Source organism: Bacillus sp. REN10 (assembly GCF_016820555.1).
In the GTDB taxonomy this organism is placed as follows: domain Bacteria; phylum Bacillota; class Bacilli; order Bacillales; family Domibacillaceae; genus Bacillus_CE.
Genome location: NZ_JADHDW010000005.1, coordinates 1 through 115,343, shown reverse-complemented (window position 1 = coordinate 115,343; position 115,343 = coordinate 1). Strand labels below are relative to the sequence as shown.

Below are 115,343 nucleotides of genomic sequence, written 5' to 3'. Positions count from 1 at the left end.
CAAGCGAGCTCATCAAAAGGCATTACGATTACTAGTTTAGATAATTCCTATTTTAAGCCGCGATTTGATAGCTTTAAACGATTCTATTAATCCATGAAATAAACGGAGCTGTCCAGAAAACCAGTGAAAACGGACTTTCTGGACAGCTCTGTTTTATTTATTAGCATTAGGCACAATTGTTTGTAAATTCAAGCTTTTTTAGGCAGAAAAAAGCATCTGCTATAAGAGCAGATGCTTTCGGGCCACCACCAACCGTTGCCGCTATATTATCGATAACTTACAAAACGGAAAACTACACTTTTATTGTATCATATCTACCTATATTCACAAGAAAAATTTTCATATCTTGGATATAATATCATCAATTTATTTTTGGAAACTATCCTTTTACACGAACGCTCCAAGTTGTTAAATCCGGCTGTTCTTTTGTCACTAGTTCTTTATGGAAGATGACGGTCCATGGCTTCGTTGTATTGGCTTTCACTTCGAAGTCCTCAAAATGGAACTGCCCTTCAGCGATGACCTCTTTTTGCTGGTCTAACACTTGCAGTGGAAGCTGTTCGATTTTCAAGTTTTTCTCATAACCGTTACGGATCAATAACGTCACATGGAATTGTCCTTCTTCTGAAAAATGGGCTTGTAAGCCAGTGAAATTCAGTTCATCTTTATTTGGTGTACCCAGTTCAGCGACGATTTTTCGTAACTGTTCCTTCTGCTGTTCTGGTAATGCTTCTTCCCAAGCTGGTGCTAAATCTAATTCATGCTTCGTCGACGTTAAGTCAAAGGCAAGCGTCCAATTCTCCTTTTCTAAAGGAACCGATGGAATCACCGTTTCTTTCGGGAAGAGGAAGGTCCATGGACGGCTGCTTGTGGCTGGCAGACTGCCGAGCTCTTTCATATTAAACACATGCTTTGCTTTCACTTGTTCTTGTTCATTAATCAGCAATAGTCGGACTTCCCCTAATTGCAATTCCTTATCCACGGAGTTGCGAACGAAGGCCGAGACCGCTAGTCCTTCTGGTTGTTCTTCCCATTCAATGCCTGATAACGATAATTGGTTTGCCTTTAATAACGGCAGTTCATTGTTTAAAAAGCGCAGGACATACATTTGTTCTTGCGAAATGGTAGCTGCTGGATGAATGGAAAGAGGTGTTTCGACTTCTTCTGTTGATTCAGGCATCTCATTGTCTATTAATTTACTAGATGGAACCGTGCTTTCTAGTCCATCATTTTTTAATTTGTTCGTGTCATTACTTTTCTTTTTAAAAAAAGATAACATTAGATGATTACTCCTTTTTAGTTAGTTCATGAACAAATGAACCGAATTGAGTGGCGATATTCTTCTGTAATTGATGATGCATGATGGAGAAAATTTGCAAACCTTCACGCGCGTAAATTCGCATCGGATCTTCCTGTTGATAATAGCGAAGGCCAATTCCTTCTTTCAGCCTTGTCATATTTTCAAGGTGGCTGATCCATAGTCGGTCAATATTCGATAAGGTAATTTGTTTTATATAATCATCCCAAGATGGCTCAACTAATGCTTGGAGTTCTTCACAGTAGTGATCAGCCGCTTCCTTGACGATCTGTTGAATTTCTTCTTTGCTTGCTATATCTTCTGGTAAAGTGATGGAACGATCACCAAGGATGAGCTCAATGGCGGTTTGTAGCTGCTTTATATCCCATTCTTCCACTGGTTGGTCTTCCTGGCAAGTATGCTCTATTTCTTGTTGGCTAGCTTGCTTGACCACATGAAGGAAATGGTCAAATATTTCTTCTTCATTCACCATTTTGTTTCTGAGGCTGTAAATAATATTGCGCTGTTCATTGATCACATCATCGAGTTTTAAGTTGTATTCCCTCATCGAGAAATTGGCTCCTTCGACAATTCGCTGCGTTCGATCAACGAATTCATGAATTTTCTTGTTGAGCACAAGGCCATTTTCGTCGATGTCTAACTTTTTCTCCATTTTCTCCAGCTCTTCTTTCGCGAAACGTCTAAACATATCGTCTTCTAATGAAATGAAGAACTGGCTGGATCCCGGGTCCCCTTGACGTCCGGAGCGTCCTTTCAACTGGTTATCGACCCGGCGACTTTCATGACGCTCAGTCCCGATGACATGCAGTCCTCCTAGTTGATGGACACCTTCTCCTAAAAGGATGTCGGTTCCGCGGCCAGCCATGTTAGTAGCAATCGTAATCTGCCCTCTTTGCCCGGCTTTTGAGATTAATTCCACTTCTTGTTCTACGCTTTTGGCATTTAATAATTCAAACGAGAGTCCGGCTTTTGTAAAGTACTCTGCGACTTTTTCCGATTGCAAAATGGAGGTGGTTCCGACAAGCACGGGTTGTCCGGTTTGATGTCTTTTCTTGACTTCTTCTGTAACCGCCTGATACTTTTGATCAGTGGTTGAGAAGATGAAGTCTGGCATATCGACTCGTTGCTTCGGCCGATTTGTCGGAATTTGGATGACCATCATATTGTATACTTGTTCAAATTCTTTTTCTTCCGTTTTCGCTGTTCCCGTCATGCCGGACAGGTAAGGGTACATCCGGAAGTAATTTTGAATGGTAATGGATGCTTGTGTTTTATTTTCATCCGTGATTTCCAGTCCTTCTTTCGCCTCGATCGCTTGGTGAAGGCCATCACTTAATGAGCGGCCTTCCATCGTCCGGCCGGTAAACATATCGACAAGCAAAATCTTGCCGTCTTTGACGATATAATCCACATCCCGCTTAAACATCACATGAGCACGCACCGCTTGAATCATGTAGTGATACAATGTTTGATGTTCAAGATCGTATAGATTATCTACGCCAAAGGCTTTTTCCACTTTCTCGATGCCTTGATCGGTGAGACTGACTGCTTTCGTCTCATCGTCTAAGTGATAGTCTTCGTCTCGTTTAAATCTTTTGGCTACCCGCGCACCGATATAATGGAGTTCTGAGCTGCCTGGCATCTTTCCGGCAATAATTAATGGTGTTTTCGCTTCATCGATTAACACGCTGTCCACTTCGTCAATAATGGCAAAATGATAGGGGCGCTGAACGCGTTGAGTCGGGTGCCACACCATATTATCCCTTAAATAATCAAAACCAAATTCCGTTCCTACGCCGTATGTAATATCTGCTCGATAGGCCGCTTGTTTTTGATCAGGTTCCATCATTGGGAGATTTAATCCCACTGTTAAGCCGAGAAACTCATGAACGGGCCCAATCGTTTCGCAGTCCCGCTGTGCTAAATACTCATTGACTGTAATGACATGAACACCTTTTCCTTCAAGGGCACGCAAATAGCTTGGAAGCGAAGCGACAAGCGTTTTCCCTTCCCCTGTTGGCATCTCCGCAATGTTGGCGTCGGTGAGCACGAGACCGCCGATGAGCTGCACATCATAATGCCTCATGCCGAGCACTCGTTTAGCAGCTTCACGGACGACGGCAAATGCTTCAACTTTCATGTCGTCAATCGTTTCCCCGTTAGCTAATCTTTCTTTAAATTGGACTGTTTTTTGGGCTAATTCCTCATCGGTTAATTGCTCAAAAGCAGTTTCTAATGCATTGATTTGTTCGACAAGTTTATAATATTTTTTTAAGCGCTGATCATTTGAATCGCTTAGTTTTTTTAAAAACGAAATCATGTAGTTATACGCTCCCTTAGAGTAATTCCTCAAAAATCACTTTAAATCATTATTTAATCTTACCAAAATACACAACAGTTGACCATCATAACAGACTTCGTTCGACAATTTTGAAAATGTTTTTTTGGTTTGTAAATGCAGTGAAATTAGCGGTTGAGGATATATTTCGAACATGTATGGAATTTGTAAAAGATTTGAAACAGAAAAATTTACAATTAAATTGTTGAAAAAAAAACAGTTTATGAGAAAATGTAAGATGAGTTGCTGTAAAATTATTTTATGTTGTAAAAAATAATGATGTTGACTTCAATGATTTAAGATGAACATATATCCATTTGCTCATTATTTTAAGGAGGTACTACATGGTTGCCCTTGCCTTTGTGATTTGTTTAATCGCATCGCTAGCGATTACGCCGCTTGTGAAGAAATTGGCGATTGCTGTTGGTGCAGTGGACAAACCGAATTATCGTAAAGTACACCAGAGGATTATGCCCCGTATGGGAGGATTGGCGATTTTCATCAGCTTTATGATTGGAATGTTTGTGTTGCAGCCTCAAGCTGATTTTAATTTAGCGATTATTTTGGGCGGCATCATCATTATCATTACGGGCGTGCTGGATGATCGCTTTGAATTATCAGCTAAAGTCAAACTTGCTGGGCAATTGCTCGCTGCGCTCGTGGTCGTTGTTTATGGTGGTGTACAAATGGAAGATATTAACCTTCCGTTCGGCGGTCAAATGGAATTTGGCTATTTAAGTATTCCGCTGACGATTCTTTGGATTGTAGGCATTACGAATGCGATTAATTTAATTGATGGACTCGATGGACTAGCCGCAGGTGTGTCGTCAATTGCCTTGTTTACCATTAGCTTAATGGCTTATATGAAAGGCGATTTGTATGTAATGAGTGTCGCTTTGCTAGTATTAGGAAGCACGCTTGGATTTTTACATTACAATTTTCATCCAGCTAAGATCTTTATGGGAGATACGGGGGCGCTGTTTTTAGGGTATATCATTTCCGTGCTCGCTTTGCTGGGATTCAAAAATGTCACCGTTGTCTCGTTAATTATTCCGATTATTATTCTCGGTGTGCCGATTACGGACACATTCTTTGCGATTATTAGACGAAAAGTGAATAAGCAGCCGCTATCTGCTCCAGATAAATCTCATCTTCATCATTGCTTGTTGCGCATGGGGTATACGCATAAGCAGACGGTTGTGATTATTTATGCGATTGCTTCCATGTTTGGATTAGCCGCGGTTATTTTTACGATGGCGACCATTTGGGGCGCGCTAATTCTGATCACGGTGTTAGTGGTAGCGATTGAATTATTTGTGGAAAGTGTGGGGCTTGTTGGCTCCGACTATAAACCGTTAATGAACTTGATGCGCGTTCGAGTGAAAAAGAACTGATCATCAATTAAACAGCTGTCGATGAGTGTCGATAGCTGTTTTTTTTACATGCTAGATTAATAGAGACGAGGAAAGCCAAAAACAGTACCCGTTTCCAGGTACTGTTTTTTTATTCTTCTAATCCAAGATGTCTAGCTAGTTTCTTTTTAACAATTTCAAATTCCGTTTCATCTAACTGGTAAATATAAGCACCTTCGTCTGTTTTTCCATCTTCTCCTTTTAGAGTGATGGTGTCAAATTTCAGGCTACCGGATTTTCCGTATTCGATCAGGGCCTTCATTTCTCCAAATGTCATATTTGTTCGCATATTCGCACCGACAGCATCTAAAATTTCGTCATATTTTGTGATGGAGTTGACAGAGATCGCCTTTTTGACAACCGCTTTAAGCAATTGCTGCTGACGTTCACCGCGTTCGATATCACTATCGTATTTGCGGGTGCGGGCAAGTGCCAATGCTTCTTCACCGTTCAGCTTTTGTTTTCCTGCTTTTAAATGGATGGCATTGTGTGAGTCTCTAGAGTCTTTTTCTTCTAATTCATATGGCACATCAACGGTAATTCCGCCGAGTGCATCGACTACATCCATAAAGGCATAGAAGTTCATGCGGACATAATAGTCCACAGGCAAGTCGAATAGCTCTTCTACTGTTTCAATTGTCGCTTTTGGGCCACCATAAGCATGGGCGTGGTTGATTTTCGTATTGTATCCGACTTCAGGAACATACACATAGGAATCACGAGGGATGCTGACTAATTTGATCGATTTATCTTCGATGTTTAATGTCGCGAGCATTAAAGCGTCTGAACGTGTTTTTTCTCCAAATTCTTTCTTGCGTGATTCACTTTCATCTACTCCGATAAATAGGATGGAAATATTATCTTTCAATGGATGAACTTTAGCATCGCGAAGCTTCGATTTTTGACGTCCGTCATCAAGGTAAGAGTCTGTGAAAACGGATTCTGCCTTTTTGTATAAAAAGGCACCATAACCAGCGGCAGTAAATATGAGAAACAATAATGGGAGTAACACAAGAAACACAATGCGGCGTTGTCTTCTTCGCCTCTTGCGCATTTGCATACGTTGTCTTTCTGTTGACATGAATTCCTTAACTCCTTCAATAATTAATCTTTCAATACAGCTATTCATACCTTGATCACTTGATCAAATGACCCACACTTCATTTTACTATGATTACATTTAACAGTAAATTTTATTTTTTTAATTCGGGTCAATCCGTTGTTCTTGGTAAAGCACTTCGCCTTCATGTATAGTGGCTTGTCCATTCGTTAGTTCGGTCATCCATGCAGTGAATGCATCTTTTTCGTTTTCTTTAACGAATGTTTCAATTTCGACCGTATCCAAATAATGAATATCTTTAATCGCATAAACAGAGGAGCGTAATTCGTTTTCAATTTTGCCGAGCCAAGTATAGTCAATCTTTGTTTTCATAATTTGCATGAGACGGCGCTCAACGACACCCGTTGCGGTAATTCCGTCTGAAGCAGCTTTGCCGTAAGCGCGAATCAATCCACCTGTCCCTAATTTAATGCCCCCGAAGTAACGGGTAACGACAACCACCGTATCTTTTAAATTTCGCTTTTTCAACACTTCAAGCATTGGCACTCCTGCTGTTCCGCTCGGCTCGCCGTCGTCATTGGCCTTTTGAATGGAGTTTGTTTCTCCGATCATATAAGCAGAGCAGTTATGTGTCGCATTCCAATGCTGTTTTTTTATATCAGCGATAAATTGCTGGGCTTCTTCTTCTGTTTCCGCCCGGTTGACGTAGGCGATAAACCGCGATTTTTGTATAACGATTTCATGTTCTCCATAGCCTTTGACCGTATAATATTGAGATAACAATAGACCTGCCTCCAATTCATTATGAAAAAAGTATTGCTAGTAAGTTCATGGATCATAGAGAATGAATCCTACTTAATCATATATAAAAATAGGAAAAGAACAAAGCGATATCGCTTCTTACATCAAATTTTAATCAAACCGTTATGTGACCTTAACATAAGTTAAAAATTCACATGTTATAATACCATCGTCCCCATAGGGAAAAAGTATGTTTTATCGTAGGCTATAACGGTTACATAGTGAGTAAGGAGTTTGTAAATAATGAATAGAAAGACTTAAGGCCTAGTGGTATATTACATAAATGACAAATATGTGCCTTTTTAATTAAATTTCCATGAAACTGTTTGTTCTTTCTAGTGAAAAATCAAATATACAGGTAAAATGGTATTGTCGGAGGAAGGACATTTTATGTTGAATATGAACAATAATATAGCTGTTTTAGATACGATATTAAAAAAAATCATTGAAACCGTGGACAATAGCAAAGGAGAAATCTTTACTATTGCCGAACAAAGTAGGAAGGACCACCAATTATTACTCAAAGAGCTCAATACTGTTCGTGATCAAGTACATATGTTGATTCAAGAGCAAGATCAGCTGGAACTGAAAGTCAATATGGCGCGAAAGAGGTTAGCGGAAGTCAGTAAGAATTTTCATGCTTATTCGGAAGAATTTGTCCGCGAGACATATGAAAGAGCTCATGATTTGCAAATGAAGCTGCTTATTTCAAGGCAAAGTGAGAAGCAATTAATTGAAAGGCGAAACGATTTAGAAAGGCGGCTATTGTCGGTTGAATCTACGATTGAGCGAGCGGAACATCTTGTCGCCCAAGTATCTGTTGTTTTAAACTATTTAAACCAAGACATGAAGAGAATTGGAGAAGTGTTAGAGGATGCTCGCTTAAAGCAAGAATTCGGTTTTCAAATCATGGAGGCACAAGAAGAGGAGAGGAAGCGACTGTCAAGGGAAATTCATGACGGTCCTGCTCAGATGATGGCCAACGTTCTATTGAGATCTGACTTAATCGAGAAATTATATAAAGAACGGGATGTAGAAGAAGCCTTTCAAGAGTTGCGCGATTTAAAGAAGATGGTTCGTTCCGCTTTGTATGAAGTAAGAAGAATCATTTATGATTTGCGTCCAATGGCGTTAGATGATTTAGGTTTAATTCCAACTATAAAGAAATATTTGGCAACAACTGAAGAATACACACAATCATTAAATAAGGCGACACAAATTGATTTTATAAATATGGGGGTTGAAAAGCGTCTTCCATCCAAATTAGAGGTAGCCTTGTTCCGACTCATACAGGAATCTGTGCAAAATGCTCTTAAACATTCTGAAGCAAGCAAGATCACCGTCAAACTAGAAATCAGTAAACAGAATGTACTAGTCGTTGTGAAAGACAATGGCAAAGGATTTGATGTCAATGAGAAAAAGAAAGGATCATTTGGCATCATGGGAATGAAAGAACGGCTAGAGCTTTTAGAGGGGGAACTGTCGATTCAATCTAAACCAAATCAAGGAACTGTCGTTATGATTAGCATTCCTATTTTAGAATAGTATTGTATAGAGGGGGAAGTAGAATGAAAACAAAAATCGTTATTATCGATGATCATCAATTGTTTCGTGAGGGAGTTAAGCGGATTTTAGAATTTGAAGATTCGTTTGAGGTGGTAGCTGAAGGAGATGATGGAGCGGAAGCTATGAAGCTTGTCATCGAGCACAGCCCAGATGTTGTGTTAATGGATATTAATATGCCGGAAGTCAACGGTGTAGAAGCGACACGTGCGCTTGTGGACAAGTTTCCAAATACAAAAGTCATCATTTTGAGCATTCATGACGACGAGAATTATGTGACACATGCTTTGAAATCCGGAGCGATGGGTTACTTATTGAAAGAAATGGATGCAGATGCCTTAATTGAAGCAGTCAAAGTTGTTTCTGACGGAGGATCTTACTTGCATCCGCGCGTGACCCACAATCTCATTAAAGATTATCGCCGGTTGGCAAATGATGAAGGAAAAGGTAAGGGTTTCCAACAAGTAGAAGTGCGCCGTCCGCTTCATTTATTGACGCGTCGCGAATGTGAAGTGCTGCAGCTTCTAGCGGATGGAAAAAGCAACCGCGGCATTGGTGATGCTTTGTACATTAGTGAAAAAACTGTTAAAAACCACGTCAGCAATATTTTGCAAAAAATGAACGTCAATGACCGTACCCAAGCAGTTGTGACTGCGATTAAAAAAGGCTGGGTCGAAGTCCGATAATGAAAGATCGTCCGCTACGGCGGGCGTTTTTTTTGTGTGATGTGTCTGGTTGTGAACAATTATGTACGAAAAGTAGTCGATTATTGGTCGAAAGCGAATGATTCAGTGAGAACACGGTTCGAAAAGGATCATTTTTCATTTGAAGGCATGGTGTTCATCTATAGTATGACCTGTTCATGAAGTATCTACTCACTTTATCATTCGTTCTTGTCTCTTTCAGTTGAGGAATGACTCCATTTTAACATACAATAGTACGGAAAGGACGGGGATGAATGTGCTAAGGTTGAAATGGGGCGGATTGGCTTTGTTCATTAGTGCTCTACTGGTTGGATGTGGAGCGGAAGAAGCGAAGCAAGAGAAGAAGGAAGAGCCAAAACAAGCGGAAGAAACGAATGAAACGCCAAGTCAAACGGTGAAGCAACCGATTGAGGAAGCAAAAAATTTACCACCTGAAGTAAAAGAAGAAATTATGGCTGTGTTTGAGCAGCATATTTCGACCTTTAACGCTAAAGATTTAGATGGTTACATTGATACGCTTTCTGAAACTTCTCGTGATTTAGAGGAAGAGCGTCAATATGTCAAAAAATATTTCGACGCTTTTGATATACATATGGAGCCGCAACATACGAAAATTATTCAATATGATGAAAAAAAGCAAGAAGCTCATATGTTTATTGTGATGAAGTCGGTGACTAAGGATTTAGAGACGGGGAAAGAAGTAGAAGATGAAATACGCCAAGTGATGACGTTTAAAAAAGAAAAAGAAGGATGGAAACAAGCCGCTTTGTCTGCGATGCAATAATGGTTAAAAATTGTTATAATAAAGACAATTTTCAGTCAAAGGGGTGTAGGACATGACAAATCAACAACGCATGAACGTGGAAAGCTTTAATCTCGACCATACGAAGGTAAAGGCGCCATATATTCGCTTAGCCGGCATGAAAGAAGGAGTCAATGGAGACAAAATTCATAAATATGATCTTCGTTTTTGTCAGCCGAATCAAGAACATATGGACATGCCAGCTCTTCACTCATTAGAGCATATGATGGCCGAGTTCAGCCGGAATCACTCCGACCAGATTGTTGATATTAGTCCTATGGGTTGCCAAACGGGTTATTATTTATCGGTCATTAATCATGATGACTATGAAGATATTTTGCAGATTGTCGAACAGACGCTGCAGGATGTACTCGCCGCTACCGAGGTACCTGCGTGCAATGAAGTGCAATGCGGCTGGGCGGCAAGCCATAGTTTAGAAGGCGCGAAAGAGATTGCCCGAAATATGCTAGAAAAACGCAGCGAGTGGCCGAACATTTTTTAATGGAGGCAGGTTGTTCTGTACAAAGAGCAGCCTGCTTTTTCTATGGACAACATGTGAAATAACCATTTTTTAGCCTATTAAACTTTTAACCCATTCAAACTCTTCCTTTCTTGCATTTACTAGAAGTATAAGAAAGGAGGTGATGAGAATGGGTAGACATTGTGGTGGACACCATGAAGAGGCAGGGAACAATCATCATTCTCACAAACATTCTCACAAACAGCCGAAAGCAAGTTTTGTTGATTTCGAGTTTTATACACTAGAGCCGAATATCTCTATTTCCAACCGTTTTGAATTGCCAGCTAACGTTCAAACTCCTGTCGCTTCCGTTACTTTGGATGAAGTGAAGAAAGGCAATCTTGTTTGGTTAAATGGGGTTTTTGGATTAGACAACGATAGTAATAATGTTCGTACAGTGCTAATGAGAATCTATAAGGGAAGCCCAGCGGTATTCATTCCAGGTCAAGAGATTTATTTAGCTGTCATTGAAATTGATGACGAAGGTGACGATGATCAAGTAGTGGAACCGTTAGCTCACGTAGATGAAATTGACTCTAATGAGGACAACTTAACTTACACAGTAACATTACAACCAAGCGGAGACGACGTTTTTCTAAACGGTCCAGTGACTTTCACAGCGGTATTAATTAAGAAGTAAGAAAAGATAAGGCTTCTTCCTAAAGGCTTTGCTTTTTGGGAGAGGCCTTTTCGTTATGACGGATAATAAAATTGTACGAAAATGGTGCAAAAGCTACTCTTTTCTTATAAAATAAAAAGAATATGGCATTTCTAACGTCAAATTTAAAAACAAGGTAGGTATAAATATGAAAACGGCAATTGTAACGGATAGTACAGCCTATCTTTCGAAAGAATTGCGCGATCAATTGAACATACATATGATCCCGTTAAGTGTAATTATCGGACAGGACACGTATCGGGAAGAAATGGATATTACAGCGGAACAATTTTATGAGAAAGTTCGCGGTGAAGAAAAGTTTCCAACCACTTCTCAGCCGCCGATCGGTCAGTTTGTGCAATTGTATGAAGATCTATCTAAAGACTATGATGCGGTCGTCGGGGTGTATTTATCGAGCGGCATTAGCGGCACGTTCCAAACATCGATCGCTGCCCGAGACATGGTAGAAGGCCTCGATGTCTACTCCTTCGATTCCGAAATTAGTTGCGCTCCGCAAGCTTTTTATGTGCTGAAAGCGGCGGAATTAGCCAATCAAGGCAAGAGGCCGGAAGAAATTATGGCGGCGCTGCAAGAGATGAGATCATCCGTCCGGGCGTATTTCATGGTCGATGACTTAAATCATTTAAAGCGCGGAGGCCGTCTCAACGGAGCTCAAGCTTTCATTGGCGGATTGCTGCAAGTGAAACCGATCCTTCACTTTGTCGATAAAATCATCATTCCATTCGAAAAGATTCGTACAAGCAAAAAAGCATTAAAACGCGTCGCTGACTTATTCGAAGAGGATTACAAAAAAGGCGAGCCGCTTAAAGCGGTCATTATTCATGCCAATCGTGAACAAGAGGCTCATGAGTGGCGTGAAAGCCTACAACAGCGCTTTCCGGAAGCTGAATTCGGTATCAGCTACTTCGGACCCGTCATCGGCACACATCTAGGCGAAGGCTCACTCGGTATGGGATGGGTGAAGAAATAATAAAGGCAGCGAGCCATCTCTCTAGAGGGATGGCTCATTTTGTATTTTGAGGGATTGTCGATCATTCAACTGGCACTCCCTCTCTTCCCTCACCTAAAATTAACATACTCTCCCGCTTATTTCCTTTATAATAGAGTGGTAAGTCCAATCCCCATTCACTAAGGAGCTGAATGACATGAATCAAGAACTAGCCTTCTTCCTCTCCGGTCGATTATTGCTCGAAGAAGAAATCCCCTTTTCCCTTCATGATCAACCGGTTCGATTTCTCCAAGGTGTATCCAAAGAAAAAAATCACTATCATTGCGCGAGATGTGGCAATCATAGTGAGGAGCTTTTTGCCCAATTCCCATGTGCTCGCTGTGGTCAAATATGCACGTACTGCCGAAACTGCTTGATGATGGGGCGCGTGTCGGAGTGTTCCCGGCTCGTGTGTTGGATAGGCCCGACGCCAACCAAGCATGAAGATGGCCGGTTGAATTGGAAGGGGCAGTTGTCAAAAGGACAGCGCACCGCCTCTGATGCCATTGTCGAGGCGGTGCAGGAACATAGCGAGTGGCTTATTTGGGCCGTATGCGGTGCGGGAAAAACAGAAGTATTATTTCACGGCATTGAAACTGCTCTGCAAGCGCAAAAGCGAGTGTGCATCGCCACCCCAAGAACCGATGTCGTTCTGGAATTGGCTCCGCGACTACAAAGAGTGTTCCCGGGTGTGGATGTCGCGGCTCTTTATGGCGGCAGTCCCGATCGTCATAAATACAGCTCTCTCGTTGTTACGACCACTCACCAACTATTCCGCTTTCAAGAAGCATTTGATGTCATGATTGTCGATGAGGTCGATGCTTTTCCTTACTCTTATGATCCTGCCCTGCAATTTGCTGTGCAAAAATCTCGTAAACGAAATTCGTCCCTTATTTATTCAACAGCAACACCAAATGAACAATGGCAAACAGACTGTCAATTAGGGAAAAGAAACTTTATCAAGATCCCCGCTCGCTTTCATCGCCATCCGCTCCCTGTTCCCTACATGCGTTGGTGCGGTCGTTGGCAAAAAGCATTTACGAAAGGGAAAATTCCACCGAACGTCGAAGAATGGCTAAAAACACGCCTCGCATCAGGCAAACAAGCGCTCCTCTTTTTCCCGCATATTGACATCATGGAACAAGCTCTTCCCTTATTTCAGAAACTAGACCCGCGTGTGCAAGCCGTGCATGCGGAAGATCCTGATAGAAAAACAAAAGTGACGCTCATGCGTGAAAAAAAGCTTCCCTTTCTATTAACGACAACGATTTTAGAGCGAGGGGTCACGTTTCCGAATATTGATGTGGCGGTGATCGGAGCGGAGGACGACATTTTCACCGAAAGTGCGCTCGTGCAAATTGCTGGCCGGGTGGGGCGAAGTGCGGATTTTCCAGATGGAGCGGTTACCTTTTTTCACTTCGGTCGTACGAAAGCGATGCTTCGGGCAATTAGTCATGTTGAAGCGATGAACAGAGAAGGGCGGGAAAGGGGGCTGATTGATGAATGAGTCGCTGTCTATTATGCCACGAAGAGACGATGTTGCACTTGAATTGGCGCCAGTTTTTATTGATCGAGCAAGCAGCGGAGCTATGTGATACATGCCGATCTGCTTTTGTGCGAATTGAAGGAGAACGCTGTCAAATGTGCTCGCGACCACTGAATGAATTGGAAGATGCCTACAAAAAGAATGGCTGGTGTCAAGACTGCTTGCGCTGGGAAGAAGATCCGCACTTTCAAGGCGTGTTAGAAAAAAATATCTCCTTGTTTATGTACAATGAGGCGATGAAGGAATGGGTCGCCCGCTTTAAATATCGCGGCGATTATGTGCTTGCTCGCAGTTTTGCGGCGGACATTCGCCGCGTAGTAGAAAAGCTCGATTATGATCAAGCGACCGTTATTCCATTAAGTGATGAGCGGCTTCATGAGCGAGGGTTTAATCAGGCTAAGGCATTGGCCACCGAAGCAGGCGTTGACGTAACGGAAATGCTTAGGCGTGTGCATACGGAAAAGCAGTCCAAGAAATCGCGCTCACAACGTATGAACAGCAAGCAAGTGTTTCACCTTCATGAAAAAAATGATTGTCAAAATAAAAAAATATTGATTTTTGACGATATATATACTACAGGATCTACGTTGAGACAAGCAGCCAAATTACTGAAAGAAGCAGGAGCTAAAGAAGTTTGCTCCTTTACACTCGTTCGAGGATAATAGTTATAGAAGACAGCAATTGGAGGAATAAGCATGAGTGAAATCATTAATTGTCCCCGTTGTGGCGACTTATATATGAGCAATGCCTTTCGTGATGTATGTTCGAAATGCGCCAGGGAAGAAGAAGAAATGTATGAAAAAGTGTATAAATTTTTGCGTCAGCGGGAAAATCGCGCCGCCACTATTGAGCGGGTAGTAGAGGCAACGGGAGTGGAAGAAGAACTCATTCATAAATGGATGAAGAAAGGCCGCCTCCACGCTGCTCATTTTCCGAATATGGGCTATCCGTGTGATCGTTGCGGGGCCATCATTAGCAAAGGAAAGCTTTGTCTAAAATGCACGGAGCAAATTGAAGAGGATATTAAGAGATTACAGAAGGAAGAAAAGTTTCAACACCAGAAAGAGCAGAGCGAGCGACAAGCGACTTATTATGCCGTCAATAAGAAAAAGCTTTAAAATGAAAAAATAGGAAAGTCGACTTAGTCATTGTCACTAAACTTTCCTTTTATTTTGCCGATATAAAGGCAAAATAGTAGCAAAAGGGAAATTAGAAAGCGAGGGATATGCATTGAAAATTCAACGAACAGGCGTATCCGGAATCAATCCATACCAAAAGCAGTTGAACAAACAAGAGGAAAATAAGAAACTTTTCGGAATGCCAGCGGATAAGGTCGAAATTTCGTCAACGGCTAAAGAAATGCAAGAAGCCTCTAAGCTCTTAGAAGCACGTAAAGAGAAGATAGCGAGCTTGAAACAACAAGTGGCGAATGGCGAGTATCAGCCGAATCCGGAACAGATCGCCAATGGACTGATCCATTTCTTTAGAAAACCATAAATAACTAGCGGCCCACCGCCGAGAAAGCAAGGGGAGACATCATGTCCGCACAGAAATTAATCGATGTACTGGATAAAATGAACCGTCTGCATGATATGCTCTACACGCTAGCGGAAAAGAAAACAGACATTATGAAACAAAACGATATGAACGGACTCGATCAATTGCTCAAGGACGAGCAGAAATATGTCGCTGCCATCAATACAATGGAAAAAGAGCGGCAAACACTAGCGGCTGCTCTGACAGGAAAGATAGACGCCACGCTCACTGACTGTCAAGAAGTGGTCACCGAACAAGAGAAGCGTACACTTCAAACGCTGAAAGAGGGGCTCACCGAAAAAGTGACGAAACTGAAAGAACAAAACGAGCTGAATCAGCAATTGATCTATCAATCGCTACAATTTGTCAACATGAGTATGAGCCTCATGCGGCCGCAGCCCGAACAGCCAACATACAGCCATCCGGCCCAAAGAAAAACGGGACAGTCAAAGCGTTCCATGTTTGATTCGCAAGCCTAAACAGATAGAAGCGGTGAAGCAACACACCGCTTCTTCTAATGAAAATGAACTAAAAGAACGGAGAGGACCAATATGAGATCCACTTTTCATGGACTAGAAACCGCCAAACGCGGCATGTTCACACAACAAAGTGCTTTATACACAACCGGTCATAACATTTCCAATGCCAACACACCAGGCTATACGCGCCAACGAATTAACTTTCAAACGACAGAACCTTATCCAGGTATAGGTATGAACCGCCCGAACATTCCTGGACAAATGGGAACGGGAGTCGAAGCGGGGTCTGTACAGCGGGTGCGGGATAGCTTCCTAGATACGCAATTCCGCGGGGAAAACAACAAACTTGGCTACTGGCAAGCTCGCGCGGATTCCTTAAGCAAGATGGAAGACATTATGAATGAGCCGAGTAAAAATGGATTGTCGGCGGTTATGGGTGAATTTTGGGGATCGCTACAAGATTTGAGCGTTCATCCAGAAAACGAAGGCGCACGTGTCGTCGTGCTAGAGCGCGGACAAGCAGTAGTTGATACGTTTCATTACTTGCATAGCTCTCTTTCATCTGTCCAAAAAGATCTTGGCAATCAAATTAGTGTCAACATTAAAGAAATCAATTCTTTGCTTGATCAAATCAGTGATATAAATAGACAAATTGGAGAAATTGAGCCGCATGGGTATTTGCCAAATGACTTGTATGATCAGCGGGATGTATTAGTCGATCAATTGTCTCAGCATATGAATATCAAAGTGGAACCAGTAGAAACAGGTGGACATGCACTCAAGATTGCCGAGGGTGTTTATAATATTTCCATGATTAAGGCTGATGGCACCCCAGTGGAATTAGTTAAAGGGACAACAGTCAATAAAATCAACGTTGAATCAGAAAATGCTGCGATCGATAGTGACGGTGATGGAATCGCTGATTTACCAGATGGAGCAGTGACAGGTTTTAAAGTAAATACTGGTACAACGATACAGATCACAGATTTCACTCAAGGAAAATTAAAGGCATTAGCGGAAGCATACGGGTATAAAGACGGAGCGGATGTGAAAGGTATTTATCCGAATATGCTAGATGATTTAGATAAGCTTGCCTATACGTTTGCAATGGTGTTTAATGACGTTCATGATGACGGTTATGGACTAAACCAAGAGACAAAAGGAAAAGACTTTTTTACTGGACTGGCAACTGAAAAAGATGCTGCTAAAAATATCACAATGAACAATTTATTACCAAAAGACATTGCGGCTTCAACAGAAAAAGCTGATCTAACAACGGATCCCTCTAAGCCTGTATCTAATGGCGGGAACGGAAACAATGCAATCGCATTAGGGAAAATTTCCGATAAATTATTAACAGCAGCGGATGGTTTACCTATTGAATCAGGTTCCATTAAGACCTTTTTCGAAGGAGTCATTGGTCGGCTTGGCGTCGATGGCTTGGAGGCTAATCGGCTAACGAAGAATAGCGGAGTGTTAGCGAAGACCGTAGAAAAGAACCGTCAATCCGTCAGCTCTGTTTCACTAGATGAAGAAATGACGAATTTAATTAAATATCAACACGCTTACAACGCAGCGGCACGAAATATTACAGTCGTCGATGAAATGCTAGATAAAATTATTAATGGCATGGGCGTCGTCGGCAGATAATCAATCAGGCAGGTGAATAAATGATGCGTATTACGCAATCAATGTTATCTAACAACATGCTAACCCATCTTTCTAACAGTTATGAAAGACTAGGAAAATTGCAAGAACAAATGAATACACAGAAGAAAATATCGAGACCGTCAGATGATCCGGTTGTAGCGATGAAGGGAATGACGTATCGGACAGCGGTGTTAGAGATAGAACAATATAAGCGAAACTTTTCAGAAGCTTATAACTGGGCGGAAAATACGGATTCGGCACTTGATAAAGCTACACAAGCGTTGCAACGTCTCCGTGAGTTAACTGTGCAAGCTAGTAATGATACGTATGAAGAAGGTCAAAGAGAGGCCATTAGTAAAGAAGTCAAGCAGTTAAAAGAACATTTAGCGCAAATTGCCAACACCAAGTTCGGGGATAAATATTTATTTAATGGAACGGACACATTAAATAAACCGGTGGATGTGTCTGTTGATCCGCCAACGGTTTCTCAAAATGATAAAGCGGTGCTCATCGAACTCTCAAAAGGAGTAGAAATTCAGGTAAATGCCAATCCGAAAAATGTCTTTAATGATGCTTTGTTTAAAGATGTAAATGATCTAATAAAGAATTTAGAAGATGGCAAAAACGGTGCAGACATTAACCCATTCCTGTCTAAGCTAGATACGCATATTGATGCCGTGACATTTGAGCGCGCCAATATGGGAGCTCGCTTAAATCGGATTGAACTAATGGAAGAACGAGTGGATGAGCAAGAAGTGATTGCAAAACGAGTGATGTCAGAAAACGAAGATGTGGACACGGAAAAAGTCATCACAGAGTTGAAAACGCAAGAAGCGATTCATCGGGCGGCTCTTGGCATTGGTGCGAGAATTATTCAGCCAACGTTAATGGACTTTTTACGATAATTTAACTAAAGTGCCTGACTTCCCTATTTAACGGAAGTTCGGCACTTTCCCTTTACCTTTTTGTAAACGAGGTGATCTTATGCAATTAGCGCAAATCCGAATGACAACGCAACAGGCTCAAATTGCGCTCGACATTCAAAAGCCGGTGCAATCAATTGAACAGCCATCCGCAGAGCTTGATCTACAGCAACCGCCCGCGGAACTCACGATTGAAACGACGCCATCGAAATTAACGATTGACCAAACAAAAGCACGCGAAGATATGGATTTAAAAAACATTTCTAAGCGGATTGAAGAATTTGCTCAGCAAGGCTATCAAGACTGGTTCGAGGGGCTAGCACGCGTAGCCGCTGAAGGGGACGAACTGATGATGATCGAAAACGGCGGCGATCCGATTCCGGAACAAGCACAGCGCAATAGTGAAGGACCCGAGCTTGAATTTAACATCGGCTACATTCCATCCGCAGGCAGTGTGAAAATCGATTATCAGCCAGCTCAAGTGCAGATTGATGTCAAAACAAATCCGATTATCAATAACACACGGCCACAGAAGCCTATTCATGATTATCAGCCAGGTAAAGTTCATGTATCCATGAAGCAATATCCTTCTGTCAACATTGACTTTGTGAACTTGAAATATAAAGGCATCAACTACGAACAGGAAATCTAACTAAAGGAACGTGAGACGATGATCATCGAAACAAAATACCACGGACAAGTTGAAATCAATCAAGAAGACGTTTGGACATTCAATCAAGGCATTCCAGGCTTTGCGGACGAAAAACAATTTACGCTGTTAGCTTTTCCAGACAACGACGTCTTTTTCGTCCTGCAATCAACAAGCACACCAGAACTTGGTTTTGTAGTTACTAACCCGTTTGCCTTCTTTCCGGAGTATGATATTCAATTAGATGAGGCAGTTGTTGAGGCATTGCAATTAGAAAAAGCAGAAGAAGCAGCGGTATATACGATTCTCACTGTCAAAGAACCATTCGAACAAACAACAGCCAACTTACAAGCACCGATCATTTTGAACACAACGAATAAACAAGCGAAGCAAGTGATTTTGAACGATAACCGCTATCACATCCGCCACTCCATCTTCCTAGTCGGGGCTGAAAAGGAGTGAATTCATCATGTTAGTGCTAACAAGAAAAACAGGTGAAGCTATCCAAATTGGTGATGACATTGAAATCACTGTCATTAGCGTCAAAGGGGATCAAATTAAACTAGGCATTAACGCACCAAAGCATGTGGATATCCATCGGAAAGAAGTATACTTAGCGATCCAAGAGGAAAATGAGTCTGCTTCCAATGAAGTAAAAGATTTATTCAGTCTACTGCCAAAAAGTAAATAATGATAAAACGAAAGAACTTCAAATATGGAGTTCTTTTTTCTATCTCCATCATTTCGTCACAAATAAAAAAAGATAAAAAATTTTTCTTAAACTATTAAAGAAATTTCTTCTCCCTCCGATATTAATGATGTAAGGGAGAAACAGGGCGGCCGACCTAGTGATCCCTAAAAAATGATGTTCACATGGACGTGAACTACATAACTCAAGGAGGAAATTAATCATGAGAATCAATCATAATATTGCGGCTCTTAACACGCACCGTCAATTAAACAGTGCTTCAAATGCACAATCTAAATCAATGGAGAAATTATCTTCAGGTCTTCGTATCAACCGTGCTGGTGACGATGCTGCAGGTCTAGCAATCTCTGAAAAAATGCGTGGACAAATCCGCGGTTTAGACATGGCTTCTAAAAACGCACAAGATGGTATCTCTTTAATCCAAACAGCTGAAGGTGCATTGAACGAAACACACTCAATCCTTCAACGTGTACGTGAATTAGCTGTTCAATCTGCGAACGATACAAACACAGATACTGACCGTGCAGAACTTCAAAAAGAAGTAGATCAGTTAGTAGAAGAAATTGATCGTATTGCTAACACTACTGAGTTCAATACTAAGAAATTATTGAATGGTAATTTAAGTGGTGTAAATGCAGAAGCAGAATCAGCAACATTTAATGAAGTTTCTGATAAGGCGATCTTCACAGGTGTTGCATCTACTGGTACAATCGGCGAAAATAACACTTATAATGTAAAAATCACTTCAGCGACTACTGGAGGAGTATACACATTATCTGTTACTGATGCTAAGGGTGTATCTTCTACTGTAACAACTTCTGGTGGTGGAACTGTAACAATTGGTGATGCTGCAGTTACTATTGGTGCATTAAGCACAGGCTCAATTGGTGAAGAAGCTACATTCACTACTCGTAAAGCAGTAACTGATTTAGACGATGCCTCTTTAACTTACCAAATTGGTGCGAACTCTTCACAAACAATGAAAGTAGCAATTGAAGATATGAGTTCAACTGCTTTAAATATCAATGGAATCGATGTAAGTAGCTCTGGGGCTGCGGAAGCATCTATTTCAGCAGTGAACAAAGCAATTGAAGATGTATCAGCACAACGTTCTAAACTAGGTGCGTTCCAAAACCGTTTAGAGCATACAATTAACAACTTAGGTACGTCTTCTGAAAACTTAACAGCAGCTGAGTCTCGCGTTCGTGACGTTGACATGGCGAAAGAAATGATGGAATCTACTAAAAACGGTATTCTTGCTCAAGCTGCTCAAGCAATGCTTGCTCAAGCAAACCAACAACCACAAGGAGTACTTCAATTACTTCGTTAATTGATACTTTTGTGACAACAATTAAGGAGGCTGACTAATTTATTAGTCAGCCTTTTTTAAAAGGGAGACATTATGGAAGCACAATTACTTGAATTGAAATATTCATTAAAAGAATTAATCCAAAATTTATTAACTCGTATTGATACTATTTGTATGAATATAGATAATGTACAAGCTACTGAAAGTTTAACGTTTTGGTTAGAGGATCTATCTACTTTAACCGAGAGTATTATGATCTTAACTGAGAACGGTGTGGTTGATTTTGGTCTTGATTTATTTAACGAAAAAGTCGGATTATTACTAGATAAGATTGAGGGAAAAGACTATTTGTTTGTGGGAGACATTCTTCAATATGAACTAAAGCCATTGTTATCTTACTGGGATGGATGTATTACACATGGATAAAAAATTAAGCATTTGCATGATTGTTAAAGATGAAGAGAAGAATTTACGTCGCTGTTTAGATAGTTTAAAACCTTTATTAGAAACAAGCTATACGGAACTTATTATCGTCGATACCGGTTCAACAGACCAAACGATTAAGATCGCTAAAGAATATACACAAAGAGTCTATTTTCATGAATGGAATGGGAATTTCTCAGATATGAGGAATATTTCCATTTCATACGCAGAGGGAGAATGGATTTTTATTATTGATGCGGATGAAGAACTTGAAACGCCAAGCGAACTTATGAACTTGTTAACAAGCTCTGAGATAAATAGTTGTAATACGATTAGGGTTAGAGAAAAAAATTTATTATCAATTAAGTTGAATAAATATGTTTATCATGTTCAAGAACGTTTATTTCGGAACAATGGAACATTTCATTATAAAGGAACCATACATAACCAACCTATTTATCAGCATCCGGTATTAACTGCAGATATATGGCTTATGCATTATGGATACATCAACGAAGATAAGGAATTGATGGAAAAGAAGTTTAAACGTACAGCGAGTATGCTGAGGAAAGAATTAGAGAAAGATCCTGAACATGTGTATTATCGCTTTCAGTTAGCTAGATCTTATATGATGCACAATGAGGATATTATAGCTTTAGAAGAGATTGAAAAAGCATATCAATCAATGAAAAAACAAGCGGAAGAATTGGTTATTCACAGATACTATGTGTTTGGTGAATATGCTCGCATGTCTCTAAATGCAAAAAAGTTTAAACAAGTGATAGAAATTTGTAAAGAAGGTCTAACTTATAACAAGGTGTATCTGGATTTGTATTATTATATGGGGCATGCCTATTTCGCTTTAGAAGAGTATGAAGATGGTTTGGAAACACTAAAGAGATACATGGATCTTCATGAAAAATATCATAAAAATGAATTAGATTTATCGAATTTTACAGCGATAGAAATGTATAGTCTTGATAAAGACACACGCAACAATACACTAGATCGGATCGTCGACCTAATTTATAAGGACTCTAACCTAATTTATGCTTTAACTCCTTATAAAATGTTTTTGGATAAAATTGAGAACCAAGCTTTAAAGGCTAAATTATTAACGAAAGTATTCATTTTAGAGAACAAAGTAGAAGAGTTACTCGATCTATATAAAAATATGGAAGAAGAACAACGTCATCCTTACATTAATTATTTAGAGATATTAAAAAATGATTTTGACGAAGATCAATTGGAACGTTTTCAAATTAATTTTTCTACCAATGAAGATGCTTATGGGTTATTAAACCAAATTCGAATTACAGATAACAAAAGAAAGCTACTGACAGAGTTTATTAATAAATACGATATTATTAAATTTTCGGATGAAATTATAATTGAATTTGTTAAGTATTTAATAGAGTACAACTATTTAAATCGATTCTTCAAAAAAACTAATAGTGAAGTCATCAAAAAAATTGTCAAAGTGTTAATTGATCAAGAAGAAAAAGAAGAGTATTTCTTGCAATCTTTAAGAAATGATTTTGGATTTAATGATTTTCAAAGCAATAGAGTATATATTGCGATAGCTAATGTGCTACTTCTTTCTAGAATTGAGGAAAATAAAAGAAAAAAAGAAGATTTTGTTTTTAATTTAAAAGAGATTTTTAATAGATATATAGAAAAAGGTATTGAAAATATTCGTTATACTTTTAATCCAAATCATATTCGTCTTATATATAGTACTCATGAAAATAAAGAAGAAAAATTTCTAATGATTATGCATCTGTATAAACTTCAATATATAGAAGGTAACCAAAAGCTTGCTATGAAATATTTAAAAGAAGCAGGCGAGACTTATCCGTATTTTTCTCATTATCTGTCTATCTTAGCAAATGAAATTAAATCTGAAATACAGAAAAAAGGTGTAATCAATTCTATACTTGAAGTCAAATCTCAAAGTAAAGAGTTAAAAATATTGCATGGAACAATTGAAATTGCGAATCAGATGAATACACTAGTTAAAGCCCAAAATCAATTTTCTAACGTTTCTTCATTTGGTATAAATTATCATCCGAGTTATCTCAGTTATGATAATGCACATATACTAGACATTAATAAAGTAGAAGATAGAGATAAGGTAACAATGGAACTTTTTGAAGCAGCAAACGAAACCTTTGACGTTTTTCATTTCCATTATAATACCTCTTTGTTACCTAACCTAGCTGACCTTCCTTTATTAAAAGAAAACAAGAAAAAAATATTTATGCATCATTGGGGAACGGACGTAAGAAGACTTTCAATTGCTAACAAGTTAAATCCTTATGCGAAAAGTAAAAATGACAATGAGGAACAAATAATAAAACAACTACACTATTTAGGTAGCTATATAGATGATTGTATCATTGCTGATGCTGAATTATATGAATACGTCAAAGGATTTTATAATCGAGTCCATATAGTTCGCCAAGCATTAAATCTCAGTGAATACACTCCTAACCCAGAATTTGAATTTAGAAAAACAAAGCCAGTAATTGTTCATGCTCCAACATCTTCAGATTTTAAAGGTACTAAATTTGTAAATGCTGCTATTGAAGAATTAAAATTAAATTATGATTTTGAATATAAATTAGTACAGAATATGTCTCATGAAGAAGCGAAACGTGTTTATCAAGAGGCAGATATCATTATAGATCAACTGCATGGAGGTGGCTATGGGTTATTTGCACTAGAGGCGATGGCGATGGAAAAGCCAGTTATTAGTTATATAAGTGAGTTTATGAAGGATTATTATCCAGAAGATTTACCCATTTTGTCTGCTAATCCAGATAATATTAAGGAGAAAATTGAATATTTAATTAAAGATGTTGACTTGCGAAATATTTTAGGAAAAAAAGGGATAAAATATGTAGAAAAATATCATAATGATTTAGATATTGCGCAACAGTTGATACAAATATATAAGCCCACTGTTTAAAGATAGTAATCCAGTATGTTAATCTACTTTAAGTAGTTACATTAGGGTGTTTTTCCTTATTTATCACGACTAATATTATTTCCTTACCACCTTGAACAGAAAATTTATGTTCAAGATGGTAAGATTTATTTATTTTTTAAAGTCTTTTTAAAATTATTTAAAAACTGATTATGAGGTATAGCGAAATTACCCGTTACTTGTTGATTTTCACTTACATCTCTTGTGACGACTGATCCTATTGTTATGAAACTATTATGTCCGATATTAATGTTGTTAGAGATACTTGAATTAGGACCAATCCAGACATCATTTTGAATAGTTACGCTACCTGCTATCATTGAAGAAGCTGCTATTAAGCAATTGTCACCAATTTGAACACCGTGAGCGATGTGTACCAGATTATCTATTTTAGTATTTTTACCTATCAGGGTCTTTCTAAAAGAAAATCCTTTATCAATACATGTATTTGCCCCTATTTCAACGTTTGAATCAATTATAACTTTTCCATCGTGAAATACAGATAATATTCCTTTTGTTGTTCTTTTATGTTCAAAGCCTTCTGATCCTATAATTGTTCCGGCTCTTATAATAGAATTTTCTTTAATAACAACATCAGATAGTATAGTGACGTTGGGTTCGATAATTACATTTTTACCTATTCTTACATTATATTCAGCTATATGTACTGTGTCATGAATACTCGCAGTGTTATCTATGACATTATATTCTTTTTTATATTCTTTCTTTGAAATATGATTATATAGAAAATAGAAAGAATATCTTGGATCTTCACAGATAATTAGTTGAATGCTAGAGTTTTTTTGTTGTACTTCATTAGCCAACTCTTGTGTAACAAATACAGCTGAAATATTTTTGTTATTGACTAGAGTATGTAAGAATCTTTTATTATCTATAAAGGTTAATGTATTACTCTTATTACTATCAACAAGTCCTAAGAGATCAAAATGAACATCTAAAGGTAGTTGAATTCCAAGAATGTTAGATATTTGTGTAAGATCGAACTTCATTTAAAATTCTCCTTATATTTATTCATAATCGATATTAATTTCTTTAATTGTTGAGAATTGAAGCCCCTTATTTTTGGCTTCAGCTATTAGATTATTTAAAAAAGAACGAGTCCCGCAAAGATCATTTTTTAAGCGATGCGCTTCAAGTTTTTCAATATTATGATAAAAGCTTTTGATACGATAGTATCTATCGAGTCTTTCTGTATTAAGGTAAACATGTATAGGATGAAAATTAAAAACCTTTAACCCATCTTTATTAAGGTAGTGTGATACATTCCAATCAAGGTCTTTTCTACTTTCCATATTTATACAGTGAACATCATCTTCCCAAAAAAAGGGGACTCGTATTAAGTGTTTGAAAAAGGAGAAAGGACGTAATTTAATATCACTCTCGAATGGAATTAAGAGGTTTAGATCAAACTTTAATCCATGTTTAATAAAGAGGTTTAAAATAGTTGAGCTTTGGGTTAAATGAATGTGAACGAACACTAACTGCATCGGGTACAATTTTTTTGATTTTTGAAATTACCGTTTCAGCAGCTTCATGGCTTGTACCAGCTAATAAGTCATTGAAATTAGGATGTATACCAAGTTCAAAATTGGAGTTATATTTTAGTTTATTTAAAATAGGGGTATCATTTGTAACAAAAAATGTTGCAGGAACATCGTGTTTATTTAACAAGTCTATTGTATAAGAGATAACTTCATCACATGCCCAATCAAAATCAAAGGTCAAAAATATTGTATTTTCATAATCCATGTTTAATTCTCCTATTTATGTTTATCTTGTACTTCTTAAGTATCGAGCAGGATTCCCAATCATAACAGAATTTTCTTTTACATCTGAAAGTACATTACTACCCATTCCTATTAAAGAATAATCTTTTATTGTTACGTTACTTTTAATAGAACTATTGGCTCCTAAGTAACATGATTTCCCTATTAATACTTTTCCTAAGATGTTGACACTACTGGCAATACATGAATAATCTTGAATGATACAATCGTGATTAATAACCGAATTTGGGAGTATAACTACATGATTTCCTATATTTACATTAGATGTAATTGTTACATTTTGAAAGATAACGGTTCCTTTTCCTACTTTACACATCTTAGATACACTAGCCGTAGGATGGATGATCGTTTCGAAGTGTTCTATAGGAATTTTTGTATTTGCAATGATTTTTTCCTTTAAAAAAAAGTTCTTTTCACTCCCAATGCCATTTATGAAAAAGCAAGAATCTATAAATTCTTTCGCTTTTGATAGAGGACCTAGAACTTTGACTCCCCAAAATGTTTTTTCAAAATTATCAATGTTATCATCTAAAAAGCCAACACATTCATATTTAAATTCTTTTTCGTTTATTTCATTAATAGTGTCTAGTATATCTATACAGTTACCGCCTGTTCCTAAAATAATTATTTTTTTAACCATTTCTTCACCGCATAATGATTTTTTTAAATTCATTAATGACATAATGAATCTCTTGTTTGGTTAGTTCAGGATGTAAAGGAAAAGCTAATCCCTGCTGATAAGAGGCGTTTGCATTTGGATAATCTTTATCATTGTAATTAAATTTTTCTTTATAATATGCGAGCATATGAATAGCTTGAGCGCCTAGATTAGTTTCAATACCAGCATCTTTAAGCTTTTTAATTAACAAATTACGGTTATATTTTTGATCGACTTTCACCATAAATGTCTGCCAAGAATGACCATCTATTTTATCGGGCAAGGTAACGACAGAACAGTCTTGTAAACATTCGAAATAATAATCGACTAATTCTCTTCTTTTTTCTACCCATTCATCAAAGTTTTTTAATTGATGTAGGCCAAGGACAGCTTGAAAATCAGTTAATCTATAATTAAAACCCGGTAATAAAAAGTCTATTGAACCGTTAATTGATTTTTCTAGCCCATGGTTTCTTAAAAGTTTTATCTTTTCGTTTAATTTTTCACTATTGGTAACAACCGCACCACCTTCTCCGGTCGTTATTGCTTTTCTTGGATGCCAAGAAAAGCAACCAACATCTCCGAAAGTACCTACATGTTGTCCATTCCATGTCGTACCAAGAGCACAAGCAGCGTCTTCGATCACGAACAGATTGTACCTTTTGGCAATATCCATAATTTGAGTCATGTTAGCGGGAGCGCCAAATTCATGAACGACGATGATAGCTTTTGGTGTTTTGTTCCCTGAGTAATTTAAAATGGTGTCTTCTAATTTAACTGGATCAATGTTGTAAGTAGAAGGGTTAACATCTACCAAAACAGTCTGTGCTTTTTGCAACTCTACAACGTTTGCTGTAGCTGGAAATGTAAAAGCAGGAATAAAAACGGCATCCCCTTTTCCTATTTCAAGTGCCGCTAGTGCAATGTGTAATGCCGCTGTACCACTTGAAACAGCCAAAGCATATTGAGCGCTCATATATTCTTTTAAATCATGTTCAAATTCTGTAACATATTTACCTTGTACAAGCATTCCTGTTCTTAATACGTCTGTCACAGCTTGAATGGCTTCTTCGCTAATAATGGGTTTAGATAACTTTATCATACGGTAATTTTTCCCTTAAAGTATTCAGCAGTATTTGCAATACCTTCCTCAAGGTCTACTGTAGCATAAAAACCAATAGCTTCTTTCGCTTTTGCAACACTTGGTATTCTCAATTCAATATCAGCTGAGGATTTAGGAACAAATGTTATTTTAGAATTTGAATTTAAAACTCGGATAACAGTGTTAGCTAAACCGTATATCGTTGTTACAGTTCTTGAGTTACCGATATTAAAGGATTCTCCCACTGCATTTGGTGATGTTAAACAGCGAATGACACCATCTACCATATCATCTATATAACACCAAGCTCTTATTTGTGTTCCGTCTCCATGAATTATAATATCTTCGTGTTTCAATGCTCTCATAATGAAAGTCTTTAATGCTCCCTCACCAACTTGTCCTGGACCATATACATTAAATGGACGAACTGTAACGGTAGGAAGACCTTTTTCTTTATAATAAGCATAAGCTAAATGTTCTTCAGCGAGCTTGCTAACAGCGTATGTCCAACGAGCTTCACCAACTGCTCCTAGCACCGCAGGACTAGTTTCATTAGATTGAAAAGCAATTTGTCCAAAAACTTCGCTTGTACTAAAACAAATGACTCGTTTGCAATTTTCCAATTTACTTGCTGCTTCTAGTACATTGGCTGAGCCCACCATATTTACTTGCATAGTTGTTATTGGACTTTTAACGACGGTATCAATACCAGCAATACCTGCACAATGAATAACGTAGTTTGCTCCTTCCATGCTTTCTTTTAAAAAAGGAAGATTTAAAATGTCTCCATCAACGAGAGTGAGGTTAGGGTGGTTAAAAAATGGTTTGTTTTTAATTGAATTGCGAGAAAAGTTATCATAAACAATTACTTTGTTGCTTTCTAATAATGAGCCAACTATGGTAGATCCTATAAATCCAGCTCCACCAGTTACAAAAATTGTTTCATTTTTAATATCTGTTGTTTTTTTCATAAAAAAACCCTTCTTAATTAAAGTGTAGTAATAAAAAGTTTTCCTTTTCTTTTAATAATATCGACCAAAAAAATGAGAAATGAAGTATTAATTTAAATAAAGAATAGGTTTTTCTTAGTACTTAATTTGCTCAATAAGCAGGTTCTTATTCATCTAGATGCTATAGCTTTTATAAATAGTGTTATAAAAAAATTTATACACTTGTGTAAAGAGATTAATTTTGACCGATATTTAAAGAGAAAGAAATTATTATAGAAGAGAGATTTGATACCCATGGAGCTTCTTAAGAAGATAGAGTCAAAAACATGCAAAATCGGCGTCATCGGCCTTGGCTATGTAGGTTTGCCTTTAGCGGTTGAAAAGGCAAAGATAGGATTTGATGTCATTGGTTTTGATGTTCAACAAACACGTGTGGATCTTGTGAATCAAGGAATTAATTATATTGGGGATGTTATTGAAGATGAGCTGCGAACGCTTGTAAAGGAAGGGCGTATTCAAGCGACGACAGATTATAGCTTATTAGAGGCTGTCGATGTTGTGGCTATTTGTGTGCCGACGCCATTGGATGATTATCAGCAGCCGGATATTAGTTATGTGAAGGCATCATCTGAAGCGGTTGCTGAGTATTTACATCCAGGTATGTTGGTCGTATTGGAAAGTACGACGTATCCGGGGACGACGGAGGAAATCGTTAAGCCTGCTCTCGAAAGTACAGGGCTTGTGTGTGGGAAAGACTTTTATTTGGCTTATTCTCCTGAACGGGTCGATCCAGGGAATAAGCATTTTAATACGAAGAACACGCCAAAAGTAGTCGGAGGAATGACAGAAGACTGTACAGCAGTGGCAGCTGCTTTGTATGAGCAAGTATTAGAAGGAAAAGTTCATACAGTATCTAGTCCTGGTGTGGCTGAAATGGAGAAAATTTTAGAAAATGCGTTCCGTAACATTAATATTGCGCTTGCGAATGAGATGGCGATTTTATGTGATCGCATGGGACTAGATGTGTGGGAAGTGATTGATGCGGCGAAAACGAAGCCTTATGGTTTTATGGCCTTTTATCCAGGTCCAGGTTTAGGCGGGCATTGTATTCCTGTTGATCCATGGTATTTAACGTGGAAAGCTCGCGAATATAATTACCATACACGGCTGATTGAAATTGCTGGTGAGATTAATAATAGTATGCCGGAGTTTGTTGTAGAACGAATCGGTCATTTATTAAATGAAGAAGCGAAGCCAATTAAATATTCAAATGTGTTGTTGTTAGGGGTGGCTTACAAAAAGGATATTGATGATTACCGCGAATCGCCGGTATTGGATATTATGGAGATGCTTGAGAAAAAAGGGGCACATGTGCAGTTTAGCGATACGCATATTGACGGCTTTACTTATCGTGGCAAGAGATTTGAAGGAGTGGCTTTAACAGAAGAAGTGGTAGCTTCGGCTGATATTGTGGTGATTACAACAGATCATTCAGGCTTTGACTATGAAATGATCGGCGAACAGGCGAAGTTGATTTTTGATACGAGAAATGCGATGAAAGATGTACCGGTTATACATAAACTTTATCGATTATAGAAGGTGGATAACATGAAAAAAGTAGCTGTCGTTGGAGCAGGGAATTGGGGGAAAAACTTAGTTCGTACGTTTTTTGAGTTAGATTTTCTAGGTGCTGTAGTAGAAGCGAGTGCATCGTTACGAGAAGAGGTAACCAAGCAATATCCAGCTATTCCTGTTTATGAGTCAATTGATTGGATCAAAGAAAATCCAGAGATCGATGGAGTGGTGATTGCGACACCCGCTTTTACTCATTATGAGGTAGCGAAAGAGTGTCTGCTTTCGGGAAAAGATGTATTCATCGAAAAACCGATGACCTTATCTAGTCGTGATGGGGAAAGTTTAATCGAAGTTGCCCGTGAAAACCAGTGTATTCTTATGGCTGGTCATCTTCTTTTATATCAACCAGCTATTCAAGAAATCAAAAAAGTGATTGAAGCGGGTGGCATTGGAACGGTTGTTAGCTTGCATCAACAACGTCTTAAATTAGGAAGAGTTCGTTCAGTTGAGAATGTGTTATGGAGTTTTGGTGTCCATGATTTAGCGGTATTTTTATATTTAATTGGTGAAGAGCCGGTAGATGTACAAAGTGTGGGTCAAAGTGTTATACAGCAGTCCATTGAGGATGACGTTTATTTACATTTAACCTTTCCTAAAGGGATCAAAGCTCATTTACACACGTCTTGGTTATATCCAGAAGTTGTTAGAAAGCTAACTGTGATCGGGACAGAAGGGATGCTTGTATATGACGAGGTAGCTCAGACAGTGACATTGCATCGTAAAGGCATTAACAGTGATTTATCCAATCGTGATACGGGCAGTCAAATTATTTTCCAAGGGGAAAGTAAGCCGCTTACGATCGAATGTCAGCATTTCTTAGATTGTATGGAAAAAAGGGTTAACCCTATTTCGGATGGAGAAAATGGTGTGGCTGTTGTGAAAATTCTAGAGCGAGCATCTAATGTAGAAGGTGAAGAAAATGAGTAGTTCGGTGTTTATTCATGAATCAGCTTATGTCGATCAAGGAGTGCAAATCGGTTCAGGAACGAAGGTGTGGCACTTTTCGCATGTGATGCCGAAAGTGATCGTTGGTGAGCGCTGTAATTTAGGTCAAAATGTATTTGTCGCAAATGGAGTTAAGATTGGAAACAACGTCAAAATTCAAAACAATGTCTCTGTGTATGAGGGAGTTGTATTAGAAGATGATGTGTTTTGTGGACCTAGTATGGTCTTTACAAATGTGAAAACCCCACGTTCCGCCTTTCCTCGTAATACAAGTTCGGACTATAAGGAAACACGAGTGAAAGCTGGAGCTTCAATTGGAGCCAATGCAACGATTGTGTGTGGAGTGACGATTGGTCGCTGTGCTATGGTGGCCGCAGGTGCAGTTGTGACGAAAGATGTGCCGGCTTATGCTTTAGTTGCTGGAGTACCCGCAAGGCAAATCGGCTGGGTTTGTGCTTGCGGAGAGCGTTTAGATATCGTACATGATAAAGCAAATTGCTCTCACTGTGACCGCCACTATGTTATAGCAGGTGGTCAATTAGAAGAGCAAGGAGATAAAGGGGTAGTCAACAATGATTAAGATTCCGATTTTTGATCCGTCAGCAGAAGTAGCTAGTATTCATGAAGAAGTGATTGAATCTTTGAAAGGTGTTCTATTTTCAGGTCAGTTTATTTTAGGTCAAAACGTGAAGTCTTTTGAACAAGAAGTAGCCGATTATTTAGGAGTAAAATACGCCTTTGGTGTGAACTCTGGAACGGATGCGCTTGTTATCGGTTTGCGAGCGGCCGGAATTGATCAAGGGGATCAAGTGATTACGACACCTTTCACTTTCTTTGCGACTTCAGAAGCGATTCATCAAGTTGGTGCGGAACCGATTTTTGTTGATATTGATCTAGAAACATACAATATTGACCCAAATAAAATAGAAGAGGTGCTTACACCTAATACAAAAGCTATTCTTCCAGTTCATTTATTCGGTCATTCAAGTGATATGGATGCAGTTCAGGCAATTGCTGATAAGCATGACCTAAAAATCATTGAAGACGTTGCTCAAGGATTTGGAGGAGAATACAAAGGTCAAAAATTGGGGAGTATTGGTAATGTCGGCTGCTTCTCTTTCTTTCCAACAAAGAATTTGGGTACGTATGGAGATGGTGGCTTAGTTACTACTAATGACGAGGAAATAGCACGACTGATCAAAATGTTACGTGCTCATGGATCTGAGAAAAAATATCATAATGAACTGTTTGGATATAATTCTCGATTAGATGAAATGCACGCAGCTATTTTACGAGTAAAATTACCTAAAATTGATGATTATAATAATAGAAGAAGAGATATTGCTTCTCGCTATCAAGATGGCTTAAGTCATTTAGAAGAAATCATTCTTCCGAAAGACCATAGTGATGTTTTACATGTGTATCACCAATATACGATTCGCGTGCTAAATGGTAAAAGAGAAGAATTAAAGCAGTTTTTGTTGGAGAAAGGGATTGGATCAATGGTTTATTACCCAGTACCTTTACATAAACTCCCGGTATACAAAGGTGAGAACTGGTCGTTCGAATGGTCAGAAACAGCGGCAGATGAAGTGTTGAGCCTTCCGATGTGGCCGTTTATGTCAACGGATATTCAAACTGAAGTGATTGAAGCTATTAAAAGTTTTTTCGAATAAATATGTTAAGTGCCAGGCATTAAGTTAGATGATGCTTGGCACTCTCCTTTTATAAATTGTCATAGGCAGAGTTTTCTAGTGGTTAATAGAACAGATATCAACGGTAGCGGGGCGTAACTAGGAAAATATCGTGGATGTACCCTGATGTGTCGGGAAATTTCTAATAATTTTGTCGAATCAGATGGAAGGAATGATTTATAATATGGTGAATAAAGTCTCGAGTTCATCGTCTTTAATGATTATTTGGTTATAAATTTATGTTATTTCCACAGTGTAAAGGAGAGAGTGTATGATTGTTCGGCATAATATAATGGCGCTAAATACATATCGTCAATTAACACAAGTGAATCATTCACAAAATAAGACGATGGAGAAATTGTCGTCCGGGCTGCGGATTAATCGTGCAGGTGATGATGCAGCGGGGCTCGCAATTTCAGAAAAAATGCGTGGGCAGATTCGCGGTTTAGCCCAGGAACAGCGGAATATGCAGGATGGCATTTCTTTGTTGCAAACAGCCGAGGGCGGGTTGAACGAGGTGCATGCTTTATTGCAAAGAGGTCGTGAGCTGGCTGTTCAAGCGAAGAATGATACGTTAGTAGAGAGTGATCGCATAGCTATTAAGAATGAGTGGGACGGGATTATTAAAGAAGTGGATCGAATTGCGAATACAACGGAATTCAACACAATTAACCTGTTAAATGTAACGTCAACGACTGACAGTAATGATCAAAAGTTGGCTGTAGAAGCGCTGCAAAAGTATTGGCTAAGCAACAGTGAAAATTTAATTGCTACACATTATGGATTACAGGCAGGCGTGGATGATGCGCCGTTGGATATTCAATTTGTTCAAAATTCCGGTGATGGCCGTGTAGCCTGGGTACAAGGGTCTTATTATCCGAGCGGCAGTGATGGCCGTTATTTTAACCAAAAGCTTGTTTTGGATATGAGCGACTTTTCTCCTGTTGAGATGCCGAATGGTGGAGGAGCCTGGATTTCGAATGACCGAATTATCGCTCATGAAATGGTGCATGCGGTTATGGGAAGAACGACGAATTTCCGCGATTTGCCGACATGGTTTAAAGAGGGAACAGCGGAGTTTATTCCGGGGGCTGATGAACGTTTGGCAGGTGATTTAGCTGCGGCTGGAAATAATTTCACGGCATTAAAGAATAATATTGATACATGGGATAGTACGAGTGCCGATTATTCTGCCGCTTATGCCGCTGTAAAATATTTAGATCAACAAATTACCGGCGGGATTAAAGCTCTTTTCGACGAAATTAAGTTGGGCAGTCTTGGTGGAAATGAAAAAACACTTGATGCTGCGTTGACGGATTTAATCGGGGTAGATACCGCTGGGTTTCTCGCTGATTTTAAAGCGAATGCTACTTTGGCCAATTCAGGAATTGTGCTAGGAGATGCAGATACAGGGGCTATCGGCGGCGGAGATGATCATAGTGCTGTTCCTGACACCGTGAATGCCGATTTACTGAATCCGCTGAAAGCATTTACGGAAAAATGGCCGAGCTTTGCTGAAGCGCAGCAATCCAAACTTCGTGTCGGCCCATTTATTCATATCGAGCTGGCGAATGTGACTAGCTCCTCTCTTGGCATTGATGTGATTGATCCGCTAGATAAGACAGTAGATAATATTTCACTTTTTGATGGGGCGATTCAATATGTATCCGCTCAAAGATCAAAATTTGGAGCGTTTCAAAATCGATTGGAAAAAGCGATTTCTGTATCGGCGATCTCAGAGGAGAACTTAACCGCCGCTGAATCCCGAATTAGAGATACAGATATGGCAAAAGAGATGATGCAACAATCCAAGCATTCTGTTTTAATGCAAGCGGCACAGGCGATGCTTGCTCAAGCGAACAATCAGCCGCAAAGTGTGCTGAAGTTGTTGGCGTAAATGGTAATTGGGGTCTGACTCCCACCACGTTAAGGGTAGGTGATGCTTTCTCATCCACCATTTGATCGTGTTGCGGTCGACTTGTAGGATCTTTGCTAATTCTCCGAGCGTGACGAGTCATGTCTGTGATTTTGTGTTAGCTAACCCTAGTCGATTCATTTCTACTCAGACAAATTCAAAGGAGTGATCTAATTTTTTAGTGATATTTGAAATTTTTGGAAACCTACATATTCTTTTAGGTATTCAATTTCATCGGTGCACCATTCTTATTTCCACCTCATCTGTTATAATTAGGAAGTAAAAAACCAATTCTATACAGGGTAGAATAGCCAAAGAATTTTATAGTAGAAAAATCCAATCATTTGGCAACCAGGCGATCATAGCTTAACATATTAAACCTTAGACCCTAGGCTTTGCGTCTTATCCTTTCGAATAGTTTGCCTTTTTCATCCGTCGTATAGGGATTTCTTATTGTGCATTTGTACTGAATTATCGTAAATCAATTTGTTGCATATATCAATAAACCAAAGAAAAACAGCGTTATTGTAAATTAAATACAACAAATAAAACTTTTATACTAGTTAACAGAAGGTGTGGATAGGTTGGTGTGACGGCTACTTCTTAGAAGAAATAGTGCAACAATAAGGGTTCTTATTGAATGATAGCCAAAATTAACTAAATAATACTAAGATATTAAAAAATTACAATAAATAATATCTTTATCATGATTGATTTTCATAAAATGGGTATATAGTATAATCTCAATGACATTTATCCTGCATTAACGGGCTGTAAAATCCCTACTTCAACATGGTAGAAGGAGCGCAGACGTGTAGGGGGAGACCAACAGCCTGTAAACACCCGATCTGTTCGGGGCCTGCACAATGCAGGTTACAAAGGTGTTGCAACAGGAAATTGCGACGTTAGCCTTTGTTCCTCTTTTCATCAGTGGGGGATGAAGAACGCCCCACTAATTGAAGTGTGCGCTTGGCATGTGTGTAATCTTTAAGATGAAAGCCCCAAACCTCGAAGGCAGTAGTGGGGGTAGCTGATGACAAGGGTGTCCGTGGTGACGCGGAATCTGAAGAAAGTCGGAGGCAAATCTCCGCCCCAAGGAACACGAACTACATACAAGGCTGGCTGTCATTGAGTGAGTTTGCACATCAAAACAAAGCTCTTACTGCTAAAGGTGACAGTGAGTAAATGTAGTGGGGACATGGAGAGAAAGAGTGCACTCTTAGGAGATCTCATGAATGCGCCAAGTACACTTGGTAACCTGTTCAGTGATGGACAGTTGAATCATCAGAAGTCAGCAGAGTTCATAGTACTTGTCTAATCGAGAAGACGAGGAAGGACCAAACAGATGAAGAAGAACGAATGCTAGGAAGAGACAACTTAATACAGGCGTTGAAGGGTGTAGAGAGAAACAAAGGGATAGCGTGCCGGTTCAAAACCTGAGACCACACCTTGTCACAGAATGACAATAGTAAAAAGCCGTTCAGATAGCTAGTAAGCTGATCAGACGGCTTTCTTCTTATTTCAAGTGAATGGCTTCACTCAGAAGCTGCAAACAACTCACCCAAATTCTCCACAACATAATCTGGTTCAATCTTGGTTCTTTCAATATCTCTTCTGTTAGACACGCCTGTTAATACAAGGCAGGTACGAATGTCATTGTTTTTCCCCATTAAGATATCTGTTTCTAGTCGGTCTCCGACGATTAAGCATTTGTCTTTTGAGGTATTTAACTTTTCTTGGACTTTATTAATGTAATAGGCAGATGGCTTGCCGATTACTTGATCGATGCTTTGCCCGGCAGCGACTTCGATGGCTTTGGCGATCGCGAGTGTGTCTGCGATGTAACCACCAGGGACGGGACAAGCGGGATCAGGATTCGTTACGATTAGTTTGGCGCCATTACGTACAGCCATCATGGCCAAGTTAAGCTTGTCATATGTGAAGGAACGGTCCAATCCAACGAGCACATGAGTGGCTTGGAAAGGATCTGTCGTCACGTTTAATGGGTAGTGACTAAATTCTTGAGCAACTGCTTGTTCCCCAACGATATAGATAGAGGCATCAGGGACATTTTCTAAAAAGTAGATAGCAGATAGCGAAGAAGCAGTGATGACTTCCTCTAGTTTCGTTGCGATCCCTAATGAACAGAGAAGTTGCTGACAATCCTCTCTTGTATGCGTTGGGGCATTGGTAATGAATAAGATTTTTTTATTGTGTTTTTTTAATGTATCCATCATTTCTTTGACGCCAGGGAGAAGTTGCTTCCCAACGTAGATGGTTCCATCTAAATCAAAGCAATAGGCTTCAAAGTCGTCAATGTATATCATGTTCCACTCCTATATCGTTAGTTTTGAATCTCTTTTTGAAGAATATTTTTACCTTCACGTAACTTTTCTAATGGTGTATTTGGTGCGTATTCAAGGATTAACTCGCAATTTGCTGCATATTTATTGATGGCCGCAAAGAGTGTGTTCCACTTGATGGTGCCCTCCCCAATCGGTAAGTGATCGTCTCCTGTTCCGTCGTTATCATGAATATGCAGGGCGAGAAGTCGGTCCTTCGTGTCTTTAATTAATTGTGGAATATCCCAATTGTTTAAGTGAGCATGACCTGTATCAATTAAAAAGCCGGCCGTTTCGTCGATGTCGTGTAAGAAGTTTGTATATTCCTCTTGGGTGAAAAGCGAACTTCCGTTGTATCCGACGTTTTCAATCGCCAGTTTCACGTTTCGTGGTTTTGCGACTTGGCATAATTCGTTAATATAATGAGTGGCACGCTGTTGGGCCGTTTGTTTATTAAACACTGGAGAAAAGCAAAATCCTGGGTGGATCACAACATGACTTGCTCTAATTAGACCTGCAAATTCAATCGCCTTTTTATATTCGGTAAAGGCCGTTTCTCTCGTTGCCCGGTTTTCACTTGTTAAATTAATGTCCCAAGCTGGTGGATGGATCGTATAGCCAATAGGGAGCGATTGGAGATTTGCTGCGAGCTCTGGAAATAAGTCTTCCATCTCATTCCACTCTTGTCCATCCATTAATAATTCGATTTTATCTGCTCCATGCTGGATTAATTGATCCGCGTTTTCAAAAAGATCTTTTGATAATAATGCTAAGTCAGAATAACAAATCATTTTCCTCATTATGATTCTCTCCTATTATTCATTTAGTGATTCTGGGTAGCCGATGGAATTCGTTGTTTGTTTATTGAACATATGGATTTTGTCCATTCTTGGTTCTACATAGACGAGTTCATTTGGCAGCCATTTTTTTGATTCGCTCATGGCGATGAGTTCGTTTCCTTCTAAATCGATATAAATCCCATAGCTGTTTCCGTGGTTTTCGACATATTTCACATGACCTTTTAACCCGTTTTTTATCGGTGTTTTAGATAGGGTGATATGTTCTGGTCGGATGCCGAATGCTAACTCTCGTTCACCGATCTGTTGGATGTAATGATTCCATTCAAAGCTTAATTGAAGCGTTTGATTGACAAGGGTGAGCTTGTCCTGATCAACGTCCATATCTATAATATTCATCGGAGGGGAGCCGATAAACTTTGCGGTGAAAATATTGGCTGGTCGGTGATACACGTTATCTGGCGTATCGACCATTTGCAGTCGACCTTGGTACATTAAGGCGATCCGGTCAGCAACTGTCATCGCTTCTACTTGATCATGGGTTACGTAAACAAGCGTTTGTTTGTACGTTTCGTGGATCTTCACCAATTCTTTCCGAGCTGAAACTCTTAACTGCGCATCTAAGTTGGAGAGTGGTTCATCTAGTAAAAAATAATCTCCTTGTTTCACGATGGCTCTTGCTAACGCAACACGTTGTCTTTGGCCTCCGGATAAATCTTTTGGCAAGCGTTCCTTATATTCTTTGAGCTGTAGCATCTCTAATGCGGCTTCTGTTCGGCGATTGATTTCATCGGTAGGTACCTTTTGAACCTTTAATCCGTAAGTAATGTTATTTAAGACATTCATATGTGGATATAGAGCATAATTTTGAAAGACCATGGCTACATTTCTTTTTCCACTAGGAAGATCATTCACTTGTTTGTTATCCATGTATAAAGAACCTGAAGTCACATCTTCCAAGCCTGCAATCATGCGCAATGTGGTGGATTTACCACATCCAGATGGACCAAGAAGAATTAAACGTTCGCCTTCTTTAATCGTTAAATTAAGATCTTTCACTACTTCGGTTTTTCCATAAGATTTGCATACATTTTCAAATCGAATTTCCTTCACAATATCCCGCCTTTACTTAATTCCTGAAGAAGTAAATGTACCAATGATATATTTTTGGAACATTAAATATAATGTTAATGGTATGATCATCGTAATCACGGCTACGGCCATGGCGACAGTGAAGTTCGTTCCACCTTCAGAGCTGATATACATTTGCAACGCTAACGGCAATGTATAATGATCGACTGTTTTCAAAATGAGCACCGGCCATACATATTCATTCCACGATAAAATAAAGAACCAAATCCCTGTTGACGTGACGGCAGGTTTGACAAGTGGTAGCACAATGTCTTTCATGATGCGCGGATGGCCCAAGTTATCTAATCTTGCCACTTCAATTAAGGACATAGGGATCGTTTTCATCGATTGTCGAAGTAGGAAAATTCCAACTGCATCAGCAAGCTGTGGTAGAATAACGCCCCATACGCTGTCCGCTAACCCAAGGTCTGAGATCATTAAATAATTGGGAATCATCGTGACAGAAAAAGGGATAAAGATCGTGCTGATCAAGAGGAAGTACAAAATGTTTTTTCCTTTAAACTCAAAGAATACAAACGCATACGCCGCTAAAAAAGAAGTAAACACTTTAAACAAAGTAACGGTCACCGCAATGATAAACGTATTAGAGATAATCTTTAATACATTTAAGCTCTCAAAAAATGTTTCATAGTTTTCTAAAGTTGGTTGTATCGGGATAAAATTCAAGGCATTATTGTACGCATCTTCTAATGGTTTAAAAGAAATACCAATCGCAAAGATAATCGGAAAGGTAAGGATCAGAATAGTCACCATAAAAATAATATGCCAAGGTATCGATACGAAGCGGTTAGTTTTCATAATGGATACCTCTTTCTACAAACTTGAATTCTAAAATAAGTAAAATAATAAAGATCGCCATTGTTAAAATCGATAAGGCAGCGGAATGACCTGTTCGATATAAGACAAACGCTTCATGATAGGCATGGTAGATCGCATTAGAGCTGGCATAATTCGGCCCACCTTGTGTAATGACTTTAATCGGCGTAAATACATATTGTAGTCCTTGAACGATCGTGATAATCAGGACATAGATTCCAGTCGCGCTACTCATTGGCAGCACGATATGAATGAATATTTTCCATAAAGGAATTTGATCTAAGCGAGCGGCTTCGATCACTTCTCGTGAGATGCCATTGACGGAGGCATAAAGAACGATAAAGTTATAGCCGAATACTTTCCAAGAAGTGATTAAGCTTAAGACGACGATAACCCAGCCATCTAATTTACTCCAAACTGGCATCTCTATTCCGAACCATCCAAGGATGATCGCTGCTGGTCCCGATACAGGGTTTAATAACCAGGTGAATAAAATCGACCCTACAACTAATGAAATGACGGAAGGCAAAAAGATGGTCCCTTTATAAAAGTGATTGAATCGTTTTAAAACGACATCAAGAACAAAAGCGAAAATGTAAGGAACGATCAAATTGATCGTTAATAATAAAGCAATATAGATCATTGTATTTCCAAAGACTTTGTATGTAGTCGGATCAGATAGAACGTCCTTATAGTTTTGAAAACCGACAAACTCCTTCGTTGGCTTCACCATATTCCAATCAAAAAAACTCAAATAGATCGTGTATACAAACGGCCAAAACATAAATAAGACAAAAATAATTAAGGAAGGAATCAGTAAGCCGTAAGCTTTCCAATGGTCTTTCGTTAATTTTACTTTTGAAGATTTTGCAGCCTGCATGTTTTGCTTTCCTCCCGCATTTGCTTTATTCACAGGGTTGCCCCATAAGAGGGGACTGCAACTCCACTGTCTATATTGAGAGGGGGAATATTCTCATATAGAGACTTGTTTGGAACAGAATCCTTTATATTTATGAGACAACCTTGTGAATGTTCCATTACTTCAATAATTCGTTGATTTCTTTTTCTGTTGATGTTAAGCCTTCTTTTACATCAACTTTTCCGCCAAGGATTTCATCGCGGATATCTAGTAATTTTTGCTCTGCTTGTAGACCAGCGTCTCCAGGGAAGGAAGTCCAAGAAACGACGCCATCCATTTGTTCTACAGCTGCTTTCATCATTTCATTTTCTGTAAGAAACGCTTTAAGGCCATTTTCTGCTTCGGCTACATCTTTACGTGGAGGAACATAGCCTGTTCCTTCTGTCCATTTCGCCATGGATTCAACGCTGTACAAGTATTTCATGAATTCCCATGCGGCTTTTTGTTCGGCTTCTTCCTGAGCTGTAATAGCCAACATCGCTCCACCGGCTGGCAATCTTACTTCTTTATCTTTCCATGCGGGCGATTTAATAGCAGCTACATTAAATTTTGCATTGTCTTGAATTTGAGAGCGGCGAGCAATAGTTGTGTAAGCCATAGCGACATTGCCATCGATAAAGCTTTGAACACCTTGATCCCAAGGTAAATGAAGAGCTGTTTTATCTTTTACAATCATATCCGTCATTAATTGATACGCTTCAATCCCTTCTTTGGACGCGAAAGTTGCTTTTCCATCGGTGATCATGCGTGCGCCATTACTTTCTAATAAAGCTTGCGTTGCCCAGTTATCTGCTGGCTCTTGCATATAAAAACCGTGTTTTCCTGTTTTCTCTTTAATCACTTTTGAGAAATCTTGTACTTCTTGCCAAGTTTTCGGACCATTTTCATCAAGTCCAGCTTCCTTTAATAGGTCCTTGTTAATATATAGAACTGGGGTACTTAATGAATAAGGAATCCCTATTTGCTTACCTTCCGAGTTTTTAGCCAAGCCCATAACATTATCTAAGAAGTTATCCTTTAAGAATGTTTTGTCTTCTGGATAATGTTGATCAATGACTTCTTGTGGAGATACATAGCTAAAGTTATTAGAGAAATAGTCTAGGAAAGACCATCCTACTTGAACGACTGCTGGTGTTTTACCAGAAGCGGCTTCCGCCTGTAAATTTTGCATAAGCCCTTTATACATATCAGGATTATATTTTGCGACTACTTCTGTTGTTTCACTTTGTTCATTGAAGGCTTTCACTAATTCTTCTACCGTTTTTCCACCTTGTGTTTCCGCATTGACGTGCCAGTATTCAATCACTGTTTTTTCCCCTTTTTTTGCAGAACCATCGGATGTTGCGTCACCGGATTTTCCGCATGCCGTCAGCACAAAAACTAATGAAAATAGGCTGAGTAATTTTAAAAATGACTTCATTTCATCAATCTCCTTTGTCAATTCGTATCATGTTCCTTCGAGCGGGATGACAATACTTATTACATGTAGCAGAAGTCGTTTTTTCGTGGATTCACCTCCTTGAGTGCATATAGGAAAAAATAAAAGAGACCCCAAATAAAATGTATACTCATGGATATACATCAAATTTGAGGTCTCTCTGTTCGCACCGTTTTTTTATTCACTTTATGCTTATACAATAACGGGTCATTGTTAGGCTAGTATTAATAAAATGTAAAATCTTCATTTACAATTCATTTAAATTGATTTTCCACATGTCAGGGTTAGAGGTGGTTACGGCTAGTGCACCATTATGTAATGCTTGTTTTGCGTGCTCTGGTGAATTGAGTAGTCCACCTGTAATGGTTGGGACAGGGGAAATTTTTGAGATTTTGTTTAAAAAATCAGGAACGCGGCATGGCATAATTTCAATGATGTCAGCTTGGATACGCTCAATATCTTTTACTAGATTTGTATACACCTCTGTATCAATTAAGAAGATTCGTTGAACAACGACGAGTCCACTAGATTTTGCTTTTTTAATAATGCTGTTTCTAGTCGTCACGATCGCATGTGGCTGCACATTTCTTTTAACAAACTCAATCCCGTCTCGATCCATCTCTAATCCACCAATCTTTTCAACATGCAAAATAACAGGTAGACCGTGAGATTGAATGAAGTCTACATACTTTTTTACTGTTAAAATCGTTCCTGTCATTAATAAGACCGCGCTTAAATTATCTTTGTATTTAAGCGCTTTTTCGATATATTTAGGTTCTTTCACTGCGGCGACCATTTTGTGTGTTGCTAACTTTTCTTGTAGTATCGTTTGTGCATGTGGATGTTTCATGGTTATCTTCCTTTCAATGAAAGTTTCTTTAAAGGTAGTGTATAGTTTTTGAGATTGATTTGAAAGAGAGAGGTGAGATTACAAAATAACGGGGTGACTGATTGAGCGTGCTTGGCGACCGATTGTTGCAGATTCCCGCCTGATGCACAACTGATTTCCTCCCATTTTCGACTGAAAACGACGATTTCCCGACTCATCCCCATCCGATAGAAAAAAGAGGGGTCCATAAGCCGAACAATCGACTTATGAGACAGCCTCATTTTTGGGTTATTCTTTAAAATTTAAACTGACCAAAAATACTGTTCATCTCTTCTGACATTTTCGCTAGGCTATTGGCAATATCTTGAATCGTTGCTAGTTGTTCTTGAGCGGTTGCGGAATTATGTACGCTAGCTACCGCTCCTTCATCGGCTCTTTTGCCAACGGATTCGATGAGGGTGACCATTTGATGACTGCTTGAAGAGGTTGCTTTAATGTTCTGTTCAACCTCCAGTATTTTTTTCGTGACGGTTGTGATTGATTGTTCGAGATGGGTAAATACGTCGTTAATGTGCGCCGTCTTTTGGGTACCTGCTTCTACTTGATCGGTTCCCGCTGTCATGGTTGCAACGGCTTCTTTCGTTTCTTCTTGAATTTCATTGATTAAAGAAGCGATTTATCCGGAAGATTGAGCGGATTGTTCGGCTAGCTTTCGTACTTCCTCGACAACGACCGCAAAACCGGGTCCGGATTCGCCTGCTCGTGCCAATTCAATCGCGGCATTTAAGGCGAGTAAATTTGTTTGTTCAGCAATGTTTGTAATCATCGCAATAATGTCGTTGATTTCTTGAGAGCGTTTGTCTAATTGCTGAATGACCATCGCTGTATCCTTCACTTTTTGATGAATCGCGGTGATCGATGAAATGATGGCTTGGATTTCTGCGGCGCCTTCTGCTGTTGCTTTAGAGGCGTTCTCCGATAATTTTGTCGCTTCTTCCGTGCGATAGACGGCGTCATCCATTTGAGTGGATAAGACATTGATGACGTTGATTGTTTCACCGATGCTTGTCTTTAGCTCCTCAGACCCACATGCCACTTTCTCCGTCGCTTGAGCTACTTGTTTTGCTGCTTCCGTACTTTGATCAGCACTGGCTGTTAATTGTTTAGATGAACTAGCGATATGTAATAGTAATTGAGGTTTGACCCCATAGTCCGGGTGCTTTTTTGTATAACGACATGTAAACATTTATTCTATCCCATAATGTTTTTTCATTACTTCTGCAAGAACAGGATCTAAATCTTCGTGACGCATGCCATTACCAGATTGCATGAACTCTTGGCCGCATCGATCTTTTGTTACTTCAATCCCAGTATAATGAATGTTAATGTTGTCAGCACTGCCCGGGTTATGCTCAAAACCGCCTGTTCCTAGTCCTCTAATGCATTCTTCGTTAATCTTTGTTCTTTTCCCATTTTTGTCTACGTAGTAGTATTGATCAGTCACTGTTCCATAATCCATGTCTGGAGTAGAGGTGGCATAGTAGCCTTCATCATTTATAGGATACACTTTATAATCTCCTTCTTTTTTGATTTCAGGCGCACCTTTTACGTTATAGAAGGCATATACATACCCCTCATAATCTTCTGGAATTAAGTAAATATCATTCGTCACACGATCATTTGTACAACCGACCAAAGCAAAAAGCACAAAAAATAAAGCTGGAATCGTTTTTCTCAATCGTCTCTCCGCCTTTCTAGGGGGGGAGCGTCAACTTATTGTTGATCCCCTTCATAAGCTTTCGTGCGATCAACCTTCCCAACTTTCCCTTGAAACCACCCAATCTGATCCGTTTCCCGGTTATCAAACTGAGGAACAAATGGCTTAATGTCCAGCAGCGGTGTTTCATTGAGCATATCCACTTCTGAAATATATAGGCGGTTTCCTTCTACTCGTTTTAGGCGAACAGTCGATAATCCGAGTTGATTCGGGCGCCGCGGGTAACGGGTAGCGAATACGCCGTGGGATTGGTTGTCGAGGAAGGGGGTGACTTCCAATGCCACATCTGTGACTAAATGTAAATAATAAATTAATGTTAAGTGGGAAAATTGTTCAATATCTTGTAAGCCGGGAAGAAATTCCTCGTTCACCTCAATATATCCTTCCACTTCTTTTGCAGCTACTGCTTGAATTGGCATGCCTTTCTCCTCTGTAAAAGGTGTATAGATCGTTCCGATGTTTTCAAGTGTAATAGTCATTGGCTCACTCTTTTCTTACTGGATTTGTAGTTAATTCCATTTAATCATAGATGCGGCTGGAGATAAAAAGAAAAGCCTCTTCTATGTTAGAGGCAGCTGTTTAACCAAAAGGATGACCGCTCGCTTGAGGATCGGTCATCCTTTTGATTGGGGGAGATATTCTTTTCAGACAGCTACACTTCTGCTCTTTTCGTTACTCGCTCATAGCGGCGAATAATGCTGTTGATGCTGCGGTTCATGCGTCTGCCGATTTCTGCGTAGGTGAGTCCTTCTTGGCGCAGTTGGATGAGAAGTTGGTCTTCTTTTGTTGTCCAGCATTTATAGGTTCTTTTTTTGGATAAGCAATGCTCTTTTTCTTTTACTCTTTCTTCCTTTACCCACGCTGGTTCAGGTGGGAGTGCTTGATGGGGGATGTTGGAGAAGGTGATTTTATCCTTGTTTTTTTCGGCCCATTTCCAAAATTGATAAGGGTCAACAAAATAAAAGCTTTTTGACTTTCTTGTTACTTTTTGCATAAAGGGTAATTGATGCTTTTTCATCCACCATTTAATCGTGTTCCGATCTACTTGTAAAATTTTTGCGAGTTCTCCAATGGTCACTAATCCGGTTTGTGATTTGGTGTTAGCCAATCCTAGTCGATTCATTTTGACAAGGACGGATTCAAAGGAACGATCTAATTTTTTTGCAATATTCGAGACTTTTTGAAAGCCTGCGTACTCTTTTAAGTATTCGATTTCGTCTGTACACCATTCTTTTCTCATTTTATCCCCACCTTATTTGTTATAATTTGGAAGTAAAAAAGACTATTCTATACAGGAGAATAGCCAAAGAACTTAATGGTATGAAAATCCATTCGTTTGGCAACCAGGCGATCATAGTTTAAAAAGATTAAACCTTAGACCCTAGGCTTTGCGTCCTATTCTTTCGAATAGTTTGCCTTTATCATCCGGTGTATAGGGATTTTTTATTGTCAATTTACACTAAGTTATCGTAAATCAATTTGGCATACATATCAATAAGCCTAGATAAAAATAGTATTATTGTATCATTTTGGGTAATAGTGTTTTTAGAACTATAATACCTATTAAATTCCTTTAATTGTAAAAACAACAAATTATTTAATACTATTTTCATAATTTTAATAAAGGTCTATTTATTTATATAAACAGAGAAAACACTATGTAAATAGTTTTTAACTATTGGTGGAATAGGATATCAGTGGATTGGGATTAAAAGATAATAGGTGATTTCGAATAAAATGAGTACATAGTCTTGTTTTTGTTAGTGACATGCATGAGTAGGAGAATTTATCCTGCGTGAACGGGTTGTAAGAACCTATAAGGTGCCTGTCATTACTGTGAAGGAGTGCTGATAAATAAGTGGCTTTTGCTAATAACTCCTTCAGAATGGCTGATACTCCCCTCCATTTCCTGTATCTACGGCAATTTTTTCTGAAACACAAAAAAAGAACCAGCTCTTTGATCAAGCAGGCTGGTTCGTGTTTATTCTTCTTTATAAAATCGCTCACCAGTCTCCGGATGAAAATAGACGACCATCTTTTTTCCTGTAGTGGGGTCGATGGACACTTCTTCTGTTCGAACAAAGCCTTTTGGCACTTCTTTTCCATGCTTTGTTTTAAAGCGACGATCCCAAATGAACCAGGAGCCGAAAATTAAGACGAGGAGGATGAGCAGCTGTACGCCATAAAAGCCGATGACCCATTCCATTGACTTATTCCCGTTCAGCGATTACAGCTGTTCCGTAGGCGACAATTTCACTCATGTTTTGGCCGATTTCTCCTGAATCAAATCGCATCATAATAATGGCATTAGCCCCCATTGCTTGCGCGTTTTTGACCATTCGATCGATCGCTTGCTTTCTCGCATCTTCTAGCATTTCTGTATACTGATTAATCTCTCCGCCGACGAGCCCTTTGAAAGACGCCATAATATCTTTTCCGATCCCGCGTGCACGCACGGTTAATCCGAAAACAGGTCCTTTGATTTCAGTGATTTTATAATTCGTGATATTTTCAGTTGTGACAATAATCATCCGTTTCGCTCCTTTTCGATTTGAATCATTTGCTCTGTCAATATAATTAATTCTATATAGCGATGAAAAAAACCTTCAAAAACACTTAGTGGAAAATTTGGTGGAATATAAATAATTTTATTGAAATTTTTACAAATAAGACGATATAAAGCATATTCTAATCTCATAGGAAATGAGGCCTATTAATAGACGCTAATTTTGTCATGATGTTTTTATGTGGATCTTTGTGGAGTACCTTCGTTGACTTTTCACTCATTCAAATGACACGAAACCTACTAAAGTCAACAACGCTTCTGAAATAAAGCGCAAATCATTCATATCGTCAGGTAATGGACAATTAGTGAACCTGTTCATGCCGATAAAAGGAGACTTACATATGTTCAAATCTAAAAAAAATGACCCATCTTCCACGCAGCAACTGCAGCAAGAAATGACAGCTTTAAAAGCCTCATTTCAGGCGGAAAAACAGGAACAAAGAAATCGTCTGACTCATGTACAAGCTGAAATTGCGGCTGCTGTTCATCAACATGGAAAAGTCAATGCCCAACATCGCATGCTTGGAGAAACAATCGAGCAAATTGAACGAAGATGTGATGCGGTCGCTTTTTTAAGCGAACAGACGTCACAAAAGTCGAGCGATTTATATGAAAAGGGACATTCGTTGCAGCAACATTCCAGTCAGATTGTTGCTGATGCGAAGCAAGGAACAGCGGAAGTTAATCGTACAGCCGATGTGATTAAAGAGCTTGGGCATCATATTCAAGCGTCGGAAAGTAAGATGGAACAGTTAAGTGAACGCTCGGTCGAAATTCATTCGATTGTAGGTGTGATTGAAGGCATTGCCGCGCAAACGAATTTATTGGCATTAAATGCATCCATTGAAGCGGCTCGTGCAGGTGAATCTGGCAAGGGCTTTGCCGTTGTAGCACAGGAGGTAAGAAAGCTGGCGGAGAGCACTTCGGACAGCACTACAAACATTCAAGCGTTAACGACAGCTTTAAAAAATGAAGTGGAACACGTGTTAGAAGCGACAAGACAAAGTCAAGAGCTTGTAGAAAAAGGCATTGAAGTGAGCGTAAAGACAGCAGAGAAAATTGATCGCATTTTATTAGCGATTGAGAACAGCCAATCAGATATTAGTGAAGTGCAAACGATGATCGATGAACAAAAACAGCTATCATCGCAAACAAAGAAAGAATTAACCGAAGCAAAAGAACTATTTGATCAGGCTCGTGAAAGGCTAGACGAACACATGGAAGGGACCAAAGAAGTCGAGCAGCAACTGGAACACGGAATACAGCAATTAACCCTTTAAATAAATAAAAGACAATCTCGGCTTTCCAGTTGAGGTTGTCTTTTACTTTTTTAGGGCAGGAATTTTACAATAACTTAACGAAAATAGAAAAAATTATCTATATATTCATGCTAAAATTTAAGCGAGAAAAGACATCTATTTACAGGAGGGGAAAGAGTTGGCGAAAAATAAAATTAAGAAAACCGTACTGGCTTCTGCTTTAACTTTGAGTGTTGTACTTCCGATGGGGATGGAAAAACCAAGCTATGCTAATGCATTAAATGAAGATATCGTCAAGCTTCGTTTGTTAGAAACAACGGATATTCATGTGAACTTGATGAACTATGATTACTATCAAGATAAAGCGGTGGATAAATACGGTCTTGCTCGTACGGCTTCCCTCGTGAAAGCGGCTCGTGCTGAAAGTGAAAACTCGATGTTGTTTGATAACGGCGATTTAATTCAAGGGAACCCGCTCGGTGATTATGTAGCGAAAATCAAGGGGTTAAAGGATGGAGAAACGCATCCTGTCTATAAAGCGATGAATCTGCTGCAATATGATGTGGGTAATATTGGCAATCATGAATTTAATTATGGTTTGGATTTCTTGAAAAAGACGTTAAAAGGCTCCGAATTTCCTTACGTCAATGCCAATGTGTACATAGACGATCAAGATAATAATCCGAACAACGACCAAAACTACTTTGACCCGTACTTGATCATCGACAAAAAAGTGAAGGATCAAGATGGACAAGAGCATACGATTAAAGTCGGTGTGATTGGCTTTGTTCCGCCGCAAATTATGAATTGGGATAAGGCTCATTTAGAAGGCAAAGTGATCGCAAAAGATATGGTGGAATCGGCGAAAAAGTTCGTCCCTGAAATGAAAGCAAAGGGAGCGGATGTGATCGTGGCGATTCCTCACTCTGGACTCGGCACCATGGAAGAAGGGCAAATGAAGGAAAATGCGACATATGATTTAACGAAAGTAGATGGGATTGACGCGGTTCTTTTCGGTCATTCTCATGGTGTGTTCCCGAGCGCACAGTACAAAGATATGCCAGGTGCGGATGTTGAGAAAGGAACAGTGAACGGCGTTGCTTCCGTTATGCCAGGATTTTGGGGCAGTCATCTTGGAATTGTTGACCTTGAGCTGAAAAACGAAAATGGGAAATGGACGGTCGTCAATGGGCGATCCGAAACGAGAAGCATTACGACAGCTGACGGGAAGCCAACGGTTGAATCAGATGCTGACATTGTGAATGCCGTAAAGGATGAGCATGAAGGAACATTGAAATGGGTGCGAAGCGCAGTTGGGAAAACAACTGCACCGATCAACAGTTATTTTGCCCTTGTTCAAGATGATCCGTCGGTTCAAATTGTAGCCAATGCTCAAAAGTGGTATTTAGAGAATAAAATTAAAGGAACAGAGTATGAAAAAGTTCCTGTTTTATCAGCGGCTGCTCCGTTTAAAGCTGGCGCACGTATGGGATCTGACTATTATACAGATATTCCAGCGGGAGATATCGCCATCAAAAACGTTTCCGATTTATACTTATATCCGAACACGTTAAGTGCGGTACTGATTGATGGAGCAGGCGTCAAGGAATGGTTAGAAATGTCGGCTGGTCAGTTTAATCAAATTGATCCAAAAGCAGGCACAAAAGAGCAACCGCTTGTGAACCCTGCCTTTCCGACATTTAATTTCGATGTGATAGAAGGCGTGACGTACGACATTGACGTCACACAACCAGCTAAGTACGGCACGGACGGTAAAGTGGCCAATCCCAACGCCAACCGCATTAAAAATTTAAAATTTAATGGCAAAAACATCGATCCTAAACAAAAATTTCTTGTTGCAACGAACAATTATCGTGCAGGCGGTGGCGGGAACTTCCCGGGCATCAACGCGCAAAAAATAGCGGTTGAAACGCCAGATGAAAACCGCGGCATCGTGATCGATTACATTATGAACTTGAAAGAGATTAATCCATCAGCTGATCAAAACTGGGGATTTGCAGCAATTAATGACGATGTGAACGTCATGTTTGAAACATCACCTAATGCAAAGAAGTACACAGAAGGCTCGGATAAATTTAAATATGTGAAGCAGCTCGACAGCGGGTTTGCTCAATTCTCGATTGATATGAAGGGAAAAGAGAATGGTGAAGTAGGGAAAGAATTTAAAGATGTACCGAAAAACCATTGGGCTTATGAGTATATTCAAAGCTTAACAGCGAAAGGGATCATCCTTGGAAAAACAGATGGCACGTTTGCTCCGAATGCCACCGTCAAAAGAGGAGAGTTTGCGGCTTTCATTGCCCGAACGCTCGGTTTGAAGCCAAAAGGAAAAGCGCCTTTTAAAGATGTACCAGCAAACATGGAGAAAGACATTGCGGCTGTCTATGAAGCAGGCATTATTTCTGGGATGAGCAAAGATAAATTTGCTCCACATAAGCCGGTGACAAGAGAGCAAATGGCCGCCATGACGGTGAAAGCACTTGAAGTCAAAACAGGCAAGACGTTCACAGCCACTAAGCCAGCTAATTTCAAAGATAACAAACACATTCATCAAGAGTTCAAGAATGACATCGATGTGGCTGTCGAACAAAACATGATCTCTGGTTACCGTAATGAAACATTCATGCCGAAGAAATCCTCAACAAGAGCGGAAGCGGCAAAGGTCATTTATAAATTAGATCAATATAGATAATGCGACGAAACCACTTGAGTCTTGTATAGATTCAGGTGGTTTTTTCCTCATTTTTGAATATTAGCCACATACAATCCAATGTACCCATGAAAATCGAAATATTAATTGTTTGTAAAGATCTTTTTATTGAAACTTTTGTCTGATAATATGGACTATAATGTTATGAAATTATATGAAAATAATTGAAAGGAAGAAGACGATGAAGGCGAGCATATCTTTTTTCCATCGGATTTCTGTTCAGCTGCTTTTAGCCGTTACGATTGTGATTGTAACAATTAGCAGTGCGATCGGAATGTCTAGCTATTACTTAGCTAAAAAGCAATTAATTAATAGCGGAAAGGAAGAATTGGAAAGCATTGTTCAAGGGGCTTTGCCGGTCCTTGAGGCGCTCGATCAAAACGTACAAGATGGCAGCATCACGTTAGAAGAAGCGAAAGAGAAAGCAAGAGTGATATTAAACGGTCCTAAGACGGGGACAGAAGGGTACGACTTCAAACAGTCTAACTATTTGTATAAAGAGAATGGGTATTTATATGCCTATGACTCCGATCATAAAGCGCAGCTTCATCCGGCCATTCCTATTGGAGAAGACAAGTCCGATTCTCAAAATAGTCAAGGAGTGTATGTTCAACGGGAGCTCGTAAAAGCCGCGCAAGCAACAGATCCGGAAGACCATTTCTATACGTATGCTTGGAAGAATACTGGAGAAGCAAAAGAACAGCCAAAAATCGCTTACATGGCGTACTTTGAACCGTGGGATTGGAATATTGGTGTAGGTGCCTATGAATCTGAGTTTTATCAATCATTACAGTCATTAAAGATGTATATTATTTTAATTACGATTTCGATTGCTATTTTGAGTTTGGCGATGATGTTTTTGTTTGCGAAGAAGAAGTTAGATTTATTGAAGCAGGCGGCAGCCATTTCTTTAAAGATTGCGGATGGCGAATTAAATGTGCCGACGCTTCGAGAAACGTCGGATGAAGTGGGACAATTGAATCATTCGTTTAATAAAATGTCTAGTGAACTAAGAGGACTAATTGGCAAGCTTCAAGAGACAAGCAATGAATTGCTTCACTCGGCGACGGATTTATCAGCTGTTTCAGAAGAAACTTCGGCCAGCAGCCAAGAAATTGCCCGTGCGATGAACGAAATTTCCAGCGGAGCGGTTTCACAAGCTTCAGATATTGATGATATGAGTCGAAATGTCGATCGCCTGTCAGATGCAATTGCGCAAATGAATCAGGAAAATCAAGCGATTCGCGACATTACTACTTCTACAGAAAAAGCAACCGATCATGGAAAAGAAATCGTTCAAGTACTGAAGCATTCCAACGCCCAGTCGTTAGATGCGTCTGAAAAAATTAAGGAAAGCATCACGAACTTAACGAATCAAATTCAAAACATCTCACATATTACAGAAACAATTAATCACATTACCCAGCAAACGAATCTACTGGCCTTAAATGCTAGTATTGAAGCCGCACGAGCGGGGGAACATGGCAAAGGATTTGCGGTTGTTGCGGAGGAAGTGAGAAAACTGGCGGAAGAATCGAATCAAGCGACAAAACAAATCCAAGAGATGATCACAGGTATCCAGCAAGAAACGGAAACAACGGTGTCAATGATGGAAGAGACAGTTGTCTTTTCGACACAGCTCAATAACGCTGTGCATGAAACCGAGATGGAATTTAATGAGATCTCGGAAGCTGTGAAAGAAACTATTAAAGCGATTGATGTATTAAGCAGTGAAATTGTGACAGTGACTAATCAAAGTCATGAAATTCAAAGCGTAATTCAAAACATCTCTGCGGTGTCAGAAGAAACGGCCGCCGCTGTAGAAGAAATCTCCGCTTCCGTAGATGAACAATCGAAAGCCATTTCTACTGTTAGTCATTCAGCCGATCAACTATCGCAACTAAGCGAAGCATTGTCTGCGGTCATTAATAGATACAAAGTATAAAAGGATGGGGTGCGCCCCATCCTTTTTGTATATACCAGATTGATCAGCAATCCTCAATTCTCATCGAAGCAATCTCTCTATTTCTTTTACAAATGAAGCTGGCTCATCGGATGGTTCGAATCGCTGGACGACGTTTCCTTCTTGGTCGATCAGGAATTTCGTGAAGTTCCATTTGATGGAGTCGCCTAGGAGAAACTCTGGATTTTTGTCTGAGATCATTGCTTTTAATAATTTCTCATTGATATTGGATTCATCAAATCCACGGAATGGCGCAGCCTCTTTTAAAAATTGAAATAAAGGAAGAGCCTGTTCGCCGTTGACATCTACTTTTGAAAACATTGGGAACGTGACGCCGTAATTCAATTGACAAAACGCAGAGGCATCTTCACTCGTTCCCGGTTCTTGGCCGCCAAATTGATTGCAAGGAAACCCTAATATTTCTAGCCCGGCATCTTTATACGTGAGGTAAAGCTTTTGTAAGTCTTCAAATTGCGGAGTAAATGCACATTTGCTCGCTGTATTAACGATGAGCAATACTTTTCCTTTATAATGTTCAAGAGAAACCATGTCTCCATTTCTTTTTTCTGCGGTAAAATGAAAGATATTCATATGAGTCACCTCTAATAATTATTATTTAATAATTATTATAAATAAATATGAGCCATTTGTCTAATAAAATGTAATTCTTTCGACCTATTGTTACGATCAATAAACAAGGAGTGAAAAAAATGAACGGACAACATCGCAAAAATATTCAGCCGGGGATCGAGGTTGATATCGTCTTAAAGAAGGATCAGCGAACAGGAAAGAAAACGAGAGGCATCGTGAAAGATATTTTGACGAATTCAAGCTTTCATCCTCATGGCATTAAAGTTCGGCTTGAGGATGGGCAAGTAGGAAGAGTGCAACACATTTATTAAGGGGGGAATGGGGATGGAAACGGAAGTGCTTGCGGTATTTGATGAGGAAGGGAATCGAATAGGTGAGGCGACAAGGGAAGAAGTCCATCAAAAGGGCTTATGGCATGAAACCTTTCATTGTTGGGTAGTCAGCGGCCATGATGTATACTTGCAAATTCGCAGTGAACAGAAAAAGGATTTTCCGAATCTTTTAGATATCACGGCTGCTGGGCATTTGCTGGCTCAGGAAACCGTACAGGACGGCGTGAGGGAAGTGCAAGAGGAATTGGGGATCGAGGTTAAATTTGAAGAACTGATTCCTTTAGGAGTGGTGAAAGATCGCCTGCAAGTGAGCAACTTTTTAGATCATGAAAGATGTCATGTGTTTTTGCATAAGACGGATCAATCAATCGCAGTTTCCGAGCTTCAAAGGGAAGAAGTGGCTGGAATCGTGAAAGTAAAGCTTTCCACATTTTGTGCATTTTGTCTTGGAGAAACAATAGAAATGAATGTTCATGGAGAATACATAGATAATGCGGGCATCATTCATTCAATTCAGAAAACCGTTGATCAAACAGATATTGTTCCGCATGAAGTGAGCTATTTTCAGCAAATTGGATGGCTGTTAAAAGAGAAATTGCTATAAGAAAAAAGTGCGCTGGCATCATGATGCCAGCGCGTTTTTGGATTAGCCAAAAAAGAAATCCAAGACGTTAGAAGCTGTCGATGCTTCTTTATTGTAAAACTCAGAGTAGCCGCATTTTTTGCAATAGACAACAATGAATTGATTCTTTTGAATATCAAACATTTTCGATAAGCCCGTACCCGTCATCGCCACTTCTTTTTGTCCGGCGTTCGTACTGCCGCATTTGATACATCCTTTTCTGTCCATCATGCTCTCCCCTTTCTTACTAAAATGATACGAACGAAAAGCAAGAAAGTTTCAAGTGCCATCAAGGAAAAATGAACTGTTTTCGCTTTTCCTGTTAATATCATGATGCAGCTTCCGATATAAGAGATAGAGATATTTTCCGGAGGGAGCGATAGGAGATGATTGATAAGCTAGGAGCGTCCAACCAAGTGATAAAGTCGGTGACTCCTCCCCTGCAACAACGGGAAACAGAAGTAGCGAAAGAAGTAGAGGAGGTTCAAAAACAGCCTTCCAAAGCGGAGATGGAGAGAATAATTCAAGGGATGAATGAATTCTTGAAGCCTTCCACCTTACATGTGAAATTTGAATTTCATGATGAATTAGAAGAATATTATGTAACGATGGTTGATGACGTCACGCAAGAAGTGATTCGGGAAATTCCATCGAAAAAAGTATTAGATATGTACGCAGCGATGACAGAACATATAGGGATTTTAGTAGATAAAAAGATTTAAGGAGGCATTTTTGATGCGAATTGGCGGATTAGCAAGCGGTATGGACATAGATACAATGGTCAAAGACTTAATGAAAGCGGAAAGAATGAAAGTCGATAAGCTTCATCAAAGAAAGCAATTTTTAGAATGGCAGCGCGATGACTACCGCAGCATGAACAAAACGATGTTTGACTTCAGCCAACAAATCTTTGACGGCGTGATGAAACAAGCGAACTATATTCAAAAAAAGGTGAACTTATCTGATGAGTCCGTGGCATCAATTAGAAACCTTAGCTCTACGACGGATTTTCAGGGGACGTTGGAAGTGAAAGGATTAGCGACGGCGGCGAGGATGACAAGTAGTGCTGGGGTGACGATTAACCCGGAGGCAAAGCTATCTGATTTAGGTATTACAGATACAAAGGTTACAATCAATGCGATTGGTAAAGATGGTAAGCTTGCGAAAGAGGCAGTGGAAATTACATTTGATCCAACAAAAGAGTCTTTAAATGATGTAATGAAAAAAATTAACGAACAAACAGGCGTCACGATGTTTTATGATAGTTTTACAGGAAAAGTTTCAATGACGGCTAAAAATACAGGTGATGCAAAAGATGAAAATGGTAACGATGTTGCAGAGATTGAATTAACTGATTCAGTTACAACAGACGGTTTGTTTGCAAAGTTAAACCTATCTTCCAAAAATACTGACAAGGTCCCAGCTAAGAATGCTGACGGAACCCCTATTTTGGATAATGGAAATCAAGTTTATTTGGATAATAACCAACTCGGCTCCAACGCCCAATTCACACTAAACGGCCTAGAAACCCAACGCTCCACTAACACCTTCACAATCGGCGGCGTCGAATACTCACTGAAAGCGAAGGGAACAACGAACTTCACTTCCGCGACAGATGTGGATAAAGTGTATGATACGATCAAGGGCTTTGTGGATAAGTATAATGAATTAATCGCTAAAGTGAATGAAGAATTGGATGAAAAGCGCTACCGCAGTTATCAGCCGTTAACGAAAGAGCAGCGGGAAGCCATGTCTGATAAAGAAGCGGAGCTGTGGGAAGAAAAGGCGCGCAGTGGAACATTGCGTGGCGATTCTGCATTAACATCAGGCATGAATAAAATGCGCTTTAATTTATCGAGCCCTGTATCAGGTCTGCCTGCAGAATTTAATCAGCTATCTGACATCGGCATTACCACATCGAAGAATTATTTAGAAAAAGGTAAGCTTGTGATTGATGATAAGAAATTAAAAGAGGCAATCGCCAAAGATCCGAATGCGATTTATAAATTATTTGCAAATGATGGGCCAACCGATGCAGAGAAAGGGTTAGCGAGAAGACTGAGAGCAACGATTGATGGCACAAGAAAATCAGTGGAACAAAAAGCGGGAAGTGCTTCTAGCGTCAACAATACATTTGCAATCGGAAAAACATTAATTAATTTAGATGATCAAATTTCACGTTTTGAACGCAAATTAATTCAAACAGAAGATCGCTACTGGCGCCAATTCTCAGCGATGGAAAAAGCGATTCAACGTTCGAATGAGCAGTCCATGTCACTTATGAACTACTTTAAGTAATTAAATGAAGGAGATGTATTTTTTTCATGGCAATGAAAAATCCTTATCAAACATATTCTAATAATTCTGTGACGACAGCTTCCCCTGGGGAGCTGACGCTAATGTTATATAACGGCTGCCTCAAGTTTATTCATCAGGCGAAAAAGGCAATCGCTGAAAAAAATATTGAAGCCAAAAATACGAATATCCAAAAAGCGCAAGCGATTATTCAAGAGCTCATGGTGACACTCAATATGGAAGTAGCTATGTCGCAGAACTTACTATCCTTGTATGATTATTTGAACCGCCGTCTCATGGAAGCGAATGTAAAGAATGATCCTGCTATTTTAGAAGAAGTGGAAGGATTTGTGACGGAATTCCGTGATACGTGGAAAGAAGTGATTCAGAAGAATCGACAGCTGCAGCATGGCGGAAAAGGTGGACAGGCTTAATGTCCACTGTTCAAGCAATGTATGATGTAACAGAACAATTGTATCAATTAGTTGACAAACCACTAGCCGATCGCGATGAGTTGATTGCGCGTGTAGAAGAGTTATTACAACAGCGTCAAGTGTTGTTATCGAGACTACAGCCTCCGTTTAATGAAGTGGAGCAGCAGCTTGGCCAGCAAATCGTTCAATGGAATGTCACTATTGATGCCTTTTTAAATAAGCTTCAAGAAGACATTCAAAAGGATATGAATGGATTAAAGAAGAAGAAACATTCTATGGGGAAATACACCAATCCCTATGCTTCTACGCAAACGGATGGAGTATTTTATGACAAGAAAAATTAAGGAAAAGAGCCGCTCCAAATCGAGCGGCTCTTTTCTATTTTCTAAATAACTGAAGCACTTCTCCAACCGATTGATTAATGTGAGAAACGATGAGCTGGTCACTGTTTTTGCGAATATCTAAACTGACGTGATTCATCATTTCCTTTGCCATATCGGTATCTGCAATTTTGGATAAAGAAGAGGTTAAATTAGCCTCATTCACCATCGTATTCGCCATATGATGCTCAATCGCTTCATAGTAGGAACCAATCTTCGTTAAATTCCCCGTTGTTTGAACAATGGCTTGATCCAATCGCTGAATTAAATCATGGGCGCTCTCTTGCGTTGAAATGGAGATGTTGTCTAAGTTCAAGGCGGTGGTGCTTGTATCCATAAGGTCGATAGAAATTTTCTGTCCCGGATTAGCGCCGACCATTAACACGAGCGGGGCATTTTCGCCTAAAATTTTCTTCGTGTTGAATTCTAATTTCGTGGCTGTGTCATTGATGCTGGCCATCAGTTGGTCTAATTCCTCTTGGCTTGCTTTTCGATCCTCATCTGTTAGTGTTCCATTGGCACTCATCACAGCTAGCTCTCGTCCTCTTTGCAATAAGCCGTTGACATTATTTAATCCTTCATTGGCTGCTTGTAAAACGGATAGACCATCTTGCATATTGCGCTGTGCTTGTGATAGCCCTCTCACTTGGGCACGCATTGTTTCGGATACGGCAAGGCCGGCTGCGTTATCGCTTGCTCGGCGAATCGCGTTACCCGATGACAATTTGTCCATCGTTTTCTCCATGATGCGATCATTTTTTTGATAGCGGGTCACAGAGAATGCGACCATCGCTTGATTATGGATTTTCATTGATCTCACCTCTTTTCTACAATAATCATTTTCCCTCTTTATATCGTCGTTTTTTCCCAAAATTTGATGAAAAGTGCTGAATTTTATTGAAAAAAATCCGATATCAAACATAAGAAAGGCAGGGGAATCTATGAAGGAACAACAAAAAGCTCATCAGCAATATAAGCAAATGAGCGAGCAAACAGCGGCGCCTGAAGAGCAGATGATTTCCTTGCTGCAAGAGGCGATCAAGGAAGTGAAAAAAGGAAAAGCGGCGATTCATAAAGAAGATCGGGCTAAGCGGAATGAAAGTCTCGCTCAAGGACAAGCTTATGTGCTTTCGCTTATTCCCTTTATCAATCACAAGACGGAGGAAGGAGAACGGCTGATTTCCGTGTATGGCTACATCAATCGGCTGTTAATTCGGGCGAACATTGAAAGCAATCAAGAATTGTTGCAGGAAGCGGAGGAGCTATTGCTTCGCTTACAGATGGATTGGGCGGAGGCGCTGAAGTTTCGCCGCAAACAATATGTAGGTGATTTGATCTAAGAAAAGGCTTTGCGCAGTTGTCAGTGCAAAGCCTTTTTTTAATTGAGCCGTTCGTTGCTTCTCTTATTTTTTCAGCTAAATAGTAGGTGTTTTTACGTTTGAAAACGAGGAAGAAGATGTCAAGTGTGGTCTCGCATTCAAGAGACAAATTTCACTATGGATGTCAAAATTTTGACAAATTTTTTTTCGAGATTTAGCAGGAATTTTTCAAGAGATGAAGAAATATATATACATAGCTACAAGTTAAGGAGGAGTTCGCATGATGGATTACAACATTCGTGGTGAAAACATTGAGGTAACTCCGGCGATTCGTGAATACGTCGAGAAAAAGATTGGGAAGCTAGAGCGTTATTTTAACGAAACACCAAATGCTACTGTGCATGTAAACTTGAAAGTTTATTCTGATAGAAGCGCAAAAGTGGAAGTAACAATTCCGATGAAAAATCTTGTCCTTCGCGCAGAAGAGCGCAACGCAGATATGTACGCTGGCATCGACTTAATTGTTGATAAATTAGAGCGTCAAATTCGTAAGCATAAAACAAAAGTCAATCGCAAGTTCCGTGAAAAAGGTGAGCCGCAAGATTACTTTGCGATCGCGATGAATGAAACAGCAGCGGCTGAAGTAGAAGAAGACACAGATGAACTAGCGATTGTTCGTACAAAGCAATTCGATTTAAAACCAATGGATTCTGAAGAAGCGGTTTTACAAATGAACCTTCTCGGTCATAACTTCTTTATTTATACAGATGCAGAGAGCAACAGCACAAATATCGTGTATAAACGTAAAGATGGCAAATACGGTTTAATTGAAACAAACTAATGATCAAGACGCTTGCAGAGGTTAACTTTGCAAGCGTTTTTGGTTTTCGAGGTTTGCTTGGCTGTATCAAGTTGACAGGGCATGGTAAGATAGAACAAGTGCTAAAGTTTTTGTGATGTAGAGAAGGAGTGACATTGATGTCAATTGGACGGAACGAACCATGTCCATGTGGAAGTGGAAAGAAATATAAAAAATGCTGCGGGAAAGTGGAAGGTTCAGCGATTCATAGTGTGATGCTTGAGGAACTAGAAAACTTGCAGCGAGAATTAATTGATTACTCGATGAAAAATTACTCACATACGATGAAGAAAGAGTTTCAAACGCTCTTGCATAAATATGAAGTGCTTCGTAAAGATCCGCAAGTATTTTTAGTGGCTTTTGAAATTTGGTTTATGTTAAATCATCCGGTGAAAGATGGTCAGACGGTGCTTGAGAAGTTTGTCGCTCGCCGTTCTCCAACGATTGAACGCGAACGGACGAAGCGAGTGTTTCAATCATGGACAAAACCGAGATTTATTGCCGGTCAGTTAGGAACGATTCGTGACCGTGTATATGAAGTGAAAGACATTCTTTCAGGGGAAAACGTAGCGATTCGCGCACGTCAAAAAGTGGATTTAGATGAAGTGTTTATTATCGGCGCACTATTGCCGTTTGAAGAAGAATACACCTTCTTTATGATCGACTTCCATTTCGAAAAAGAAATGGCTGCGCGAATGGAGAAATGGCTATTATCTCAATGTGAACAAGCGGAAGATCGCCAAGCGTTTGTCGCCAATCACTTTTTATTTGTGCTAGACGGTTTATTTACGATTTATAATAACGGGCAACAAGAGGAAGAATCTTTTGACTACAGCGAGCTGAAATGGGAGAAAGAAGCCCAATCCAAAACGGCAGATATGCTGCTTGAGTTTTTACAAGAAGAAGGCGTAGAAGAGCTTCGTAAGCAAACGGCCGTTCTTCTATGGAATCTATATTGTCAGAAAGAGAACCCAACGATTCGCAAGCCGGAAATTTATGTGGGGGCGCTCGTTTCTCTTTTACAATCATACAACATTATTGAAGCAAATGATTCGAACATAGCCTTAGCGAAACGATTAGGAACGACGGCAGCGAGCCTATCGAAGCGGGCAAAAGAAATGGAAGCCATTTTGCAAGATCGTTTAGAACAAGGCAAGAAAGCTGCTCAATAAATGATGAAAAACGCTCAATCGGGCGTTTTTTTCATTTACTTGTCTAGGCCGTTTGGTTGTTTCCGATGGGGGTTAATGTTAATATTAAGTAGGAATTTTGTGATTTTTAGGCTCATATATTAACTTGCTGAAAGTAAAAGGAGCGTTTTTATGGGGTTGTTAAATAAATTATTTGATGCAAATAAACGTGAAGTGAAGCGCCTAGAGCAGATGGCTATGAAGGTAGAAGCATTAGAGAGTACCGTTCAAGCACTATCAGATGATGAGCTTCGCGCGAAAACGATAGAGTTTCAAGAGCGATATGCCAAGGGAGAAACGTTGGATGATTTACTGACGGAAGCGTTTGCTGTTGTGCGTGAAGGGGCTCGCCGTGTGCTTGGTCTGTTCCCTTACCGCGTGCAAATCATGGGGGGGATCGCCCTTCATGAAGGAAACATTTCTGAGATGAAAACGGGTGAAGGGAAAACATTAACGGCTACATTGCCAGTCTATTTAAATGCCCTTTCTGGAAAAGGCGTTCACGTTATCACGGTCAATGAATACTTAGCTTCTCGTGATGCGACAGAAATGGGGGAATTATACAATTTTCTCGGTTTATCGGTCGGATTGAACTTGAACAGTTTAACGAAAGAAGAGAAAAAAGCTGCCTATGAAGCGGATATCACGTATGGAACGAATAACGAATTTGGCTTTGATTATTTGCGTGACAATATGGTGCTATATAAAGAGCATAAAGTCATGCGTCCGCTCCATTTTGCTGTGATTGACGAGGTGGATTCGATTTTAATCGATGAAGCGAGAACACCGCTCATTATTTCTGGACAAGCGCAGAAATCGACACAGTTATATATTCATGCTAACAGCTTTGTGCGCACGCTGAAATTAGAAGACGACTATACGTACGATGTGAAAACAAAAGGCGTGTTATTGACGGAAGAAGGAATCAATAAGGCGGAAAAAGCGTTTGGGATTGAAAACTTGTTTGACTTAAAGCATGTGACATTGAACCATCATATTAACCAAGCGTTAAAAGCGCATGTGACGATGCAGTGCGATGTCGATTATGTCGTGCAAGACGATGAGGTGGTCATCGTTGACCAATTTACCGGACGTCTCATGAAAGGGCGCCGCTACAGCGATGGGCTTCACCAAGCGATTGAAGCGAAGGAAGGCGTACCAATTCAAAATGAAAGCATGACGATGGCGACGATTACGTTCCAAAACTACTTCCGTATGTATGAAAAGTTATCGGGGATGACCGGTACAGCAAAAACGGAAGAAGAGGAATTCAGAAATATTTATAATATGCGCGTTGTGGCGATTCCAACGAACCGCCCGATTGCCCGCGATGACCGTCCAGATTTAATTTATGCGACGATGGAAGGCAAATTCCGTGCCGTCGTAGAGGATATTTATCAGCGTTACCAATTAAAGCAACCAGTGCTTGTCGGTACAGTGGCGATTGAAACGTCTGAACTCATTTCCAGCTTGCTGAAAAAACGCGGCGTGCCTCACAACGTTTTGAACGCAAAAAATCACGAACGTGAAGCTGAAATCATTACCGAAGCAGGACAGCCTGGTGCGGTAACGATCGCGACAAACATGGCCGGACGCGGAACGGATATTAAGCTTGGCGAAGGTGTGAAAGAGCTTGGCGGTTTAGCGGTTATTGGGACAGAGCGCCATGAGTCGCGCCGGATTGATAATCAGTTGCGCGGACGTTCCGGACGTCAAGGGGACCCAGGGGTGACACAATTTTATTTATCGATGGAAGATGAACTAATGCGCCGCTTCGGCTCTGACAATATGAAGTCGATGATGGAAAAGCTCGGAATGGATGATAGTCAGCCGATCCAAAGTAAAATGGTCAGCCGTGCTGTGGAATCCGCTCAAAAACGGGTGGAGGGCAACAACTTTGATGCGCGGAAACGCCTGCTTGAATATGATGATGTGTTACGCCAGCAGCGCGAAATCATTTATAAACAGCGGGATGATGTGTTAGATGCTGAAAACCTTCGTGACATCATGGAAGGCATGATTGAAACCGTTATTCATCAAGTAGTGAACATGCATGTGAACCCGGCTGAAACGGAAGATCAGTGGAACCTTCAAGGAATTGCTGACTATGTTAATGCGAACCTTTTACAAGAGGGTGAACTTACGGTAGCTGACCTTCAAGGCAAGGACGCTGGAGAAATGTCTGATCTCATTTTTGCCAAAGTGAAAGAGCGCTACGATGAAAGAGAACAGCAAATGGGCGAGGAGCAAACGCGTGAATTTGAAAAAGTCGTTCTTCTTCGCGCAGTTGATTCGAAATGGATCAATCATATCGATGCGATGGACCAATTGCGTCAAGGAATTCATTTGCGCGCTTACGGCCAAATCGACCCGCTTCGTGAATACCAAAATGAAGGCTTTGCGATGTTCGAAAACATGGTGGCTTCCATCAATGAAGAAGCCGCTAAATATGTGATGAAGGCGGAAATCCGCAACAACTTAGAGCGCCAAGAAGTCGCAAAAGGCCAAGCTGTGAACCCGAAAGAGGACGAAGGCAAAACAAAGAAAAAGCCTGTTCGCAAAGCCCCAGAAACGGGCAGAAACGCAATGTGCCCATGCGGTAGCGGCAAAAAGTATAAAAACTGCTGCGGCGCTGGGAAATAGATCATTTATTAAGTTGAATAAACAGGCATAATGATGTTGTCATTTCTGAGATAGACATAATATAATGACAGGAAAAAAGATGACTGTGCGGGTGCACTGTCTTTTTTCCTGTTTGAAGACCAATAAAATGATGAGGTGTTTGTATGGAATTATTTGAGATTCGTAATGAGTTAGATAAAACAGCTAAGAAATTAGCGGACTTCAGGGGGTCTCTTTGACTTAGAACACAAAGAGGAACGGATTGCGGCGCTAGAAGATGAGATGCTTCATCCTGATTTCTGGAATGATCAGCAAGCAGCACAAGCAGTCATTAATGAGTCCAATGGCTTAAAGGAAATTGTGAATGAGTACAATGGATTACTTGAAGCACAAGAGAACTTAGAGCTGACGCATGAGTTGGTGAAAGAAGAGCCGGATGCGGAACTTCAAGCGGATCTGGAAACAGAGATGGAAGAGTTCATGAAGCGCATTAATGATTTTGAGCTCCAGCTATTATTAAGCGAGCCGCATGATAAAAATAATGCGATTTTGGAGCTTCATCCAGGGGCAGGTGGAACAGAGTCACAAGATTGGGGTTCGATGCTTCTTCGTATGTATACACGCTGGGCGGAAAAACAAGGCTATAAAGTCGAGACGCTTGACTATCTTCCGGGAGATGAAGCGGGGATTAAGAGCGTGACGCTATTAATTAAAGGGCATAATGCGTATGGCTATTTAAAAGCGGAAAAAGGCGTTCATCGTTTAGTACGGATCTCGCCATTTGATTCTTCGGGTCGCCGTCATACGTCGTTCGTTTCTTGTGAAGTAATGCCGGAATTCAATGAAGAGATTGAAATTGACATTCGCACAGAAGATCTTAAAATCGATACGTACCGAGCGAGTGGTGCGGGTGGACAGCATATTAATACGACGGATTCTGCCGTGCGTATTACGCATTTACCGACAAATGTCGTCGTTACTTGCCAGTCTGAGCGTTCACAAATTAAAAACCGTGAACAAGCGATGAAAATGTTGAAAGCGAAATTATACCAAAAGAAATTAGAAGAGCAAGAAGCGGAGTTGGCAGAAATTCGTGGCGAGCAAAAGGATATTGGTTGGGGAAGCCAAATTCGCTCCTACGTCTTCCACCCATACTCTATGGTAAAAGATCATCGAACAAGTGAAGAGAGTGGAAACGTACAAGGCGTCATGGATGGAGAGATCACTCCGTTTATTAATGCGTATTTGCGTTCACGTATTTAATGAGAAAACCCGTTTGCTTAGGCAAACGGGTTCATTCGTTAAATAATGTGTATAAATCTTTTGTTGAGTAAACACTACTGCCATCAGCCCAGTCTTCTATATCGCTCCAGTAGGGACTGTTCCAAAGTTCTTTTTCTACGCCGTTCTGTTTCACTAATTGATCGACTAATAGTAATTGCGAAAACACGTCCCGATCATCATCCCACAATTCCCAGCTTTCTCCGTTGATGAAGTACATTCCGTAAGATCCGTAATGCGAGCCTTCATCGTATTCGTAATCTAACTCCACGAAATCGACCGCTTCCCAGCTGTAGCGTTTTTCGTCGAGATCCCAAAAAGGAGAAATTCTAATGTCTTCTTCCGTAATGGTAATGGAATGATGCATCGCTAAATAGACGAATGGAAGAAAAAGAAGATGAGCCCCTCCTGCCCATAATAAGAAAGAACGAAAAGAGGGATCTTTTTTCTTATTGTTCGATTTCATCTGATCGATGACTCGAACAACAAGTAAATAAGAAGAGACAGCAAACAGGAGTGAATAGGCAAGGAAAATGAAACCGGATAGCCTGCTTACTTTGAAATAAATATATGGTTCGGTATGTAAGGCTTCTGTGATCTCAGTTAATAGGATGGAGCAAGCGATCAGCAATAAATAGCCAAAAAGAAGTTTCCCTAATACTTTGAGCATGAAAACACGTCCCTGACTCTTTTTCTCTTATTATACAAAATAGGGAAAAAGATGCTCCATCGGTCAAAAGTCCATTCTTCAAAAAGAAGCTCAATTGACAAATGTTCACAAAATATCAACAATTAACCGTTTATTGATGTGCTCCTAGCGGTTAGGGAAGGTTTTAAAAGCAGACAAGTCTGTTATAATAAAGAGGTGTATCATATTATTCCTCAGGAGGAGATAACATGAAGCTGAAAAAGTCATTACTAGCTCTTTTGTTGGGCTCATCTATGGCTCTAGCCGCTTGTGGTGGGGGAGATGAAAAAGCGGAGCCTGAGAAAGAAACAGGTGGAGAAACAGCAAGTGCCGATGGAGAACAAGTGTACAACCAAAGCTGTATGAGCTGTCATGGAGAAAAGCTTGAAGGCAGTGTAGGACCAGCACTTGATAAAATCGGTGCAAAACTGAGCGAAGATGAAATCTTGAATGTAATTAACAATGGTCAAGGCGGTATGCCACCAAAAGTGGTTGAAGGGGCAGACGCGGAAGCTGTTGCTAAATGGCTAGCAAGCAAAAAATAAGAAATGAGAAAACATCAGCGAAGAAGCTGGTGTTTTTTTGTCGATTGTGTCGAATATTTCATGTTGGGTAAATGTTGGTATCTCTTCTTTTATACGAGAAATAGGAGGAAAAAATACTCATGTTTATTACAGACGAAAAGAAAATGTAATACAAATGAACCTGAATAAAGTTTGATTCAGTGTTATAATAAGTCTGGATTTACAAGAGATCAATAAAAAATTAAGGTGATTGTATGATAGATATGAAAGGCGTGACAAAAAAGTACCCTAATGGAGTAACTGCCATACACAATGTTGATATTTCTATTAAACAAGGAGAATTTGTGTATGTAGTTGGGCCAAGTGGTGCGGGGAAATCAACGTTTATGAAGATGATGTACCGCGAAGAAAAGCCGACGAGCGGGAAAATTGTCGTCAACGGGATGAATTTGTCTGTATTAAAAGAAAGCAGTGTTCCCTATTTTCGCCGCCAAGTGGGTGTCGTTTTTCAAGATTTCAGACTATTGCCTACGTTAACGGTATATGAAAATGTAGCATTTGCTTTAGAAGTGATTGAAGAAAGCCCAGAGAATATTAAGAAACGAGTGATGGAAGCTTTGCAGCTAGTCGGTTTAAAGAATAAAGCGAGAATGCTTCCGAACGAATTGTCAGGTGGAGAGCAGCAGCGTGTGTCGATCGCTCGCGCTTTTGTGAATAAGCCGAAAGTATTGATAGCTGATGAGCCGACAGGTAACCTCGATTTGGATACATCTTGGGACATTATGAGTATTTTTCAGGAAATAAACGGAAGAGGCACAACGGTGGTCATGGCGACTCATAATAAAGACATCGTCAATAAGCTGCGCCATCGGGTGATTGCTATTGATAAAGGTCGGATTGTCCGCGATGAACAGCGAGGTGAGTATGGCTATGAAGCCTAGTACCGTTCGACGTCATTTTCGCGAGAGCTTTAAGAATCTTAGGAGAAATGGTTGGATGACCTTTGCGGCGTCTTCAGCCGTCACCGTGACGCTGCTGTTAGTTGCGGTGTTCCTCGTTGTGATTTTGAATATGAACAAAATTGCCACAGACATTGAAAATGATGTAGAAGTGCGTGTTCATATTGCGTTAGATGCAAAGGAAGTAGATCAACAACTATTGAAGGATGACATTCAAAAATTGCCTGAAGTAGAGAGTGTCACTTACTCTTCTAAAGAGCAGGAGTTAGATAATTTAATTCGGGACTTAGGGGATGACTTTGCGTTATATGAGCAGAGAAACCCACTTTACGATGTGTTTATTGTCAAGACAAAGCGCCCGACAGATACCCCTAAGGCAGCGAAAAAAATTGAAACATTCGATTCGGTTGAATCGGCTGTGTATGGGGAGCAGAAAGTAGAAAAGCTATTTGACGTGTTAAAGACAGGCCGGAATATTGGACTTGTATTAATTATCGGCTTGGTGTTTACCGCGATGTTTTTAATTTCAAATACGATTAAGATGACGATTTTTGCTCGTCGTAAAGAAATTGAGATTATGAGATTAGTAGGAGCAACGAATTGGTTTATTCGCTGGCCTTTTTTATTAGAAGGATTATGGATTGGTCTGATCGGCTCGATCTTGCCGGTAGCGGTTGTGGCGGTCGGTTATCACTATGCAGTGAAGGCATTTACGACGCATATGCAAGGACAGCTTGTGCAAATGCTTGATTATTTTCCATTCGTGCTTCAAATCAGCAGCATTGTTTTATTAATTGGCGCATTTATCGGCATGTGGGGAAGTGTGATGTCGGTGCGCAAATTCTTGAAAATATAAGAAAGAGGAGAATCAGTTTGAAGAAACGTGTAGGTCTTACGGTGGCATTAATGACATCTCTCAGTGTGAGCGGTACATTCGGCGCAACAGGAGAAGCAGCTGCTTCCACATTATCAGATCTTGAGAGCCGTCAGCATCAAATTCAAAATAAACAATCAGATCTTGAGAAAAGCATCACGGAAAAAAATAATAAAATCAATGAGCTTCAAGGTCAACAAGACAAGTTAGCTGTTGAAATTAAGAAGCTAGATGATGACGTGACGAAAGCTGAATCGAGCATTCGGGAGAAGCAAGAAAAGATTGCTCAGACGAAAACAGAGATTGCTAAGCTACAAACCGAAATTGAAGAGCTGAAGAAGCGCATTGAAGAACGCAATGTGATCTTGGATGATCGCGCACGTTCCCTGCAAAAAAGCGGCGGTTCAGCCAGCTATGTTGACGTCATCCTTGGTGCGAAAAGCTTTGGTGATTTCGTCAATCGAGCTACAGCGGTGACGACATTAGTGAACGCCGATAAAGAAATTCTTCAAGAACAAGAAACAGATAAAGCCCAGCTAGAGGAAAATGAAAAACAAGTAAAAGAAAAATTAGCGAATCTTGAAGGCATGCTGCAAAGTTTAGAAACGTTGAAAGCGGAATTAGAACAGAAAAAAGCAGCCAAAGATCAGGTGATGAAATCCTTGGCTTCTGAGGAAAATGAAATCCATCATGACAAGCTAAGTCTAGAAGAAGAGAAAGCTCTTCTATCTTCTCAAGATGCATCGATTAAAGAAGCAATTGCGGCTGAGAAAGAACGGTTAGCAAAAGAAGAGCAGCAACGTCCAGCTCCTTCAAGCGGTTCGACAGCTGCGCCGGAAGTATCCACAACGAACCGTTCAGATGATAAGCCGGTAGTTACATCTGGTACGTTTATGAGACCAGCTGAAGGGCGTGTTTCTTCAGAGTTTGGCTATCGCGATTTAGGCGATCATAAAGGAATTGATATTGCAAATAAAACGAGCGTACCGATTGTGGCGGCGGCAGATGGAGTCGTTAGCCGTTCCTACTATTCGTCTTCTTACGGAAATGTCATTTTTATTTCGCATTCCATCAATGGGCAAGTGCTGACAACGGTTTATGCGCATATGTCTGAGCGTCTTGTCGAAAGCGGACATGTGTCAAAAGGCCAAACGATTGGATATATGGGGAATACCGGTCATTCTTTCGGTCAGCATTTACACTTTGAAGTGCATGAAGGCCCATGGACACCATCGAAATCCCATGCGGTCGATCCAAGAAAATATGTCAATTTTTAAATGAAAAGTTGTCTGTCCTTTATGTGGGTAGACAGCTTTTTTTTGAGATAGCTGATCCGTGACTGCTCAGGCAAATTTGCCCGTTCAACTTTTAATATTAGGCAAATGCCCACGCAAAGTCTTCCCTTTTGAATAAATTGTAATTGTAAGTGAAAGGGGAGGTGTAGCAAATGAGTTGCGGATACGGAGGCGGCTTCGCGTTAATCGTTGTATTGTTCATTTTGTTAATTATTGTTGGGTCTGCTTACATCGGCTGGTACTAAACAAAACGAGGCAAGAAAAAAGTGAGCATCCTGCTGATAGGACGCTCACTTTTTACATAGTGGACGATAAGAGCTCTTTATTATATGATACCTACTAAGGTATTGAAGGAGAGAGTGATATGTCAGGAAACAGATACAATAATCATGATTTATACGTGGAGAATAAGATAAAATGAGATGGTATACGATTGGCGCGCTCACTGTTCCCGCCTCGCAGCTTGCTTTTGTTCTCGCTTTTTTGCTGCTCAGCTTCTACCTTTGGTGCAAGAAAGAGAAAAAAATCGTAGATCTGTATGGAAATGCGGTATTTTTATTTATTCTTGTTTGGAAATTTAGTATCGTTATCTTTAGCTTCTCCATCGTCATGGAAGCACCGATGTCTTTATTATATTTTAATGGTGGAGGCAAAGGATTTTGGCTTGCATTCATTATCGTCTGTTTATATGTCTTTTGGAAATGGCCAAGGCAACAGTGGAATGATGCCATTCAGATTTGGCTCATGATGATCGTGCTCTTTGAAGGGCTTCTAGCCATGCTGAATGGACAAGCAGGAGGGCTTGATCTCTTTCGTTTCGCTGGTGGAGCAGCGGCTTTAGCCTTTTTTAGAAGAAGCCCGTTACAAGTGCTGATGCTCTTTACTTTGTGGCAATTGCTCTTTGAATCTTGGGCAGGAAACCTATTTTCAATGAATGGATTATCGTATAGCGTGATGGCTGTCTATTTTGTGATGTTAAGGAGGAAGAATGTTGGATAAAAAATGGTTTGGGCTGTTGTTGCTGATTTTGTTAGTCGGGATCGCAGCGGTGAATATTATGAAGGATCGTCAAGAAGTAACAGAAGTTGAGAATGTGGGAATGAAAGCATCAGATAGTCAGGGGAAAGAAGGATTTGCTATTGGAGAAAAAGCACCGGACTTTACGCTTCAGACGACGGAAGGCAAGGAAGTGTCTTTATCTGATTATAAAGGGAAGAAAGTCTTTCTAAATTTTTGGGCTACTTGGTGTCCGCCTTGTAAAGCGGAAATGCCGCATATGCAAAAGTATTATGAAGCAGAAGCAGAAAAGAACAATGTGGAAATTCTTGCGGTTAACTTGACGAAGAATGATAAAGGGAAAGAGGCAGTGGCTGATTTTGCGAAACAATATGAGTTAACTTTCCCGATTTTGCTAGATGAAACAGGAGACCTAGGGAAAACATATAAGGCTTTCACCATTCCAACGACGTATGTGCTCAACACCGATGGGACGATTCACCAAGTCATCACTGGTCCAATGGATGAAGAGATGATGAAACAGCTTGTTAGTGAACTTAAATAAGTGATAGAGAGGGGTTTGTTTCCTTTTTGGAGACAGACCCCTTGTTCATATTTTTCCTGTTTTTTTCATAGGGTAGGATAGGGAGGTTGTCTTGTTGTAAAGGCAGCTTTTGGAAGCTTTCCACATTGGAGGGGGCAAAATGGTGCGAAGAAAATGGATTGTTGTGGCGATGGCGGCTTCTTTTTTTTCAGGAGCGGGAGGGATGTACGCTGGGCTGTTTGCTTGGGATGCGAAGGAGGAGAAGATAGAACAGCCGCCGCCATCGGATAAAGTACCGGATGAGCTGACGAAAGTGCAGACGGCTTATGAAATGATTGGGAATCAATACGTGTCTAAAGTGGATCGTTCGAAGCTGATTGAAGGAGCGATCGATGGGATGGTCGCCTCATTAAAAGATCCTTATTCTGTGTATATGGACGCTGAAACAGTGAAGCAGTTTGAAGAATCGTTAGACTCTTCTTTTGGAGGGATTGGAGCAGAGATTACCATAGAAGATGGAAAGTTGCTCATCGTGGCTCCGTTTAAAGATTCCCCAGCTGAAAAAGCGGGATTGAAGCCAAAAGATCAAATCGTTTCGATTAATGGACAATCGGTGAGCGGGTTGACCATTTTTGAAGCGACGAAGAAAATTCGCGGTAAAAAAGGGACAAGCGTTACGATCGGCATTGTCCGTCCAGGAATGACGAAACCGCTGGATGTGAAAGTGACACGCAATGAAATCCCGTTGGAAACGGTGATCGCTAAAATCAATAAGAAGCAAGGGAAACCGATTGGCGTCATTCAAATTACCTCGTTCTCAGAAGACACAGCGAAGGAATTTAAGCGAGAGTTGAATAAGCTAGAGAAGAAAAGCCTAGACGGGCTATTAATTGATGTGCGCGGAAACCCAGGCGGCTTTTTATTAAGCGTGGAAGAGATCTTAAAGGAATTCGTCACAGAAAATCGCCCGTATTTACAAATTGAAGACCGCAACGGCCGGAAACTTCCGTACTTTTCTAAAAGGGAAAAAGTCAAGCCGTATCCGATTGCCGTATTGACGGACCAAGGCAGCGCCTCCGCTTCTGAAATTTTGGCTGGTGCCCTGCAAGAAGCAGAAGGCTATAAAATTATTGGAGAAACGACTTTTGGAAAGGGAACCGTCCAACAGCCCGTGCCGCTTGGAGATGGCAGCAATTTAAAGCTGACGACGCATAAATGGTTGACACCAGAAGGCCGCTGGATTCATCAAAAAGGAATTCGCCCGGATATTGAAGTGCGGCAGCCAGACTATTTTTATGCTCATCCGCTTCAAGTCGAGAAGCCGCTGAAACGGGAAATGAATAATGACAGCATTAAAAGTGCGCAAATGATGTTGGAGGGGCTCGGGTATGGCCCAGGGCGAACGGATGGCTATTTTAATAAAGCGACGGAAAAAGCGGTCCGTGCGCTACAGCTTCAAGCAGGGATGGAACAAACAGGGGTGATTGATCGGAAAACAGCGGACCGCTTGGAACAGAAGTGGATGGAAGAAATGAAGAAAGAAAAGAATGATCGCCAGCTTCAAGCCGCTCTTAGCTATTTAAGAAGTAAACAGCCGTAAAGAAAGAGCTTGAAGCAAAAGAAAAAAGCTTAGCGCCCCATCGTTAAGCTTTTTTTGGTACAATGATAAATAAAATGAATAGGAAAGTAAGGTTGGTGACGCGATGGTACAAGAATGGTTACTTGAGTTATTGATCGGAATAGGCAGGCTGTTTATTCATCCGATCTTTTATTTTTCATTTCTGTTAGCGGCGGTTGTCGGCATGTTCCGCGTCAATCGAGAGCGGAAAGATTTTGACACACGCGTGTATGATCTTTACGATGAAGTGCGCTACATTTTGCCTTCTAGTTTATTGCTTGGCTTGTTGTTATCAGTCATCACGATCACAGCAGGGCTCACAGTGCCGCTAGATGTATTGAATTTTATCGCAGCGCTGACGATTATTTTAAGTGTGGGCGGCTTCCGCTTCCTCTCTCCTGCCTGGACGATCGGGCTTGCTTTTGTCATCTTGTTGTCGGCTGATCAGCTAGGGTGGGCATTTATTTCGTATGATCAGTTATCATTCAGCCATATTTTGCTGACGCTGGCTATTGTGATGGGCTTATTGATGATAGCAGAAGGTGTACTGATTTTAAAAAGAGGGTGGCAAGGCACGTCTCCTCGGCTTGTTCAAAGTCCGCGCGGTTTACAAGTGGGCGTGCATGTGGCTCAACGCTTATGGCTCGTTCCCGTTTTTCTTGTCGTACCTGCTGGTGACTTATCGGCGCCGTTTTCTTGGTGGCCCGTCATTTCCATTGGAGCAGAAAAGTATACGTTCATTTTATATCCTTTTTTAATCGGCTTCGTCCAATGGATTAAAAGCACGTTGCCGGAGCTTGCGGTGAAAGTGACAGGAAAAAATATTATCGCTTCTGGAGTATGTACGTTATTATTGGCTGTTGCTGCGTACTGGCAGCCGATGTTTGCGATTGGCGCCATCGTTTTTGCGGTCATTATGCGAATTTGGATTGCTTGGCGTCATTATTCTTATGAACAAAATCGTCATTATTTCTTTACTCCACAGCCAAGAGGGGTCATGATCTTAGGTATTTTGCCGCTTTCTCCAGCGAAAAAGATGAAGCTGAAGATCGGAGAAATTGTCTATAAAGCGAATGGAGTCGAAGTCAACACCGAAACCGAATTTTACGCTGCGCTCCAGAAAAATGCGGCGTATTGCAAGTTAGAGGTGATTGATATTAAAGGAGAAATTCGCTTTGTCCAATCGTCTCTTTATCAAGGCGAACATTATGAATTGGGCCTGATTTTAGCTACAGAAGAGGAGACGTATTTAGAAGAAGCAGAGATGTAGAAGACGAAAAGTCAGTTATCGTTAGCGGTAACTGGCTTTTTCTTGTGGTGAATGTGACAACGACCTTGCTCTACGTGAACAGGGAAGCGACCCCCTTTTTGATTGAGCGTATGAAAATCCATTAAAAATAGCAAGATAATAAGTAACACAGGGCTACTATGAGAGTATTTCCTAAAACTGGAGCGGTTAAGATGAGCAAAGAACAATATCAACAAATAATGTATGAGCGAATGCAAGTGGAATTTCAAAAATGGGGAGAACGGACATTTATTTTGGAACAAGAGCTGTATTTTTTTCTGCACACGTTAAAGGGAACCGCAGGAACAATGGGTTTACATGAGATGAGTATGATTGCGACCGAAAAGTTGACTCTATTGAAAGAAAATGGACAAACGGAGTGGCAAACATCGGAATGGCAAGAATATTTCTCTCCCTTAATAGAAGGGGTCGCTTTTTATACGAAAAACGGAGTGGTGTCTCATCAAGAGAACCAAGACTGTTCTTTGCTGAAAGAACAGTCGGTAAAGGACTTTATTTTAGTGATTGATGATGATATTACCTTTATGACGTTCATGAAAGATTTGCTCGAAAGAGAGGGATATTCCGTTATCCTTGCTCATCATGGTCAGCGCGGATTAGAGCTAATGTACGAAATCAAGCCAGCAATGATCTTTTTAGATATTACGTTACCTGATATTAATGGCTTTACTGTATTAGAAGATATTATGAATAAAGTCAGAAAAGAACGTGTCGTTGTGGCGATGATTAGTGAAGATAATAGCCCAGATAATCAAATACGATCTTATCAGATAGGGGCATTAGATTTTCTCATCAAACCGATCAATCCGGAAGTTTTACTTGCCTATGTTCATAACCGTTTAATGTATAAAAGAGACTTAGAACGTTCGATTATTACGGATGAGCTAACCCAGCTATACAATCGCAAATATATGAATGCCAGTCTTCAACAGCTCATTCAGCAGTTTGAACGAACAGCTGAGCCATTTACTATTGCGATGATTGACTTAGACGACTTTAAAAAGATTAATGATACGTACGGTCATCTAGTAGGAGATGAGGTACTGCAAAGTTTTGCCGCATGGATCAAAAAGATCGCAGGTGATCAATATATAGGGTGCCGCTATGGCGGCGAGGAGTTCGTTCTTTTACTGCCAAACAGCACGACGGATACGGCGCATCATATACTTGAACAACTGCGTGAAGCGATGGCGCAACAAATATTTTCTGCTAAAGGAGAAGAGTTTCAAGTTACTTTTTCTGCCGGAATTGCACAGGCAAAAAAAGACAAGCTTCATCCAGAACAGTTGTTAGAGGAAGCCGATCAAGCGCTTTATTTGGCGAAGCAATCCGGAAGAAATCAGAGAATGGTCTTTGGCTCCCATATGGAAGAAGTGAAGAAACGGGTGAAAGTGACGATTATCGTCGTGGATGATGTGTATGTTGTACGAGAAATGATCACGAATTATTTCGCTTCATGGCAGTCCAGTAATAAGTATGAAATAGAAGTAGTACCATTTAGCGATGGCGTTACGTTTCTAGAGTCAGATTGGTACACATCCGAAGGGAAATATATCATTTTATTAGACGGCATGATGCCAATCATGGATGGAATAGACGTATTGAAGAAACTGAGAGCAAGTTATTCTTCAAATAATGTACTTGTTTTGATGTTAACGGGTCAAAAAAGTGAGGAAGATATACTGAAAGCGCTCGAACTTGGAGCCAATGATTATATCCTGAAACCATTTGACATTCAAGAAGTGTCCGAACGAATATTGCGTCTAATTGAACGGCTGTATAGGTGAAAAAGATACCAAAAATACTAATTATCGATGATGAAGAGGCACTTGAAAAAGTGGGGCGAAAATCATTTGATTTAACATTCGCCGGAGGGATGATCAAAAGTATTAACAATTTTTCTATGATTTGAATCAAGCAACGGAAATGTGATATTTCCGAATGGACAAGGGGCTGTGTAACGAAGCAGTTCCTTGTTTTCATTTATCCCGCATTAACGGGCTGTAAGACCCCCACCTCAATCAACATGGCGGAAGAAGCGCAGACGTGTAGGTGGGGGATCAACAGCCCGTAAACGCCCGATCCGTTCAACTAACAATCAGTGGGGGATGAAGAAAACCCCCACTGATCGAAGTTTCACTTTATCCTCCATGTTCCCATGTAGACAAAAGCTGAATTTTTCATGGAAACATACTCAAGAAACTTTCTTTCTCCTCATATATTTTCATAAAGCCTATCAATAAATTAGACTGATGCGACTTTTATCTTTATACTGAAAAGTAAGAATCTTGCAATATAATATTCATTGGAATTCGGAGGATGGAAGAACATGAGTGCCGACGTCAAGCTGCGTCCGTTAGAGAGAGAAGATTTAGAATTTGTTCATAAGCTGAATAATAACGCGAAAATTATGTCGTATTGGTTTGAAGAGCCGTATGAATCATTTGTTGAGCTTCAGGATTTGTATGACAAGCATATTCATGACCAAAGCGAACGCCGTTTTATTGTTGAGCGGGATGGCAATATGGTAGGGCTCGTGGAATTGGTGGAAATCGATTATATTCATCGCCGTTCGGAGTTTCAAATTATTATTCATCCGCAGTATCAAGGGCATGGCTATTCCGTTCAGGCCACTGAGCTTGCGATGTATTATGCATTTTCAGTATTGAATATGCATAAGCTTTATTTAATTGTGGATAAGGTGAACGAAAAGGCGATCCATGTATATGAGAAAGTCGGCTTTCAAATTGAAGGCGAGCTGAAAGATGAATTTTTCGTTGATGGGCATTATCATGATGCGATTCGCATGTGCATGTTTCAAGAGGAATATTTTAGAGGAAGACACCGTTAACGGATCATGTTTCATCAATGAACGGAACGACGTCACAAAGTCTACAATAAAATAAAAAAATTAGGAGTGAATAAGCTGTTATAAGGGTATGACATTGGCAAGAATATTTTAAGGAGGATGTCCCATGCTGTATATGAAAGTGACTCGAAATTTTGATGTGAGAACAGAAAAAGAGAGATTTGAGTTTATCAAAGGAAAGCTGTATCCGATCGATGTGATGGTAGAAGATACGATCACGGTAAAGGTGGATGACCCTACCGGATATTGGGGCGGTCGCATCCGCTTATCTATGTCCGATGAGTCGAACTTCGTCATCGTAGCTCACCCAAAAACAGAAGTGTAATCTACTTACAGATGAGCGGCTATTCGTATCTAACTTTTAGCCCATTCTTTCGCGCGTTAACATTGACTACATCATCCAGTTGTTTTAAAGTAGAAGTAACTGAAAAAAGTGAGGTGAGGGTATTGGGAAGGCAGTAAGCATGATCAAGTTTGTGCAGTACAACCGAACGGAATATTGGACGCGAACAGGCCGGAACAAGCCTCAGCGCACAAAAAAGAGAGCGGTTGAATAGAAATATTCATTTTACTTATAGCAGGAGGTGTAATTCCTTGCTGACGAGAGGTGTCAGTAAGGAGGGTATTTGGACATATTTAATTTAATCATGGTTGCCTTTTTGATCGCATTAACTGGTTTCTTCGTAGCGACTGAGTTTGCGATTGTAAAGGTTCGAAGCACAAGGATTGACCAGCTAGCAGCGGAAGGAAATAAAAAGGCGATAGCTGCTAAAAAGGTGATTTCGAATTTAGATGAGTATTTATCGGCGTGTCAGCTTGGTATTACAGTGACAGCTTTAGGGCTGGGTTGGTTAGGTGAACCGACTGTTGTTCACTTATTAAGACCGTTATTTGAGCGATTAGAGCTATCTGCATCTGTTGTGAGCGCAGTATCATTTGTGATTGCCTTTACAACGATCACCTTTTTGCATGTCGTAGTTGGAGAATTGGCGCCGAAAACGGTAGCGATTCAAAAAGCAGAAGCGGTTGCCTTGTTGTTTGCGAAACCAATGATTATATTTTACCGCTTAATGTATCCGTTCATTAAAACGTTGAACGGGGCTTCTCGATTAGTGGTCAGCCTCTTCGGGTTAAAGCCTGTTGCTGAACATGAAATGGCCCACTCGGAAGAAGAGCTGCGCATCATTTTATCGGAAAGCCTGAAAAGCGGAGAAATTAATCAATCAGAATATAAATATGTAAATAATATATTCGAGTTTGATGATCGCCTAGCGAAAGAAATTATGGTGCCGCGCACGGAAATAGTGGCGATTGACAAATCCGAGACGGCACAAGAGTGCATTTCAATGGTGCTAGAAGAGAATTACACTCGTTACCCGGTAACCGATGGGGATAAAGACCATATTATCGGTATGATCAATATGAAGGAAGTATTGACCGACTTTATTCGAGACGAAAGCAAGAAAACCGTGAGCATTGAACACTATGTTCGTCCAGTCATTCAGGTGATTGAGTCGATCGCTATTCATGATTTATTAGTCAAAATGCAAAAAGACCGCATTCAAATGGCGATCTTAATTGATGAATACGGCGGTACAGCCGGACTTGTCACAGTAGAAGATATCATCGAAGAAATCGTTGGTGAAATTCGCGACGAATTCGACCAAGATGAAACACCGATGATTAAGCGAGTCAATGAACATCAAGTGATTTTAGATGGGAAAGTGCTGATTGATGAAGTCAATGATCTGTTTGGACTCGACATTGATGATGAAGATGTCGACACCGTCGGCGGCTGGATTTTAACTGAAAAATTTGAAGTCCAAGAAGGCGACATCATCGAACGCGATCATTACACCTTCAAAGTCATCGAAATGGAAGGCTACCACATTAAATTTATCGAAGTTACAAAAAAAGAAGTCGCCTCTGATATAGAAGGTGACATGACAGATGAACCTGTACAAGAAGCCTGATTCGCATATGCGAATCAGGCTTTTTTTCATCGACTTATAAGAACACAAAGTAAATGACAGCCGCTAATACGATGCGGTAAAGGGCAAATGGTGTCAGTTTGACTTTGTTAATAAGCGCTAAGAAGAAGCGTATGGACAATAGAGCGAAGACAAACGCACTAATAAATCCGACAATGAAAAACGGCAGTGCATCTGGGGTGAAGTATTCCCAGTTTTTAATGAGTGATAATGTGCTGGCACCCGCCATGATCGGAACAGCCATAATAAACGTAAAGTCAGCAGCGGCGCGATGACTCATCCCAAGCAGCACGCCTCCGGAAATGGTGGAACCTGAACGGGAGAAGCCTGGCCACAAGGCTAAACATTGAACCAATCCGACTAAGAAGGCTTGTTTATAAGTGACTTCATCAACCGTTTCAGCTTGGACATATTTTGGTGCAAATTTATCAGCAAGTAACATTAAAATAGCACCCAACACTAAACCGATTAGTACGGTGTGAACGGAAAACAGATGATCATCAATGTAATCTTCAAATAGTAGACCGAGAATCGTAGCCGGAAGGAGACCGACGATGACGACACTTAGTTTCAACTGGGTCATTTCTTGATGATAGGCCGTCGTTTTCTTTTTCAAGCCAAGCAAGTTCAAGATCCGGTCTTTAAATACGATGACAACCGCCAAAATCGAACCGAGCTGGATGACGACTTTGAACGTATTCGCCACCGGTGCAGAAAACATTTCTTTCGATTTCAATAACATATCGTCGACAATAATCATATGTCCTGTGGAGGAAACAGGAGCAAATTCCGTTGCCCCTTCAACTAGTCCTAAAATAAAGGCGACGAATAATTCCCATAAATTCAATGTGGTTCACCTCATTAGTTAAGATAAAAAGATCACTTACTGATTGTATGACTACATTTAGAATATGTCCATTTTTATTGATGATGTCATTCTTTTGCTTGACTTTTCGCTCATTTTCTTCAATTGTTAATGTAAAGATAGAGAGGAGTGATTTGATGGGCGTGCACAATTATTTTAAAAGTTTATCTGATTTGGAGCATTTATTCCGATTACCGGGGAAATTCAAATATCAAACGCATACAGTAGCGGCTCATTCCTTTAAAGTCACAAAAATCGCCCAATTTCTAGGGACCATTGAAGAAATGGCAGGGGAATCGGTCAATTGGCGTTCTTTATATGAAAAAGCATTGAACCATGATTATGCGGAACTGTTCACTGGTGATATTAAAACACCCGTCAAATATGCTTCTCACGAGTTGAATGCGCTCTTTTCACAAGTGGAAGAGCAAATGGCGAAGAAGTTTGTTGAGCAGGAATTTCCGCAAGAATTGCAAGCGATTTATATGGAGCGGTTCAAAGAAGGCAAGGATGGAACCCTCGAAGGCCGGATTTTATCAGTGGCTGATAAAATAGATCTTCTCTATGAATCGTTCGGAGAAATATTGAAGCGTAATCCGGAACCATTATTTCTTGAAATCTATCAAGAAGCTCTATCCACGATTATGAAATTTCACGATATGCACTGCGTTCAATATTTCATTGAGCACATACTGCCGGATATGCTGTCGGAAGAGTTCATCCCTCATAATGAATTAAATTATGTAACGGAAATGATTGTCCAAAAATACACCGACAAATAAAAGTTAGTTTGTTTTTCAGGAGTGAAAATATGATTGATAAAATCATTCTAGCCATATTTATGCCGGGTTTGCTTGTGGTTTTTTTTACAAGGGTCACATATAATCAGCTGCTCGGCTTAACATTAACCGTCGCTTTAATCGCGGCATCTGTATACAAAGGATATACGCCTACATGGACGCTCATCGTGATCGATGCAGCCTCCTTAACGGCTGGCTTCTGGCTGTCCAATCAAATGGTGAAAAAGATGAAATTGAATAAGTAAGAAAAACCGGCTTCCAGTCTAGTGTGGATGCCGGTTTTTCTTGTGAATTGTTTATTATTTCTCGTGCGATACTAACTTATCGGCCTTGTCGTCGAAGAATCCGGCCGTCGTGTGGATAATCCGGCCTTGGTGCAAAGAATCCGGCCGTCGCGCAGATAATCCGGCCTTGGCGCGAAGAATCCGGCCGTCGCGCGGATATTTCGGCCTTGGTGCAAAGAATCCGGCCCTTGCGCGAATATTCCGCCCCTCACGGAAATAAATCGGCCTTCGCGGAGATGTATCAGCACTCCGCGAGGGTTATTAGCATTCCCCCAGCTTTTTAAATTTCCCTCTTGCTTTTTTATAGGGTATGGGGTATTATAAGAATCAAGATAACACATACCCCTTAGGGTAAAATAAAAGGAGGAAATACATTATGTTCTTTCGTTCTTACTTTGATGAAAAATTAGCTCAATATTCTTATATGGTCGGATGTCAAAAAACGGGTGAGGCGATTGTTGTTGATCCTGCCCGTGACATTACTCCTTATGTGGAAACAGCGAAAAAAGAAGGTTTTCGTTTAACAGCAGCAACAGAAACTCATATTCATGCAGACTTTGTCTCAGGTGCTCGTCAGCTCGCTCATGATCATGGTTCTACATTGTATTTATCAGATGAAGGCGATGAAAACTGGAAATATCAATATTTAGATGGGCTTTCCGCAACATTGGTGAAAGATGGCGACGTATTTACAGTCGGAAACATCGAGTTCAAAGTGATGCATACACCAGGGCATACCCCTGAAAGTATCTCTTTTGTTGTCACAGATAAAGGTGGCGGCTCCGATGTACCAATGGGTATTTTCACAGGAGACTTCGTATTTGTGGGCGATGTTGGCCGTCCGGATTTATTAGAAAAAGCGGCAGGAGTAAAAGGAACAGCAGATGCTGGTGCTTTGCAAATGTTTGACTCCGTTCAACGCTTTAAACAGCTACCAGATTATTTATTAGTGTGGCCTGCACATGGAGCTGGAAGTGCTTGTGGAAAATCACTTGGAGCGGTTCCTCTTTCAACAGTAGGTTACGAAAAAGCGAACAACTGGGCGCTTCAAATCGAGGATAAAGAAGAATTCCATCAAGAATTACTGAAAGATCAACCAGAACCGCCAAAATACTTTGCGATGATGAAAAAAGTGAATAAAGTAGGGCCTAAAGTATTAACAGGCGAGGAAATTCCTTATGTCGAAACATATAAAGAGCTTCAGGAACTGTTAAATAAAGACAATACTGTCGTTGTTGATACTCGAGATGGGCTTGCCTTTTCTAACGGTCATATGGAAGGAACGATCAACATTCCATTCTCAAAAATTTTCACGAACTGGGCAGGCTGGATGTTACGTTATGAACAAGAGATCGTCTTGATTGCAGAAAAAGAGCAAGCGAAAGAAATTCAGCTAGCGCTTGAATCCATCGGGTTGGATCGCATTGTTGCTTTTGCGGATCCGAAAGTGCTAAGCGAAGCAGATGAGTTAGAGAAATATGCCAACATCGATATCGAAGCTTTTAAAGCGCAATATCAAAATGAAGACGTGTATGTAGTAGATATCCGTCAGCAAGCGGAGTGGAATGAAGGTCGCATTCCAGGGTCGCATCACCATATGCTTGGCTACTTACAAGATCAACTAGCCGATCTACCGAAAGATAAGAAAATCATCGTTCATTGTCAATCAGGTGCGCGTTCAGCTATTGGAACAAGTGTGCTCCAAGCAGCTGGATTTAAACATATTGAAAACGTAGCAGGCGGCTTTTCAGCATGGAAAATCGCTGGTGAAGAAGTAACGAAAGGAGAAAACTAATCATGAACAAAGTAACTGTTTATTCAACTAACACATGTCCTTACTGCACAATGATGAAAAACTTTTTAAATGAACAAGGGATTTCCTATAAAGAAGTAAACGTTCAGCAAGACCAACAAGCCGCGCAACGTCTAGTGGCAACGACAGGTCAAATGGGCGTTCCGCAAACCGAAGTGAACGGACAATGGGTGTTAGGTTATGATCCGCAAGCCGTCATGTCTTTGTTGAAATAATTTCATGAGCCGGGCCTTATGCCTGGCTCTTTCTAATAGGAGGTGACCACGATGACATACGATAAACATGTACAAAACCGGCTGAAGCGGATTGAAGGACAGGTGCGCGGAGTGTTGCGAATGATGGACGAGGAAAAGGACTGCGCTGATATTGTGATGCAATTAAGTGCGATTCAAGGAGCGATCAATCGTACGATCGGGGTAGTGGTCAGCAAAAATTTAGAACAATGCGTTCGTCTCAATATTGAAAACGGTGAAGAAACAGATGAAATGGTGAAAGAAGCGGTCGAATTACTGATGAAAAGCCGTTAAAAAAAGGAGAGCAAGCGATGAGCATCATTTTTTACACAGCACTAGCGATTTTCGTTTTTATTTCGATTAAAAATATGATTCCCGCTAAAGGGATTCGCCACATCTCAACGGATGATTTAAAACAAGAGTTAAAAGCGGGAAACAAACAATTCATCGATGTCAGAACACCAAGCGAATACAAAGGTCATCACGTGAAAGGATTTCAAAATATCCCTTTACAGCAGCTGGCTTCACGTGTGAACGAACTCGATCGTAACAAAGAAGTTGTCGTCATGTGCCAAAGTGGTATGCGCAGCCAAAAAGCCGCTCAATTGCTGAAGAAAAAAGGTTTTACAAATGTGACGAATGTACAAGACGGAATTTGCAGCTGGAAACAATAAGAAAGGTGTGAAATAAAGAATGGATGCGTCTATCAGTTTCATCATCACGATATTTCTCATTGGTTTTATCGGTTCGTTTATTTCCGGAATGGTCGGAATCGGCGGTTCGATTATTAAATATCCAATGCTATTATATATCCCGCCGATGCTAGGATTCGCCGCTTTTTCGGCTCATGAAGTATCGGGCATTAGCGCTGTTCAAGTGTTCTTTGCAACGATCGCCGGCGTTTGGGCGTATCGAAAAAGTGATTATTTAAATAAAACATTAATTATGTACATGGGGGCGGCTGTCTTAATAGGAAGCTTCATCGGCGGCTTTGGTTCGGAAAATATGGCGGAGTCGACGGTGAACGTCATTTATGGTATTTTAGCCGCTTTAGCCGCCATTATGATGTTTATTCCAAAGAAAAACCTCGATGATCGTCCACTCCACGAAGTGACGTTTAACAAATGGCTAGCCGCTTCCCTTGCTTTTATCGTCGGAGTAGGTTCAGGGATCGTCGGAGCAGCGGGAGCGTTCTTGCTCGTGCCGATCATGCTTGTTGTGTTAAAAATTCCAACTAGAATGACGATTGCCAGTTCGCTTGCGATTACCTTTATCTCATCGATTGGCTCAACCGCTGGGAAGCTTATGACGGGGCAAGTATTATTCTGGCCAGCGCTCATCATGGTCGTAGCAAGTATTATCGCTTCGCCGCTAGGTGCGAAAGCCGGACAAAAAATGAATACGAAAATTCTTCAATGGTTGCTTGCCGTATTAATTGCGGCAACTGCTTTGAAAATTTGGCTGGATATTTTACTTTGAGAGTGGGGGCGTGATGCTCCTGCTTTTTTTATGTTGCGTGCGGATTAAATGCAGAACATATGTGCGCAAAAAGATGGCTTTCCTTGTTTCAATTATGATAAAATGGGAAATATGATAAGTATCGAAGTCAATGAAGTTGAAAATGGAAATAATAATTGATTAAAGAGTATGATAGAGGAAATAGATCAGCAGGGGGAATAAGTGTGGCAAACCAATTTGAAATTGTTTCTAAATACCGTCCGCAAGGCGATCAGCCTGCCGCGATTGCCGAGCTGGTAGAGGGCATTAAGCAAGGAAAAAAACAGCAAACCCTGCTTGGAGCAACGGGAACAGGTAAGACATTTACGATTTCTAACGTCATTAAAGAAGTGAATAAACCGACGCTTGTCATCGCTCATAACAAAACATTGGCCGGTCAGCTATACAGCGAATTTAAAGAGTTTTTTCCGAATAATGCGGTAGAGTATTTCGTCAGCTACTATGACTATTATCAGCCGGAAGCGTATGTGCCGCAAACCGATACATTTATTGAAAAAGATGCGAGCATTAATGATGAAATTGATAAGTTGCGTCACTCAGCGACATCATCGCTATTTGAACGTAATGATGTCATTATTATTGCCAGCGTGTCCTGCATTTACGGCTTAGGTTCGCCGGAAGAGTACCGCGAACTTGTGATTTCACTACGCACGGGCATGGATATGGAGCGGAATCAGCTGTTGCGCCGTCTTGTCGATGTGCAGTATGACCGCAATGATATCGATTTTAAGCGCGGAACGTTTCGCGTGCGCGGCGATGTCGTCGAGATCTTCCCGGCTTCGCGCGATGAGCATTGCTTGCGGGTCGAGTTTTTCGGCGATGAAATTGAACGCATTCGTGAAGTCGATGCGCTAACGGGAGAAGTGCTTGGCGATCGCGATCATGTCGCTATTTTTCCGGCTTCCCACTTCGTTACACGAGAAGAGAAAATGAAGCTGGCGATTGAGAACATTGAAAAAGAATTGGAAGAGCGTCTCGCTGAGTTGCACGCAGAAAATAAATTGCTAGAAGCGCAACGTCTTGAACAGCGGACGCGTTATGATTTGGAAATGATGAGGGAGATGGGCTTCTGTTCCGGTATTGAAAATTATTCCCGTCATCTGACGTTGCGGCCGCCGGGCTCCACGCCGTATACGCTACTGGATTATTTTCCGAAAGATTTCTTGCTTGTCATTGATGAATCGCATGTCACGCTTCCGCAAGTGCGCGGCATGTACAACGGCGACCAGGCGCGCAAGCAAGTGCTAGTGGATCATGGGTTCCGTCTGCCATCCGCGAAGGATAATCGCCCGCTCATGTTCCAAGAATTTGAGGAGCATGTGAATCAAGCGATATACGTTTCAGCGACACCAGGACCTTATGAAATCGAGCATACGCCGCATATGACCGAACAAATTATTCGGCCGACCGGCTTGCTTGACCCAACCGTTGATGTTCGTCCAATTGAGGGGCAAATCGATGATCTTCTCGCTGAAATACAGGAGCGGATTGAGAAGAATGAGCGCGTCTTAGTCACGACATTAACGAAGAAAATGTCAGAGGACTTGACCGACTATTTAAAAGATATCGGCATTAAAGTGCAGTATTTGCATTCTGAAGTCAAAACGCTTGAACGAATTGAAATCATTCGTGACTTGCGCCTTGGCAAATATGATGTGCTAGTCGGCATTAACTTGCTGAGAGAAGGGCTCGATATTCCGGAAGTATCGCTCGTCGCTATTTTAGATGCCGATAAGGAAGGTTTCCTGCGCTCTGAACGTTCGCTAATTCAGACGATGGGTCGGGCTGCCCGCAACGCATCTGGGCATGTCATTATGTATGCTGACAAAATAACGGATTCCATGGCAAAAGCGATCGAAGAAACGAAGCGTCGCCGCTCGATTCAGAAACAATATAATGAAACACATGGCATTACACCAATGACCATTCAAAAAGAAATTCGCGATGTTATTCGCGCGACTCATGCAGCTGAGGAGACCGAAGTGTATGAAACAGCGAAGAAGCTATCCAAAACGGAAAGAAATCGCTTAATCCAAAGTCTAGAAAGTGAAATGAAGGAAGCGGCTAAAGCGCTTGATTTCGAGAAAGCGGCCGAACTCCGCGACGCCTGGTTAGAGTTGAAATCGGAAGGATGACTTTTATGGGAATAGATAAAATTACAGTAAAAGGCGCTAGAGCACATAATCTGAAAAACATCGACATCACCATTCCGCGCGATCAATTAGTAGTGCTAACGGGTTTGTCTGGTTCAGGGAAATCATCGCTCGCCTTTGATACGATTTATGCGGAAGGACAGCGCCGCTATGTTGAATCACTGTCCGCTTATGCTCGTCAATTTTTAGGACAAATGGATAAGCCGGATGTCGATGCGATTGAAGGCTTATCGCCAGCGATCTCCATCGATCAGAAAACGACGAGCCGTAACCCTCGTTCGACGGTCGGAACAGTGACAGAAATTTACGATTACTTACGGCTGTTGTTTGCGCGGGTTGGCCGTCCGGTTTGTCCGGTGCACGGCATTGAAATTACGTCGCAGACGATTGAACAAATGGTCGACCGCATTATGCAATACGAGGAGCGTACGAAGCTGCAAGTGCTGTCGCCGATCGTCTCCGGCCGCAAAGGAACACATGTGAAGGTGTTTGAAGAAATTAAGCGTCAAGGCTATGTTCGCGTGCGTGTAGACGGCGAAATGTACGAAATAGAAGACGAGATTGAACTAGAGAAAAACAAGAAGCATTCGATTGAAGTCGTGATTGACCGCATCGTTGTGAAAGAAGGAATCGAAGCGCGCCTAGCGGATTCATTAGAGGCTGCGTTGAAGCTAGGAGAAGGGAATGTCGTCATTGATGTCATAGGTCAAGAAGAACTACTGTTCAGTGAACATCATGCTTGTCCTCACTGCGGTTTTTCCATTGGCGAGCTAGAGCCGCGCATGTTTTCTTTTAACAGTCCTTACGGGGCCTGTCCGACTTGTGACGGCTTAGGGTCGAAATTGAAAGTGGATATCGATCTGGTCATTCCGAATGGGGAGCTAAGCTTAAGAGAACATGCGATTGCTCCGTGGGAACCGACAAGCTCGCAATATTACCCTCAGCTTCTCGAAGCCGTTTGTACCCATTATGGCATCGATATGGACGTGCCGGTGAAAGACTTGCCGAAAGAACAAATGGAGAAAATTTTATACGGATCGGGCAGTGAAAAAGTGTACTTCCGCTATGAAAATGACTTCGGCCAAATTCGTGAAAATCACCTCGTGTTTGAAGGCGTCGTCAACAATGTCGAGCGCCGCTACCGCGAAACGAGCTCCGACTATATTCGCGAGCAAATGGAGAAGTATATGGCGCAACAAAAGTGCCCGACATGTAAAGGCTATCGCTTGAAAAAAGAAAGCCTCGCCGTCAAAATTAGCGGTCGCCATATTAGTGAAGTGACCAATGATTCGATTGAAGAAGCAGAACAGTTTTTTGCTTCTTTATCGTTAACAGAGAAAGAACAGCAAATCGCCCATTTAATTTTACGAGAAATTCGTGAGCGCCTTGGCTTTTTAATTAATGTCGGCTTAGATTATTTAACGCTGAGCCGATCAGCGGGCACCTTATCCGGCGGAGAAGCGCAACGCATTCGGTTAGCGACCCAAATCGGCTCGCGTCTGACGGGAGTGTTATATATACTAGATGAGCCATCCATTGGGCTTCATCAGCGGGACAATGACCGCTTAATTCACACGATGAAAGAAATGCGCGACATCGGCAATACATTGATTGTGGTGGAGCATGATGAAGATACGATGCTCGCTGCTGATTATTTAATTGATGTGGGACCGGGGGCAGGTGTGCATGGAGGAGAAATTGTGTCTGCGGGAACGCCTGAACAAGTAATGAACGATCCGGCTTCTTTAACCGGTCAATACTTATCTGGGAAGAAGTACATCCCGTTGCCAAAAGAACGTCGTCAGCCAGACGGCCGCTGGATTGAAGTGATCGGCGCGAAGGAAAATAATTTAAAAAATGTTAAAGCGAAGTTTCCGCTTGGGCTGTTTACAGCGGTAACAGGCGTCTCTGGCTCAGGGAAAAGTACGTTGATCAATGAAATTCTTCATAAATCATTAGCGCAAAAGCTGCACAAAGCGAAAAACAAGCCAGGCCAGCACCGCGAAGTAAAAGGCATCGAGCATTTGGAGAAAGTTATTGATATTGATCAGTCTCCGATTGGCCGGACGCCAAGATCCAATCCTGCCACATATACAGGGGTGTTTGATGACATTCGCGATGTATTTGCGGCAACGAATGAAGCGAAAGTGCGCGGGTATAAGAAAGGCCGTTTTAGCTTCAATGTGAAAGGCGGCCGCTGTGAAGCTTGCCGAGGCGACGGGATCATTAAAATTGAAATGCACTTTTTACCGGATGTGTATGTGCCGTGTGAAGTATGTCATGGAAAACGGTACAATCGAGAGACGCTCGAAGTGAAATATAAGGGCAAAAATATTTCTGATGTGTTGGCGATGACGGTGGAGGATGCGCTGCAGTTTTTTGAAAATATCCCGAAAATTAAGCGCAAGCTGCAAACGATCGCGGATGTGGGATTGGGATATATTACGCTCGGGCAGCCGGCAACAACACTTTCCGGCGGAGAAGCGCAGCGTGTGAAGTTGGCTTCTGAATTGCATCGCCGCTCGAATGGCCGCTCTTTCTATATTTTAGATGAGCCGACGACGGGCTTGCATGTGGATGATATTTCTCGACTGCTGCAAGTGCTTCAACGTTTAGTCGACAATGGCGATACAGTGTTAGTGATTGAGCATAATTTAGATGTGATTAAAACAGCAGATTATATTGTGGACCTTGGACCTGAAGGAGGCGATCGTGGGGGGACGATTGTCGCTTGCGGCACGCCGGAAGAAGTGGCGGAAGTGGAAGGATCATATACCGGTTATTATTTAAACAAAGTACTAGTTCGTGACCGCGAACGGGAAATGCAAGTCAATAATTAAAAAAATGAAACTTTTTGGATGAGAAAGACGTAAGTAAAGAGGAAGAGTCAAATTCAACTAATTGGAGGGGCTTTGAGATGAACGAAGAGAAAAAGCGAATTTTGAAAATGGTTGAAGATGGAATTATTACGGCGAGTGAAGCCGTTGCGTTAATGGAGGCGCTTGAGAAAAATGAGCGTTCCACTGCTTCAAAGGAAAATGTTTTTGATGAACTATTAAACTTTGGACAAAAATTAGGCAGTCAAATGCAAGAGGCAGGCAGCCAGCTGAATCAGCCGAAGGATAAGTTATTTCAGTTCGTTCAGTCGACGGTTCAAAAAATAAAGGATTTTGAATTTCCTCTTGGAAAAGCGGTCGAATTCTCTCATGTGTTTCACGAAGAAGGATTTGTGCCGAAGCGCTTAAAAGTGGAGATGGCCAATGGGGATTTAACGATTATTCCATGGGACGAGCAAGGTATAAAAGCGGAATGCCATGTGAAAGTATATGGTGCGGAACAGGAAGAAGCGGCGCGAGAATCATTTGTGAAAAATAGTGTGTTTTATGCACGAGACAACAAATTATCTTTCTCGATCGGCTTGAAACTAATGAAAGTTGATACCGTGTTGTATGTGCCGAAAGAAAAAATTCATGATATCTCCATTAAACTGTTTAATGGTTCATGCGCCGTTCAAGATATTCATGCAGAAGAGCTCGATGTCAAAACAGCGAACGGTAAGATCGAATTAAAAAATTGTCAAGTGGATGATTTTGAAGGCGAAACAGGCAATGGCCAAATCTACTTAATGAATTGTGAAGGAAAACGAGTAGAAGCGGACTCCTTCAACGGAGCGATTCATGTCATCGGTTCCGTTGCAGATATTGATGTGAAAACCGTTAACGGCAATGTGTTATGCGACCTGAAGACAGGTGCCGCTCATACGGTGAAAGCACAGACCATTACAGGCAACATTGAGGTGTATGCGCCAGCTTATATCGGCATGAAAGGCGAATTGCGCACCAACTTCGGTTCCTTCCACTTGCCGGAAACAGGCATGAACAAAGTGTCAGAGAAAGAAGAAATGATTCAGAAGCTCGTTCGCTTTGAAAGCGAGAAGGAAGCGGATCAGCAAATGTTTATTACAGCAGAAACACGTACAGGTATGATTACGATTCGTGCAATTTCCCCAAAAACAGAGGAAAGCGAGCTTATTCCTAAGTTAGAACAAGGTGAGTGACTATGAGATGGTTTGTCGGCATTTTAATTAATGCCTTATTATTTATTGCGCTTTCGGGCTATTTTACAAGTGTAGAAGTTGATAGTGTAGGCTCAGCGATTATGGCTAGTATTGTGCTATCGATTTTAAACGTGCTCGTTCGGCCCCTGTTAATTATTTTGACGTTACCGATTACGTTTGTGACGCTCGGATTCTTTCTGTTTGTGATCAATGCGTTAACTTTGATGCTGACGGATAGTATTATGGGCAGTCACTTTGAAATTGACGGATTCGGTATGGCGTTATTCATTGCGGTGTTAATGTCATTGGTCAATCTAATTTTACAGTTAACCATTTTTCAAAAAGAATAGTGTAAAAGGGGTGTCTATCAGTCGATTATTCGGCTTATAGGTGCCCCTTTTTCGATTGAATGGGTCTAGATCCGTTAGGAATTTGAAATAATCGTTCACGAATCGCTCCGAATCGGGCAGGAAACGGCAAAAATCGTTCACCAAGTGCGCTCCGTCAGTCTCCCCTCTAATTGATAATAAGAAATGATCGCCTCAGCAATCGCTTCGGCACACTGTTGTTGGTAATGGCTTGTCCGCAACAGTTGTGCTTCTTCAAGATGAGTCATAAACCCTAGCTCAATTAAGACAGCCGTCATTTTTGTTTTCCGTAATACATAGAAGGGAGCGGTTTTGACGCCGCGATTTTTTCGTCCCGTTCGTTGAATGAGCCGTTCTTGAATAAGGGTAGCTAATGCTTGTGCTTCTTGCGGTCGGGATGGATCAATATAAGTTTCGATTCCATTCGCTTGATTCCATGTTTCGCCGTAGGCATTCGCATGAATCGAGAGAAACAGATCGGCATCCCAGCGATTCGCCAAAGCGGTTCTCTCGGCAAGCGGGACATCCCTTTCATCCGAGTGGGAAAAGCGAATGTCGACTCCTGGAAATATGGACAACTCTTCCTTTAACAATCGGGTGACTTCTCGATTGCATTCATATTCTCTCATCCCATTTGGGCTTCGTTTGCCTGGCGTATGGAAGCCATGACCGGCATCAATGACTAGTTTCATTCTTATCCCTCCTCACTCTTATCATAGAAAAATAACTGAAAAAGAGACACCTATATATTAGATTAGCTGAAAAATGTTACAATATGATCAGACTGCCAGTTGAGGAGGAAGAAATTTTGGCTAAAGTTCGTACAAAGGATTTGTTGGAGAAGTTTAATTTCGAACTTGTGAGTGGGGAAGATGGCATTCATCGTCCGATCGTCACGAGTGATCTTTCGCGGCCGGGTCTGGAGCTGGCTGGTTTTTTTGACTATTATCCAGCTGAGCGGGTGCAGTTGCTTGGTATGACGGAGATGACGTTTTTTAGTAAACTTCATCCGGACGAGAAAGAATCACGGATGGAGAGACTGTGTCATGATACAACACCGGCGATTATTTTGTCGCGAGGACAAGAAGTGCCGGAAGAATTAATGGAGGCGTCAGAGCGTCATGCGGTGCCGGTGATGCGTTCAAATATGACGACGACGAGGCTTTCTAGTCGGCTGACCAATTATTTAGAAGGTATGCTTGCGCCAACGACGGCTGTGCATGGGGTGCTTGTCGATATTTATGGCGTCGGTGTGCTAATTACTGGCCAAAGCGGCGTAGGGAAAAGCGAAACAGCTTTGGAACTTGTGAAGCGTGGCCATCGATTAGTGGCTGATGATTGTGTAGAGATTCGTCAAGAAGACGAAGATATGCTAGTGGGAAGTGCGCCTGAACTGATTGAACATTTATTGGAGATTCGCGGTTTAGGCATCATTAATGTGATGACGTTATTTGGTACAGGTGCGATTCGCGGCCATAAACGGATTACGCTCAATGTTCATTTGGAAATTTGGGACCCGAAAAAACAATATGACCGCTTAGGCATTGATGAAGATAAGTTGAAAATTATTGATACGGATATTACGAGAATCACGTTGCCTGTTCGTCCAGGAAGAAACTTGGCTGTCATTATTGAAGTAGCGGCGATGAACTTCCGTTTGAAGCGCCTTGGCATCAATACCGCTCAGGAGTTTACAAACAAGCTGGCGAATGTGATTAGCGAGAAAGATCCTGATTTATTATAGAAAGGAGAATGGTGAATGGAAGGATATCCATTAAATCGAGTGGCGCTCGAACTCGGTCCATTTCAAGTGCATTGGTACGGTCTCATTATCGGTTTTGGCATTGCGCTTGGCTTTTATTTAGCGACGAAAGAAAGCCAGCGTTTGGGGTTAGAGAAAGACACCTTTGCCGATTTACTTATTTGGGCGATCCCGCTTTCGATTCTTTGCGCCCGCATTTATTACGTATCGTTTCAGTGGGAATACTACTCACAGCACCCCGGGGATATTATTAAAATTTGGGAAGGTGGCATCGCGATCCACGGAGCATTAATTGGGGCGGTAGCGACGACGGTTGCTTTTGCGATGGCCAAACACATTTCCTTTTGGAAGCTGGCCGACATTGCGGCGCCAAGCCTTATTTTGGGGCAGGCGATTGGGCGCTGGGGCAATTTTATGAATCAGGAAGCTCACGGTGGAGAGGTCACTCGTTCTTTTTTAGAAGGCTTGCATTTGCCGGACTTTATCATTAACCAAATGTATATTAAGGGTGTGTACTATCATCCGACGTTTCTATATGAATCATTGTGGGACTTGCTTGGTTTTGCCTTGTTGATGGGATTAAGAAAAGTGAACTTACGACGCGGCGAGCTATTTTTAACGTATGTGATTTGGTATTCTGTCGGCCGCTTTTTCATTGAAGGCTTGCGGACAGATAGTTTAATGCTTGGTGCGTTAAGAATGGCACAAGTGATTTCCATCGGATTAGTGGTGGCCGCAGTGGTGATGTTGATCGTTCGCCGCAAAATGAATGCTAAGCAAGTGAGATACAATAGTTTGGAAAATTGAATATAGGGGAGGGGATGTCATGGTTTCTACCATTAAAAGGGGTTTGCTCGTCGGAGGAAAAACGACGTGGACATTAGGGAAAGTCATTTTTCCCATTACGTTGATTGTGACGATTTTGCAGTTTACACCGATATTGCCGTGGCTGATGAATTTGATTAGTCCGGTAATGGGGATGTTTGGATTGTCAGGAGAAGCCTCGATCCCGCTCGTGTTAGGGAACTTTTTAAACTTATATGCCGGAATTGGCGCGATGCTGTCGCTCGATTTAACGGTAAAAGAAGTGTTTATTTTAGCGGTGATGCTCTCTTTCTCTCATAATTTATTCATTGAATCGAGTGTGGCTACAAAGGTGGGCGTGAAAATATCGGTCATATTAGCTGTCCGCCTTGGCTTGGCCGTGATCTCAGGTATGATCATCAATCTCGTTTGGAAAGGTGGCGGCGAGCTTGCACAGTACGGCATGGCTCCGCCGCAGCAAGCGGAACCAAATGGCTGGGTGGACATTTTCATGCTCGGCCTCGAAAAAGCTGGATACGGGATATTTCAGCTCGCGCTCATTGTTATTCCGTTAATGGTGATCATCCAAATTTTGAAAGATTTACAATGGCTCGATGTATTCTCGCGCTGGATGGCACCTGTGACGCGGATGCTCGGGATGAAAGAAAATACATCCACAACGTTAGCGGCCGGGCTTTTGTTCGGTTTGGCTTACGGATCAGCCGTGATGATTCAAGCGGTGAAAGACGATGGAGTGAGCCGCAAAGATGTAACGATTGCCTTTATCTTTTTAGTCGCTTGTCATGCGGTCGTGGAAGATACTCTTATTTTTGTGCCGCTTGGGCTTACTGGCTGGACGTTGCTCGCTTTATTTTTGATACGGGTGATTGTTGCCATTATCTTGACTCTGATCGTCTCAACTTTATGGAGACGCGCTGAAATTGCAGAAAGAAAGGAAGCAACTTTATCATGAAGAACATTACAACTTTGCTATTTGACTTAGACGGCACCTTAATTAATACGAATGAGTTAATTATCGCTTCGTTTTTGCATACGTTAGAGCATTATTTCCCGAATCAATATAAGCGGGAAGATGTGTACCCTTTTATGGGACCGACGCTCGTTGAAACGTTTAGCAGCATCGATCCGGAGCGAGTCGATGAAATGGTCGAGCGCTATCGTACATATAATTTGGCGAAGCATGATGAGCTCGTTACAGAGTTTGACGGGGTGTATGAGACGATCCGCACGCTGAAGGAGAACGGCTATAAGCTTGCGATCGTTTCGACGAAAATGCGCGATACCGTTATTAAAGGGTTAAAGCTGACGAATTTGTATGACTTTTTCGAAGTCATTGTAGCGCTTGATGATGTGGAGCATCCGAAGCCACATCCAGAGCCGCTGCAAAAAGCATTAGCGGCGCTCGGCTCGACACCGGAGGAAGCAATGATGATCGGCGATAACTACCATGACATTGAAGGGGGAAAAAATGCCGGTACATTGACAGCAGGAGTTGTTTGGTCTGTGAAAGGAAAAGAATTTTTACAAACTTTCCACCCAGACTATATGTTAGAGACGATGCCTCAGCTGCTCGATATTTTACAAGTAGGTACCGTGCGTAAATGAGACGGACGGATCGGTACAAAGTCGAAGGTGGAAACTCACTTTGGAATATTTACAAAACCGTTTCATTTTGGAAAACTTTTAAAAACACGGTCATCATTGAAATCGGCCGTTTTACACCGTTTATGAGACTGAAAAATGGGCTGTATCGAACTTTCCTCGGCATGAACATCGGGGAAAAAACAGCGCTCGCCTATAAAGTGGTGCCGGATATTATGTTTCCGGAATACATTACGATCGGTGACAATTCAATTATTGGCTACAACACGGTCATTTTAGCTCACGAATATTTAATTGATGAATATCGCCTCGGGAAAGTGATCATCGGTGACAATGTGATGATCGGCGCCAATTGCACAATCTTGCCAGGAGTCACGATTGGCGATGGAGCGGTCGTCTCCGCTGCGACCCTCGTTCACCGCGATGTCCCGCCCGGTGCCTTCGCCGGGGGCAACCCGATGCAAATTAAAGACAGGAAATAACCTCTTCGGCGGACGGAGAGGTTATTTTGATTTGTTTTCTAATTGATCAATTTTATCTTCTAGCCGCTGCAGTTGCTCTTTTTGTTTTTTCCATGATCGGATAAAATATACGATTGCAACAACAATAAGCACAGGAATTCCCAACATAAACAGTTGAAAAATCACATCTCCAACATTTATACTAGCCAAACGTTTTCACCTCTTTTTGGATATTATACCATTTATTTGTGTGCGATCGAGGATTAGTCGTTTCATTGCAGGAATCGGTCGGAAATCGAGAGGGATTAGTCGCTCAGGCACCAGAAGCAGTCGCGAAACGAAATGAATCAGTCGATCTCATCCAAACTTCAGTCACGGCGCTGAGATCATGCGTTCTCCCCAAGAGGTAGCCGCGGTCAAACAAGGGTAATCAGTCAGCAATGGAGCAAATTGGTCGCATTCATCAAAATTTCAGGCGCACGGCCAACCTTGGAGATTTCCATCCCAATTTTAGTCACTCATTCACTACACTAAAATAATAACGTCATTATTTCAAAATAGAAAGAATTGACCAATAAATTCATGATTTACTTGTTTTTTTCAAAAAAGGGGTTGTATTTTGATTTTTCAGAATATAAAATATAAAGAAAATTATTTGACACCTAACATCAGGAGGAGACATATTATGGTGACATTTATTGCAGCATTGTTATTACTTTTTATGGGTTATGCCGTGTATTCCAAAGTGGTGGAGCGTGTGTTTGTGATTGATGATGAGCAAGCAACACCCGCTTACACGAAGCAAGATGGATTGGATTATGTGCCGATGAGCTGGTGGAAGGGCTCGTTAATTCAATTATTGAATATAGCCGGGTTGGGTCCAATTTTTGGAGCGGTTGCAGGAGCTTTATATGGCCCGGTGGCGTTTGTTTGGATTGTGGTTGGTTGTATTTTCGCAGGAGCGGTGCATGATTATTTCTCTGGTATGCTGTCGTTAAGGCATGGCGGGGCTCAATTTCCGACGTTAGTTGGCCAATATTTAGGTAAAACCGTGAAAGCGATGATCAACGTCATTTCTATTATATTAATGGTGTTAGTGGCGGCGGCTTTTACGGCAGGACCAGCCCAATTGATCGCTCAAATTACTCCGTTAAGCTTCACAGCTGGATTGGCCATTGTCTTTATTTATTTCTTATTAGCGGCTGTGTTGCCAGTGAATAAAGTGATTGGGAAAATTTATCCGATCTTTGGGGCGATTTTGATTTTTATGGCGGTGGCGATTGCTGTTGCGTTATTGTTCGGGGACAAGCCGATTCCGAATGTCACATTGGAAAATCTTCATCCGGGTGAATTGCCGATTTGGCCGTTATTGATGGTGACGATTTCTTGCGGTGCGATCTCAGGCTTCCATAGTACACAAAGTCCGATCGTGGCGCGCACGATGAAAAAGGAGTCAGAGGGTCGGAAAGTATTTTACGGGGCAATGATCGGTGAAGGGGTGATTGCGTTAATTTGGGCGGCGGCTGGCATGACGTTCTTCGGTGGAACAGAAGGGCTGCAAGCGGCATTAGCGGCAGGCGGACCGGCTGGTGTAGTCAATGAAATTTCGACATCATTACTGGGGACACTTGGTGGTATACTAGCTGTGTTAGGAGTTATTATTTTACCGATTACAACGGGAGATACAGCATTGAGATCATCGCGTATGATGCTAGGAGAGTTCGCGGCTAAATGGGTAAATGCTGAGAAGAAAAGCGTGGTGTTCTTATTAACGATTGCCGTAAGCGTGCCGACGGTCTTTTTATCAACGATTGACTATTCATTTTTATGGCGTTATGTGGGCTGGACGAATCAAGTGGTGGCTACGGTGATGCTGTGGACAGCCGTTTCTTATTTATTAAAAGAAGGAAAAGCACACTGGATTGCCGGTGCACCTGCCCTGTTCATGACAGGCGTGTCTTGTACGTACATTTTCTATGCACCTGAAGGATTTTCGATGAATTATTCGGTCTCGTTAATGATCGGCGGTGTACTCACTATAGTAATCTTCTTATTATATGTATGGAAAATCATTCAGCATAAGCAAGTCAAAACAGTAAAAAGAAAAGTGGAAGTAGCATAAAGTGAAAAGGGGACTCGTTACAGATCGAGTCCCTTTTTTAAACTTTCTGTTAATTGTCTTGACGTAAATAGTCAGAAACGTTAAACTACTTATAACTTCATTATGGTAACATATTAGCGAACTAAAGTGTTTTAAAAATATAAGCGGTCGGGTGATGAGGATGTCAAAGCTGTTCATGTTTGAAAAACCAGTGGGGATGAGGGATACACTGCCTCATATTTATGAAACGAAACGTAAGTTAAAAGATGCGATTGAAGATCAAATGAGAAGCTGGGGCTATCAGTTTATTGAGACGCCTGCTTTAGAATATTACGATACGGTGGGAGAAGCGTCGGCCATTTTAGATCAGCAGTTGTTTAAATTGCTTGACCAGCAAGGCAATACGCTCGTGCTTCGACCGGATATGACGACGCCGATTGCAAGAACGGCGGCCTCTAAATTGTTAAAAGAACAAGTACCACTTCGCCTCGCGTATTCTGCCAATGTGTATCGCGCGCAACAGCGTGAAGGGGGACGAGCGGCTGAATTTGCTCAAATTGGTGTCGAGAATATCGGCGATGCGACGATCAGTGCCGATGCGGAAGTGATTGCTTTAATGGTCTCAGCGATGAAGGAAATTGGCTTAACCGAATTCCAAGTATCGATTGGGCATATTCGCTTTGTAGAAAAGTTATTCCAGCAAATTTTAGGGACCGAAGAGAGAGCGAGCACGCTTCGCCGTTATTTATATGAAAAAAATTATGTCGGTTATCGGGAACATGTCCGCTCTCTTTCTTTATCTTCCATTGATAAACAGCGGCTATTGAACTTTTTACAGTTGCATGGAGACGAAAGTTGCCTGCAAATGGCGGATGAGTTAATTGAAGATGGAGCCGGCAAGGAAGCCATTGATGAGTTGCGTCAATTGATCGACCTCCTCAAAGATTATGGAATAGAGCCATATGTCAAATTTGATTTATCGCTTGTGAGTCATATGAGTTACTATACAGGTATTTTATTTGAAACGTATGCGGATGGCGTCGGTTATCCTGTTGGAAATGGCGGCCGCTACAACAATTTATTAGAAAAATTCGGTCAGCCAGCTAGCGCCACAGGCTTTGGATTGCGCTTGGACTTTCTGTTAGAAGCAAAAGGCGAGTTAGTGGAAACGGAAGGGATTCATTGTGTGATCTTCAGTAAAGAGCGTCGGAAAGAAGCGATTGAAGCGGCAGCTAAGCTTCGAGCGCAAGGAGAACAAGTAGTGCTGCAAGACTTGGCGGGTGTGAAAGATGTGGACCGCTTTACAAGTGCTTGCAGAAAGGTCAGCTATTATGTGGGGCAAGCGAAGAATGGAGGGGAAAGCTAATGTCGATGTTAACGATTGCGATGCCGAAAGGACGGATTTTTGAAGAAGCGGCGGATTTACTTAGACAAGCGGGGTATCAGCTTCCTCCTGAATTCGATGAGTCGCGCAAATTAATTATTGAAGTACCGGAAGAGAATTTACGATTCTTTTTAGCAAAGCCAATGGATGTTGCGACTTATGTGGAATATGGTGTGGCTGATCTTGGTATCGCAGGAAAAGATGTGCTGCTTGAAGAAGAAAGGGATGTATATGAACTCCTCGATTTGCAAATTAGCCCTTGTTATTTGGCGGTCGCTGGGTTACCGAATACATCAATGAGCGAGGTGGCGCCAAAGATTGCGACGAAATATCCAAATGTGGCTTCCACTTATTTTCGCGAGCAAGGAGAGCAAGTCGAGATCATTAAACTAAATGGATCGATTGAGCTTGCGCCGTTAATCGGGTTAGCAGATCGCATCGTTGATATTGTCTCAACAGGCCGAACGCTAAAAGAAAATGGTTTAGTGGAATACGAAACGATTGTGGGCATTACGTCTCGTCTAATTGTCAATCCAGTGAGCTATCGCATGAAGGATCGAGAAATTCAAACGCTTGTCGATCGGCTTACGAATATCATTTCAGAAAAGGTCGTGTGAACATGATAAACATCGAAAAAGTCACAGGTGATTTAACATTGAAGCGTTCGGTCGATAGCGGAACCGAAGAGCAGCGCACTGCCGTTCAAGCCATTATTCGCACCGTTCGCTCACAAGGCGATCAAGCGTTACGAGCATTGACGGAAAAGTTTGATGGAGCCAAGTTATACAGCTTAAAAGTGACGCAAGAAGAAGTGAATGAAGCGTATGAACAATTGCCAAAACAAATGATTGATATCATTAAAGAAGCGGCGAAAAATATCTTTACCTTTCATCAAAAGCAATTGCGCGAAACATGGATGTATACCGATTCCAACGGCTCGATGCTCGGTCAAAAAATCACGCCGCTTGATTCAGCTGGGGTGTATGTACCCGGAGGAACGGCTGCTTATCCATCCTCTGTCTTGATGAATGTGATGCCGGCAAAAGTAGCGGGCGTTGAGCGGATTGTGATGGTTTCACCGCCTGGACGTGACGGCCGTCTTCCGGCTGGAGTGTTGGTCGCTGCGGATATTGCTGGTGTGAAAGAAATCTATAAAGTCGGTGGTGCGCAAGCGGTGGCGGCACTTGCTTACGGGACAGAATCGATTCAGCCTGTGGATAAAATTACAGGCCCGGGAAATATTTATGTGGCTTTAGCGAAACGGGAAGTATTTGGCGATGTCGATATTGATATGATCGCGGGGCCAAGTGAAATTGCGGTTTTGACTGACGACACGGCTTGCCCGCGGGAAATCGCGGCGGATTTGTTATCGCAAGCGGAGCATGACCCGCGCGCGAGCAGTGTGCTAGTGACCACTTCTGAACGAGTGGCAGAAGAAACAGCGGCGGAAGTTGAACGGCAATTGAAGGAGTTGCCGCGTGAGGACATTGCTCGTGCGTCGATTGACAGCTACGGGGCGATTTATGTGGCGAAGGATATGACAGAAGCGGTCGAAACGATTAACAGACTGGCACCAGAGCATTTAGAAATTATGACGGACAACGCACTAGAAGTTGTGAAAGATATTCGTCATGCTGGAGCCATTTTTGTCGGCCGCTATAGCTCGGAGCCGATCGGAGACTATTTTGCCGGACCGAATCATGTGTTGCCAACGAATGGAACCGCTCGTTTTTCTAGCCCATTAAATGTCGATGATTTCATGAAAAAATCGAGCATTATCATGTATAGTGAGCAGGCGTATAACGAGAATTATCAAAAGATTGCCGCTTTTGCCCGATTAGAGGGGCTTGAAGCTCATGCGCGAGCCGTGGAGATCCGATCCGAGAAAAAATAACAAAAATGAGGTGTCTAGTTTGAGCAAGCGTACAGCACAATTGAATCGAGATACAAATGAAACGAAAATTAACCTTTCTTTTTCGATCGATGGGGAAGGGAAAGCGGAGATTGAGACAGGCGTCCCGTTTATGGATCATATGCTCGATCTATTCACGAAGCATGGCCAATTTGATTTAAGTGTGAAAGCGGACGGCGATGTGGAAATCGACGATCACCATACGACAGAAGACATCGGGATTTGTCTCGGGCTGGCACTGAAAGAAGCGCTTGGGGATAAGAAAGGAATTAAACGTTACGGCAATGCGTTTGTCCCAATGGATGAAACGCTTGCGCAAGTGGTAGTGGATTTAAGCAACCGTCCTCACTTTGAAATGCGCGGCGGCGATTTTCCTTCACAAAAGGTAGGCACGTTTGATACGGAACTCGTGCATGAATTTTTATGGAAACTCGCTTTGGAAGCGCGAATGAATTTGCATGTCATTATTCACTACGGACACAACACACATCATATGATAGAGGCTGTCTTTAAAGCGCTGGCTCGCGCGCTCGATGAAGCGACGATGATCGATCCGCGTGTGAAAGGTGTGCCTTCAACGAAAGGAATGTTGTAGATGATCGGAATTGTCGATTATGGAATGGGGAATTTATTTAGTGTAAGCAAAGCGCTTGAGCGCATGCAAATTCCGTACATCATTAGCGATTCTCCGGAAGAGCTTGATCGGATGAAGGGGTTAATTTTACCTGGAGTGGGTGCGTTTAAAGATGCGATGGCTTTACTAGAAGACACGAAGCTTGACCATTTTTTAACAAGCTATGTGGAGAGCGGTCGTCCGTTGCTTGGCATTTGCCTTGGGATGCAGCTATTGTTTGACGAAAGTGAAGAAAATGGCTGTTTTCAAGGATTAGGTTTATTAAAAGGAAGAGTCACTCGCATTCCGGCTGAAAAAGTGAAGGTGCCGCATATGGGGTGGAATGAACTGACGTTTCACCAAGATTCGCCCGTGTTGCACGGTGTGGACGAAGGCTTTGTTTATTTCGTTCATTCTTACTATGTCAGTGAAATGAGAGCGGAAGATTTGCTAGCAAGCGCGGTATATAATGTGGAAATTCCGGCAGTGGTCGGTCATAAAAATGTGTTCGGCATGCAGTTTCATCCCGAAAAAAGCGGGGAAGTCGGCATGCAATTATTAAGCAATTTTGCCAAGGCAATGGAACGTTCGGAGGCGATTTTATGAGTTTTATCATTTATCCAGCGATCGATATGCGCGGTGGGAAATGCGTGCGATTGACGCAAGGAGATTATAATCAGGAAACGATTTACGGAGATTCTCCATTTGATATGGCGAAATCATTTGTCGACCAAGGAGCCGAATGGATTCATATGGTCGACCTTGATGGCGCAAAAGATGGCCAGCGCATCAATGATCGCTTTGTGATTGAAGCGGCGCAAAAGCTATCTGCGAAAGTACAAATTGGCGGCGGGATTCGGACGGAAGAGGATGTTCGCCATTATTTAGATAACGGTGTCGATCGCGTCATTATCGGCAGTCTTGCCGTATCCCAGCCAGAGCTTGTGAAACAATGGCTACGTCAATATGGAGACAAAATCGCTATTGGCTTAGATGCGAAAGACGGCTTTGTTGCGACGCATGGCTGGCTTGAAACGTCTTCCTTGAAAGCCGTCGACCTAGGCAAGGAGTTAGCAGAAGCGGGTGCGGAAACGTTTATTTTTACCGATATTGCCACAGATGGGATGCTGACGGGACCGAATATTGAAGCGGTCGCGGAATTAGCGCGCGCTACAGGAAAAAAAGTGATCGCTTCTGGAGGCGTTAGCTCATTAGCAGATGTGCAACAGGTGAAGCAATGTGCGTCTGATGGCGTGAGCGGCGTCATTGTAGGGAAAGCGATTTACACAGGCCAATTTACAGTTCGTGAAGCAGTGGAAGAGGTGAAATAAATGCTTACAAAACGAATTATTCCATGCTTAGATGTGAAAGATGGTCGAGTCGTCAAAGGGATTCAATTTGTGCAACTTCGCGATGCCGGCGATCCAGTGGAGCTTGCCCGTATTTATGATGATCAAGGTGCGGATGAACTCGTATTTCTTGATATTTCCGCCTCTCATGAAGGGCGAAAAACAATGGTCGATGTGGTGCAAGCCGTTGCTTCGGAACTAGCGATTCCTTTCACCGTTGGCGGTGGAATTAACTCGCTTGAAGACATGAAGCGCATGCTTCGCGCAGGGGCGGATAAAGTCTCCGTCAATACAGCCGCTGTGTTGCGACCGGAGTTGATTTCAGAAGGAGCGGACTATTTTGGCTCGCAATGTATCGTTCTTGCGGTCGATGCGAAGTGGGATGAGGAGCTAGGCTCATGGCGCGTGTATACGCATGGCGGCAGAAAAGCGACAGATCGTGAAGTGATCGCATGGGTGAAAGAAGCGGTGGAGCTTGGAGCCGGAGAAATTTTATTAACAAGCATGGATAGTGACGGAGAGAAAAAAGGCTTTGATCTTTCCTTGACGAAAGCGGTGAGCGAAGCTGTCGATGTGCCAGTGATTGCATCCGGCGGGGCAGGAAATGCGGAACACTTTCTCGAAGTATTTACCGATGGAAAAGCGGATGCCGCTTTGGCTGCTTCGATTTTTCATTATAAAGAAACAAGCGTCAATGAAGTGAAAAGCTTTTTAAAAAGTCAAGGAGTGAAAATGAGATGAGTGTAAACATTGACGATTTAAAGTTTGATGATAAGGGATTGATTCCTGCAGTTGTTCAAGACGCGGCTACTTACGAAGTGCTGACGCTCGCCTACATGAATAAAGAATCGCTGCAAAAAACGATCGAATCCGGTGAAACATGGTTCTACAGCCGCTCTCGTCAGGAATTGTGGCATAAAGGGGAAACAAGCGGACACACACAGAAAGTCGTCAATATTAAATATGATTGCGATCAAGATGCGCTTGTGGTGTTAGTCAAGCCAGCTGGTCCTGCTTGTCACTTAGGAACAACGAGCTGCTTCGAACACTCTTTATACGGTGAGCAGACGGAAACATTGCCTTATGTGATTTTACATAAGTTAGAGGAAGTCATCGCTGAAAGAGAAGAGAACCGACCTGAAGGCGCGTACACCACGTACTTATTTGAAAAAGGCGTCGATAAAATTTTGAAAAAAGTCGGCGAAGAAGCAGCGGAAGTGATCATTGCCGCGAAAAACCGCGACAAAGATGAGCTACAATGGGAAGCGGCGGACTTGCTGTACCACTTGCTCGTCTTGCTGCGTGAGCAAAAAGTAGAGTTAGCCGATGTCCTTGGCGTGTTAGCGAAGCGCCACGAGGAAAAGTCGAAATAAACCAGCAAAAAAGCGAGGTGAAAAGGGCCTCGCTTTTCTATGGGTGCGTGTAGAGGTTTCTTCGCCGAAAGGAGTGTTTTCTTCGATGATCTGAGCTCTTTCTTCAACAATGCTAAGTTTTCTTCGACCATCTGTTCTTTCTTCAATAATTTGGCTCCTGGATTCTTTTTTTACCCCTGATGATTTCGGTTATATGGTATACTACATAGGTTAATTATAAATGCTCGGAGGATTTACATGGGAAAACACTCAAAGTTACGGGAACAAAAGGGGAAAGTGATCTCCTTTTTGCCGACAGGTGAGTATTATTATAAAAAAGGGTTGAAGGCTCTGAGCAAAAGAGAGCTACCTAAGGCAAAAAAATATTTATCACGTGCGATGGATCTGGAGCCGCTGGAGCCGATGATTGCGTGTCAATTAGCAATTGTCGAAACAGAACTTGGAAACTTTGAACAATCAAATGGGTTGCTTCACTTTGTGTTGGATGAGTTAGATCCGCTCATTAGTGAATGCCACTATTTTTTAGCCAATAATTATGCGCATATGGGAATGTTTAAAGAAGCCTTCACACATGTGCAAGCATATTTAGAGAAGGATGAGCAAGGGGAATTTCGCGAGGACGCCGAAGATCTTTTAGAGTTGATCACGATGGATGGGGAAGGCGAGCTGGATGATCTTTATGCGCAAGACGATTTAATTACGATGCAGGAAGAAGCGCGTTTTCTCCTGGAGGGCGGCAGTTATGAAAAAGCGATTGAGCGTTTAGAAGATCTCATTCAGAAATACCCAGACTTCTGGTCTGCTTATAATAATTTAGCCCTTGCTTATTTTTATTTAGGAAATATTGAAAAAGCGCATCACGTGCTCAACGAGGTGCTAGAGAAAAATCCCGGAAATTTACATGCGTTAAGCAATATGGCCGTCTTTATGTATTACGAAAAGCAATACGGACTGCTGAAGGAGCTCGTCGAACTATTAAAAAAAGTGTATCCAATGTTGCCGGAGCAGCAATATAAGCTCGGAGCGACGTTTGCTTTAATCGGCCAATATGATGAGGCCTATCGCTGGTTAAAAAAGCTGTATAAACACGGGTTCGAGGGTGAAGCATCGTTTTATTATTGGCTCTCATATTCTGCCTATTTTACCGGACGAGAAGAAGTGGCGCGCAAGGCGTGGAAATACGTGCTGCAACAAAGTCCTGAAAAAGAAGGGCTCGAGCCGTGGAGTACAGGAAATCGGCAAAAGGAAGGGCTAGAACATCACCCGGCGATGATCGTCCGCCGACTAAACAGCGAATACGAAGAAGAACGGTTATTCGGCATTTTTTTATTTTCGCTGTCCGATGATCAAAAACAAGTGATGAGCCATCCGGATTTTTGCGACATTGAATCGCTCGATTTTCGGGAAAAAATATACTTAGCTGACGTGTTAGGCATGCCGATTAATGAGCAGTTGAAAGAGGAAGCAAACATTCGTTTAGCTCATCAAACGGCTTTCACTTTATATGGGCATTTTCAGCCGCTTGGTACGGAAGAAGCAGGCTTGATTATGCTGTGGTTTACGGTGTTTCATGAGATGGAGTCCTCTTCTTCACGATTGAAAAGCCCGTCCGCTTTTGCCGCCGCAACGGAATATATGTGGCGAAAATATCGAGGAGAGAAGCAAACGCAAGCGGCACTTGCTGAAAAATACGGCGTGTCGCTTTCCACGATGAAAAAATATGTGAAATTCGTCCGAGACCATCTTTAAATGAGCATAATAATAGACGAATGGTCACGTATTGATTACGATATGGGTATGGATTAAAAAATACGTTTTAGGGTATATCTAAAATGAGAGTAAATAAAGGAGTGGCTTACATTGACAACAGAAGAAAAAATCTATGACGTCATTATTATCGGCGCAGGGCCAGCAGGAATGACAGCAGCTGTGTACACGTCTCGTGCCAATCTTTCCACTTTAATGATTGAGCGCGGTGTACCAGGCGGCCAAATGGCTAATACAGAGGAAGTAGAAAACTATCCGGGATATGATCACATTCTTGGTCCGGAACTATCGACGAAAATGTTTGACCATGCGAAGAAATTTGGAGCGGAATACGCGTATGGCGACATTAAACAAATCATTGACGGAAAAGAATATAAAACGATTGATGCAGGCTCCAAGCAATATAAAGCGCGTGCGGTGATCATTACAACAGGAGCGGAGTATAAGAAACTTGGCGTACCTGGTGAGAAGGAACTGTCAGGCCGCGGGGTATCTTATTGCGCTGTTTGTGATGGTGCTTTCTTTAAAGAAAAAGAGCTAGTCGTTGTCGGTGGCGGAGATTCTGCTGTAGAAGAAGGGGTGTACTTAACTCGCTTTGCGAAAAAAGTCACAATTGTGCACCGCCGCGATCAATTACGTGCCCAAAAAATTCTTCAAGAACGGGCATTTGCTAACGACAAAGTGGACTTTATTTGGAATCATACAGTGAAACAAATCAATGAAAAAGACGGAAAAGTCGGCAGCGTCACACTAGTGTCTACGGAAAACGGCCAAGAGCGTGAATTCGAAGCGGATGGCGTGTTCGTCTATGTGGGAATGCTTCCGTTAACGAAGCCGTTTGAAAGCCTTGAAATCACAAATGAAGCGGGCTACATTGTCACAAATGACCGAATGGAAACAAAAATTGCCGGCATTTATGCAGCGGGCGATGTGCGCGAGAAATCGCTTCGCCAAATTGTAACAGCAACAGGCGATGGCAGTATCGCAGCTCAATCCGCTCAGCATTACATTGAAGAGTTAAAAGAAGAGCTAGGTGTGAAGGCTTAAAAAGTTTAACGGACTATTAATGAAATCGTAATAAAGGTGAAATAATTTTCCGTTATACTATTATTTAGCAGTTTGAAACACCCCCTAAGTATTTAACTTATATCCCTATTGATGAGGTTGTCTTGTCAACGTAAGATCCGTGTACGGACTTTACGTGATCAAGGCAACCTCCTTTTTTGAAAAGCTTTGTGAAACACTGAACCAAACAAGTAAAGGGATGCTAGGAAGAATCGCCTGATCCTGGCATTGAGATCGGTGGAAAGAACATAGTATAATAATAAAAATAGGAGAGTGACGGCTTTGTTCGTTTATCATTCCGTCGCAGGGGCTTGAGGTGATTAATTGTGCAACGTGTAACAAATTGTTTGTTAATGAAAGACGATAAAATTTTATTGCTGCAAAAGCCGCGTCGCAACTGGTGGGTCGCTCCAGGAGGAAAGATGGAGGCAGGAGAATCGATTAGAGATGCGGCCATTCGCGAATACCGTGAAGAAACAGGCATCTATTTGCGAAACCCGAGTGTAAAGGGCATTTTCACGTTTACGATCAAAGAAAAGGATGAGATTGTCTCAGAGTGGATGATGTTTACCTTTTTTGCGACAGAAAGCGATGGCGTCAATATTGAAGAAAGTGAAGAAGGAAAGCTTGAGTGGCACGCTATCGATATGATCAAGGAGCTTCCTATGGCAGAAGGAGATCGTCATATATTGGAGTATATGATTCATGGGTCTGGTATTCTTTACGGAGCTTTTACATATACACCTGACTTTACGCTGTTGTCTTATCGATTAGATCCAAGTTAAATAGGAGAGAGGAGAAGGAACATGAACACAAACGTAGGAAATGACGTCCAATTAGTGATTATTACAGGGATGTCCGGTGCCGGAAAGACGGTCGCCATTCAAAGCTTTGAAGACCTTGGTTTTTATTGCGTCGATAATTTACCGCCAACATTGCTGCCGAAATTCTTGGAGCTGATGAAGGATGCGAACAATCAAATGAATAAAGTGGCGGTCGTCATGGATATGCGCGGGCGCGAGTTCTTTGATGATTTAATTAAGTCGCTTGATGAAGTGGTGGAGATGTCCGATTTAACGCCGAAAGTGCTATTTCTTGATGCAGACGATTCAGTGCTCGTTCGCCGCTATAAAGAAACGAGACGCTCTCATCCGCTGTCGCCAACGGGCTTGCCGCTCGATGGCATTCTTCAAGAACGCGAACTTTTGGAAGAATTAAAAGGCCGGGCCCAATTTATTTATAACACATCAGAAATGAAACCAAAAGATTTACGTGAGAAAATTTTAACAGAGTTTTCCTTAAATAAAAAGTCTGTTTTTACCGTTAATGTGATGTCGTTCGGATTTAAACATGGCTTGCCAATTGATGCCGATCTTGTTTTCGATGTTCGCTTTTTGCCGAATCCGCACTACATTGATCATATGAGACCGCGCACAGGCTTAGAGGAAGACGTAGCGACGTATGTATTAAAGTGGCATGATACACAGAAATTTTTAGAAAAAGTGATCGACCTATTAACCTTTATGCTTCCACATTACAAAATGGAAGGCAAATCTCAGCTAGTGATTGCGATTGGATGTACGGGAGGACAACATCGTTCCGTCGCTTTAGCGGAGTATATCGGCAAGCATTTCTCCACCGATTATGAGACGCGCATTAAACATCGAGACATTCATAAACGTAAGGCCGCCACGCCATGACAAAGGAAAGAGAGCCGAAAGTTGTCATTATTGGCGGCGGAACAGGTCTGTCTGTTCTGCTTCGCGGGCTAAAAAAGCATCCGATTGATTTAACGGCCATCGTGACGGTAGCCGACGACGGCGGAAGTTCGGGCCGCCTGCGCGATGAACTGAACATCCCACCTCCTGGGGATATCCGCAATGTACTTGCCGCTTTATCAGATGTAGAGCCGCTGTTAGAAACATTATTTCAGCATCGTTTTAGCACGAAAAATGAGCTGTCTGGACACTCACTTGGCAATTTGATTATTGCGGCTTTGACCTCGATCACAGGGGACTTTGTGCATGCTGTGCAAGAAATGAGCCGAGTGCTGAATGTGCGCGGAAAAGTATTGCCAGCGGCGAATCAAAGCGTGGTCCTTCATGCGGAGATGGAAGATGGTACGGTTGTATCGGGGGAATCGAAAATTCCTTATTCCGGCAAAAGGATTAAGCGAGTGTTTTTAACACCGAACGACATTCAGCCTTTGCCGGAAACGATCCGGGCGATTCGGGAGGCGGACTTAATCATCGTTGGACCAGGAAGTTTATACACAAGTATTTTGCCAAATTTACTCGTTCCGCAAATAGGGGAAGAAGTATGCTTCGCAAAAGCGCGAAAAATATATATTTGCAACTTGATGACACAAGCTGGAGAAACGCTTGATTTCACGGCGAGTGATCATGTCAGGGCGATTTACGATCATATGTCCTGCGCCTTTATGGATACGATTTTAGTCAACAATGAAGTTATTCCTGAACAAATTAAAGAAAAGTATAAAGAAGAACTAGCGAAGCCGGTCGTGTATGATATCGATCAATTGAAATCATTAGGCCTTCACGTGATTTTTGATGATATCGTTACTCGAGAAGGGGGAATGATTCGTCATAATACGAATAAGGTCGCGGATATTTTGTTTAATTTAATTAAGGAAACTAAATAAACCTTATACTACAGAACGAGCATCTCATATAGAGGGGGTGTCTCACATGTCTTTTGCTTCGGAAACGAAAAAAGAACTAACAACGATCGAAGGAAATAGTTGTTGTGCCAAAGCGGAGCTGTCCGCGCTTATTCGAATGAATGGATCACTTTCATTTTCAAATCGCTTGCTCGTCGTCAATATTCAAACAGAGAATGCAGCGATCGCCAGAAGAATATATGTGTTATTAAAGAAAAATTATGAAGTGGAAGTAGAACTGCTCGTTCGTAAAAAGATGAGGTTAAAGAAGAATAATGTCTATATTGTGAGACTGAAGGAACAGGCAAGAGAGATATTAGAAGACTTAGCGATTATTGAAGCTGGCTTTTCCTTTGTTCATAATATTTCACCAGCACTGATTGAAAACCAGTGCTGTAAGCGTGCTTACTTGCGCGGTGCTTTTCTTGCGGGAGGATCTGTCAATAATCCAGAAACATCTTCTTATCATTTGGAGATCTTCTCTTTATATCAAGAGCATAATGCTGCCTTAAGTGAACTAATGAATATGTTTGATTTAAACAGCAAAACATTGGAACGAAAGAAAGGCTTTATTACGTATTTAAAAGAAGCGGAGAAAATCACGGAATTTTTAAACATTATTGGCGCGCACAATGCCTTGCTTCGATTTGAGGATGTCCGCATTGTCCGCGATATGAGAAATTCCGTGAACCGGCTAGTGAACTGTGAAACCGCTAACTTGAATAAAACGATTGGCGCCGCGCTGCGTCAAGTCGAAAACATTCGCTATATTGAAGAAACAGTCGGTCTGCAAGTACTGCCGGAGAAACTGCGCGAAATTGCCGAACTGCGAGTGACGCATCAAGATGTCACATTGAAAGAACTAGGAGAAATGGTGTCGGGAGGAAAAATCAGCAAGTCCGGCATTAATCATCGTCTCCGCAAAATAGATGAAATCGCTGACAAAATTAGAGCGAACGAACCAATTGAATAAGAGGGAAGAGGGGAAGAAACTCAATGGTTGAGAAAACAGCAGAAGTGCAACTGAAGATGGGGCTGCAAGCGCGTCCGGCTGCTTTGTTTGTGCAGGAAGCAAACCGTTTTTCTTCAGAAATTTTTCTTGAAAAGGACGGAAAGAAAGTCAACGCCAAAAGTATTATGGGGATTATGAGCTTAGCGATAAACCGCGGCTGCTCCGTGACCATCTCCGTTGACGGACATGACGAGCAAGGCGCTTTAGAAGCATTAGTCGCCTTCGTGCAACAAGAGGGCAGCTATTAAAAAACACCTGAATGATGGATGACTCCATTGTTCAGGTGTTTTTTTGATTTACTTATCCAGGCTACAGGTTCCACCGACTAGTGGACTTCTTCTCTCCTCCTTGCGATCAGTCAACATCGATTCACTGTCGTTCATCGTGTTTCCTTTATCTCGTGCAGAGAGTTCTAGTCCATACGTCGCTTCGGAACCTTCCGCTTTTATTTATTTTGCGGTAGGTCGTTACGTGTAAGAATTTTATCAATTAAACCGTATTCTAATGCACGTTCCGCTGTCATGAAGTTGTCGCGGTCTGTGTCCTTAGCGATGACTTCAAGCGGCTGACCTGTGCGCTCGGCTAAAATTTGGTTTAGTTTGTCGCGAAGGAACAAGATGCGTTTCGCAGCAATTTCAATTTCCGTTGCTTGACCTTGCGCGCCTCCAAGCGGTTGGTGAATCATGACTTCACTGTTTGGAAGGGCATAACGCTTTCCTTTCGCTCCAGCAGCAAGCAAGAAGGCGCCCATAGAAGCGGCCATACCGATACAGATCGTTTGCACATCCGGCTTAATAAATTGGATCGTATCATAGATCGCCATACCCGCTGTGATGCTTCCGCCAGGGCTGTTAATATAGATGGAAATATCTTTCTCAGGGTTTTCCGCTTCAAGGAATAATAATTGGGAAACGATGGAGTTGGCTACATTATCATCAATGCCGCTTCCAAGCATAATTATGCGATCCTTTAGCAAACGAGAGTAAATATCGTACGCACGCTCTCCGCGGTTTGTTTGTTCAATAACTGTAGGAATTAGATTCATGGTCTTTCCTCCCTAAATGAATTATTTTCTAGTAAAGAAAATCTTATGTATTGTTATCATACAGTGATGGTCAATGAAGGTCAAACATTTTGCTTCAAATATGATCGTTTTCTTCAAAACAACCTTTTCGCTTTCATAATAATTTTCTAGTATGCCCAATAAAAATCCTGCTAAACCATCCATAAATTCATGAGCCGATTCGAAAACAAAAGAAATATCACATAACAATTGCATTTTTCAATGTATTCCGCTATAATTTTGTATTGTACCTAAACATATTGCCCTCGTGGTGCAACGGATAGCACGTGAGATTCCGGTTCTTAAGATGTGGGTTCGATTCCTGCCGAGGGCGTACTGAATTCAATTAATATCACTATGCGTAATAAGCGTAGTGATATTTTTTTTTGCTCATTTTTAGTGGGAATCGTTGAAGTGAAAAAATAAGATTTTTTCATGAAAGATCGCGAGGCTTGGATAAATGAATGATTATTCTATACCCCCATTTTCTTATTTATGTTTTTACGTATCGAGGGTAGATGAGAAAGAACCTTTATTTTTGTTTTCAAGATGTGAGATCTCTGTTAAAGACCCCTGTTGAAGAAATCGACGAACTTCCTCTATAGAAATCCCTATTTGCTTAGCTTGCATCATCAAGTACACCCATTCTTGTTCTAACTCTCTCTCCATTATTATGTCTCCTTATTTTATAATAACCCGTGTCCGTATTACGTTTGTGTTGTATGGTTACTCAGTTCATTTAGAATGATAGAATGCTAACTTGTAGTGGTTTTTGATAAATTGTGTACTAAGACCAAAACGAGGGCAAATCCAAAAGCAGTAAATAACTAGTCACTTGTTGATAACATTCCATTTAGAAGAAGGTGAACAATCTCGGATGCAAGTTCTTCGGGTGTTTTTATACCTGAAAATAATTTAGTGATTGTCAGACGCTCAATGATGCCAATTAACATTTCAGCTACTAAACACATGTCCAGTTCAGTTTGAAAATAGCCATTCTTTACTTCAGACATTAAGTTTTCTCGTATTTGTAGCGCTAACTGTTTCTTAATCTCTTCGGCCTCTACCGAATTAAAGAATCCAATCCGTGTTAACTGTGGATTCTCAGAAAAAAAAGTAAAGAGTCCCGTTAACCCTTTCGCAATCCTCGCTGGTAAGGAATCGAAGTCAATTCCAGGTTCTAGGCGACTCTCTTTAGTAAGATCAACTAGCCCTTGGCTAAACGAATCGATTAATTCCTGAAATAGCGCCTCTTTACTTTTAAAGTAAAGGTAAAAGGTTGGTTGCGTTAAGCCAGCCCTTTGAACGATGGTGCTAATCTTTGTTTCATAATACCCCTTATGTGCGAACTCCTCTGCAGCGATCGTCAGCAATAAAGCTCTACTCTGTTCACCGCTAGCCCCTTTTTTTCTGCCCCTTTTACTCATTTGAAATCTCCTTTAAAATATATTACTCATTAGTATTATCTTATAAATATTTATATCGAGTCAATCATAACTTTTGAATTTTCAGAAAATATATAATGCTACTTTCTTTTATTCAAGAATTAGGCTATGGGTACCTCTTTTTTGAGAAAGTAATGGGTGTGAATCGTATCATCTGTTTTCTTAAAATGAAAAACACACGCCTGTACGGCGTGTGAAATATTCTGCGGATATTTTCGCTTTACTTAAAATATTTCCCATCAAATGTGGCCGCAACTCCGTGCCAATCTAAACAAGCGGATGACTCTTTTACTTGAATCGACTTGCCGTTGTTCGTAAATGTCATCCGGCAGTACGGATCATCATAGAAAGAAGAGCCTGTATCGGCGGAATAGGTAGCTTTGTTGCCTTTAATTTTGGCTGTTCCATCAATCTCACCAACATGTCCGCCCATGACGACAAAAACGTGAAAATTGAATTGATCGGCTGTTTCATTAGTAATGGAAACTGTGCCAAACTGATTCTTCCACTTTCCGTCCCATACTTTTTTCGAAGGAGCGGTTCCTTTTGCTGGCTTTAAATATCTCGATGCCACATACGCGGCTTTGTTTTTGTATTTAATTTTGGACCAGCCACCTGGCTCTGTTCCATATACATAGACTACAGTGTTCTTCTTAAGCGATCCTACCACTTTAGCTTTCTGGCTTGGTTTTTCGCGTACGTTTAATGTCGTATCAACGTTCACAATATGCTTGCCAGTGCTGGCGGATGCTTGATGAACAAAGGTGGGAATACTCAATAAAAGAAAGGCAACAATGAATAGCAAAACTCGTTTCATAAAAATCTCCTCCCAATCAATTAATTAACTAATCATTTCTCTCATAGCAGGTACTGATAGATCTGCTTGGCAGCTTCAGCAAGCATAGGCATGGATAACGCTGACATATGCTGTCAGTTACTATATGCTGCTTTTTTTGCAGGAAATATATACATAACCCTATTGTACTGCGTAACGTGTTCGAAATTTTGGAAGGGTTAGGATATTTTTGTTATATGAATCTAAGTTATGGCACATGAAGTTATAAAAAAAGACCGTCTATTGACAGTCCTTATAATTTATAATTAAGTAGTTTTTGTTTAAACTCACTCAATACTCTTTTCCGTTCTTCGTAATCTTTTTGATCAGCTTCTTCCCAAAGTTCAAGATCTGCACCGCGTTCGATTAAATCAATAGCATTGTTACATACTTGTTCTTGAAGACATTTTCTTTCTAGTTGTATTGCTGCTAAACCGATATATACTAAAGAAATTATTTCTAGGTCATCATTAATACTAAATTCGTCCGAATATTCTTCTAAAATTATTTGAGTGGCTTCCTCAACGGTTTTTCCTTCTTCCAAATAATCAAGAAAATCATCTTTCACATCACAAGTAGTATCATCATCAAATATCCCTGTTCCCCAAGCACCCATTTAATCACCTCTTAGTTTTTTCCTCTTAGTTTAACATAATCCGAGAGAAGTCCTCTTCCTCAAGGAGCGTGAAGGGCACAGCCCAGCGAGTAGGGAGGGGA

120 protein-coding genes, 1 tRNA gene, 3 pseudogenes and 2 riboswitches (1 of these 126 running past the window's edge) are annotated in these 115,343 nt (G+C 41.2%); of the genes and pseudogenes, 87 read left to right on the top strand and 37 right to left on the bottom strand.

What is annotated here, in order from left to right:
• A protein-coding gene (locus IRB43_RS09910; RefSeq protein ID WP_203363309.1) for a peptidoglycan endopeptidase crosses the window boundary here: on the top strand, positions 1–90 show its final stretch. 1,707 nt of this gene lie to the left of the window's left edge; the window shows 90 of its 1,797 coding nt (coding positions 1,708–1,797); the start codon falls outside the window, past its left edge; its stop codon occupies positions 88–90.
• 289 nt (positions 91–379) lie between these two features.
• Here IRB43_RS09910 and IRB43_RS09905 read toward each other — a convergent pair whose 3' ends face one another.
• Both IRB43_RS09905 and secA2 read right to left on the bottom strand, forming a co-directional pair.
• Positions 380–1,279 (bottom strand): accessory Sec system S-layer assembly protein, encoded by a 900-nt coding sequence (locus tag IRB43_RS09905; RefSeq protein WP_203363308.1) that lies wholly within the window; start codon positions 1,277–1,279, stop codon positions 380–382.
• A gap of 7 nt (positions 1,280–1,286) precedes the next feature.
• Positions 1,287–3,638, bottom strand: coding sequence for an accessory Sec system translocase SecA2 (secA2, locus tag IRB43_RS09900; RefSeq protein ID WP_203363307.1), 2,352 nt, complete (start codon positions 3,636–3,638; stop codon positions 1,287–1,289).
• Between the two features lie 362 nt (positions 3,639–4,000).
• On the opposite strand from secA2, the gene IRB43_RS09895 reads away from it, so the two are divergent.
• Complete coding sequence (locus tag IRB43_RS09895) at positions 4,001–5,050, top strand: glycosyltransferase family 4 protein (RefSeq protein ID WP_203363306.1); 1,050 nt, start codon at positions 4,001–4,003, stop codon at positions 5,048–5,050.
• 109 nt (positions 5,051–5,159) lie between these two features.
• Here IRB43_RS09895 and IRB43_RS09890 read toward each other — a convergent pair whose 3' ends face one another.
• Positions 5,160–6,149 (bottom strand): LCP family protein, encoded by a 990-nt coding sequence (locus IRB43_RS09890; protein ID WP_203363305.1) that lies wholly within the window; start codon positions 6,147–6,149, stop codon positions 5,160–5,162.
• Between the two features lie 120 nt (positions 6,150–6,269).
• A complete protein-coding gene (locus tag IRB43_RS09885) occupies positions 6,270–6,911 on the bottom strand; it encodes a YigZ family protein (RefSeq protein WP_203363304.1) in 642 nt (213 codons plus the stop codon).
• A gap of 408 nt (positions 6,912–7,319) precedes the next feature.
• Between IRB43_RS09885 and IRB43_RS09880 the strand changes: the two genes are divergently transcribed.
• The 19 genes from IRB43_RS09880 to IRB43_RS09790 all read left to right on the top strand — a co-directional run bounded on the left by IRB43_RS09880 (position 7,320) and on the right by IRB43_RS09790 (position 24,380).
• The gene (locus IRB43_RS09880; protein ID WP_203363303.1) at positions 7,320–8,474 is read left to right on the top strand and encodes a sensor histidine kinase; all 1,155 of its coding nucleotides are present in this window, start codon (positions 7,320–7,322) and stop codon (positions 8,472–8,474) included.
• Between the two features lie 23 nt (positions 8,475–8,497).
• Complete coding sequence (locus IRB43_RS09875) at positions 8,498–9,178, top strand: response regulator (RefSeq protein WP_203363302.1); 681 nt, start codon at positions 8,498–8,500, stop codon at positions 9,176–9,178.
• Positions 9,179–9,452: 274 nt separating this feature from the next.
• Positions 9,453–9,980, top strand: a complete 528-nt coding sequence (locus tag IRB43_RS09870; RefSeq protein WP_203363301.1) for a nuclear transport factor 2 family protein — start codon at positions 9,453–9,455, stop codon at positions 9,978–9,980.
• A gap of 52 nt (positions 9,981–10,032) precedes the next feature.
• Complete coding sequence (locus IRB43_RS09865; RefSeq protein ID WP_203363300.1) at positions 10,033–10,500, top strand: S-ribosylhomocysteine lyase; 468 nt, start codon at positions 10,033–10,035, stop codon at positions 10,498–10,500.
• Positions 10,501–10,648: 148 nt separating this feature from the next.
• A complete protein-coding gene (locus IRB43_RS09860; protein ID WP_203363299.1) occupies positions 10,649–11,158 on the top strand; it encodes a hypothetical protein in 510 nt (169 codons plus the stop codon).
• Positions 11,159–11,324: 166 nt separating this feature from the next.
• Positions 11,325–12,167: a DegV family protein gene (locus IRB43_RS09855; RefSeq protein WP_203363298.1), complete on the top strand. Its 843-nt coding sequence runs from the start codon at positions 11,325–11,327 to the stop codon at positions 12,165–12,167.
• A gap of 175 nt (positions 12,168–12,342) precedes the next feature.
• On the top strand, positions 12,343–13,692 hold the full coding sequence (locus tag IRB43_RS09850) for an ATP-dependent helicase ComFA (protein ID WP_203363297.1): 1,350 nt from the start codon (positions 12,343–12,345) through the stop codon (positions 13,690–13,692).
• Positions 13,689–14,393, top strand: a complete 705-nt coding sequence (locus IRB43_RS09845; RefSeq protein WP_203363296.1) for a ComF family protein — start codon at positions 13,689–13,691, stop codon at positions 14,391–14,393. The genes IRB43_RS09850 and IRB43_RS09845 overlap by 4 nt, the downstream gene beginning before the upstream one ends.
• Positions 14,394–14,426: 33 nt before the next feature.
• A complete protein-coding gene (locus IRB43_RS09840; RefSeq protein ID WP_203363295.1) occupies positions 14,427–14,849 on the top strand; it encodes a TIGR03826 family flagellar region protein in 423 nt (140 codons plus the stop codon).
• 112 nt (positions 14,850–14,961) lie between these two features.
• Positions 14,962–15,228 carry a flagellar biosynthesis anti-sigma factor FlgM gene (flgM, locus tag IRB43_RS09835; protein WP_203363294.1) on the top strand — a complete coding sequence of 89 codons (267 nt, stop codon included), beginning with the start codon at positions 14,962–14,964 and terminating at the stop codon, positions 15,226–15,228.
• Between the two features lie 41 nt (positions 15,229–15,269).
• A complete protein-coding gene (locus IRB43_RS09830) occupies positions 15,270–15,746 on the top strand; it encodes a flagellar protein FlgN (protein WP_203363293.1) in 477 nt (158 codons plus the stop codon).
• Positions 15,747–15,818: 72 nt separating this feature from the next.
• Positions 15,819–17,396 (top strand): flagellar hook-associated protein FlgK, encoded by a 1,578-nt coding sequence (gene flgK / locus IRB43_RS09825; RefSeq protein WP_203363292.1) that lies wholly within the window; start codon positions 15,819–15,821, stop codon positions 17,394–17,396.
• A gap of 23 nt (positions 17,397–17,419) precedes the next feature.
• Entirely contained in the window at positions 17,420–18,301 is an 882-nt protein-coding gene (flgL, locus tag IRB43_RS09820) for a flagellar hook-associated protein FlgL (RefSeq protein ID WP_203363397.1), read from the top strand.
• A gap of 79 nt (positions 18,302–18,380) precedes the next feature.
• Entirely contained in the window at positions 18,381–18,971 is a 591-nt protein-coding gene (locus IRB43_RS09815; protein WP_203363291.1) for a DUF6470 family protein, read from the top strand.
• 18 nt (positions 18,972–18,989) lie between these two features.
• Entirely contained in the window at positions 18,990–19,430 is a 441-nt protein-coding gene (fliW, locus tag IRB43_RS09810) for a flagellar assembly protein FliW (RefSeq protein WP_203363290.1), read from the top strand.
• A gap of 7 nt (positions 19,431–19,437) precedes the next feature.
• Positions 19,438–19,659 carry a carbon storage regulator CsrA gene (gene csrA, locus IRB43_RS09805; RefSeq protein WP_203363289.1) on the top strand — a complete coding sequence of 74 codons (222 nt, stop codon included), beginning with the start codon at positions 19,438–19,440 and terminating at the stop codon, positions 19,657–19,659.
• A gap of 220 nt (positions 19,660–19,879) precedes the next feature.
• The gene (locus IRB43_RS09800; RefSeq protein ID WP_203363288.1) at positions 19,880–21,007 is read left to right on the top strand and encodes a flagellin N-terminal helical domain-containing protein; all 1,128 of its coding nucleotides are present in this window, start codon (positions 19,880–19,882) and stop codon (positions 21,005–21,007) included.
• 72 nt (positions 21,008–21,079) lie between these two features.
• Positions 21,080–21,412: a hypothetical protein gene (locus tag IRB43_RS09795; protein ID WP_203363287.1), complete on the top strand. Its 333-nt coding sequence runs from the start codon at positions 21,080–21,082 to the stop codon at positions 21,410–21,412.
• Positions 21,405–24,380 (top strand): glycosyltransferase, encoded by a 2,976-nt coding sequence (locus IRB43_RS09790; protein WP_203363286.1) that lies wholly within the window; start codon positions 21,405–21,407, stop codon positions 24,378–24,380. Before IRB43_RS09795 ends, IRB43_RS09790 begins: the two co-directional genes overlap by 8 nt.
• A gap of 125 nt (positions 24,381–24,505) precedes the next feature.
• Here IRB43_RS09790 and IRB43_RS09785 read toward each other — a convergent pair whose 3' ends face one another.
• From IRB43_RS09785 to IRB43_RS09760, 6 genes are read right to left on the bottom strand one after another with little or no spacing between them, the layout of a single operon-like run.
• Positions 24,506–25,408 (bottom strand): DapH/DapD/GlmU-related protein, encoded by a 903-nt coding sequence (locus IRB43_RS09785; RefSeq protein ID WP_203363285.1) that lies wholly within the window; start codon positions 25,406–25,408, stop codon positions 24,506–24,508.
• Positions 25,409–25,426: 18 nt separating this feature from the next.
• Entirely contained in the window at positions 25,427–25,906 is a 480-nt protein-coding gene (locus IRB43_RS18220; RefSeq protein ID WP_481748132.1) for a polysaccharide deacetylase WbmS family protein, read from the bottom strand.
• Positions 25,842–26,168, bottom strand: coding sequence for a polysaccharide deacetylase WbmS family protein (locus tag IRB43_RS09775; protein ID WP_203363283.1), 327 nt, complete (start codon positions 26,166–26,168; stop codon positions 25,842–25,844). The genes IRB43_RS18220 and IRB43_RS09775 overlap by 65 nt, the downstream gene beginning before the upstream one ends.
• A gap of 21 nt (positions 26,169–26,189) precedes the next feature.
• Positions 26,190–26,888 (bottom strand): acetyltransferase, encoded by a 699-nt coding sequence (locus tag IRB43_RS09770; RefSeq protein ID WP_203363282.1) that lies wholly within the window; start codon positions 26,886–26,888, stop codon positions 26,190–26,192.
• Positions 26,851–27,966, bottom strand: a complete 1,116-nt coding sequence (locus IRB43_RS09765; RefSeq protein WP_203363281.1) for a DegT/DnrJ/EryC1/StrS family aminotransferase — start codon at positions 27,964–27,966, stop codon at positions 26,851–26,853. The genes IRB43_RS09770 and IRB43_RS09765 overlap by 38 nt, the downstream gene beginning before the upstream one ends.
• On the bottom strand, positions 27,963–28,937 hold the full coding sequence (locus tag IRB43_RS09760; protein ID WP_203363280.1) for an NAD-dependent epimerase/dehydratase family protein: 975 nt from the start codon (positions 28,935–28,937) through the stop codon (positions 27,963–27,965). Before IRB43_RS09760 ends, IRB43_RS09765 begins: the two co-directional genes overlap by 4 nt.
• Positions 28,938–29,210: 273 nt before the next feature.
• Between IRB43_RS09760 and IRB43_RS09755 the strand changes: the two genes are divergently transcribed.
• The 5 genes from IRB43_RS09755 to IRB43_RS17850 all read left to right on the top strand — a co-directional run bounded on the left by IRB43_RS09755 (position 29,211) and on the right by IRB43_RS17850 (position 35,087).
• Positions 29,211–30,512 (top strand): nucleotide sugar dehydrogenase, encoded by a 1,302-nt coding sequence (locus IRB43_RS09755; protein ID WP_275296766.1) that lies wholly within the window; start codon positions 29,211–29,213, stop codon positions 30,510–30,512.
• Positions 30,513–30,524: 12 nt separating this feature from the next.
• The gene (locus tag IRB43_RS09750) at positions 30,525–31,478 is read left to right on the top strand and encodes a Gfo/Idh/MocA family protein (protein ID WP_203363278.1); all 954 of its coding nucleotides are present in this window, start codon (positions 30,525–30,527) and stop codon (positions 31,476–31,478) included.
• Positions 31,471–32,076: an acyltransferase gene (locus IRB43_RS09745; protein WP_203363277.1), complete on the top strand. Its 606-nt coding sequence runs from the start codon at positions 31,471–31,473 to the stop codon at positions 32,074–32,076. The genes IRB43_RS09750 and IRB43_RS09745 overlap by 8 nt, the downstream gene beginning before the upstream one ends.
• Positions 32,069–33,172 carry a DegT/DnrJ/EryC1/StrS family aminotransferase gene (locus IRB43_RS09740; protein WP_203363276.1) on the top strand — a complete coding sequence of 368 codons (1,104 nt, stop codon included), beginning with the start codon at positions 32,069–32,071 and terminating at the stop codon, positions 33,170–33,172. Before IRB43_RS09745 ends, IRB43_RS09740 begins: the two co-directional genes overlap by 8 nt.
• Positions 33,173–33,461: 289 nt before the next feature.
• Positions 33,462–35,087: a flagellinolysin gene (locus IRB43_RS17850; protein WP_238941934.1), complete on the top strand. Its 1,626-nt coding sequence runs from the start codon at positions 33,462–33,464 to the stop codon at positions 35,085–35,087.
• A 9-nt stretch (positions 35,088–35,096) separates the two neighbouring features.
• Here the strand turns inward: IRB43_RS17850 and IRB43_RS18215 are convergent.
• The 15 genes and pseudogenes from IRB43_RS18215 to IRB43_RS09655 all read right to left on the bottom strand — a co-directional run.
• Positions 35,097–35,141 (bottom strand): annotated as a pseudogene (locus tag IRB43_RS18215) (hypothetical protein); the annotation flags it as partial.
• Between the two features lie 307 nt (positions 35,142–35,448).
• Positions 35,449–35,539: riboswitch (cyclic di-GMP riboswitch) on the bottom strand.
• A 1,101-nt stretch (positions 35,540–36,640) separates the two neighbouring features.
• Positions 36,641–37,432, bottom strand: a complete 792-nt coding sequence (locus IRB43_RS09720; protein WP_203363275.1) for an HAD-IIA family hydrolase — start codon at positions 37,430–37,432, stop codon at positions 36,641–36,643.
• Positions 37,433–37,449: 17 nt separating this feature from the next.
• Positions 37,450–38,247, bottom strand: coding sequence for a sugar phosphate isomerase/epimerase family protein (locus IRB43_RS09715; protein WP_203363274.1), 798 nt, complete (start codon positions 38,245–38,247; stop codon positions 37,450–37,452).
• Positions 38,248–38,262: 15 nt separating this feature from the next.
• Complete coding sequence (locus IRB43_RS18075; protein WP_203363273.1) at positions 38,263–39,357, bottom strand: ATP-binding cassette domain-containing protein; 1,095 nt, start codon at positions 39,355–39,357, stop codon at positions 38,263–38,265.
• Positions 39,358–39,369: 12 nt separating this feature from the next.
• A complete protein-coding gene (locus IRB43_RS09705; RefSeq protein ID WP_203363272.1) occupies positions 39,370–40,194 on the bottom strand; it encodes a carbohydrate ABC transporter permease in 825 nt (274 codons plus the stop codon).
• Positions 40,184–41,125 carry a carbohydrate ABC transporter permease gene (locus tag IRB43_RS09700; RefSeq protein ID WP_343070844.1) on the bottom strand — a complete coding sequence of 314 codons (942 nt, stop codon included), beginning with the start codon at positions 41,123–41,125 and terminating at the stop codon, positions 40,184–40,186. The genes IRB43_RS09705 and IRB43_RS09700 overlap by 11 nt, the downstream gene beginning before the upstream one ends.
• A 124-nt stretch (positions 41,126–41,249) precedes the next feature.
• Positions 41,250–42,551: an ABC transporter substrate-binding protein gene (locus IRB43_RS09695; RefSeq protein ID WP_203363271.1), complete on the bottom strand. Its 1,302-nt coding sequence runs from the start codon at positions 42,549–42,551 to the stop codon at positions 41,250–41,252.
• Between the two features lie 265 nt (positions 42,552–42,816).
• Complete coding sequence (locus IRB43_RS09690) at positions 42,817–43,419, bottom strand: glycerol-3-phosphate responsive antiterminator (protein ID WP_203363270.1); 603 nt, start codon at positions 43,417–43,419, stop codon at positions 42,817–42,819.
• Positions 43,420–43,693: 274 nt separating this feature from the next.
• Positions 43,694–44,020 (bottom strand): hypothetical protein, encoded by a 327-nt coding sequence (locus IRB43_RS09685; RefSeq protein WP_203363269.1) that lies wholly within the window; start codon positions 44,018–44,020, stop codon positions 43,694–43,696.
• A gap of 54 nt (positions 44,021–44,074) precedes the next feature.
• Positions 44,075–44,644, bottom strand: a complete 570-nt coding sequence (locus IRB43_RS09680; protein ID WP_203363268.1) for a methyl-accepting chemotaxis protein — start codon at positions 44,642–44,644, stop codon at positions 44,075–44,077.
• Complete coding sequence (locus tag IRB43_RS09675) at positions 44,645–45,136, bottom strand: DUF6843 domain-containing protein (RefSeq protein WP_203363267.1); 492 nt, start codon at positions 45,134–45,136, stop codon at positions 44,645–44,647. It lies immediately after the preceding gene.
• A 35-nt stretch (positions 45,137–45,171) separates the two neighbouring features.
• Positions 45,172–45,654: a tRNA (N6-threonylcarbamoyladenosine(37)-N6)-methyltransferase TrmO gene (tsaA, locus tag IRB43_RS09670; RefSeq protein ID WP_203363266.1), complete on the bottom strand. Its 483-nt coding sequence runs from the start codon at positions 45,652–45,654 to the stop codon at positions 45,172–45,174.
• 173 nt (positions 45,655–45,827) lie between these two features.
• Complete coding sequence (locus IRB43_RS09665) at positions 45,828–46,415, bottom strand: helix-turn-helix domain-containing protein (RefSeq protein WP_203363265.1); 588 nt, start codon at positions 46,413–46,415, stop codon at positions 45,828–45,830.
• A 95-nt stretch (positions 46,416–46,510) separates the two neighbouring features.
• Positions 46,511–46,602: riboswitch (cyclic di-GMP riboswitch) on the bottom strand.
• A gap of 554 nt (positions 46,603–47,156) precedes the next feature.
• Entirely contained in the window at positions 47,157–47,381 is a 225-nt protein-coding gene (locus IRB43_RS09660) for a hypothetical protein (protein WP_203363264.1), read from the bottom strand.
• Between the two features lie 4 nt (positions 47,382–47,385).
• Entirely contained in the window at positions 47,386–47,706 is a 321-nt protein-coding gene (locus IRB43_RS09655; RefSeq protein ID WP_203363263.1) for a YbjQ family protein, read from the bottom strand.
• A gap of 784 nt (positions 47,707–48,490) precedes the next feature.
• Between IRB43_RS09655 and IRB43_RS18210 the strand changes: the two are divergent.
• The 4 genes and pseudogenes from IRB43_RS18210 to IRB43_RS18200 form a co-directional block, all read left to right on the top strand.
• Positions 48,491–49,021, top strand: a pseudogene (locus IRB43_RS18210) (methyl-accepting chemotaxis protein); the annotation flags it as partial.
• Positions 49,022–49,244: 223 nt separating this feature from the next.
• Positions 49,245–51,713 (top strand): bifunctional 2',3'-cyclic-nucleotide 2'-phosphodiesterase/3'-nucleotidase, encoded by a 2,469-nt coding sequence (locus IRB43_RS09645; protein ID WP_203363393.1) that lies wholly within the window; start codon positions 49,245–49,247, stop codon positions 51,711–51,713.
• A gap of 172 nt (positions 51,714–51,885) precedes the next feature.
• Positions 51,886–52,734: pseudogene (locus IRB43_RS18205) on the top strand (cache domain-containing protein); the annotation flags it as partial.
• The gene (locus tag IRB43_RS18200; protein ID WP_481748135.1) at positions 52,729–53,676 is read left to right on the top strand and encodes a methyl-accepting chemotaxis protein; all 948 of its coding nucleotides are present in this window, start codon (positions 52,729–52,731) and stop codon (positions 53,674–53,676) included. The pseudogene IRB43_RS18205 and the gene IRB43_RS18200, both read left to right, overlap by 6 nt.
• 60 nt (positions 53,677–53,736) lie before the next feature.
• Here IRB43_RS18200 and IRB43_RS09635 read toward each other — a convergent pair whose 3' ends face one another.
• Positions 53,737–54,285 carry a glutathione peroxidase gene (locus IRB43_RS09635; protein WP_203363260.1) on the bottom strand — a complete coding sequence of 183 codons (549 nt, stop codon included), beginning with the start codon at positions 54,283–54,285 and terminating at the stop codon, positions 53,737–53,739.
• 119 nt (positions 54,286–54,404) lie between these two features.
• On the opposite strand from IRB43_RS09635, the gene IRB43_RS09630 reads away from it, so the two are divergent.
• Positions 54,405–54,596, top strand: coding sequence for a YwbE family protein (locus tag IRB43_RS09630; protein ID WP_203363259.1), 192 nt, complete (start codon positions 54,405–54,407; stop codon positions 54,594–54,596).
• Positions 54,597–54,609: 13 nt separating this feature from the next.
• A complete protein-coding gene (locus IRB43_RS09625) occupies positions 54,610–55,221 on the top strand; it encodes an NUDIX hydrolase (RefSeq protein ID WP_203363258.1) in 612 nt (203 codons plus the stop codon).
• A 42-nt stretch (positions 55,222–55,263) separates the two neighbouring features.
• On the opposite strand, the gene IRB43_RS09620 is transcribed toward IRB43_RS09625, so the two are convergent.
• Positions 55,264–55,467 (bottom strand): zinc ribbon domain-containing protein, encoded by a 204-nt coding sequence (locus IRB43_RS09620; protein WP_203363392.1) that lies wholly within the window; start codon positions 55,465–55,467, stop codon positions 55,264–55,266.
• Positions 55,468–55,625: 158 nt separating this feature from the next.
• Between IRB43_RS09620 and flaG the strand changes: the two genes are divergently transcribed.
• Genes flaG through fliT form a run of 4 tightly spaced genes read left to right on the top strand, consistent with a single transcriptional unit; the run spans position 55,626 to position 58,312 of the window.
• Complete coding sequence (flaG, locus tag IRB43_RS09615) at positions 55,626–55,961, top strand: flagellar protein FlaG (RefSeq protein ID WP_203363257.1); 336 nt, start codon at positions 55,626–55,628, stop codon at positions 55,959–55,961.
• A gap of 13 nt (positions 55,962–55,974) precedes the next feature.
• Positions 55,975–57,537: a flagellar hook-associated protein 2 gene (locus tag IRB43_RS09610; RefSeq protein WP_203363256.1), complete on the top strand. Its 1,563-nt coding sequence runs from the start codon at positions 55,975–55,977 to the stop codon at positions 57,535–57,537.
• Between the two features lie 26 nt (positions 57,538–57,563).
• A complete protein-coding gene (fliS, locus tag IRB43_RS09605) occupies positions 57,564–57,968 on the top strand; it encodes a flagellar export chaperone FliS (RefSeq protein WP_203363255.1) in 405 nt (134 codons plus the stop codon).
• Complete coding sequence (gene fliT / locus IRB43_RS09600) at positions 57,968–58,312, top strand: flagellar protein FliT (RefSeq protein WP_203363254.1); 345 nt, start codon at positions 57,968–57,970, stop codon at positions 58,310–58,312. The genes fliS and fliT overlap by 1 nt, the downstream gene beginning before the upstream one ends.
• Before the next feature lie 34 nt (positions 58,313–58,346).
• Here fliT and IRB43_RS09595 read toward each other — a convergent pair whose 3' ends face one another.
• A complete protein-coding gene (locus IRB43_RS09595) occupies positions 58,347–59,159 on the bottom strand; it encodes a flagellin N-terminal helical domain-containing protein (RefSeq protein WP_203363253.1) in 813 nt (270 codons plus the stop codon).
• A 130-nt stretch (positions 59,160–59,289) separates the two neighbouring features.
• On the opposite strand from IRB43_RS09595, the gene IRB43_RS09590 reads away from it, so the two are divergent.
• The 5 genes from IRB43_RS09590 to prfB all read left to right on the top strand — a co-directional run bounded on the left by IRB43_RS09590 (position 59,290) and on the right by prfB (position 65,601).
• On the top strand, positions 59,290–59,688 hold the full coding sequence (locus tag IRB43_RS09590; RefSeq protein WP_203363252.1) for a flagellar export chaperone FliS: 399 nt from the start codon (positions 59,290–59,292) through the stop codon (positions 59,686–59,688).
• A 259-nt stretch (positions 59,689–59,947) separates the two neighbouring features.
• Positions 59,948–60,508 (top strand): ribosome hibernation-promoting factor, HPF/YfiA family, encoded by a 561-nt coding sequence (gene hpf / locus IRB43_RS09585; RefSeq protein WP_203363251.1) that lies wholly within the window; start codon positions 59,948–59,950, stop codon positions 60,506–60,508.
• Between the two features lie 137 nt (positions 60,509–60,645).
• Positions 60,646–61,698 (top strand): SEC-C metal-binding domain-containing protein, encoded by a 1,053-nt coding sequence (locus IRB43_RS09580; RefSeq protein ID WP_203363250.1) that lies wholly within the window; start codon positions 60,646–60,648, stop codon positions 61,696–61,698.
• A gap of 150 nt (positions 61,699–61,848) precedes the next feature.
• Positions 61,849–64,359, top strand: a complete 2,511-nt coding sequence (gene secA / locus IRB43_RS09575; protein ID WP_203363249.1) for a preprotein translocase subunit SecA — start codon at positions 61,849–61,851, stop codon at positions 64,357–64,359.
• A 143-nt stretch (positions 64,360–64,502) separates the two neighbouring features.
• Positions 64,503–65,601, top strand: a protein-coding gene (gene prfB / locus IRB43_RS09570) for a peptide chain release factor 2 (RefSeq protein WP_203363248.1) whose coding sequence is annotated in 2 segments (ribosomal slippage) — positions 64,503–64,574 and positions 64,576–65,601 — 1,098 coding nt in all. Because the reading frame shifts where the segments join, the coding sequence is not laid out codon by codon here.
• Between the two features lie 31 nt (positions 65,602–65,632).
• On the opposite strand, the gene IRB43_RS09565 is transcribed toward prfB, so the two are convergent.
• Complete coding sequence (locus tag IRB43_RS09565; protein ID WP_203363247.1) at positions 65,633–66,289, bottom strand: hypothetical protein; 657 nt, start codon at positions 66,287–66,289, stop codon at positions 65,633–65,635.
• A 233-nt stretch (positions 66,290–66,522) separates the two neighbouring features.
• On the opposite strand from IRB43_RS09565, the gene cccB reads away from it, so the two are divergent.
• From cccB to IRB43_RS09500, 13 genes are all read left to right on the top strand, one after another.
• A complete protein-coding gene (gene cccB / locus IRB43_RS09560; protein ID WP_203363391.1) occupies positions 66,523–66,852 on the top strand; it encodes a cytochrome c551 in 330 nt (109 codons plus the stop codon).
• Between the two features lie 233 nt (positions 66,853–67,085).
• Positions 67,086–67,772 carry a cell division ATP-binding protein FtsE gene (ftsE, locus tag IRB43_RS09555; protein WP_203363246.1) on the top strand — a complete coding sequence of 229 codons (687 nt, stop codon included), beginning with the start codon at positions 67,086–67,088 and terminating at the stop codon, positions 67,770–67,772.
• Complete coding sequence (gene ftsX, locus IRB43_RS09550) at positions 67,762–68,646, top strand: permease-like cell division protein FtsX (protein ID WP_203363245.1); 885 nt, start codon at positions 67,762–67,764, stop codon at positions 68,644–68,646. The genes ftsE and ftsX overlap by 11 nt, the downstream gene beginning before the upstream one ends.
• 17 nt (positions 68,647–68,663) lie before the next feature.
• Positions 68,664–69,941, top strand: coding sequence for a murein hydrolase activator EnvC family protein (locus IRB43_RS09545; RefSeq protein WP_238941932.1), 1,278 nt, complete (start codon positions 68,664–68,666; stop codon positions 69,939–69,941).
• A 170-nt stretch (positions 69,942–70,111) separates the two neighbouring features.
• The gene (locus IRB43_RS09540) at positions 70,112–70,204 is read left to right on the top strand and encodes a YjcZ family sporulation protein (RefSeq protein WP_203363244.1); all 93 of its coding nucleotides are present in this window, start codon (positions 70,112–70,114) and stop codon (positions 70,202–70,204) included.
• 172 nt (positions 70,205–70,376) lie between these two features.
• On the top strand, positions 70,377–70,958 hold the full coding sequence (locus IRB43_RS09535) for a hypothetical protein (RefSeq protein ID WP_203363243.1): 582 nt from the start codon (positions 70,377–70,379) through the stop codon (positions 70,956–70,958).
• On the top strand, positions 70,951–71,520 hold the full coding sequence (locus IRB43_RS09530; protein WP_203363242.1) for a peroxiredoxin family protein: 570 nt from the start codon (positions 70,951–70,953) through the stop codon (positions 71,518–71,520). Before IRB43_RS09535 ends, IRB43_RS09530 begins: the two co-directional genes overlap by 8 nt.
• 142 nt (positions 71,521–71,662) lie before the next feature.
• A complete protein-coding gene (locus IRB43_RS09525; protein WP_481748134.1) occupies positions 71,663–73,099 on the top strand; it encodes a S41 family peptidase in 1,437 nt (478 codons plus the stop codon).
• A 103-nt stretch (positions 73,100–73,202) separates the two neighbouring features.
• Positions 73,203–74,387: a PDZ domain-containing protein gene (locus tag IRB43_RS09520; RefSeq protein ID WP_203363241.1), complete on the top strand. Its 1,185-nt coding sequence runs from the start codon at positions 73,203–73,205 to the stop codon at positions 74,385–74,387.
• 191 nt (positions 74,388–74,578) lie between these two features.
• Positions 74,579–76,213, top strand: coding sequence for a GGDEF domain-containing response regulator (locus IRB43_RS09515; RefSeq protein WP_203363240.1), 1,635 nt, complete (start codon positions 74,579–74,581; stop codon positions 76,211–76,213).
• Between the two features lie 542 nt (positions 76,214–76,755).
• Positions 76,756–77,277 (top strand): spermidine N1-acetyltransferase, encoded by a 522-nt coding sequence (gene speG, locus IRB43_RS09510; protein ID WP_203363239.1) that lies wholly within the window; start codon positions 76,756–76,758, stop codon positions 77,275–77,277.
• A 124-nt stretch (positions 77,278–77,401) separates the two neighbouring features.
• On the top strand, positions 77,402–77,620 hold the full coding sequence (locus IRB43_RS09505; protein WP_203363238.1) for a hypothetical protein: 219 nt from the start codon (positions 77,402–77,404) through the stop codon (positions 77,618–77,620).
• Positions 77,621–77,921: 301 nt separating this feature from the next.
• Complete coding sequence (locus tag IRB43_RS09500) at positions 77,922–79,268, top strand: hemolysin family protein (protein WP_203363237.1); 1,347 nt, start codon at positions 77,922–77,924, stop codon at positions 79,266–79,268.
• Positions 79,269–79,302: 34 nt separating this feature from the next.
• Here IRB43_RS09500 and IRB43_RS09495 read toward each other — a convergent pair whose 3' ends face one another.
• Positions 79,303–80,133 carry an undecaprenyl-diphosphate phosphatase gene (locus IRB43_RS09495; RefSeq protein WP_203363236.1) on the bottom strand — a complete coding sequence of 277 codons (831 nt, stop codon included), beginning with the start codon at positions 80,131–80,133 and terminating at the stop codon, positions 79,303–79,305.
• A gap of 155 nt (positions 80,134–80,288) precedes the next feature.
• Between IRB43_RS09495 and IRB43_RS09490 the strand changes: the two genes are divergently transcribed.
• From IRB43_RS09490 to IRB43_RS09440, 11 genes are all read left to right on the top strand, one after another.
• On the top strand, positions 80,289–80,933 hold the full coding sequence (locus tag IRB43_RS09490) for a YfbR-like 5'-deoxynucleotidase (protein WP_203363235.1): 645 nt from the start codon (positions 80,289–80,291) through the stop codon (positions 80,931–80,933).
• A 29-nt stretch (positions 80,934–80,962) separates the two neighbouring features.
• On the top strand, positions 80,963–81,196 hold the full coding sequence (locus tag IRB43_RS09485; protein WP_203363234.1) for a CsbA family protein: 234 nt from the start codon (positions 80,963–80,965) through the stop codon (positions 81,194–81,196).
• Between the two features lie 415 nt (positions 81,197–81,611).
• Entirely contained in the window at positions 81,612–83,030 is a 1,419-nt protein-coding gene (locus IRB43_RS09480; RefSeq protein ID WP_203363233.1) for an MBL fold metallo-hydrolase, read from the top strand.
• 2 nt (positions 83,031–83,032) lie between these two features.
• Complete coding sequence (locus tag IRB43_RS09475; protein ID WP_095480483.1) at positions 83,033–83,263, top strand: glutaredoxin family protein; 231 nt, start codon at positions 83,033–83,035, stop codon at positions 83,261–83,263.
• Between the two features lie 51 nt (positions 83,264–83,314).
• Positions 83,315–83,575, top strand: coding sequence for a metal-sensitive transcriptional regulator (locus IRB43_RS09470; RefSeq protein WP_203363232.1), 261 nt, complete (start codon positions 83,315–83,317; stop codon positions 83,573–83,575).
• A 17-nt stretch (positions 83,576–83,592) separates the two neighbouring features.
• The gene (locus IRB43_RS09465; RefSeq protein WP_203363231.1) at positions 83,593–83,955 is read left to right on the top strand and encodes a rhodanese-like domain-containing protein; all 363 of its coding nucleotides are present in this window, start codon (positions 83,593–83,595) and stop codon (positions 83,953–83,955) included.
• A 19-nt stretch (positions 83,956–83,974) separates the two neighbouring features.
• Positions 83,975–84,760, top strand: coding sequence for a sulfite exporter TauE/SafE family protein (locus IRB43_RS09460; RefSeq protein ID WP_203363230.1), 786 nt, complete (start codon positions 83,975–83,977; stop codon positions 84,758–84,760).
• Positions 84,761–84,963: 203 nt separating this feature from the next.
• A complete protein-coding gene (gene uvrB, locus IRB43_RS09455) occupies positions 84,964–86,934 on the top strand; it encodes an excinuclease ABC subunit UvrB (RefSeq protein ID WP_203363229.1) in 1,971 nt (656 codons plus the stop codon).
• Between the two features lie 5 nt (positions 86,935–86,939).
• Positions 86,940–89,792, top strand: a complete 2,853-nt coding sequence (uvrA, locus tag IRB43_RS09450) for an excinuclease ABC subunit UvrA (protein ID WP_203363228.1) — start codon at positions 86,940–86,942, stop codon at positions 89,790–89,792.
• Positions 89,793–89,869: 77 nt separating this feature from the next.
• Positions 89,870–91,009 carry a DUF4097 family beta strand repeat-containing protein gene (locus IRB43_RS09445; protein WP_203363227.1) on the top strand — a complete coding sequence of 380 codons (1,140 nt, stop codon included), beginning with the start codon at positions 89,870–89,872 and terminating at the stop codon, positions 91,007–91,009.
• 2 nt (positions 91,010–91,011) lie between these two features.
• A complete protein-coding gene (locus IRB43_RS09440; RefSeq protein WP_203363226.1) occupies positions 91,012–91,359 on the top strand; it encodes a phage holin family protein in 348 nt (115 codons plus the stop codon).
• 137 nt (positions 91,360–91,496) lie between these two features.
• Here IRB43_RS09440 and IRB43_RS09435 read toward each other — a convergent pair whose 3' ends face one another.
• The gene (locus IRB43_RS09435; RefSeq protein WP_203363225.1) at positions 91,497–92,069 is read right to left on the bottom strand and encodes an N-acetylmuramoyl-L-alanine amidase; all 573 of its coding nucleotides are present in this window, start codon (positions 92,067–92,069) and stop codon (positions 91,497–91,499) included.
• Positions 92,070–92,185: 116 nt separating this feature from the next.
• Here IRB43_RS09435 and hprK point away from each other — a divergent pair, with 116 nt between their 5' ends.
• Genes hprK through IRB43_RS09410 form a run of 5 tightly spaced genes read left to right on the top strand, consistent with a single transcriptional unit; the run spans position 92,186 to position 96,048 of the window.
• Positions 92,186–93,121 carry an HPr(Ser) kinase/phosphatase gene (gene hprK, locus IRB43_RS09430; RefSeq protein WP_203363224.1) on the top strand — a complete coding sequence of 312 codons (936 nt, stop codon included), beginning with the start codon at positions 92,186–92,188 and terminating at the stop codon, positions 93,119–93,121.
• 15 nt (positions 93,122–93,136) lie between these two features.
• Complete coding sequence (lgt, locus tag IRB43_RS09425) at positions 93,137–93,946, top strand: prolipoprotein diacylglyceryl transferase (protein WP_203363223.1); 810 nt, start codon at positions 93,137–93,139, stop codon at positions 93,944–93,946.
• Between the two features lie 19 nt (positions 93,947–93,965).
• The gene (locus IRB43_RS09420) at positions 93,966–94,916 is read left to right on the top strand and encodes a nucleoside recognition domain-containing protein (RefSeq protein ID WP_203363222.1); all 951 of its coding nucleotides are present in this window, start codon (positions 93,966–93,968) and stop codon (positions 94,914–94,916) included.
• Positions 94,913–95,569 (top strand): pyrophosphatase PpaX, encoded by a 657-nt coding sequence (gene ppaX / locus IRB43_RS09415; RefSeq protein WP_203363221.1) that lies wholly within the window; start codon positions 94,913–94,915, stop codon positions 95,567–95,569. The genes IRB43_RS09420 and ppaX overlap by 4 nt, the downstream gene beginning before the upstream one ends.
• On the top strand, positions 95,566–96,048 hold the full coding sequence (locus IRB43_RS09410; protein WP_203363220.1) for an acyltransferase: 483 nt from the start codon (positions 95,566–95,568) through the stop codon (positions 96,046–96,048). The genes ppaX and IRB43_RS09410 overlap by 4 nt, the downstream gene beginning before the upstream one ends.
• A 21-nt stretch (positions 96,049–96,069) precedes the next feature.
• On the opposite strand, the gene IRB43_RS09405 is transcribed toward IRB43_RS09410, so the two are convergent.
• The gene (locus tag IRB43_RS09405; protein ID WP_238941929.1) at positions 96,070–96,237 is read right to left on the bottom strand and encodes a DUF4083 family protein; all 168 of its coding nucleotides are present in this window, start codon (positions 96,235–96,237) and stop codon (positions 96,070–96,072) included.
• A 475-nt stretch (positions 96,238–96,712) separates the two neighbouring features.
• On the opposite strand from IRB43_RS09405, the gene IRB43_RS09400 reads away from it, so the two are divergent.
• From IRB43_RS09400 to IRB43_RS09325, 16 genes are all read left to right on the top strand, one after another.
• Positions 96,713–98,149: a carbon starvation CstA family protein gene (locus IRB43_RS09400; protein WP_203363219.1), complete on the top strand. Its 1,437-nt coding sequence runs from the start codon at positions 96,713–96,715 to the stop codon at positions 98,147–98,149.
• 160 nt (positions 98,150–98,309) lie between these two features.
• On the top strand, positions 98,310–99,494 hold the full coding sequence (locus IRB43_RS09395; protein WP_203363218.1) for an ATP phosphoribosyltransferase regulatory subunit: 1,185 nt from the start codon (positions 98,310–98,312) through the stop codon (positions 99,492–99,494).
• Complete coding sequence (gene hisG / locus IRB43_RS09390) at positions 99,494–100,129, top strand: ATP phosphoribosyltransferase (protein WP_203363217.1); 636 nt, start codon at positions 99,494–99,496, stop codon at positions 100,127–100,129. The genes IRB43_RS09395 and hisG overlap by 1 nt, the downstream gene beginning before the upstream one ends.
• 5 nt (positions 100,130–100,134) lie before the next feature.
• The gene (gene hisD, locus IRB43_RS09385; RefSeq protein ID WP_481748133.1) at positions 100,135–101,406 is read left to right on the top strand and encodes a histidinol dehydrogenase; all 1,272 of its coding nucleotides are present in this window, start codon (positions 100,135–100,137) and stop codon (positions 101,404–101,406) included.
• 19 nt (positions 101,407–101,425) lie between these two features.
• Positions 101,426–102,019 carry an imidazoleglycerol-phosphate dehydratase HisB gene (hisB, locus tag IRB43_RS09380; protein ID WP_238941928.1) on the top strand — a complete coding sequence of 198 codons (594 nt, stop codon included), beginning with the start codon at positions 101,426–101,428 and terminating at the stop codon, positions 102,017–102,019.
• On the top strand, positions 102,020–102,643 hold the full coding sequence (gene hisH / locus IRB43_RS09375) for an imidazole glycerol phosphate synthase subunit HisH (RefSeq protein ID WP_203363214.1): 624 nt from the start codon (positions 102,020–102,022) through the stop codon (positions 102,641–102,643).
• A complete protein-coding gene (gene hisA, locus IRB43_RS09370; protein ID WP_203363213.1) occupies positions 102,640–103,368 on the top strand; it encodes a 1-(5-phosphoribosyl)-5-[(5-phosphoribosylamino)methylideneamino]imidazole-4-carboxamide isomerase in 729 nt (242 codons plus the stop codon). The genes hisH and hisA overlap by 4 nt, the downstream gene beginning before the upstream one ends.
• Positions 103,369–104,127 carry an imidazole glycerol phosphate synthase subunit HisF gene (hisF, locus tag IRB43_RS09365; RefSeq protein ID WP_203363212.1) on the top strand — a complete coding sequence of 253 codons (759 nt, stop codon included), beginning with the start codon at positions 103,369–103,371 and terminating at the stop codon, positions 104,125–104,127. It begins immediately after the preceding gene.
• Entirely contained in the window at positions 104,124–104,759 is a 636-nt protein-coding gene (hisIE, locus tag IRB43_RS09360) for a bifunctional phosphoribosyl-AMP cyclohydrolase/phosphoribosyl-ATP diphosphatase HisIE (RefSeq protein WP_203363211.1), read from the top strand. The genes hisF and hisIE overlap by 4 nt, the downstream gene beginning before the upstream one ends.
• 237 nt (positions 104,760–104,996) lie before the next feature.
• Positions 104,997–106,508, top strand: coding sequence for a tetratricopeptide repeat protein (locus tag IRB43_RS09355; protein ID WP_203363210.1), 1,512 nt, complete (start codon positions 104,997–104,999; stop codon positions 106,506–106,508).
• 111 nt (positions 106,509–106,619) lie between these two features.
• Positions 106,620–107,573 (top strand): thioredoxin-disulfide reductase, encoded by a 954-nt coding sequence (gene trxB, locus IRB43_RS09350; protein WP_275296765.1) that lies wholly within the window; start codon positions 106,620–106,622, stop codon positions 107,571–107,573.
• Positions 107,574–107,917: 344 nt separating this feature from the next.
• A complete protein-coding gene (locus tag IRB43_RS09345; RefSeq protein ID WP_203363209.1) occupies positions 107,918–108,376 on the top strand; it encodes an NUDIX domain-containing protein in 459 nt (152 codons plus the stop codon).
• A 21-nt stretch (positions 108,377–108,397) separates the two neighbouring features.
• Positions 108,398–109,291: an RNase adapter RapZ gene (gene rapZ / locus IRB43_RS09340; RefSeq protein ID WP_203363208.1), complete on the top strand. Its 894-nt coding sequence runs from the start codon at positions 108,398–108,400 to the stop codon at positions 109,289–109,291.
• Positions 109,288–110,253 carry a gluconeogenesis factor YvcK family protein gene (locus IRB43_RS09335; RefSeq protein ID WP_203363207.1) on the top strand — a complete coding sequence of 322 codons (966 nt, stop codon included), beginning with the start codon at positions 109,288–109,290 and terminating at the stop codon, positions 110,251–110,253. Before rapZ ends, IRB43_RS09335 begins: the two co-directional genes overlap by 4 nt.
• Positions 110,254–110,299: 46 nt before the next feature.
• Positions 110,300–111,244 (top strand): DNA-binding protein WhiA, encoded by a 945-nt coding sequence (gene whiA / locus IRB43_RS09330; RefSeq protein WP_203363206.1) that lies wholly within the window; start codon positions 110,300–110,302, stop codon positions 111,242–111,244.
• Positions 111,245–111,267: 23 nt separating this feature from the next.
• Entirely contained in the window at positions 111,268–111,531 is a 264-nt protein-coding gene (locus IRB43_RS09325; RefSeq protein ID WP_203363205.1) for an HPr family phosphocarrier protein, read from the top strand.
• Positions 111,532–111,728: 197 nt separating this feature from the next.
• Here the strand turns inward: IRB43_RS09325 and clpP are convergent, their stop codons facing one another.
• A complete protein-coding gene (gene clpP / locus IRB43_RS09320; RefSeq protein ID WP_203363204.1) occupies positions 111,729–112,328 on the bottom strand; it encodes an ATP-dependent Clp endopeptidase proteolytic subunit ClpP in 600 nt (199 codons plus the stop codon).
• Positions 112,329–112,608: 280 nt separating this feature from the next.
• Between clpP and IRB43_RS09315 the strand changes: the two genes are divergently transcribed.
• Positions 112,609–112,680 (top strand) — tRNA-Arg (locus IRB43_RS09315).
• 167 nt (positions 112,681–112,847) lie between these two features.
• Here the strand turns inward: IRB43_RS09315 and IRB43_RS09310 are convergent.
• From IRB43_RS09310 to IRB43_RS09295, 4 genes are all read right to left on the bottom strand, one after another.
• Positions 112,848–113,015, bottom strand: a complete 168-nt coding sequence (locus IRB43_RS09310; protein ID WP_203363203.1) for an anti-repressor SinI family protein — start codon at positions 113,013–113,015, stop codon at positions 112,848–112,850.
• Positions 113,016–113,173: 158 nt separating this feature from the next.
• Positions 113,174–113,773, bottom strand: a complete 600-nt coding sequence (locus IRB43_RS09305) for a TetR/AcrR family transcriptional regulator (RefSeq protein ID WP_203363202.1) — start codon at positions 113,771–113,773, stop codon at positions 113,174–113,176.
• A 238-nt stretch (positions 113,774–114,011) separates the two neighbouring features.
• Positions 114,012–114,608, bottom strand: a complete 597-nt coding sequence (locus tag IRB43_RS09300) for an SH3 domain-containing protein (RefSeq protein ID WP_203363201.1) — start codon at positions 114,606–114,608, stop codon at positions 114,012–114,014.
• 271 nt (positions 114,609–114,879) lie between these two features.
• Positions 114,880–115,242, bottom strand: coding sequence for a DUF4259 domain-containing protein (locus IRB43_RS09295; protein WP_203363200.1), 363 nt, complete (start codon positions 115,240–115,242; stop codon positions 114,880–114,882).
• Positions 115,243–115,343: the final 101 nt, after the last annotated feature.

Bases quoted from the DNA above. Each gene is read 5' to 3' on its own strand.
- hisG (WP_203363217.1), top strand. From the start codon at position 99,494: ATGTCGATGTTAACGATTGCGATGCCGAAAGGACGGATTTTTGAAGAA.
- ftsE (WP_203363246.1), top strand. From the start codon at position 67,086: ATGATAGATATGAAAGGCGTGACAAAAAAGTACCCTAATGGAGTAACT.
- IRB43_RS09485 (WP_203363234.1), top strand. From the start codon at position 80,963: ATGATTGATAAAATCATTCTAGCCATATTTATGCCGGGTTTGCTTGTG.
- IRB43_RS09830 (WP_203363293.1), top strand. From the start codon at position 15,270: ATGTCCGCACAGAAATTAATCGATGTACTGGATAAAATGAACCGTCTG.
- hpf (WP_203363251.1), top strand. From the start codon at position 59,948: ATGATGGATTACAACATTCGTGGTGAAAACATTGAGGTAACTCCGGCG.
- IRB43_RS09465 (WP_203363231.1), top strand. From the start codon at position 83,593: ATGAGCATCATTTTTTACACAGCACTAGCGATTTTCGTTTTTATTTCG.
- IRB43_RS09335 (WP_203363207.1), top strand. From the start codon at position 109,288: ATGACAAAGGAAAGAGAGCCGAAAGTTGTCATTATTGGCGGCGGAACA.
- IRB43_RS09705 (WP_203363272.1), bottom strand. From the start codon at position 40,194: ATGAAAACTAACCGCTTCGTATCGATACCTTGGCATATTATTTTTATG.
- IRB43_RS09565 (WP_203363247.1), bottom strand. From the start codon at position 66,289: ATGCTCAAAGTATTAGGGAAACTTCTTTTTGGCTATTTATTGCTGATC.
- fliT (WP_203363254.1), top strand. From the start codon at position 57,968: ATGTCCACTGTTCAAGCAATGTATGATGTAACAGAACAATTGTATCAA.
- IRB43_RS09690 (WP_203363270.1), bottom strand. From the start codon at position 43,419: ATGAAACATCCACATGCACAAACGATACTACAAGAAAAGTTAGCAACA.
- IRB43_RS09860 (WP_203363299.1), top strand. From the start codon at position 10,649: ATGGGTAGACATTGTGGTGGACACCATGAAGAGGCAGGGAACAATCAT.
- IRB43_RS09720 (WP_203363275.1), bottom strand. From the start codon at position 37,432: ATGATATACATTGACGACTTTGAAGCCTATTGCTTTGATTTAGATGGA.
- IRB43_RS09520 (WP_203363241.1), top strand. From the start codon at position 73,203: ATGGTACAAGAATGGTTACTTGAGTTATTGATCGGAATAGGCAGGCTG.
- fliS (WP_203363255.1), top strand. From the start codon at position 57,564: ATGGCAATGAAAAATCCTTATCAAACATATTCTAATAATTCTGTGACG.
- IRB43_RS09795 (WP_203363287.1), top strand. From the start codon at position 21,080: ATGGAAGCACAATTACTTGAATTGAAATATTCATTAAAAGAATTAATC.
- IRB43_RS09595 (WP_203363253.1), bottom strand. From the start codon at position 59,159: ATGAAAATCCATAATCAAGCGATGGTCGCATTCTCTGTGACCCGCTAT.
- IRB43_RS09840 (WP_203363295.1), top strand. From the start codon at position 14,427: ATGAGTGAAATCATTAATTGTCCCCGTTGTGGCGACTTATATATGAGC.
- IRB43_RS09760 (WP_203363280.1), bottom strand. From the start codon at position 28,937: ATGAAAAAAACAACAGATATTAAAAATGAAACAATTTTTGTAACTGGT.
- IRB43_RS09480 (WP_203363233.1), top strand. From the start codon at position 81,612: ATGTTCTTTCGTTCTTACTTTGATGAAAAATTAGCTCAATATTCTTAT.
- IRB43_RS09740 (WP_203363276.1), top strand. From the start codon at position 32,069: ATGATTAAGATTCCGATTTTTGATCCGTCAGCAGAAGTAGCTAGTATT.
- IRB43_RS09535 (WP_203363243.1), top strand. From the start codon at position 70,377: ATGAGATGGTATACGATTGGCGCGCTCACTGTTCCCGCCTCGCAGCTT.
- IRB43_RS09435 (WP_203363225.1), bottom strand. From the start codon at position 92,069: ATGAAACTAGTCATTGATGCCGGTCATGGCTTCCATACGCCAGGCAAA.
- IRB43_RS09790 (WP_203363286.1), top strand. From the start codon at position 21,405: ATGGATAAAAAATTAAGCATTTGCATGATTGTTAAAGATGAAGAGAAG.
- IRB43_RS09295 (WP_203363200.1), bottom strand. From the start codon at position 115,242: ATGGGTGCTTGGGGAACAGGGATATTTGATGATGATACTACTTGTGAT.
- IRB43_RS18220 (WP_481748132.1), bottom strand. From the start codon at position 25,906: ATGCAGTTAGTGTTCGTTCACATTCATTTAACCCAAAGCTCAACTATT.
- IRB43_RS09680 (WP_203363268.1), bottom strand. From the start codon at position 44,644: ATGTTTACATGTCGTTATACAAAAAAGCACCCGGACTATGGGGTCAAA.
- secA2 (WP_203363307.1), bottom strand. From the start codon at position 3,638: ATGATTTCGTTTTTAAAAAAACTAAGCGATTCAAATGATCAGCGCTTA.
- IRB43_RS09620 (WP_203363392.1), bottom strand. From the start codon at position 55,467: ATGGACAGAAAAGGATGTATCAAATGCGGCAGTACGAACGCCGGACAA.
- IRB43_RS09715 (WP_203363274.1), bottom strand. From the start codon at position 38,247: ATGAGGAAAATGATTTGTTATTCTGACTTAGCATTATTATCAAAAGAT.
- IRB43_RS09645 (WP_203363393.1), top strand. From the start codon at position 49,245: ATGGGGATGGAAAAACCAAGCTATGCTAATGCATTAAATGAAGATATC.
- IRB43_RS09850 (WP_203363297.1), top strand. From the start codon at position 12,343: ATGAATCAAGAACTAGCCTTCTTCCTCTCCGGTCGATTATTGCTCGAA.
- whiA (WP_203363206.1), top strand. From the start codon at position 110,300: ATGTCTTTTGCTTCGGAAACGAAAAAAGAACTAACAACGATCGAAGGA.
- IRB43_RS18200 (WP_481748135.1), top strand. From the start codon at position 52,729: ATGTCTAGTGAACTAAGAGGACTAATTGGCAAGCTTCAAGAGACAAGC.
- clpP (WP_203363204.1), bottom strand. From the start codon at position 112,328: ATGAATCTAATTCCTACAGTTATTGAACAAACAAACCGCGGAGAGCGT.
- IRB43_RS09845 (WP_203363296.1), top strand. From the start codon at position 13,689: ATGAGTCGCTGTCTATTATGCCACGAAGAGACGATGTTGCACTTGAAT.
- ftsX (WP_203363245.1), top strand. From the start codon at position 67,762: ATGAAGCCTAGTACCGTTCGACGTCATTTTCGCGAGAGCTTTAAGAAT.
- IRB43_RS09865 (WP_203363300.1), top strand. From the start codon at position 10,033: ATGACAAATCAACAACGCATGAACGTGGAAAGCTTTAATCTCGACCAT.
- IRB43_RS09665 (WP_203363265.1), bottom strand. From the start codon at position 46,415: ATGAGAAAAGAATGGTGTACAGACGAAATCGAATACTTAAAAGAGTAC.
- IRB43_RS09355 (WP_203363210.1), top strand. From the start codon at position 104,997: ATGGGAAAACACTCAAAGTTACGGGAACAAAAGGGGAAAGTGATCTCC.
- IRB43_RS09750 (WP_203363278.1), top strand. From the start codon at position 30,525: ATGAAAAAAGTAGCTGTCGTTGGAGCAGGGAATTGGGGGAAAAACTTA.
- IRB43_RS09625 (WP_203363258.1), top strand. From the start codon at position 54,610: ATGGAAACGGAAGTGCTTGCGGTATTTGATGAGGAAGGGAATCGAATA.
- IRB43_RS09310 (WP_203363203.1), bottom strand. From the start codon at position 113,015: ATGGAGAGAGAGTTAGAACAAGAATGGGTGTACTTGATGATGCAAGCT.
- IRB43_RS09610 (WP_203363256.1), top strand. From the start codon at position 55,975: ATGCGAATTGGCGGATTAGCAAGCGGTATGGACATAGATACAATGGTC.
- IRB43_RS09815 (WP_203363291.1), top strand. From the start codon at position 18,381: ATGCAATTAGCGCAAATCCGAATGACAACGCAACAGGCTCAAATTGCG.
- hisIE (WP_203363211.1), top strand. From the start codon at position 104,124: ATGAGTGTAAACATTGACGATTTAAAGTTTGATGATAAGGGATTGATT.
- IRB43_RS09635 (WP_203363260.1), bottom strand. From the start codon at position 54,285: ATGAATATCTTTCATTTTACCGCAGAAAAAAGAAATGGAGACATGGTT.
- IRB43_RS09875 (WP_203363302.1), top strand. From the start codon at position 8,498: ATGAAAACAAAAATCGTTATTATCGATGATCATCAATTGTTTCGTGAG.
- hisF (WP_203363212.1), top strand. From the start codon at position 103,369: ATGCTTACAAAACGAATTATTCCATGCTTAGATGTGAAAGATGGTCGA.
- IRB43_RS09775 (WP_203363283.1), bottom strand. From the start codon at position 26,168: ATGGATTATGAAAATACAATATTTTTGACCTTTGATTTTGATTGGGCA.
- IRB43_RS09400 (WP_203363219.1), top strand. From the start codon at position 96,713: ATGGTGACATTTATTGCAGCATTGTTATTACTTTTTATGGGTTATGCC.
- IRB43_RS09395 (WP_203363218.1), top strand. From the start codon at position 98,310: ATGTCAAAGCTGTTCATGTTTGAAAAACCAGTGGGGATGAGGGATACA.
- speG (WP_203363239.1), top strand. From the start codon at position 76,756: ATGAGTGCCGACGTCAAGCTGCGTCCGTTAGAGAGAGAAGATTTAGAA.
- IRB43_RS09505 (WP_203363238.1), top strand. From the start codon at position 77,402: ATGCTGTATATGAAAGTGACTCGAAATTTTGATGTGAGAACAGAAAAA.
- IRB43_RS09420 (WP_203363222.1), top strand. From the start codon at position 93,966: ATGGTTTCTACCATTAAAAGGGGTTTGCTCGTCGGAGGAAAAACGACG.
- IRB43_RS09300 (WP_203363201.1), bottom strand. From the start codon at position 114,608: ATGAAACGAGTTTTGCTATTCATTGTTGCCTTTCTTTTATTGAGTATT.
- IRB43_RS09895 (WP_203363306.1), top strand. From the start codon at position 4,001: ATGGTTGCCCTTGCCTTTGTGATTTGTTTAATCGCATCGCTAGCGATT.
- IRB43_RS09540 (WP_203363244.1), top strand. From the start codon at position 70,112: ATGAGTTGCGGATACGGAGGCGGCTTCGCGTTAATCGTTGTATTGTTC.
- IRB43_RS09440 (WP_203363226.1), top strand. From the start codon at position 91,012: ATGAGATGGTTTGTCGGCATTTTAATTAATGCCTTATTATTTATTGCG.
- IRB43_RS17850 (WP_238941934.1), top strand. From the start codon at position 33,462: ATGATTGTTCGGCATAATATAATGGCGCTAAATACATATCGTCAATTA.
- IRB43_RS09475 (WP_095480483.1), top strand. From the start codon at position 83,033: ATGAACAAAGTAACTGTTTATTCAACTAACACATGTCCTTACTGCACA.
- IRB43_RS09460 (WP_203363230.1), top strand. From the start codon at position 83,975: ATGGATGCGTCTATCAGTTTCATCATCACGATATTTCTCATTGGTTTT.
- IRB43_RS09880 (WP_203363303.1), top strand. From the start codon at position 7,320: ATGTTGAATATGAACAATAATATAGCTGTTTTAGATACGATATTAAAA.
- IRB43_RS09785 (WP_203363285.1), bottom strand. From the start codon at position 25,408: ATGAAGTTCGATCTTACACAAATATCTAACATTCTTGGAATTCAACTA.
- secA (WP_203363249.1), top strand. From the start codon at position 61,849: ATGGGGTTGTTAAATAAATTATTTGATGCAAATAAACGTGAAGTGAAG.
- IRB43_RS09630 (WP_203363259.1), top strand. From the start codon at position 54,405: ATGAACGGACAACATCGCAAAAATATTCAGCCGGGGATCGAGGTTGAT.
- IRB43_RS09490 (WP_203363235.1), top strand. From the start codon at position 80,289: ATGGGCGTGCACAATTATTTTAAAAGTTTATCTGATTTGGAGCATTTA.
- IRB43_RS09755 (WP_275296766.1), top strand. From the start codon at position 29,211: ATGGAGCTTCTTAAGAAGATAGAGTCAAAAACATGCAAAATCGGCGTC.
- fliW (WP_203363290.1), top strand. From the start codon at position 18,990: ATGATCATCGAAACAAAATACCACGGACAAGTTGAAATCAATCAAGAA.
- IRB43_RS09770 (WP_203363282.1), bottom strand. From the start codon at position 26,888: ATGTCATTAATGAATTTAAAAAAATCATTATGCGGTGAAGAAATGGTT.
- flgL (WP_203363397.1), top strand. From the start codon at position 17,420: ATGCGTATTACGCAATCAATGTTATCTAACAACATGCTAACCCATCTT.
- ppaX (WP_203363221.1), top strand. From the start codon at position 94,913: ATGAAGAACATTACAACTTTGCTATTTGACTTAGACGGCACCTTAATT.
- IRB43_RS09685 (WP_203363269.1), bottom strand. From the start codon at position 44,020: ATGACAGCGGGAACCGATCAAGTAGAAGCAGGTACCCAAAAGACGGCG.
- IRB43_RS09695 (WP_203363271.1), bottom strand. From the start codon at position 42,551: ATGAAGTCATTTTTAAAATTACTCAGCCTATTTTCATTAGTTTTTGTG.
- IRB43_RS09660 (WP_203363264.1), bottom strand. From the start codon at position 47,381: ATGGAATGGGTCATCGGCTTTTATGGCGTACAGCTGCTCATCCTCCTC.
- IRB43_RS09470 (WP_203363232.1), top strand. From the start codon at position 83,315: ATGACATACGATAAACATGTACAAAACCGGCTGAAGCGGATTGAAGGA.
- IRB43_RS09590 (WP_203363252.1), top strand. From the start codon at position 59,290: ATGAAGGAACAACAAAAAGCTCATCAGCAATATAAGCAAATGAGCGAG.
- uvrA (WP_203363228.1), top strand. From the start codon at position 86,940: ATGGGAATAGATAAAATTACAGTAAAAGGCGCTAGAGCACATAATCTG.
- hisA (WP_203363213.1), top strand. From the start codon at position 102,640: ATGAGTTTTATCATTTATCCAGCGATCGATATGCGCGGTGGGAAATGC.
- IRB43_RS09515 (WP_203363240.1), top strand. From the start codon at position 74,579: ATGAGCAAAGAACAATATCAACAAATAATGTATGAGCGAATGCAAGTG.
- rapZ (WP_203363208.1), top strand. From the start codon at position 108,398: ATGAACACAAACGTAGGAAATGACGTCCAATTAGTGATTATTACAGGG.
- IRB43_RS09305 (WP_203363202.1), bottom strand. From the start codon at position 113,773: ATGAGTAAAAGGGGCAGAAAAAAAGGGGCTAGCGGTGAACAGAGTAGA.
- IRB43_RS09745 (WP_203363277.1), top strand. From the start codon at position 31,471: ATGAGTAGTTCGGTGTTTATTCATGAATCAGCTTATGTCGATCAAGGA.
- IRB43_RS09905 (WP_203363308.1), bottom strand. From the start codon at position 1,279: ATGTTATCTTTTTTTAAAAAGAAAAGTAATGACACGAACAAATTAAAA.
- flgK (WP_203363292.1), top strand. From the start codon at position 15,819: ATGAGATCCACTTTTCATGGACTAGAAACCGCCAAACGCGGCATGTTC.
- flaG (WP_203363257.1), top strand. From the start codon at position 55,626: ATGATTGATAAGCTAGGAGCGTCCAACCAAGTGATAAAGTCGGTGACT.
- hisH (WP_203363214.1), top strand. From the start codon at position 102,020: ATGATCGGAATTGTCGATTATGGAATGGGGAATTTATTTAGTGTAAGC.
- IRB43_RS09890 (WP_203363305.1), bottom strand. From the start codon at position 6,149: ATGTCAACAGAAAGACAACGTATGCAAATGCGCAAGAGGCGAAGAAGA.
- IRB43_RS09410 (WP_203363220.1), top strand. From the start codon at position 95,566: ATGAGACGGACGGATCGGTACAAAGTCGAAGGTGGAAACTCACTTTGG.
- tsaA (WP_203363266.1), bottom strand. From the start codon at position 45,654: ATGACTATTACACTTGAAAACATCGGAACGATCTATACACCTTTTACA.
- IRB43_RS09855 (WP_203363298.1), top strand. From the start codon at position 11,325: ATGAAAACGGCAATTGTAACGGATAGTACAGCCTATCTTTCGAAAGAA.
- IRB43_RS09325 (WP_203363205.1), top strand. From the start codon at position 111,268: ATGGTTGAGAAAACAGCAGAAGTGCAACTGAAGATGGGGCTGCAAGCG.
- csrA (WP_203363289.1), top strand. From the start codon at position 19,438: ATGTTAGTGCTAACAAGAAAAACAGGTGAAGCTATCCAAATTGGTGAT.
- lgt (WP_203363223.1), top strand. From the start codon at position 93,137: ATGGAAGGATATCCATTAAATCGAGTGGCGCTCGAACTCGGTCCATTT.
- IRB43_RS09445 (WP_203363227.1), top strand. From the start codon at position 89,870: ATGAACGAAGAGAAAAAGCGAATTTTGAAAATGGTTGAAGATGGAATT.
- IRB43_RS09800 (WP_203363288.1), top strand. From the start codon at position 19,880: ATGAGAATCAATCATAATATTGCGGCTCTTAACACGCACCGTCAATTA.
- IRB43_RS09655 (WP_203363263.1), bottom strand. From the start codon at position 47,706: ATGATTATTGTCACAACTGAAAATATCACGAATTATAAAATCACTGAA.
- IRB43_RS09580 (WP_203363250.1), top strand. From the start codon at position 60,646: ATGTCAATTGGACGGAACGAACCATGTCCATGTGGAAGTGGAAAGAAA.
- IRB43_RS09765 (WP_203363281.1), bottom strand. From the start codon at position 27,966: ATGATAAAGTTATCTAAACCCATTATTAGCGAAGAAGCCATTCAAGCT.